At 63.0% G+C, this 83,104-nt stretch carries 62 protein-coding genes and 2 tRNA genes (1 of these 64 running past the window's edge); 44 read left to right on the top strand and 20 right to left on the bottom strand.

Annotated elements, in window-relative coordinates:
• Positions 1-191: 191 nt before the first annotated feature.
• The 7 genes from CXQ89_RS12310 (at position 192) to thiL (ending at position 5,444) form a co-directional block, all read left to right on the top strand.
• Positions 192-965 carry a fumarylacetoacetate hydrolase family protein gene (locus CXQ89_RS12310; protein ID WP_104053788.1) on the top strand — a complete coding sequence of 258 codons (774 nt, stop codon included), beginning with the start codon at positions 192-194 and terminating at the stop codon, positions 963-965.
• Between the two features lie 2 nt (positions 966-967).
• Positions 968-1,582, top strand: coding sequence for a hypothetical protein (locus CXQ89_RS12305; protein ID WP_104161388.1), 615 nt, complete (start codon positions 968-970; stop codon positions 1,580-1,582).
• Between the two features lie 41 nt (positions 1,583-1,623).
• Positions 1,624-3,138, top strand: a complete 1,515-nt coding sequence (gltX, locus tag CXQ89_RS12300) for a glutamate--tRNA ligase (protein ID WP_104161387.1) — start codon at positions 1,624-1,626, stop codon at positions 3,136-3,138.
• Positions 3,139-3,142: 4 nt separating this feature from the next.
• Positions 3,143-3,883, top strand: a complete 741-nt coding sequence (locus CXQ89_RS12295; protein WP_104161386.1) for an HAD family hydrolase — start codon at positions 3,143-3,145, stop codon at positions 3,881-3,883.
• Positions 3,884-4,003: 120 nt separating this feature from the next.
• Positions 4,004-4,075 (top strand) — tRNA-Gln (locus tag CXQ89_RS12290).
• A gap of 126 nt (positions 4,076-4,201) precedes the next feature.
• Positions 4,202-4,277: transfer RNA gene (locus CXQ89_RS12285), tRNA-Glu, on the top strand.
• 156 nt (positions 4,278-4,433) lie between these two features.
• On the top strand, positions 4,434-5,444 hold the full coding sequence (gene thiL, locus CXQ89_RS12280) for a thiamine-phosphate kinase (protein WP_237688591.1): 1,011 nt from the start codon (positions 4,434-4,436) through the stop codon (positions 5,442-5,444).
• A 20-nt stretch (positions 5,445-5,464) separates the two neighbouring features.
• Here thiL and CXQ89_RS12275 read toward each other — a convergent pair whose 3' ends face one another.
• Together CXQ89_RS12275 and CXQ89_RS12270 are read right to left on the bottom strand one after the other, a co-directional pair.
• Positions 5,465-5,887, bottom strand: coding sequence for a potassium channel family protein (locus tag CXQ89_RS12275; RefSeq protein WP_104053793.1), 423 nt, complete (start codon positions 5,885-5,887; stop codon positions 5,465-5,467).
• A gap of 38 nt (positions 5,888-5,925) precedes the next feature.
• Positions 5,926-6,657 carry an IclR family transcriptional regulator gene (locus CXQ89_RS12270; protein ID WP_104053794.1) on the bottom strand — a complete coding sequence of 244 codons (732 nt, stop codon included), beginning with the start codon at positions 6,655-6,657 and terminating at the stop codon, positions 5,926-5,928.
• Between the two features lie 144 nt (positions 6,658-6,801).
• Here CXQ89_RS12270 and leuC point away from each other — a divergent pair, with 144 nt between their 5' ends.
• The 6 genes from leuC to CXQ89_RS12240 all read left to right on the top strand — a co-directional run bounded on the left by leuC (position 6,802) and on the right by CXQ89_RS12240 (position 13,489).
• Entirely contained in the window at positions 6,802-8,274 is a 1,473-nt protein-coding gene (leuC, locus tag CXQ89_RS12265) for a 3-isopropylmalate dehydratase large subunit (RefSeq protein ID WP_104161384.1), read from the top strand.
• A 9-nt stretch (positions 8,275-8,283) separates the two neighbouring features.
• A complete protein-coding gene (gene leuD, locus CXQ89_RS12260) occupies positions 8,284-8,883 on the top strand; it encodes a 3-isopropylmalate dehydratase small subunit (RefSeq protein ID WP_104053796.1) in 600 nt (199 codons plus the stop codon).
• 268 nt (positions 8,884-9,151) lie between these two features.
• Entirely contained in the window at positions 9,152-10,507 is a 1,356-nt protein-coding gene (murA, locus tag CXQ89_RS12255) for a UDP-N-acetylglucosamine 1-carboxyvinyltransferase (RefSeq protein WP_104161469.1), read from the top strand.
• Between the two features lie 8 nt (positions 10,508-10,515).
• Positions 10,516-11,292, top strand: a complete 777-nt coding sequence (locus CXQ89_RS12250) for a 1-acyl-sn-glycerol-3-phosphate acyltransferase (RefSeq protein ID WP_104161383.1) — start codon at positions 10,516-10,518, stop codon at positions 11,290-11,292.
• Positions 11,289-12,335: an NAD(P)H-dependent glycerol-3-phosphate dehydrogenase gene (locus CXQ89_RS12245; RefSeq protein WP_104053798.1), complete on the top strand. Its 1,047-nt coding sequence runs from the start codon at positions 11,289-11,291 to the stop codon at positions 12,333-12,335. Before CXQ89_RS12250 ends, CXQ89_RS12245 begins: the two co-directional genes overlap by 4 nt.
• Positions 12,336-12,346: 11 nt before the next feature.
• Positions 12,347-13,489, top strand: coding sequence for a D-alanine--D-alanine ligase family protein (locus CXQ89_RS12240; protein ID WP_258060085.1), 1,143 nt, complete (start codon positions 12,347-12,349; stop codon positions 13,487-13,489).
• A 39-nt stretch (positions 13,490-13,528) separates the two neighbouring features.
• Here CXQ89_RS12240 and CXQ89_RS12235 read toward each other — a convergent pair whose 3' ends face one another.
• On the bottom strand, positions 13,529-14,005 hold the full coding sequence (locus CXQ89_RS12235; RefSeq protein ID WP_104053799.1) for a DUF3515 domain-containing protein: 477 nt from the start codon (positions 14,003-14,005) through the stop codon (positions 13,529-13,531).
• Between the two features lie 95 nt (positions 14,006-14,100).
• Here CXQ89_RS12235 and CXQ89_RS12230 point away from each other — a divergent pair, with 95 nt between their 5' ends.
• The 16 genes from CXQ89_RS12230 to CXQ89_RS12155 all read left to right on the top strand — a co-directional run bounded on the left by CXQ89_RS12230 (position 14,101) and on the right by CXQ89_RS12155 (position 43,537).
• A complete protein-coding gene (locus CXQ89_RS12230; protein WP_104053800.1) occupies positions 14,101-15,102 on the top strand; it encodes an LCP family protein in 1,002 nt (333 codons plus the stop codon).
• A 4-nt stretch (positions 15,103-15,106) separates the two neighbouring features.
• Entirely contained in the window at positions 15,107-15,826 is a 720-nt protein-coding gene (locus CXQ89_RS18365) for a hypothetical protein (RefSeq protein ID WP_181032311.1), read from the top strand.
• A 71-nt stretch (positions 15,827-15,897) separates the two neighbouring features.
• Positions 15,898-17,103 (top strand): glycosyltransferase family 4 protein, encoded by a 1,206-nt coding sequence (locus CXQ89_RS12220; protein WP_104161380.1) that lies wholly within the window; start codon positions 15,898-15,900, stop codon positions 17,101-17,103.
• Positions 17,100-18,845: a glycosyltransferase gene (locus tag CXQ89_RS12215; protein WP_104161379.1), complete on the top strand. Its 1,746-nt coding sequence runs from the start codon at positions 17,100-17,102 to the stop codon at positions 18,843-18,845. The genes CXQ89_RS12220 and CXQ89_RS12215 overlap by 4 nt, the downstream gene beginning before the upstream one ends.
• Positions 18,845-19,756, top strand: a complete 912-nt coding sequence (locus tag CXQ89_RS12210) for an ABC transporter permease (protein WP_104161378.1) — start codon at positions 18,845-18,847, stop codon at positions 19,754-19,756. The genes CXQ89_RS12215 and CXQ89_RS12210 overlap by 1 nt, the downstream gene beginning before the upstream one ends.
• The gene (locus CXQ89_RS12205) at positions 19,743-20,642 is read left to right on the top strand and encodes an ABC transporter ATP-binding protein (protein ID WP_181032310.1); all 900 of its coding nucleotides are present in this window, start codon (positions 19,743-19,745) and stop codon (positions 20,640-20,642) included. Before CXQ89_RS12210 ends, CXQ89_RS12205 begins: the two co-directional genes overlap by 14 nt.
• On the top strand, positions 20,643-22,550 hold the full coding sequence (locus CXQ89_RS12200; RefSeq protein ID WP_104161377.1) for a glycosyltransferase: 1,908 nt from the start codon (positions 20,643-20,645) through the stop codon (positions 22,548-22,550).
• The gene (wecC, locus tag CXQ89_RS12195; protein ID WP_104161467.1) at positions 22,531-23,817 is read left to right on the top strand and encodes a UDP-N-acetyl-D-mannosamine dehydrogenase; all 1,287 of its coding nucleotides are present in this window, start codon (positions 22,531-22,533) and stop codon (positions 23,815-23,817) included. The genes CXQ89_RS12200 and wecC overlap by 20 nt, the downstream gene beginning before the upstream one ends.
• A 126-nt stretch (positions 23,818-23,943) precedes the next feature.
• Positions 23,944-25,203 carry a nucleotide sugar dehydrogenase gene (locus CXQ89_RS12190; protein ID WP_104161376.1) on the top strand — a complete coding sequence of 420 codons (1,260 nt, stop codon included), beginning with the start codon at positions 23,944-23,946 and terminating at the stop codon, positions 25,201-25,203.
• Entirely contained in the window at positions 25,200-28,082 is a 2,883-nt protein-coding gene (locus CXQ89_RS12185) for a glycosyltransferase family A protein (protein ID WP_104161375.1), read from the top strand. The genes CXQ89_RS12190 and CXQ89_RS12185 overlap by 4 nt, the downstream gene beginning before the upstream one ends.
• 255 nt (positions 28,083-28,337) lie before the next feature.
• On the top strand, positions 28,338-29,045 hold the full coding sequence (locus CXQ89_RS12180; RefSeq protein ID WP_181032309.1) for a hypothetical protein: 708 nt from the start codon (positions 28,338-28,340) through the stop codon (positions 29,043-29,045).
• Between the two features lie 705 nt (positions 29,046-29,750).
• Positions 29,751-32,903, top strand: coding sequence for a CDP-glycerol glycerophosphotransferase family protein (locus CXQ89_RS12175; RefSeq protein ID WP_181032308.1), 3,153 nt, complete (start codon positions 29,751-29,753; stop codon positions 32,901-32,903).
• Entirely contained in the window at positions 32,896-35,649 is a 2,754-nt protein-coding gene (locus CXQ89_RS12170) for a CDP-glycerol glycerophosphotransferase family protein (RefSeq protein ID WP_104161372.1), read from the top strand. The genes CXQ89_RS12175 and CXQ89_RS12170 overlap by 8 nt, the downstream gene beginning before the upstream one ends.
• Positions 35,646-38,669 carry a CDP-glycerol glycerophosphotransferase family protein gene (locus CXQ89_RS12165; protein ID WP_181032307.1) on the top strand — a complete coding sequence of 1,008 codons (3,024 nt, stop codon included), beginning with the start codon at positions 35,646-35,648 and terminating at the stop codon, positions 38,667-38,669. The genes CXQ89_RS12170 and CXQ89_RS12165 overlap by 4 nt, the downstream gene beginning before the upstream one ends.
• 245 nt (positions 38,670-38,914) lie before the next feature.
• Positions 38,915-39,631, top strand: coding sequence for an NTP transferase domain-containing protein (locus CXQ89_RS12160; protein ID WP_104161370.1), 717 nt, complete (start codon positions 38,915-38,917; stop codon positions 39,629-39,631).
• 63 nt (positions 39,632-39,694) lie between these two features.
• Positions 39,695-43,537: a CDP-glycerol glycerophosphotransferase family protein gene (locus CXQ89_RS12155; RefSeq protein ID WP_104161369.1), complete on the top strand. Its 3,843-nt coding sequence runs from the start codon at positions 39,695-39,697 to the stop codon at positions 43,535-43,537.
• A 356-nt stretch (positions 43,538-43,893) separates the two neighbouring features.
• On the opposite strand, the gene CXQ89_RS12150 is transcribed toward CXQ89_RS12155, so the two are convergent.
• A complete protein-coding gene (locus CXQ89_RS12150; protein WP_104161368.1) occupies positions 43,894-44,766 on the bottom strand; it encodes an acyltransferase in 873 nt (290 codons plus the stop codon).
• Between the two features lie 156 nt (positions 44,767-44,922).
• Here CXQ89_RS12150 and CXQ89_RS12145 point away from each other — a divergent pair, with 156 nt between their 5' ends.
• Positions 44,923-46,467, top strand: coding sequence for a glycosyltransferase (locus CXQ89_RS12145; RefSeq protein WP_104161367.1), 1,545 nt, complete (start codon positions 44,923-44,925; stop codon positions 46,465-46,467).
• A gap of 1 nt (position 46,468) precedes the next feature.
• Here the strand turns inward: CXQ89_RS12145 and wecB are convergent, their stop codons facing one another.
• Positions 46,469-47,584: a non-hydrolyzing UDP-N-acetylglucosamine 2-epimerase gene (gene wecB / locus CXQ89_RS12140; protein WP_104161366.1), complete on the bottom strand. Its 1,116-nt coding sequence runs from the start codon at positions 47,582-47,584 to the stop codon at positions 46,469-46,471.
• 123 nt (positions 47,585-47,707) lie between these two features.
• Positions 47,708-47,956 (bottom strand): hypothetical protein, encoded by a 249-nt coding sequence (locus CXQ89_RS12135; protein ID WP_104053812.1) that lies wholly within the window; start codon positions 47,954-47,956, stop codon positions 47,708-47,710.
• Between the two features lie 141 nt (positions 47,957-48,097).
• Between CXQ89_RS12135 and CXQ89_RS12130 the strand changes: the two genes are divergently transcribed.
• The 3 genes from CXQ89_RS12130 (at position 48,098) to rsmD (ending at position 52,014) form a co-directional block, all read left to right on the top strand.
• Positions 48,098-49,102, top strand: a complete 1,005-nt coding sequence (locus CXQ89_RS12130) for a DAK2 domain-containing protein (protein WP_258060068.1) — start codon at positions 48,098-48,100, stop codon at positions 49,100-49,102.
• The gene (gene recG, locus CXQ89_RS12125; protein ID WP_104161365.1) at positions 49,092-51,311 is read left to right on the top strand and encodes an ATP-dependent DNA helicase RecG; all 2,220 of its coding nucleotides are present in this window, start codon (positions 49,092-49,094) and stop codon (positions 51,309-51,311) included. Before CXQ89_RS12130 ends, recG begins: the two co-directional genes overlap by 11 nt.
• A 73-nt stretch (positions 51,312-51,384) precedes the next feature.
• Positions 51,385-52,014: a 16S rRNA (guanine(966)-N(2))-methyltransferase RsmD gene (gene rsmD / locus CXQ89_RS12120; protein WP_104161364.1), complete on the top strand. Its 630-nt coding sequence runs from the start codon at positions 51,385-51,387 to the stop codon at positions 52,012-52,014.
• On the opposite strand, the gene CXQ89_RS12115 is transcribed toward rsmD, so the two are convergent.
• Both CXQ89_RS12115 and CXQ89_RS12110 read right to left on the bottom strand, forming a co-directional pair.
• Entirely contained in the window at positions 52,011-52,814 is an 804-nt protein-coding gene (locus CXQ89_RS12115) for a spermidine synthase (RefSeq protein WP_104161363.1), read from the bottom strand. The genes rsmD and CXQ89_RS12115 overlap by 4 nt on opposite strands.
• Positions 52,814-54,058: an aminotransferase class I/II-fold pyridoxal phosphate-dependent enzyme gene (locus tag CXQ89_RS12110; protein ID WP_104161362.1), complete on the bottom strand. Its 1,245-nt coding sequence runs from the start codon at positions 54,056-54,058 to the stop codon at positions 52,814-52,816. The genes CXQ89_RS12115 and CXQ89_RS12110 overlap by 1 nt, the downstream gene beginning before the upstream one ends.
• 41 nt (positions 54,059-54,099) lie before the next feature.
• Between CXQ89_RS12110 and coaD the strand changes: the two genes are divergently transcribed.
• Both coaD and CXQ89_RS12100 read left to right on the top strand, forming a co-directional pair.
• Complete coding sequence (coaD, locus tag CXQ89_RS12105; protein WP_104053817.1) at positions 54,100-54,579, top strand: pantetheine-phosphate adenylyltransferase; 480 nt, start codon at positions 54,100-54,102, stop codon at positions 54,577-54,579.
• Positions 54,580-54,583: 4 nt separating this feature from the next.
• A complete protein-coding gene (locus CXQ89_RS12100) occupies positions 54,584-55,849 on the top strand; it encodes a polysaccharide pyruvyl transferase family protein (protein ID WP_104161361.1) in 1,266 nt (421 codons plus the stop codon).
• Here CXQ89_RS12100 and CXQ89_RS12095 read toward each other — a convergent pair.
• Positions 55,846-56,490 (bottom strand): YdcF family protein, encoded by a 645-nt coding sequence (locus CXQ89_RS12095; protein WP_104161360.1) that lies wholly within the window; start codon positions 56,488-56,490, stop codon positions 55,846-55,848. The two genes, CXQ89_RS12100 and CXQ89_RS12095, sit on opposite strands and share 4 nt — an antisense overlap.
• A 213-nt stretch (positions 56,491-56,703) precedes the next feature.
• Between CXQ89_RS12095 and CXQ89_RS12090 the strand changes: the two genes are divergently transcribed.
• The 4 genes from CXQ89_RS12090 (at position 56,704) to mutM (ending at position 59,241) form a co-directional block, all read left to right on the top strand.
• Positions 56,704-57,270: a DUF177 domain-containing protein gene (locus CXQ89_RS12090; protein WP_104053820.1), complete on the top strand. Its 567-nt coding sequence runs from the start codon at positions 56,704-56,706 to the stop codon at positions 57,268-57,270.
• A gap of 2 nt (positions 57,271-57,272) precedes the next feature.
• Positions 57,273-57,476 (top strand): 50S ribosomal protein L32, encoded by a 204-nt coding sequence (gene rpmF, locus CXQ89_RS12085; protein ID WP_055240805.1) that lies wholly within the window; start codon positions 57,273-57,275, stop codon positions 57,474-57,476.
• Between the two features lie 72 nt (positions 57,477-57,548).
• On the top strand, positions 57,549-58,250 hold the full coding sequence (gene rnc, locus CXQ89_RS12080; protein ID WP_104054769.1) for a ribonuclease III: 702 nt from the start codon (positions 57,549-57,551) through the stop codon (positions 58,248-58,250).
• 4 nt (positions 58,251-58,254) lie between these two features.
• The gene (mutM, locus tag CXQ89_RS12075; protein ID WP_104161359.1) at positions 58,255-59,241 is read left to right on the top strand and encodes a bifunctional DNA-formamidopyrimidine glycosylase/DNA-(apurinic or apyrimidinic site) lyase; all 987 of its coding nucleotides are present in this window, start codon (positions 58,255-58,257) and stop codon (positions 59,239-59,241) included.
• Positions 59,242-59,612: 371 nt separating this feature from the next.
• On the opposite strand, the gene CXQ89_RS12070 is transcribed toward mutM, so the two are convergent.
• Genes CXQ89_RS12070 through CXQ89_RS12055 form a run of 4 tightly spaced genes read right to left on the bottom strand, consistent with a single transcriptional unit; the run spans position 59,613 to position 65,195 of the window.
• Positions 59,613-60,431 carry a serine hydrolase gene (locus CXQ89_RS12070; RefSeq protein ID WP_104161358.1) on the bottom strand — a complete coding sequence of 273 codons (819 nt, stop codon included), beginning with the start codon at positions 60,429-60,431 and terminating at the stop codon, positions 59,613-59,615.
• 59 nt (positions 60,432-60,490) lie between these two features.
• The gene (locus CXQ89_RS12065; protein ID WP_104161357.1) at positions 60,491-61,519 is read right to left on the bottom strand and encodes an NAD(P)-dependent oxidoreductase; all 1,029 of its coding nucleotides are present in this window, start codon (positions 61,517-61,519) and stop codon (positions 60,491-60,493) included.
• The gene (locus tag CXQ89_RS12060) at positions 61,516-64,173 is read right to left on the bottom strand and encodes an alpha/beta fold hydrolase (protein WP_104161356.1); all 2,658 of its coding nucleotides are present in this window, start codon (positions 64,171-64,173) and stop codon (positions 61,516-61,518) included. The genes CXQ89_RS12065 and CXQ89_RS12060 overlap by 4 nt, the downstream gene beginning before the upstream one ends.
• A complete protein-coding gene (locus tag CXQ89_RS12055) occupies positions 64,167-65,195 on the bottom strand; it encodes a 3-oxoacyl-ACP synthase III (protein ID WP_104054770.1) in 1,029 nt (342 codons plus the stop codon). Before CXQ89_RS12055 ends, CXQ89_RS12060 begins: the two co-directional genes overlap by 7 nt.
• Positions 65,196-65,410: 215 nt before the next feature.
• On the opposite strand from CXQ89_RS12055, the gene smc reads away from it, so the two are divergent.
• Positions 65,411-69,043 (top strand): chromosome segregation protein SMC, encoded by a 3,633-nt coding sequence (gene smc / locus CXQ89_RS12050; RefSeq protein WP_181032306.1) that lies wholly within the window; start codon positions 65,411-65,413, stop codon positions 69,041-69,043.
• 31 nt (positions 69,044-69,074) lie between these two features.
• Here smc and CXQ89_RS12045 read toward each other — a convergent pair whose 3' ends face one another.
• Together CXQ89_RS12045 and CXQ89_RS12040 are read right to left on the bottom strand one after the other, a co-directional pair.
• Positions 69,075-69,806 carry a glutamine amidotransferase gene (locus CXQ89_RS12045; protein WP_104053825.1) on the bottom strand — a complete coding sequence of 244 codons (732 nt, stop codon included), beginning with the start codon at positions 69,804-69,806 and terminating at the stop codon, positions 69,075-69,077.
• Complete coding sequence (locus CXQ89_RS12040) at positions 69,803-71,071, bottom strand: MFS transporter (protein ID WP_104103976.1); 1,269 nt, start codon at positions 71,069-71,071, stop codon at positions 69,803-69,805. The genes CXQ89_RS12045 and CXQ89_RS12040 overlap by 4 nt, the downstream gene beginning before the upstream one ends.
• A 133-nt stretch (positions 71,072-71,204) precedes the next feature.
• On the opposite strand from CXQ89_RS12040, the gene ftsY reads away from it, so the two are divergent.
• A complete protein-coding gene (gene ftsY / locus CXQ89_RS12035) occupies positions 71,205-72,407 on the top strand; it encodes a signal recognition particle-docking protein FtsY (RefSeq protein WP_104161464.1) in 1,203 nt (400 codons plus the stop codon).
• 97 nt (positions 72,408-72,504) lie between these two features.
• Here ftsY and CXQ89_RS12030 read toward each other — a convergent pair whose 3' ends face one another.
• A complete protein-coding gene (locus tag CXQ89_RS12030; protein ID WP_146067242.1) occupies positions 72,505-74,202 on the bottom strand; it encodes a hypothetical protein in 1,698 nt (565 codons plus the stop codon).
• Positions 74,203-74,468: 266 nt separating this feature from the next.
• On the opposite strand from CXQ89_RS12030, the gene CXQ89_RS12025 reads away from it, so the two are divergent.
• On the top strand, positions 74,469-75,764 hold the full coding sequence (locus CXQ89_RS12025) for an ammonium transporter (RefSeq protein WP_104054774.1): 1,296 nt from the start codon (positions 74,469-74,471) through the stop codon (positions 75,762-75,764).
• Positions 75,761-76,099 carry a P-II family nitrogen regulator gene (locus tag CXQ89_RS12020; RefSeq protein ID WP_104053827.1) on the top strand — a complete coding sequence of 113 codons (339 nt, stop codon included), beginning with the start codon at positions 75,761-75,763 and terminating at the stop codon, positions 76,097-76,099. The genes CXQ89_RS12025 and CXQ89_RS12020 overlap by 4 nt, the downstream gene beginning before the upstream one ends.
• A 427-nt stretch (positions 76,100-76,526) precedes the next feature.
• On the opposite strand, the gene CXQ89_RS12015 is transcribed toward CXQ89_RS12020, so the two are convergent.
• The 4 genes from CXQ89_RS12015 to CXQ89_RS12000 all read right to left on the bottom strand — a co-directional run bounded on the left by CXQ89_RS12015 (position 76,527) and on the right by CXQ89_RS12000 (position 82,969).
• Entirely contained in the window at positions 76,527-77,330 is an 804-nt protein-coding gene (locus tag CXQ89_RS12015; protein WP_104161355.1) for a hypothetical protein, read from the bottom strand.
• Between the two features lie 481 nt (positions 77,331-77,811).
• A complete protein-coding gene (locus tag CXQ89_RS12010) occupies positions 77,812-78,267 on the bottom strand; it encodes an AAA family ATPase (RefSeq protein ID WP_104161354.1) in 456 nt (151 codons plus the stop codon).
• 91 nt (positions 78,268-78,358) lie between these two features.
• Positions 78,359-80,734 carry a hypothetical protein gene (locus CXQ89_RS12005; protein WP_258060065.1) on the bottom strand — a complete coding sequence of 792 codons (2,376 nt, stop codon included), beginning with the start codon at positions 80,732-80,734 and terminating at the stop codon, positions 78,359-78,361.
• Between the two features lie 825 nt (positions 80,735-81,559).
• Complete coding sequence (locus tag CXQ89_RS12000) at positions 81,560-82,969, bottom strand: glucose-6-phosphate dehydrogenase (RefSeq protein ID WP_104161352.1); 1,410 nt, start codon at positions 82,967-82,969, stop codon at positions 81,560-81,562.
• Positions 82,970-83,098: 129 nt separating this feature from the next.
• On the opposite strand from CXQ89_RS12000, the gene ffh reads away from it, so the two are divergent.
• Positions 83,099-83,104 carry the 5' portion of a signal recognition particle protein gene (gene ffh / locus CXQ89_RS11995; protein ID WP_104053837.1) on the top strand. 1,578 nt of this gene lie beyond the right edge of the window, so the window shows 6 of its 1,584 coding nt (coding positions 1-6); its start codon is at positions 83,099-83,101; its stop codon lies beyond the right edge, outside the window.

The following is an 83,104-nucleotide window of genomic DNA, read 5'->3' as shown; positions in this document are numbered from 1 at the left end:
GGAAGCTAAGACCCACTGCGCCGATGGTACTGCATCCGGGAGGGTGTGGGAGAGTAGGTCACCGCCGGACAATATTTCGGTTGAGAGGTTAAGGCCCCGCCATCGGCGGGGCCTTACTTGTTTAACAGGAGCTTGATTTTACCCTGCATCGCGGGAGCGTAACCGGGCAATCTTCTACTAGGCTTGAGAACATGCGTATTGCTCGATTTGTACAAGACAGTGACCCAGCGTTCGGCGTCGTGGACGGAGACGAGGGCCAGGAAGAAATTGCCGTCATCAAGGGCGATCCGTTTTTCTCCGGCGTTCAGCTGACGGGGGAGCGCCACAAGCTGGAAGATGTCCGGCTGCTGGCACCGATCATTCCCCGCAGCAAGGTGGTGGGGATCGGCAAAAACTACGCCGATCATGCAGCCGAAATGGGCGGTGAAGTTCCGCCTGCTCCGCTGATGTTCCTCAAGCCCAATACCTCGGTCATCGGCCCCAACGATCCCATTGTGTTGCCGGCCTTCTCGGATGAGATCTCCTACGAGGCCGAACTCGCCGTCGTCATCGGCCGGATCTGCAAGGACGTGCCGCTGGACCGCGTGGACGAGGTTGTCTTCGGGTACACGTGCGCCAATGACCTGACCGCACGCGATGCCCAGCGCACCGATGGCCAGTGGGCCCGTGCCAAGGGCTTTGACACCTCATGCCCCCTCGGCCCCTGGATTGAAACCGACCTGGACACTGACGATGTGGCCGTCCGCGGTTACCTCAACGGTGAGCTGGTGCAGGACGGGAACACGAGCCAGATGGTCTGGGGTGTGAAGGAACTTGTCTCCTACGTCTCCCAGGCCTTTACCCTGCTGCCCGGCGATGTCATCCTCACGGGCACGCCGGCAGGTGTAGGTCTCATCTCCGACGGGGAACGTTACGAGGTTTCCATCGAAGGCATCGGCCGCCTCTCGAACACCGCCCGCAGCTAAGAATGAGCAACCCCAGCGCCGGACCGGTGCGCAGCCTTGCCCTGGTCCGGCGCTTTTTGCCGCCCGGCGCCGTGTGGGCGGCTGCCCTGCTCGCTGCCCCTTTCCTGAATGACGACGGCGCTACCGCCTTGGTCTGGGGTGTTGGGTCAGCCGTGCTGATTGCCCTGTTTCCGTGGGCGCTGGTGACGGTTTTGGATAAGCGCGGAGACCTGCGGCGAGGCCTCAACCGGATGGGGGCCCCGCCCATAATCCTCGGGGCGTTCGGAGCTGCGTTCATGGTGCTTCGCGTTGTCCGCTGGACCGATGGGCCGCGGGCACTGGCCGCCGTCGTCTTCGGCATGATCGCGGCCTATGCCCTGACCGCGGCGGTCTCCAAGGCCGCCCGGCTGGAATGGGCGGATGTCACCTACGCCGCCGCCGCCGTCGTGCTTCCGGTCCTTCTCTTCCTGTTGTTTCCGGGCGCGGCTGGTGCGGTCCTGGCTGCCGCCGTTGCCTGCGTCTGCGTCGCCGCCGTGATCAGCGGCCGCGGACAGACCGCCAAAACCGGTGCCGCAGCAGCCGTTGGCGTGCTGGCCGGCGGCGGTGTCTTCCTCTGGCTGCTGACTTACAGCCTGTAATCGTCCGGGCGGACACGGCAAGAGACTAAACTGGAAGCATCATGACTAACCTGCCTTCACTTGCCGACCTGCCCACCGTCGATGACAACACGCCAGTGCGCGTGCGGTTCTGTCCCTCACCCACCGGAACCCCGCACGTGGGCCTCATCCGGACCGCCCTGTTCAACTGGGCCTATGCCAAGCACACCGGCGGAAAAATGGTGTTCCGCATCGAGGACACCGACACCGCCCGTGACAGCGAAGAGAGCTTCCTGCAGCTTCTGGACGCCCTGGACTGGCTGGGCATCACCTGGGATGAAGGCGTCAACGTGGGCGGCCCGCATGAGCCGTACCGCCAGTCCCAGCGCGGTGAGATCTACCAGGACGTCATCGCCAAGCTCAAGGACGCCGGCCATCTGTACGAGTCCTACTCCACGCCGGAGGAGATCGAGGCCCGCCACCGTGCGGCCGGCCGCGACATCAAGCTCGGCTATGACAACTTTGACCGTGACCTGACGCCTGAGCAGATTGAAGCTTTCAAGGCCGAGGGCCGGCAGCCGGTGCTGCGCGTGCGCATGCCCGATGAGGACATCACGTTCAACGACCTTGTGCGCGGCGAAATCACCTTCAAGGCCGGCACCGTTCCGGACTTTGTGGTGGTCCGCGCCAACGGCGCCCCGCTCTACACGCTCGTGAACCCGGTGGATGATGCGCTCATGGGCATCACCCACGTGCTTCGCGGCGAGGACCTGCTGTCCTCCACCCCGCGCCAGATTGCGCTTTACCGGGCCCTGATCGACGTCGGAGTCGCCCAGTACATGCCGCTCTTCGGCCACCTGCCCTACGTCATGGGCGGCGGCAACAAGAAGCTCTCCAAGCGCGACCCGGAGTCCAGCCTCTTCCTGCACCGCGAACGCGGCTTCATCCCCGAGGGCCTGCTCAATTACCTCTCCCTGCTGGGCTGGTCCCTGTCCGCGGACGAGGACATCTTTACCGTTGACCAGCTGGTGGAACACTTCGACATCCACGACGTCCTGGCCAACCCGGCCCGCTTTGACATCAAGAAGGCCGAAGCCATCAACGGCACCCACGTGCGCATGCTGGATCCCGAAGACTTCCGGAACCGGCTGGTGCCGTACCTGCAGCAGGCCGGGCTGGTGGGGGAGACCCTGACGGCCCGCGAAGAGGAAATCCTCACCGAGGCCGCCCCGCTGGTCCAGGAACGCATCACCCTGCTGGGCGAGGCGCCGGAGATGCTCGGTTTCCTGTTCAAGGCCGACGACGCCATTGACGTGGCCGACGACGCACGGAAGGGCCTGCCCGAGAACCTCACCGAGGTGCTGGACGCCGCCATCGCTGCGCTGGAACCGGTTACTGACTGGACGGCCGAGAACATCCAGGCAGCGCTGCGCACTGCCCTGGTGGAGGAGATGGACATCAAGCCGCGCAAGGCCTTTGGTCCGGTCCGCACCGCTGTGTCCGGCCGCCGCATCTCGCCGCCGCTGTTCGAATCCATGGTGATCCTGGGCAAGGACTCCTCGCTGGCGCGTATACGGGCCTTCCGGAACGCAGGCTAGTTCCATGCTCCACCGCCCGCAGGTCCGCGGGGCGCTCTTCGATATCGACGAGACCCTCGTGGACCTGCAGGCTGCCATGGGCACCACCCTCCAGGCCCTCGGTGAAAAGGACCTGGGGCATTTCACCCCGGCGGACTGGAACACCTACACGTCCCTTTTCGCCGCTGACCCGCAGGGGCACTACGACGCCTACCTTGCCGGACACCTGAGTTTTGCCGACCAGCGGGTGCTGCGGGTGCAGCATGCCCGGGAGCAGGCAGGCCTGGCGCCGCTGGACAGCGACGCTGCAAGAATGTGGAACGAAGCCTATGAGGAAATGCTGCCCCTGCACTTTCGGGCGTTCGATGACGTGGTTCCGCTCCTCGACGAGCTGGATATGCGCGGTATCCCCTACGGCGCGGTGAGCAACAACGTCCACGACTACCAGCGGTCAAAGCTCGACGCCGCCGGCCTGCAGCGGATCGAGGTCCTGGTGGGCATCGACTCCGTCGGGGCGGCCAAACCGGACCCGGCAATCTTCCTGGAAGGGGTCCGCCTGCTCGGCACCGAGCCCGGACAGACCCTCTATATAGGGGACAATCTGCGCGTTGACGCCGTGGGGGCCTGCGCCGCCGGTTTGCAGGGGATTTGGCTCGACCGGGCGGAGAACCCGTCACCGGTGCGCCAGGAAAGCGACGCACCCGCGGACGGTGATTTCCGCACCGTGCGGTCCCTCAGCGAGGTGGCGGCTCTGGTGGGGAACTGACGGCGGCCGGAAGGGCCAGGGACGCGTTTTGTGCTTCCCCCGGAACCCGTGTATAGTTATATCTCGTGCTGAGGGGTTGCAGCGGGGAAAAAGTTCTCCGAAGCGGCCGGAAAAGCGCAGTGGGATATGGTGTAATTGGCAACACATCGGTTTCTGGTACCGACATTCTAGGTTCGAGTCCTGGTATCCCAGCGGTTCTCAATTGATAAGCGATTATCAATTTGAAGATCAGCAGTAAGTATGAAAAACTTATTGAGTTCAATTTCCAGATTGAGCAAAAGGAAGCAAGACGCCTTTAGGGGCAGACTGCTTGTACATGGCCCCATCGTATAGCGGCCTAGTACGCTGCCCTCTCACGGCGGTAACGCGGGTTCGAATCCCGCTGGGGTCACCATTTAGCCAGCTTCGGAGTTTCTCCGGAGCTGGCTTTTTTGTTGTCCGGATATGGCACCATGGAAAACCTCCGGGAAAAACGGCCAAGCAGGACCGAGATAGCTTTCCAGCCTGGAACCCGATGCGTTCCGCGACGTTAATTCAAAAGGAATTCCCCGTGCCTCTGAATGCGCCCATAGTGGCGGACCTGGATGAAAAATCCCTCCTTGCCCTTATTTTTCCACGCCTGGGGGCGGATACGGCGCTGCTGGGACCCGGTGATGACGCCGCGGTTATTGCCGCACCTGATTCCCGTACCGTGATTTCCATTGACACCCTCGTACAGGATGCGGACTTCCGCCTGCTCTGGCCCTCCGGATACCGCACCACGGGGTTCGATGTTGGCTGGAAGTGCGTTGCACAGAACGTTTCCGACATCCGCGCCATGGGCGCGGTCCCCACGTCACTGGTTGTCAGCCTCACCCTGCCCGGCAGCACGGAAGTTAAATGGGTGGAGGACCTCGCCGACGGACTTGCCGCCGGCATCTCGGCCCTGGCTTCAGAACAATGCTCCGTAGTGGGCGGAGACCTGGGCCGCGGCAGCCAGATAGTCGTCACAGCCGCCGTCACGGGGGATCTGGAGGGCCGGGCACCTGTGCTGCGCTCCGGAGCCCGCCCGGGGAACGTTCTGGCCCACATCGGGGCCCTGGGGCTGGCTGCCGGCGGCCTCGCCGTGCTGGAAAGCAGCTTTGACATGTCGGATCCCGGGGGAGCCGGTGATCAGGAGCTTGCCGGTCTCGTGATGGCGCAGTGCCGGCCGCGGCTGCCGCGAACCGGTGCAGGGCCTGACGCGGCGGCCGCCGGCGCCACGGCCATGCTGGATGTCTCAGACGGATTGGTGCGCGACGCCGGCCGGATCGCCCGCGCCTCGGGAGTGGGCATCGACCTCGACGCCGGCTACCTCCGCACCAGAGCCGCGTCCCTGGCGCCGGCGGCGGTCCGGCTCGGTGCCGACCCGCTGTCATGGGTCCTGGGAGGGGGAGAGGACCACGGCCTCCTGGCAGCCTTCCCGCCGGACGCCGTTTTGCCCGAGGGTTTTGTCCGGATAGGCGCGGTGCACGACGGCGAAGGCGTCACCTTCGGCGGTCAGGCCCCGCCCGCGACAGGCTGGGACCACTTCGCCGGCTGAGCAACCGGCAGGGGGCGGCGCTACCGAAGGATGTGTCTTTTCCGGACCTTTTCCGCCAGTGCCAGGAGCTCTTCGCGGGACAGATCCGGCAGGTGCTCCAGCTCGGCCACGAACTCGTTCAGCGAGGTGTTGGCCCGCACCTTCAGCAATTCGTTGTAGAAACCCACGATGATGCCTGTTAGCAGGGCAACCACAAGGATCCCGTACAGGGACACGGCCACGGTGACCAGCCGTCCCGCCGTCGTTACGGCGGAGAAGTCGCCAAAACCGATGGTGGTAAAGGAGACAAAAAGGTACCAGAGGGCGTCACCAAACGTGGGGATGCCGGCTTCAACCCGCGGCAGCGCAAAAGCGGCCGCCGCCAGCACCGCCAGGAACCCGTAAAAGACGTAGTCGGCGCTGGTGACCCGGACAATGTTCCACAGCAGGCGCAGCCGTTTCATGGGAACTCCTCGGCGTCGGGAAGAGTCCCAGAATAGGGCTAGTCGGCGGTCTTCCGCAGCGCTTCGGTGAGCTGCGCGGCCGCCTTCGCCACCACTTCGGCGTGGATCCTGCCGGGCTGGCGGGTCAGGCGCTCGATGGGACCGGAGATGGATACTGCCGCAATGACCCGGCCGGACGGCCCGCGGACGGGGGCGGACACGGAGGCCACTCCGGGCTCGCGTTCCCCCAGGCTCTGCGCCCAGCCGCGGCGCCGCACCCCGGCCAGTACTGTGGGGGTAAACCGTGCGTTGTGCAGGCCTTCCAGCAGCCGGTCGTGATCCTCCCAGGCCAGCAGGCACTGGGCGGCGGAGCCGGCCTTCATGGACAGCTGCGTGCCCACGGGAATGGTGTCCCGCAGGCCGATCGGCCGTTCCGCGGACGCCACACAGACCCGCCATTCGCCCTGCCGGCGGAAAACCTGCGAGCTCTCGCCGGTGGCATCACGCAGGGCCAGCAGTACGGGACCGGCCGCAGCGATCAGGCGGTCCTCCCCGGCCGCGGAAGCGAGCTCCACGAGCCGTCCGCCCAGGACAAAGCGTCCCTGGATGTCCCGGCCCACGAGCCGGTGGTGGGCCAGCGCGACGGCGAGACGGTGCACCGTGGGACGCGCCAGTCCGGTGGCGGCCACCAGCTGGGCCAGGGTGGTGGGGCCGGCCTCCAGTGCATCCAGCACCATGGCCGCTTTATCAATAACGCCGACGCCGCTGGCCGCGCTTTCAGTTATGTCCATAAGTTGATACTGCCGTCTCAATATTTGAGATGCAAATTGAAAAACTGGCGCCCCGGCTGCAGCGGCTGGTTCTCTTAAACCATCGGCTTTGCGCGGCCGTATTTTTTACGGTCCGCGGAAGACACTTCACAAGGAGTATCTGGCATGGGTAAGCACGCAGCAGGCAGGACGCTGGCGGAAAAGGTGTGGGACGAGCACGTTGTCGTCAAAGGTGAAGACGGTGCGCCGGATCTTCTTTACATCGACCTTCACCTCATCCACGAGGTAACGTCCCCGCAGGCCTTCGAAGGGCTGCGCCTCGCGGGCCGGAAGCTGCGGCGCCCGGACCTCACCATTGCTACCGAGGACCACAACACCCCCACCCTGGACATCGACAAGCCCATTGCCGATCCCATCAGCCGCACCCAGATCGAAACACTGCGCGCCAACTGCGCGGAATTCGGCGTCCGGCTGCACCCGCTCGGCGACGCCGAGCAGGGCATCGTGCACGTGGTGGGTCCCCAGCTGGGCCTCACCCAGCCCGGACTGACCGTGGTCTGCGGCGACTCGCACACCTCCACCCACGGCGCGTTTGGTGCCCTGGCCATGGGTATCGGCACCTCCGAGGTGGAACACGTCATGGCCACCCAGACGCTGTCGCTGAAACCCTTCAAGACCATGGCCATCAACGTTGAGGGAACCCTGCGCCCCGGCGTCACGTCCAAGGACATCATCCTGGCCGTGATTGCCAAGATCGGTACCGGCGGCGGGCAGGGCTACGTGCTGGAGTACCGGGGATCCGCCATCCGGTCCCTGTCGATGGAAGCCCGCATGACCATCTGCAACATGTCCATCGAAGCAGGCGCCCGCGCCGGCATGGTGGCGCCGGACGAGACTACGTTCGCCTACTTGAAGGACAAGCCGCACGCACCGCAGGGCGCGGACTGGGATGCCGCCGTCGAGCACTGGAAGTCGCTGCAGACGGACGACGACGCCGTGTTCGACGCCGAAGTGTTCCTGGACGCGGACGCGCTGGAGCCCTTCGTCACCTGGGGCACCAACCCCGGCCAGGGCGTCTCGCTCTCGGAATCCGTTCCGTACCCCGCGGACTTTGCCGATGAGAACGCCCGGGCCGCGGCGGAACGTGCCCTGACGTACATGGACCTGGCTCCGGGGACGCCGCTGAAGGACATCCGGGTGGACACCGTGTTCCTGGGCTCCTGCACCAACAGCCGGATCGAGGACCTGCGGATTGCCGCGGACATCATCCGCGGACGGGAAAAGGACCCCAATATCCGGATGATGGTGGTTCCCGGCTCCGCCCGCGTGCGGCTGGAAGCGGAAGCCGAAGGTCTGGACCGGGTGTTCAAGGACTTCGGCGCCGAGTGGCGCTTCGCCGGCTGCTCCATGTGCCTGGGCATGAACCCGGACCAGCTGGCCCCGGGGGAGCGCTGCGCCTCCACCTCCAACCGCAACTTCGAAGGCCGGCAGGGCAAGGGCGGACGCACGCACCTGGTCTCCCCGGTGGTTGCCGCGGCGACCGCCGTCCGTGGAACCCTCAGTTCCCCTTCGGACCTTGAACCCGTCCCCGGCACTGCCGGCTTCGCCGCCGCCGCATCCGTCCAGTCAGCCCGCTAGGAGCCCGCCATGGAGAAGATCACCACCCACACCGGCATCGGCGTGCCGCTGCGCCAGAGCGACGTGGACACCGACCAGATCATTCCCGCCGTCTATCTCAAGCGGATCACCCGGACCGGATTCGAAGATGCGCTCTTTGCCGCCTGGCGCAAGGACGAGAACTTCATCCTGAACAAGGAGCCGTACAGTGCCGGATCCGTCCTGGTGGCCGGACCCGACTTCGGCACGGGTTCCTCCCGCGAGCACGCCGTCTGGGCCCTGAAGGACTACGGCTTCCGGGCGGTGCTGTCCTCCCGCTTCGCGGACATCTTCCGCGGCAATGCCGGCAAGCAGGGCCTGGTGGCTGCCCAGCTGGTGCAGGATGACATTGAACTCATTTGGAAGGTGCTTGAACACTCACCGGGAACGGAAGTGACGGTGGATCTCGAAGCCCGCACAGTGATCTGCGGATCGGTCACCGCACCTTTTTCCATTGATGAATACACCCGGTGGCGGCTGCTCGAGGGATTGGATGATATTTCCCTGACGCTGCGCACCGAGTCGGATATCACACATTTCGAGTCACTGCGCCCGGCATTCAAGCCGACAACGCTTCCGGCGCGCACCTAAACAGTCCCGCCGAGGATATTGCCCCGGCTCCGGTTTCGTGTCGCGGTTGGCCGCTCAGTATCATTGATAGGCCCCCCATCCGGGGGGCCTATCGCCTTTTCCATGCGGAGAACCGGTGCCTTATGCGTGGCCGGGACCACGTGCAGGGCTGCGGAAAAAAGCCCCTCCGGCGGGGCGGCGATATTTCAGTATGTGGACGCTTGCTCCTATGCTTGAGTGCAGTCTCTCTTTGCTGTTGGGGCAATCCAGATAAAGAAATTAGGTGTTCATGGGTAGCGTTCTAACCATCCGTGGTGGAGTTCCTCTCACAGGAAAAGTCCCCGTCCGCGGAGCGAAGAACCTCGTTCCCAAAGCCATGGTTGCGGCGCTGCTGGGCAACAGCCCTTCACTGCTGCGCAACGTTCCGGAAATCAAGGACGTTGAGGTAGTTACCTCGCTGCTGCAGCTGCACGGCGTTGAAGTGACCAAGGATCCCGTCACCGGGGACCTGACCATGGATCCACAGAACGCCAAAACGGCAGCGTCCAAGGACATTGACGCGCACGCCGGCGATTCCCGCATTCCGATCCTGCTCTGCGGGCCGCTGATGCACAGCCTCGGCGAGGCCTTCATTCCTGACCTTGGCGGCTGCAAAATCGGGGACCGCCCGATTGACTACCACCTGCAAATGCTGCGGAACTTCGGTGCGGTAGTGGAAAAGCGCCCCGGCGGCATCAGCATTTCCGCGCCCAAGGGACTCACCGGTGCCAAGCTGGAACTTCCCTATCCGAGCGTCGGCGCAACCGAGCAGGTGCTGCTGACCGCGGTGAAAGCCGCCGGCATCACCGAGCTGCGCGGTGCCGCCGTGGAACCGGAAATCCTGGATCTCATTGCCGTCCTGCAGAAAATGGGCGCGATCATTACTGTCCAGACCGACAGGGTGATCCGCATCGAGGGCGTTACCGAACTGACCGGTTACAACCACCGGGCCCTGCCGGACCGCAATGAAGCCGCTTCCTGGGCCTCCGCCGCCCTGGTCACCAAGGGCGACATCTACGTGGAAGGTGCCTCCCAGCAGGACCTTACGGCGTTCCTGAACACCTACCGCAAGATCGGCGGCGCCTTCGACGTCGACGACGGCGGCATCCGCTTCTACCACCCCGGCGGCGCACTGCACCCGCTGGTCCTGGAAACGGACGTCCATCCGGGCTTCATGACCGACTGGCAGCAGCCGCTGGTGGTTGCACTGACCCAGGCGCAGGGCGTGTCCATTGTTCACGAAACCGTGTACGAGAACCGGTTTGGCTTCACCGACGCGCTCATCCGCATGGGGGCGAACATCCAGGTTCACCGGGAATGCCTCGGCAGCGTACCCTGCCGGTTTGGACAGCGGAACTTCCTGCACTCGGCAGTCATCTCCGGTCCGGCAAAGCTCAAGGGCGCCGAGATTGACATTCCGGATCTTCGGGGCGGGTTCAGTCACCTGATCGCGGCCCTGGCTGCCGAGGGGACCTCCCGCGTCACCGGAATTGAACTCATCAACCGCGGCTACGAGCACTTCCTGGACAAGCTGGAAGGCCTCGGCGCCGACTTCGATGTGGCTGCTGCACCGGCCGGACCGGCTGCCGCAGCCGGCGCCGAGTAACCGGCGCCATGGCTGAGTCGATCAAGTCACGCGTTGCCTTCGCCCTGCTGGCGGGGAGCATGAGGCCGGTCATGAACCTCCTGATGCGCAAGCAGTGGGAAGGGCTGGAGAACCTTCCCCGGGACACCGGGTTCATTGCCTGCCCAAACCACGTGACGGAGATCGACCCGGTGGTGGTGGGGCATTTCTTCTACAACCAGAAGATCATGCCCCGCTACCTGGCGAAGGCTTCACTGTTCAAGGTGCCGGTGCTGGGGGCCGCCCTGCGCGCCACCAACCAGGTGCCCGTTGAACGCATCACCAGCGGCGCTTCGGCGTCCCTTAAGGCCGCCCGGACAGTCATCGATGCCGGCGGGGCGCTCATTGTCTACCCCGAAGGCACGCTGACCCGGGATCCGGACCTTTGGCCGATGCGCGGCCGCACGGGCGCAGCCCGGCTCGCCCTGCAGACCGGAGCCCCCGTTGTTCCGGTGGCGCACTGGGGAGCCGAAGCCGTTTTTCCGCGCTACAGCAAGCGCATCCATCCGTTCCCGCGCAAGACGGTACGGGTTCGGGTGGGCAAACCCGTGGACCTTTCAGATCTGCGGGGGCAGCCGATGACCAAGACCCTGCTGGATACTGCCACTGAGCGCATCATGGCCGCCGTGACCGCACAGGTGGCGGAACTGCGGGATGAAACCCCTCCTGCCACCCGCTGGGATCCGGCCGTCCATGGACAGGCAGTCATCGGCAGGAATTTTGAGCAGCACAAAGACTTTGAGCAGGACGGAACGGACAAGAAATGAGCTGGCGCAGCAACACACACCCGCAGGTGGTGGCGGTCCTCGGAGCCGGAAGCTGGGGAACCACCTTCGCGAAGATCGTGGCCGACGCCGGTGCCTCCCGGGCAACCGACGTCCGGGTCTGGGCCCGGCGTCCGGAAATTGCCGTTGACATCAATGACCGGCACCGCAACAGCCAATACCTAAAGGACACGGTCCTGCCGGCGAACCTGACCGCGTCCGCGGATCCGGCTGAAGTGCTGGCCGGCGCCGAGCTGGTGGTGCTGGCCGTTCCGGCCCAGACACTGCGCGCCCAGCTGCGCAGCATTCGGCACCTCATCCCGGCAGGCGCCGTCGTCGTCTCCCTGATGAAGGGACTGGAGGTGGGCACCGACTCCCGGATGAGCCAGGTGATCGAAGAGGAACTGCACTGGCCCGAGGAACGGGTTGCCGTGATTTCAGGGCCGAACCTGGCCATGGAAATCGCCGACCGGCAGCCCACCGCCTCGGTGGTCGCCTGCTCGGACCTGGAAACCGCCGCCTGGATAGCCAGGGCCTGCACCGCACCCTATTTCCGTCCGTACACCAACACCGACGTGGTGGGCGTGGAAATCGGCGGAATCGTCAAGAACGTTATTGCCCTCGCCGTGGGCATCTGCGAAGGCAAGGGCATGGGGGACAACACCAAGGCTTCCGTGATGACCCGCGGCCTGGCCGAGACCACCCGGCTGGCGCTGGCCCTGGGCGGAGACGCGGAAACCATGTCCGGCCTGGCCGGCATGGGTGACCTGATTGCCACCTGCTCCTCTCCGCTGTCCCGCAACCACACGGCGGGCCGCCTGCTGGCGCAGGGCCTGACCCTGGACGAGGTCAACGCGTCCATGAAGCAGACCGCCGAGGGCATCAAGTCCGCGCAGGCGGTCCTGGACCGCGCCACCCAGCTGGGCGTCTACATGCCCATTACCGAAAACGTTGTGGCCGTCCTGCAGGGCGCCATCTCCGTTGATGAACTGGGGCCGCGCCTGCTGTCCCGCGAGCTAAAATCCGAAAGTGTGCACGCGCAGTGAGCATAAATCCCCTGTTCTCCGAGACAACAGACGGCGAAACCGAAGGACGTCGCCCCCGGGTGGCCGTCCTCTTCGGCGGCCGCTCCAGCGAGCATGCGGTGAGCTGCGTGACCGCAGCCGGCGTCCTGGAAGCCATTGACCGGACCAAGTACGACGTCGTTCCGGTGGGCATTGCCCGCAACGGCCAGTGGTCGCTGGTGTCCGCTGATCCCGCAGCCTGGTCCCTGCGCTCGGAATCCCTCCCCGAAGTGGTTCCCGGCGAGCAGAGCGTTGTCCTGTCCGCGGACGGCACGGGCTCGGAACTGGTGGTCCACGCGGAGGATACGCTGCCGCGCAGCCTGGGCCGCGTCGACGTTGTCTTCCCGGTACTCCACGGCCCGTTCGGTGAAGACGGAACCCTGCAGGGCATGCTGGAAATGGCGGACATCCGCTACGTGGGGGCCGGTGTGCTGGCTTCGGCCGTTGGCATGGACAAGCACTACATGAAGGTGGTGTTTGAGGCAGCCGGTTTGAAGGTGGGGCCGTACGAGGTCATCACCGACCGGCAGTGGGAGAAGGACGCTCCGGCCTGCCTGGAGCGGGCCTCCAAGCTCGCGTTCCCGCTGTTCGTCAAACCGGCGCGCGGCGGTTCCTCCATGGGTATCACCCGCGTCACCAACCCGGCGGACCTGCGTGCCGCCATCGAGACGGCACGGGAACACGATCCCAAGGTAGTCGTGGAAGCCGGCATCGTCGGACGTGAAATTGAAGTGGCTGTGCTGCAGGGCCGCGGCACCGAGGATCCCCGGACCAGCTCGCCGGGTGAAGTTGCCGTGCAGCACGGTGAGCACGAGTGGTATGACTTCGAAGCCAAGTATGTGGATGGGGCCGCCGCCGAGCTGAGCTGTCCGGCGGACCTGCCGGAGGACATTTCGGCACGGGTCCGCGACCTGGCCGGCCTGGCCTTTGAAGCCGTTGGCGGCGAAGGGCTGTCCCGGGTGGACTTCTTCTACACGCCGGTCGGGGACCTGATCATCAACGAAATCAACACCATGCCCGGCTTCACGCCGATCAGCATGTATCCGCAGATGTGGGCAAAGTCAGGCCTGCCGTACACGGAACTGATTGATGAACTGATTTCGCTGGCACTGGAGCGTAAAACCGGCCTGCGCTGACGGTACGGCCTGCGCTGACGCGGCGCAGTAGGCAGATGCCTACTGTGCAGGCAGCTCGAGATCGTTGCTGCTGATGCACTCGCGGGTGGGCTCAATGCGCGTGATGGAGTTTTCCAGCTGCACCAGCAGGGTGGAGGAGGAAACCTCGTCGGGGTTGAAAAGGACCTCAACCGCCGGCTCGCGGCCGTACGTCGTTGCGGTCCAGGTGGACTCGTCTTCCCGCAGAATCCAGTCCACGCCGTTTACCGTGGCGCACTGATCAGTGGTGGGTCCCGGAACCGGCACCCCGCAGCGCAGAATGATCTTGGAAGGTTCCCCCCAGGCTGCAGTGGCCTGGCTGTCCGTCTCGCGCTGCTGCTGATCCGCCAGCTCGGCGGGAAGAGCCACCATAATGGTGGCGCAGTCCGGGTTGGCTGCATCCGGAGCCGGTTCCACGTCGGCAATGGGGGTGCAGGCGCTGAGACCGGCGGCAAGGGCAAGAACGGCCGCCGAAAAGGCAACGCGGGAGGAGAACATGCATACAAGGTTATCTGCCTGCGGCCGTCCGGACGGAATCGGCGAACCGGCCGCCGGGCGCTAAGCTCATTACTCGTTAACTTCAGGGAGTTTTTGTGACGCAGTTTCTTCAGGACTATGAGCAGCCCGCCGCACGCCGCCGGCATCCCGTCCGCACCACCGCCGTGGTGCTCCTGGTCCTGCTGCTCACCGTTGCCCTGGTGGCCGGCGGCTATCTCTGGAGCCTGGCGCGCAGCTTTGACAGCGGCACCACCACCATCGAAAACGCGCTTCCCGCCGACAGCCCGCTCAAGGATCCGAGAGCCGGCAAGTCACAGAACATCCTGCTGATCGGCACCGACGAGAGGGACCCCGGATCCGAGGCCTCCCGCTCCGACACCATGATGCTGGTGCACATACCGGGGGACCGAAGCACCGCCTACGTCATGTCCATCATGCGCGACACCTGGACGGACATCCCCGGCTACGGTGAGCAGAAAATCAACGCCGCCATGGCGCTGGGCGGGGTCCCGCTGGCGGTGGACGCAGTCCAGACCATGTTCGATGCACCCATTGACCATGTGGCCATCATTGATTTTGAGGGGTTCAAGGGATTGACCGACGCGCTGGGGGGAGTGGACGTGAATAACCCGGTGCCCTTCTCCTCCAGCATTGCCGATGACTATTTCCCGGCCGGTGTTGTTTCCCTGGACGGGGATTCGGCCTTGAATTACGTCCGGGAGCGTCACGCCTTTGCCGAGGGCGACTACCAGCGGGTGCGCAACCAGCAGACGTTTATCAGCGGACTCGTCTCCTCGGCACTGTCCAAGGAGACTCTGTTGAACCCGGTGAAGATCAGCCGCTCCGTTTCCGAAATCTCTCCCTATCTCAGCGTGGACGAGGGATTGAACGCCGCAGCCGCCGGACAGCTGGCCTTCTCCCTGCGCAACGTGCGCGGCGGAAATATCGAGATGTTCACGCTGCCGACCCTGGGGGCCGGAACCTCCAGCGACGGACAGTCTATTGTGGTCAAGGACGCAGCTGCGATCGCTGAGATAGCGGAAGCACTGGACACCGACGCCATGGGGGAATACCTGGCCGCAACCAATAGGGGATAACAACGTGGGTTTTGCAGCTGGGGCGCGTCGCGCAGGAATGGGCGCGGCAGCCGCCGTGCTCGTGTTGTCAGTGGTTGTTGCTCCCGCATCCGCGGTCCAGACCCCGCCGCCCGAAACCCCCGCGCCGGTAGCGCCAACAAACCCCGTCCAGCCGCCGCCTTCCGAAACGCCGGCCCCGGCACCGGCACCGGCACCGCCTGCACCCGCTCCCGAGCCGCCGGCTCCGGAACCCGAGCCTGCGCCGGCCCCTGCTGCACCGGCACCGGCCATTGATCCCGCCACCGGATACGTCATTGATCCCGGCACGGGTCTCCTGATTCACCCGGGCACCGGATGGCTGATTGAGGCAGGCACCGGCTACCTGATCGAAGCCGGGAGCATGCTGTACACGAATTTCCGCTGGGACCCTGCAACCGGCCTCGTGACCGAGATCGCCGATGACCAGGAGACGGCCAGCCCCACGCCGTCGCCTACGGAGTCGCCGTCGCCGTCGCCCACTGCCAGCGCAACCGCCAGCACGTCTCCCTCCCCGACAGCCACCCCAACGCCGTCGGCAACCGCCTCGCCCAGCATGCTGGCCGCGGCGCCCAGCAGCGACAGTGAGGGGCCGGACGGCAGCGGATGGCTGGTGCGCACCCTGGTGATTCTGGGACTTATCGGAGTGGGCGCGCTCTACTACATTAAGCTGCGCGGATCCTCGGCGAAGGCCGCTTTCACGAGATAACGGACAGTAGGGATAGACTGTCACGGTCTTATACAGTGGTCCAAGCCACAGCACAACTCTGGGGGTAGTTTTTGCGGGTACTCTTACTCACCCATTCCTACTCGCCTGAGCACAGCCCTCCGCAGCGGCGCTGGACCCAGATCATCCGTTCGTTCCGTCAGCGGGGCTGGGATGTCGACGTCGTAGCTCCCGTAGCGCACGCACCCCACGGCCGGCGCACACTGCCCAAGACAGAAGCGGGCCGCGCCTTCCGCCGTGATACCGGCGTTTACGGGGAACAGATTCGACGGGTCCCCTACCTCTGGCACCGCACCACCCGGCTGGGGCGCCTGGCGGACCACCTGTTCTCAGCAGCCTGCAGCGTTCCGGCTGCGCTTCTGGGCCCCAAACCGGACGCCGTGATTGTCACCGTCCCCAGCCTGCCGATCCTTGGTGCAGGCTATCTCGCTGCCCGGCTGCTGCGCACACCGCTGGTTGTGGACATGCGGGACGCCTGGCCGGACATTGCCCGCGACGCGCGGCTGGTTCCGGGCAGCGCAAAGGGGCTGGCCGAGCGCATCATCATGGGAATCCAGGACCGGGCCGCCCTTGTTGTCACTGTGACCTACGGATTCGCGCAGACGCTCAGGGACCGCGGGCTGGGCAACGTGGCTACAGTCAGCAACGGCGTTGACGTGTCAGTCCGCGAGCTGCTGATGCCGCCGCCGGAGCAGTCGGAATTCCTGAACGTGCTTTATCTCGGCAACCACGGCGAGAGCCAGCGCCTGGACATCGTGATCCGTGCGGCCGCCCTGGCCCGGGACTGCGTGCGGCTGAGCCTCGTGGGACACGGCGTCCAGCGCCGGGAACTGATAGCCCTCGCCAGGGAACTGGACGCCCCGGTGGTGTTCCACGATCCGGCAATGGGCAGCGCCGAAGTGATGGAACACTACCGGCACGCGGACACCTGCGTGGTGTCGCTGCGGGATGACTGGAAGTCCTTTGAAACCACCATTCCGTCCAAGACCTATGAAGTCCTCGCGGTCGGCCGGCATGTGACCGGGATAGTGCTGGGCGAGGCCCGCAAGATCATCGAAGAATCCGGAGCCGGTGACGTGGTGTCCGCCCACCCCGAAAAGGTTGCCGAGCTGTGGCGCGAACTCGCGGCTGACCGGTCCAGGCTGCTGACCGGAACGGCCGGCCGGGACTGGGTTCATGACAATGCCAATGTGGATGCCCTGGCTGACGCCTACGCCGAACTGCTGACCACCCTGGTGGACGGGGTTTCCACCCCGTGAACCGTCTCAGCACACTCGTGCGCAATCTGCGGCTGGCCGGCGGAACCGCCGTCGAACACCTGGGCGACGATCCGGTGGTCCTGGCGCTCCAAATCTCCCGCCGTCTTCCTCCCCGCGTACTGCGCCCGCTGCTGGACACGGCAGCCCGCGTCCCCGGCCGGGGCACCCTGGCCTCCCTGGACGCCCTGCTCCGCGGGGACAAGCAAAGGCTGGAAGCCAACCTCCGTGCCTGCGGGCAGAGCGGCGCCCGCGACGGCCAGCGCCTGCGGATGGCGGATTTGGCCACGGCTGCCGGACTGCCTGACCTTGCTGCCGAGCTCCTGAAAGACGTCCCGCCGGCTGCCGGAGGCCGCCGGGGAACCGCGGCCCGGCTGAACTGGTACAACGGCAACACCCGCGAAGCGGTCAGCGCCCTGGACGGGGGATCCCGCCGGGAACTCGCCCAGCAGCGCCGCCTCGCGGCCGAAGCACGGGTATTCGCCGGCTGGCAGCCAAAGCTTGCGCCGCTACCGGGGTATGAGCCGGAGCCCCGGACGGTGCTCCATGTCCTGACCAATTCGCTGCCGCACACCCAGAGCGGTTATGCGCAGCGGACGCACTCCATCCTCAAAGCCCAGCTGGAGCTGGGCTGGAACGTCCATGCCGTGACCCGGTTGGGCTATCCCGTGCAGGTGGGCAAGCTGGGCGCCGGGGATACGGACGTGATCGACGGCGTGGTGTACCACCGGCTGCTCCCGGCCCGGATGCCTTTCGGCATGGACCGCCGGCTGCAGCGCCAAGCCGAAGACATGCTTGCACTGGCCCGGGCACTCCGGCCCGCCGTGCTGCACACCACCACGCACTTCACCAACGGTCTGGTCACCGCCGCCGTGGCGGAAGCCCTCGGTATTCCATGGGTGTACGAGGTCCGCGGTCAGTTGGCTGACACCTGGGCATCCACCCGGTCCGAGGAGGCCCGGAGCAGCCAGCGGTACCTAGACTTCAAAGCCGCCGAGGCCCGGATCATGAACCGCGCTTCGCTGGTGCCCACTCTGGGCACGGTGATGGCCGAGGAGATTACCGCCGCCGGAGTGGACCCGGCCAAGATTGTGCTCCTGCCCAACGCGGTGGGGGAGTTTTACTTGAAAGCTCCGCTGGCGCCGCGTGAAGCGCGCGTAAAGCTCGGGCTGCCCGCGGACACCGAGATTATTGGAACCGTGAGCAGTCTGGTTGACTATGAAGGCCTGGACGACCTGCTGCGGGCGTTCGCCGTGCTTGCACCGAAGTATCCGCTTTTGACCTGCCTCATCGCCGGCGACGGCGTGGCGGCACCCGGATTGAAGGCGCTCGCCGCCGAGCTGGGGATAGACCGCAGGGTAGTTTTCCCGGGCCGTGTATCCCGTCAGGACGCACATTTGTATCATCAGGCACTCGACATATTTGTGGTGCCCCGGAAGGATCTGAACGTGACACGAGCGGTTACCCCGCTGAAACCCGTGGAAGCCATGGCCTGCTGCACCCCCGTGGTGGCCAGCAGCCTGCCGGCGCTCCGGGAATTGGTGAACGACGGCGGCAACGGCACCCTGGTGCCCGCAGGAGACCCCGCGGCCCTGGCAGCAGCGCTCGGCCATCTGCTGGCCGATGCCGATCTGCGCACCCGGATGGGTGTCAACGGGCGCCGGCACGTTCTGGCCACCCGGACCTGGCATGCCAACGCGGAGCTCTGCGTGGAGAAGTACGGCTCTCTGACGGTAGCGTCCTGATGGCCGGCATCAAGGCGGATCCCCAGTCCGGCTCGCAGGCGGATTCCCCGTCCGAAGTCCAGGTGAAACCGTTGTCCGTGGATGTCCGGGGACTGCAGCGCGTGGGCGCGCGCCCGGGTTTTGTGGACTACGTTGTCCAGGTTTGGAATTACCGCGAGTTTATTTTCTATGACGCCAAGTCACGGGTGCAGAGCGGAAACCGCCGGGACCGGCTGGGCAGCATCTGGCTGATCCTGAACCCGGTGCTGAACGGGCTGACCTACTTCCTGATTTTCGGGCTGCTGCTGGGCACCGGGGGAGGCATTGAGAACTTCATCGGTTACCTCGTGATCGGCATCTTCCTCTTCCAGTACAGCTCGCGCGCCATCACCAACGGCGGCCGGTCCATCCAGCAGAACCGGGCCGTCATCCAGGCCTTTTCCTTTCCCCGGGCCACCCTGCCCATTGCCGTAAACCTGCGCGAGCTGCTCGCCAACATTCCGGTGTTCATCGTGATGGTGCTCATTGTCCTGGTGATCCCGCCCACCGAGGAGATCTCCTGGCTGGGACTGCTGATCATTCCGGCCCTGCTGCTGCAGAGCATCTTCAACCTGGGGGTTGGGCTGATCCTGGCCCGGGTGATCTCCAAGGTGAATGACGTGGTGCACCTCCTGAGCTTCGCCCTGCGGGCCTGGATGTACGCTTCAGCAGTCTTTTACTCCTACGAACGGTTCATCGACCAGCCGGTCCTGCTCGAAATCATTCAACTGAACCCGCTGTTCAATGTCCTGGACATCGTCCGTGACGTGCTGCTTTACAACACAGTGCCGGACTGGCAGTCCTGGGCCGTCCTCAGCTGCTGGGCACTTGGCGCGCTTGCCATTGGTTCCGTCTACTTCTGGCGGGCGGAGGAAACCTATGGACGCGGTTAAGGACCTGGAATATCTCCGCGAGGACCCATGCATCGTCATCGATGAAGTGAGCATGCGCTACCGTGTGCCGTCCAGCGAAGCACCGGCCGCGGATGACACGTCCAGCGGCACCGCACGACTTCTGCGACGCGTGATGGCAAAACCCAACCTGGTCACCGTCAACGCGCTGAACCCCATGTCACTGGTGGCGGTCCGCGGCGAATCAATTGGCATTGTGGGCCGCAACGGGTCCGGCAAAAGCACCCTCATGAAACTCATCAGCGGGCAGGTCAAACCCACTAAAGGGGCCGTCTACGCCGTGAGCACCCCGGTCATGCTGGGCGTCAACGCTGCGCTGGTTCCCGAACTCCCCGGCGACCACAACGTGGTGCTGGGCTGCCTGGCCATGGGAATGTCCAAGTCGCAGATCGCGGAGAAGTTTGATGAAATTGTCGAACTCTCCGGACTGGAAAAGGCCATTCACCTGCCGATGCGCTCCTACTCTTCCGGGATGGCGTCCAGGCTCCGCTTTGCCATCGCCGCCAGCATCGATCCGGAAATCCTCCTGATCGACGAGGCACTCAACACCGGCGATGCCCAGTTCGCAGGCCGCAGCAAGAAGCGGATGGACGAATTGCGGAGAAATGCCGGCTGCGTCTTTCTGGTCAGCCACAGCCTGGATACCATCCTGGAAATGTGTACCCGCGTCGTCTGGATCGACAAAGGGGACCTGCTGATGGACGGCGAGCCCAAGGCAGTCGTCAATGCCTACAAAGACTTCACCCGGCACCTCTCCAAGGGCAACAACATCAGTGCCGCGAAAATCCGGACAGACGCCATGGAATCCCTGACGGTCACCCGCGTGATGGAGCGTTCCACCGGCCGCCGCAGCATGAGGACCCACTAGATGGGCCTGCTTGCCGATGTCCGCACCGGACTCTGGCACCTGCGCGCCGGCGGTCCCGCCCAGGTACAGGAATGGAAAATACGGAGCCGGGCAGAGCGTAGCTTCGCGGATCCAGCCAACACCCGAGGAGTGGAAGCCGGGTGGATAGGCCGCGGTTCAGCACGCCGGTTATCCATCCCCGCGGCCTCGCTGCCCACGCCGGAGCCGCGCAGGAGCGACCTTACAGTCGGTGTCATTTTGGACGAATTCTCCGCCATGGCTTTTGCCCATGAGTGGAACACCGTGGCTTTGGATCCGGCATCCTGGCAGCAGCAGATGACAGATACAGTGGTGGATCTGGTTTTCATCGAATCGGCCTGGGCCGGCAACAACCGGCTCTGGCGCGGGAAACTCGCCGGTCCGTCCGGTCCTGCTCCCGAACTCGTGGAACTGCTCCAGTGGAGCCGCCAAAACGGCATCCCCACGGTCTTTTGGAACAAGGAAGATCCGCCCCACTACGAGGATTTCCTGCCTGCAGCAGCACTTTTTGACCATGTCTTCACCTCCGACGTACGCCGGGTCCCCTTCTACCGGCAGGACCTCGGCCACGGGAACATTGGTGTGCTTGCTTTTGCCGCGCAGCCGGCCATCCACAACCCGGTGCGTCCCCGGCACGGCCGGCACTCCCGGGACATCGCCTTTGCCGGCATGTACTTTGCGCACAAGTATCCGGAGCGCCGGGACCAGATGGACCTGCTCCTGGGCGGGGCCATGGACGCGTCGGCAAAACTCGGCACGGGGTTGGAGATCTTTTCCCGCAAGCTCGGCGGGGACACCAATTATCAGTTCCCGGCACCTCTGGACACCCGGGTGGTGGGTTCCCTGAGTTACCCGCAGATGCTCTCCGCCTACAAGGCGTACAAAGTGTTCCTCAATGTGAACTCCGTGGTGGATTCACCCAGCATGTGTGCCCGGCGTATTTTCGAAATCAGTGCCGCCGGCACCCCCGTGATCAGTACGCCCAGCGCGGCCGTGGAGCAGTTCTTCGCTCCCACGGAGGTTCCGGTGGCATCCACCCGGGAGGAAGCTGCCGCACTCAGCCGTAGCCTGGCCTCCAACCCGGAGTACAACGACAGGACCGTGCACCTTGCCCAGCGCCGCATCTGGGAGCAGCACACCTATGCACACCGCGCTGAAGCGGTTCTGGCGGCCGCGCTGCCGGACCGTATCCGCCCCCTGAGCAGGCCCGGCGTCTCGGCGCTGGTGCCCACCATCCGCCCGCACCAACTGGACAGCCTGTTCGCCACCATCGCCCGTCAACGGAACGTCGACGTGGAACTGGTGCTCCTGACTCACGGGTTCGAGCTGGAACCGGGGCGGCTCGAAGAGCTGCAAACCGCACACGGGGTGGCCAAGGTGCAGCTGCTGACCGCCGGCCGCGACGTGTCACTGGGCGAATGCCTGAACAGATGCGCCGCTGCCGCCACCGGAGAGGTGGTGGCCAAAATGGACGACGACGACCACTACGGCCCCAACTATCTCAGCGACCAGCTGCACGCCCTGCACTATTCGGGTGCGGACATTGTGGGCAAACAGGCGCATTACATGCACCTGCGCACCTCCAACGCCACGGTGCTGCGGTTCGGACACCGTGAGCACCGGTACACGGACTTCGTCATGGGCCCCACCATCATGGCCCGCCGGAACCTGGTTCTGGAGCTGCCCTTCCCCGCGCTGGGGCTGGGCGAAGACACCGGCTTCCTGCGGCAGGCTGCAGCCGCGGGCAAACGCATTTACTCATCAGACCGTTTCAACTACTTTCAGGTCCGGGAAGCAACCGGACACACATGGCAGGTGGAGGACGCCGCACTGCTGGCGTCCGGAGACCTGAAATTTTATGGGGGACCACATGAACACACAGACATATAACGCCGGCGAGGCTGCGACGGAGATCTCTACCGTCGCCGTCGTCGGGCTGGGCTACATTGGGCTGCCCACCGCCGCCATCCTGGCTGGCAAGGGACTGCACGTGATCGGTGTGGACGTGAATCCCTACACTGTCGAGGCCGTCAATGAAGGCCGGGTGCCGTTCATCGAACCCGATCTGGGGGTCCATGTGGCCGGTGCGGTGAGCCAGGGGCATCTCACGGCGCAGGGGAGCGTGCCGGAAGCAGACGCCTACATCGTAGCCGTGCCCACGCCGTTCCAGGATGACAAGACTGCTGACCTGGTCTACGTGGAGCAGGCCGCCCGCAGTATTGCCGCCCGGATCCGTCCCGGCAACCTGGTCATCCTCGAGTCCACCTCGCCTCCCGGCACCACCCGCCGGATGGCGGACGTTATCCTGGCGCTGCGTCCTGACCTGTCCGCTGAGGCCAACGGCGGCAAGGACGCCGTGCTGTTTGCCCACTGCCCCGAACGTGTGCTGCCCGGAAAGATCATGATCGAGCTGGTCACCAATGACCGCATCATTGGCGGACTGACCCCGGAGGCTGCCACCGCCGCCGCCGGCCTGTACAGCACGTTCTGTCAGGGACGCATCCACCTCACCGACGCGGCCACCGCTGAAATGGCCAAACTGGTGGAGAACGCCTACCGGGACGTGAACATTGCATTCGCCAACGAGCTCTCCGTCATCAGCAGCAACCTCGGCATCGACGTGTGGAACCTGATTGAGCTGGCGAACCACCACCCGCGCGTGAACATCCTCCAGCCCGGCCCCGGCGTGGGCGGCCATTGCATTGCCGTGGATCCGTGGTTCATTGTTTCCGCGGATCCGGAGAATTCCCGCCTGATCCGCACCGCCCGCGAGGTGAACGATGCCAAGCCCGGACACGTCATTGCCGAGGTGCTGACAGCGGTGGAAGGGATCGAGACTCCCGTCATTGCAGCGCTGGGTCTGGCCTTCAAAGCGAACATTGATGACACCCGTGAATCACCCGCGGTGGAAATTGTCCGCCGGCTGGCACTGGAAAACCCCCAGGCACAGATTCTGGTGGGACGGTCCTTCCTCGGAGCCACCCTTCCCGATGAGCTGGCCCCGCTGCCGAACGTCGTGTCGACGGTGACCGATGAAGCGATTGCTGCCGCTGACGCCGTTGTCCTTTTGGTGGACCATGACACGTTTCGGGAGATCCGCCCCGAGCAGCTGGCCGGGAAGGCTGTCATTGACACAAGGGGATTCTGGCGCTCGTAGGGCGCTTTGCCTCGAATAATGTCAGGCGAAAGATTTCCCCGGTAATTTTTGACCACGGGCGCAGTGAAATACCGTTGGTAATAGCGAGACAAATCAAATATTTGTGAGATTTCAAGGAGCAATAGGTTGGACAATAAAGTAGTAGTAATCGGCCAAGGCTATGTTGGGCTACCCCTTGCCTTAGAGGCTACTCTTGCAGGCCTAACGGTTACGGGCTTGGATTTGAACCGGGGCACAGTTGACGGCTTGAACAGCGGAAAATCGCACGTTGACGACGTGAGCGACGGCGATATCGAGCGAATGCTTGAAGCTGGTTATAAAGCTGCTACTGATCCGTCAGTGATCTCAGGCGCCGACACGGTGGTCATTTGCGTCCCCACCCCGCTGGGGGAAGCTTCAAAGCCGGACTTAAGCGCTGTCATCGGAGCAACGAAATCCATTGCAAGATATATGATGCCTGGAACCTTAGTAGTTCTTGAGTCGACCACCTATCCGGGGACTACGGATGACCTTATTCGCCCGCTCCTTGAAACAGACGGACTGCTTGTGGACAGAGACTTCCATCTCGCTTTCTCGCCCGAGCGCATTGACCCGGGGAACCCCACTTATGGTCTAAAGAACACGCCTAAGGTAGTGGGCGGAGTGACGCCCGCTTCCACCGCTCGCGCCTTGGAATTCTACCAATCGGTAGTTGACGTAGTGGTTCCTGTCCGAGGCGCCAGAGAAGCAGAGACTGCCAAACTCCTGGAGAATACGTACAGGCACATCAACATAGCGCTTGTAAACGAGATGAGCCGCTTTTGTCATGAACTAGGGATCGATTTGTGGGACGTTATCGACGCTGCGTCGACCAAGCCTTTTGGGTTCCAAGCATTCTATCCCGGCCCGGGAGTGGGCGGTCATTGCATCCCCATCGATCCGAATTACCTCAGCTACGAGGTGAAAAGGAAGCTTGGAGTTCCGTTCCGGTTTGTTGAACTCGCTGAAGAGGTCAACGGAGCAATGCCAAAATATGTTGTCGAACGACTCCAGGACGCCCTCAACGACCAGTCGAAGGCAATGAAGGGCGCGACGGTACTTCTGTTGGGCGTCACCTATAAGAAGAATATTGCCGATCAGCGCGAGTCGCCTGCCATTCCTGTTGGCGAGCTGCTGAAGGCAAAGGGCGCAACGATTTCTTTTCATGACCCCAAGATTCAGACATGGAAGCTCGGGAATGCCGAGTATGAGCGGGAATCCGAGCTGGAACAGGCTGTTATGGACGCCGACGCCGTAATACTCCTGCAGAATCATGAGAGCTACGACGTAGATGCACTTGCTTCGAAGGCGTCCCTTTTCTTCGACACCAGGGGAGCCACCAAGAGTGAAAAGGCGATTCGTCTGTGAGACTGGAGACTAATAAACTGTCGGTCGCCAAGTCATTCGGCATAAGCCCTAAGCAGCTGTTCATCCTCGGTGGAGGTACTGTATTCGGAATTGCTGCCTTGATATCCTCCGCGCTTGGCTGGTCGTTCGGTCGCGACGCTGCCATCGTGGGGATGCTCTTGGCCGTCCTGTGCGCCCTAATCCTGGTGCTCCGTGCAATCACCCTCAAGACAACATCAATCCGCCGAGATATTTTGCGTCTCAGCCAGCGCCAAGCTGCAGCTTCGAAACGCATCGAGGCAAGCACCGGTCTTTCGGCCAGCGTCGGATCAGTAGCGCCAGTCAGTTCCGTAGATCCGACCGTGGGAAATTCACTTGGCCATGGCGGCAGATATTTCGGCATTGGACCTGAGTACGAATATGCCTGGCGCGCGGCCCAAGGACTTGCGTCCTTTGAGACCTTCGCACTGCGAACGAGGAGCCTCGCGATGCGCGACGTCTTCGCGCGGTCTGCGACAGGACTGCAGTACAACTACAAGGATCTGCTGCAAATAGCCCGGAGCAGCAGGGCCGTACGAGTGGACAACTTGGGGAAAGTGGTCGCTCGTTGGCGGCCCAAGGATCTGCTGGCCCTGGCCCGCGTCGTGGCAAATCAACGTATTCTGTCCAATGACGCCGCGACCTCCATTCTGCTGTTCGAGCTAGCCATTAAAGTCTTCGGCGCCGCTGCGCTCGGGAAAACCGACCGACGCCTGTATGTAGAGGCGCTTGTCGACGAGGGGCGTGCAAAGGATGCGGGCAAGCGGATTAAAGAGTTCCATTTAGCAGGCAAAGACGCTGTACAAACCGCGCTGCTGACCGCAAACTTAATCCGGCCATCCGGCAGTTACACCACCGAAGACTGGTCTCCGTGGTTGGACAAAATCAACAGGGTCCTTGCTTTCGACGCTGCATCTCCTGTTTCGTTATCCCCGGGGTCGGGGGCGCCGCTGGACCGGTTGACCACGCCTGAAACAAACGCCGCGGAAAAGAGATCCAAAAACCGTCAGCCTCTTGTTTCGGTGATTATGCCGACACATAACGGGTCTGCGTTGATCGAGACCGCGTTGCGGTCGCTGCAGGCGCAGACATGGAAAAACATTGAAATCATTGTTGTCGATGACTGTTCATCTGAGCTTCATGTTCAAAAGCTGAGGACAATCTGCGCCAAATTTGACAATGTTATTTTGCTGGAACAGGCCGTCAATGCTGGGGCATACGTGGCTAGGAACGCCGCACTTCTGCACGTTCGGGGCGAGCTAATCACGGTTCACGATGACGACGATTGGTCACATCCGGAAAAGATAGAAAGACAAGCTGCCCCTCTTATCAGCAACACGGACAACTTTGCCAACATGAGTCTGCATACTCGGGTCACGGAGGATTTGTCATTCCTCCGGATCAATAACAACACCAGTTTCACCCAGCCCAACTATTCATCGATCATGTTCCGCCGGTCTTCTCTTGACCTGATTGGTGAATGGGACTCTGTGAACAGGGGTGCGGATGCCGAATTTCGGGATCGCATTAAAAACGTCACGGGAAAGCAGGTCGATGTTATCGGCACAGTGCCGATGTCATTCACCCGGACGCGCGTCGGTTCCCTGACTCACGGTGAACTTGACCGGGGTTATATCGAACCCGCACGTCTCATCTACTTGGAGTCATACACCCAGGCTCACAAGCAGGGGATCACGGGCGGCCGATCTATGGATCGAAACTTCGCCGCGCCTCTGGACATGCTGCCCGAATGGCGGGGGAAGCACAAAGGCCGGTTTGATGTGGTCTTTGCTACCGATTTCCGGTTTCCCGGCGGCACCACATCCCTCACCGTCAACGAAATTCAAGCGGCGGCTGACGCGGGTCTCAGGGTCGGCGTGCTTCAGCTCGATTCCCCACTGAATAAGCCGGGTACCGCCTTTTCGCCTGCATTGCTCGACATCTTATTGGAACAACGGGTTTCATTGTTGCGCCTTCGGGATAAGTACAGTGCAGCGCTTTTGATCGTGCGCCATCCATCCGTAGCGCAGTTCTTGGATAATTTGTATTCTGATGCAGATATTGCATCGTGTATTTTGGTGGCCAATACGGCTCCCGTCTTGGCTGGGGGATCGGGCAGCGTCTACGATCTGGAGCAGTGTGTCGATAACACTGTCTCGTGCTTCCGGGCAGAAACATTGGTGGTTCCGGAATCCGGAGTGACACGGAAGCTGGTCCAGGAAGTGGCAGGCAACGTCAAGGTGGCCGCTTATGACTGGCCCGGGTTCATTGATGTCAAGCCCGAGACTCGCCGGTTCGTGGCCTCCCGCCTACCCCGCGTGGGCCGCCACTCAAGAGACAACCGATTGAAGTGGCCGGATACCCTGCAGGATTTCTTGGGTGCTTACTGCCAGCCTGATGTGTTTGAGACTCATATTCTGGGCGGTATCGATTCTATTGCAGAGTCGATACCGGAGCCCGCACTCGGGGCCCTGACAGTCACACCATTTGGGGGCGCAGACGTCCGAGATTATCTTGTGGGCTTGGACTTCTGGGTTTACTACCACAGCTCCCGGACCATTGAGTCCTTTGGAATGGCTGCGGCTGAAGCTATGGAGGCCGGCTTGGTGGTTATTCTCCCGCCATATATGGCTGCGACTTTCGGTGACGGAGCCGTCTATGCAGAACCTGCCGAAGTCGCTTCTGTTGTGACGCGGTTTTGGAAGGACCCGAACCTCTACAGCGATCAGTCCCGTCGTGCTCGTGCGTACGTCCAAGACCACTACTCCGCTGCAGTTTATACAGACCGGCTGAGAGGTCTGATCGCAGAGAGCCAGCTTGATGGTTCTCAGGAATCTGCGGAGAGTGTTGCGCTGCTTTAGTCCTCACAAGTCACTGTAAATTACAAGGGCCGTAAAAATGTATGTTGATTAACATCGGATGAAATAGTGCGGGGCGATATGACGTTCTCGATCAATGAGAAAACGGGTTTGAAAGAGGGGCACCACGAATTTTTCGGAGTTCCCCAGGTGTGGCAGAGGGGCATAAACACTATACGTGTGGACGGGCAAGTTCGCGCGGTGCACACAGTCCCGCTCCGAAATGGCCTCACTCTAGATTTCTTCGTGCAAGCTTCCATGAGCGAAGAACTGTTTATCGCCCTGCACGGCGCTAATCGTAGGGAGAAAAACGTCTATCCACGTTTCGAGAGGGTGGCCTCACTCCGGAAAACTGCTCCGGCCTTAATAGCCTTTGCAGATCCAAGCCTGCTCCTTGATGAGGAGAGGAAGATGCTGCTGTCTTGGTACTTGGGTGGACCGGGCTGGGACCCTCTTCACGACATGATGAAAGTCATTAATAAGGTGATGGGTAAGTCGGGAGCCAAGCGCGTCATCTTCGTTGGTGGCTCAGGGGGCGGCTTTGCGGCGCTGCGAGCATCTGCAATGATTCCAAATTCCATGGCTTTTGTTCAAGCGCCCCAAACGATCCTTGCACGATATATTCCGCACGTCGTGGAGCAGTATTTCGAGACTGCCTGGAAGGGGTGGGATATGCCCCAACTCCTGCAGGCATTTCCTGAGCGCTTTGATATGGTGCGTCACTACCAGCAAAGGCTGCCGAACAACTTCGTGTACTACATGGTCAGCAGCAGCGATCCTTCTCACGTAACGGAGCATTACGACCCCTTTAAGGCAATTTATGGTGTTAGCGAAGCATCGGGGTATGACCGGTCGGGGCGCAAACGTTTTGTCCAGTACGAAGGGAAAGTCCCAGGCCATGGAGCGGTGACAAATGCGGAGTTCGAATATCACCTTCATGAGGCGCTGACTCTGTTCAGGTCCTAGCAATGCGATAGGGAGTGCCCCAACCTAGAGCGCGCGCGGCCATTGCGGGCGTCGCGTCTTAACCTGGCAGGGTGTTCCGAGCCTCCTAGGGGGCGGAACACTATCAAATGTGTCCGGGATCCTGCTCAGAAGAGTGGTGTGCTCAGTAACCGTATGACGGCGAGATCACCGGCCGTCATACGTGCGCTTACCGTTCCCTCATCCAGACAGGTCGGCTCGGCTGTGGTGGCTTGCGGTAGGCTTCCTACTGTCCAAACCGACCGGGGGGAATCGGGGAATTGATTCTGTCAGGGGCGGAACCTCAGGGCCAGCACGGAAACGGTATCACTTTGGAGACGGAAACCATCGCGAAGGTACGGGCGCAGAAAAAGGTGCCTAACCGATGGCTGCCCAAAGAGGACGTTCCTGTGGGCCACCACGAGGAGACATCAGCAATCCGACAAAATGTCGGAATTGACACCGGGAATTGGATTTGTGTGACCGTTTGCCGCCCGCCCCTTCACCGTGGCCACGGCCTTGGAAGCAATGGCCCTTGTACTGCTCGTAGCTCGGGTATAAAAACGTCAATCGAGCCGGCCGTCAATACAATCAAAACCCGTGAATCTCCTGTGGTGCCGACATGCCGCAGCTCGCGGTCATCCTGGCAAAGTCGGTCCATCCTGTGAAGGTGAATACTGACGCCAAGCGATGTTTGCGAGCTGCGGCATGAACAGATTTGCCAGAGGGCTCTCGAAGGCTGGATCGGAAGTTCATCCGGCGCTGAAAGCCCGATTCCGCCGCACGCTGGGCCGCGCCCGCAAGCCCGCCTTTGGAGTGCTGAGCGTGGTTCTGCCCATGTATAACGTGGCGCCTTATCTCGAGCGCTGCCTGAACAGCCTGGTGAACCAGAGCTATGCAAATCTGGAAATCCTGATCGTGGATGACGGCTCCACAGATGAATCCGTGGCCCTGGCCGCTGGATATGCGCGGTACGACCGGCGGATCCGCATTATAGAGCTGCCGCACGGCGGCAACGGGCGGGCGCGGAACGCCGCGATTGCTGCCGCCAGCGGCGACTTCCTCACCTTTGCCGACGCCGACGACGTCGTCCCCCCAGACGCCTATGCGCGGATGATGGCAACACTTGCCCGGACGGGATCCGATTTCTGCGTGGGCTCGTACAGCAGGATCCGTGGAAGCAAAAGAACTCCGGTCCGCCTGGCCGAGGGCATCCATGCCCGGGAACGGCTGCGGATCAGCGTGGCGGACCACCCGGCTGTTGTTGACGACGTGTTCCTCTGGAACAAGGTCTTCCGCCGGGACTTCTGGGACCGGCAGGTGGGTGATATTCCAGAGAACATCCGGTATGAGGACCAGGAAACCACTGCGCGCGCGTATCTGCGGGCTGCCTCTTTCGACGTCCTGTCCGAAGTTGTCTACTGGTGGCGGATCAGGGAGGACGGCTCCTCGATCACCCAGGCCAAATACCTACTCGAGGATCTCCGGGACCGACTGTCCGTGGCCCGCGATGTTACGGCGCTCTTCGAGGCGGAAGCGCCGCAGGCTGTCGTATCCCGCTGGTACCGGCGGCTGCTGGGAAGTGATCTGATCCCGTACATCGAACAGGTGCCTGATGTTTCCGAGGACTTCTGGCACCTGCTGAGGGAAGGCATCAGCTGCATTTACGCCGCAGGAGAGCAGCATCTTCCGGACATTGATCCGCAGGCGCGTGTGTTGCTGCAGTTGACCGCGGACGGCCGGCGGGAGGACATCCGGCGTGCCGTGGTGGACCGGATCAACAATGGCACAGAGAGTCCTCTCCTCTTCGACAACGGCCGCATCTTCGCTGAACCGCCTCTGTTACAGGTGCTAGCCGCCCCCGTAGAGCGCGGGCTCCTGGAAGTCCGTCCCGACCGTCTTGAACTGGTAACCGGGCTGGAACCGCCGGTGACAGGGGACGACGGCGCTGCCACCGTCAGCGGCTACGCCTACCTGCGCAACGTCGACCTGCGCCGCACAGCCGTGCAACTTTCTGCTGGTGTCCGCGGCGTGCAGGGCTTCGAGACGATTCAGCTGCAGCGTGTCACGAACCCCGAGCTTGATGTGTTCTCCGGGGACCGCAACTGCAGCTACGCGGATGCCGCCTTTAATCTTCGACTGGAAAAGCCGCTGCACGCTGAGATAACTCTTCGCGCAGAGGTGGACGGGCATCTCGTTGAGCGGACTGTCGCGGTACCCGCGCCTTTGCCAGCGCAGGCCGAAGCGCACCTGGCCCGGCCCCGTGGTCCGTACGCCACCTCTTTTACCGCTGTTCCTGGTAGCGCTGACTCTGACGTCAACCACCCCGACGCCAACATCCTGGAACTGGTGCTGGCCGGCGCCCCGGCCGGGGCAGCCTATGCGCTGGTGACTTCCCGCTTCAGGATTCCCGCCAGCCACGTTCTTTCACTGCCCGACGGGGGGCTGAGGCTACGGTTCCCGCTGGCCGTCACACGCTGGGGGACGAACCTTCCGGCACCGCCCTCGGGGTCCTATACCCTGCGCTGGAACGTCGGAGGGGAAGCGGCCGGGCCGCAGGATCCGGCGGTACAGGTTTCTGCAGAAGCTGTCCGGACCTTCCCATCCGCGCTGCTGCCGGCGGCTCGGGTGCGCGGGCTGCGGACAGCCGCCGGTGCCATGGCTGTCAGCATTTCTGCTCCGCTGGCCGGGAACGAGACCGGCACCTTCCACCAGTATCGGCTGCGCCGCGGAGTCTTCGGTGCCTCCGCGGCTCCGGAGTTGACGCCCGGAATCTTCTTTGAGAGTTTCGGCGGGAAAAGCTGCACTGACAGTCCGCGGGCCATTTCGGATTACCTTGCCGACGCCGGGTTTGATGAACCCCTCTACTGGTCTGTTGCGGACCGTTCCGTTTCCGTGCCGGAGTATGCGGTGCCGCTGCTGCAGGGGTCGGAACAGTGGTATCGAAAGCTCGCATCTACCCGGCGGCTGGTGAACAACAACAACTTCCCCTGGTACTTCCGCAAATCGCGGGGCCAGTTCTATCTGCAGACCTGGCACGGAACTCCGCTGAAGAAAATTGGACTGGATGTGCCGCAGCGGGCGCTCTCCCTTTCCTACCGGGATTTGATGGCCCGGGAAACACAGTGGTGGGACCTGCTCCTGGCACAGAATGACTTCGCTGCAACCAAGTTGCCGGCTGCTCTGGGCTACACCGGGGAAGTGCTCACCGCAGGGCATCCCCACAACGATGCCCTGCGGCTTCCGGGCACCCGGGAACGGGTCCGCAGTCTGCTCGGTATTCCGGCGCACCAGAAAGTAGTGTTGTATGCGCCCACTTGGCGCGACGGTGTCCGTGACGGGGACGGCCGCTCGGACTGGGTCGGTTTCCTAGATGTGGCCGAAGCTCACCGGCAGCTGGGTCCGGGGTGGACGTTCCTGATCCGCGGCCACCACAATGTTGCCGCCCAGCGGTGGATCGAAGACCATCCAGCCGCTATAGACGTAACGGATTACCCGGAAGTAAGCGATCTGTATCTTGCCTCCGATGCGTTGGTTACGGATTACTCCTCGGCCATGTTCGACTTCGCCGTCCTGAAGCGGCCGCTGTTCTTCCTGGTTCCGGACCTAGAGGAGTATGAACGGTCCCGCGGGCTATATGCGGAGCCTGCAGAATTCCTGCGCCGTGCACCCGCAGTCGCGAGCACTGTGGAGCTTGGCCGCGCTTTGGCGCGCGGGCTCAAGGCTCCGGACTCCGGTGCCGCTGCCATTGCCGGTCGGTTTGCTTCTGCGGATCGCGGCACGTCAGCAGCGGCCGCGGCCGCTGCTTTGCTGGCTGTTCCTGCCCATTTTGAGAACGTGACTGGAGACCAATGTGGCTAAGGGCCAATTTTCACTCGTAGTAGCGCTGTACAACGTGGCGGAGTACGTTCCGGTGTTTCTCAAGTCCCTGGAGGTCCAGACCTACCCGGTGGATGACTTGGACATCGTTGTGATTAACGACGGTTCCACGGATGAGTCGGCCGCCCTGGTATCAAGGTGGGCAGAGGGGCGGGCCAACGTTCGACTGGTCGATAAGACCAACGGCGGCCCCGGTTCCGCACGAAACGCCGGGCTGGACTTAGTCCGCAATACATGGGTTACGTTCTGCGATCCCGATGACGCATTCCATCCGCAGTATTTCCAGCGACTCTCGGAATTCATCTCCCGGGACACCCAGCAGTCGGCGCAGATGCTCACCGGACGGCTTGTCCAATTCAATGACGCATCATTGAAGACGTCACAGGGCCATCTGCTGAACCGGAAGTTCCGTCTGGGGGATCAGTTGGTGGACTTGAACCTGAACCCTGAGTACATCCATATGCACGGGCCAACCACCTTCCTGCGCAGGGAGGTTCTGGAAGCGTATAGCCTGCGCTTTGATGAGCGGATCCGGCCGAAGTTTGAGGATGCGAACCTCATCGGCCGCTATCTGGCAGTTGTGGACCGTCCTGTCGTCGGGCTCGTGGCATCTGCCAGCTACTACTATCGCCGCCAGCGCAGCAGCGGTGCCTCACTGGTTCAGGGAACATGGGGCGATCCCCGTGCCTACCGCGAACTCCCTGAACACGGCTGGCTGGGGATGCTAGAGGCTGTGTGCCAAAGCGCCGGGCATGTTCCGCGCTGGGCGCAGTACATGGTGCTTTACGATCTGGTGTGGTTCTACATTGACGACAAGCGCATGCACAGCGACACCGGGTCGGCTACGCCTCAGCAGCAGGCCACCATGCACCGCCTGCTCGAACGAATTGTGGCGCTGATCGATCTGGAGGCCATTAGCTCCTTCAGTGTGGTTAGCCAGGGCTGGCTCTTCCATAACATTCTCCGCACCTACTACAAGGGCATCCGTGACAGTGATCCTCTCGTGGTGGAGGGGGCAACCGATCCAGAGCAGCAGGTCACAACCTATAACTACCTCTACCAGGGGACCCTGCCGCAGGAAGAATACGTAGTGGACGGCGTTTCCCGGCTTCCGGTGGCCGCCAAGGTGTTGGAGCACCGGGTGCTGGGCAAGGTCCTGATCCGTGAGCGGATCCTTGTTTTGCCGGCGGGGGAGAGCACCGAGATCGTGCTTGATGGCGTTAAGGCGGTTCCCACTACGGACCGCAGAGTGCCGCTGCAACCCGGGCGCAAGCCGGAGCCGGCGCCCTACCTTCAACTGGCTGCTGGGCGTGAGGAAAGTCGTCTAGCCAAGACCGTAGGCGGAGGCCGCGTGTCCCGGCGTGTCGCGCGTGCCCGTGCCGGACTCACTGTCCGGCAGGTACTGTCCGGACAGTCCCGTTCCCGGACGGCCGCGTTAGCAATAAACCGGGTGCTCCGCCGGCAACTCAAATCTGTCGCCGCCAAAAAGCGTGCTGCGGCAGACCATGCGTTGATCCGCAGGGCATCCACGGAACCGGTGCGCTCGCGGTACCAGGATGCCTGGCTGCTGATGGACCGGATTGACCGGGCCGATGACAATGCCGAGCACCTGTACCGGTACCTCATGAAGCACCGCCCTGAGATCAATGCCTTCTTCGTGATTGAACAGGACTGTGCGGACTGGCACCGTTTACAGGGTGAAGGATTCAAACTGGTTCCCTACGGCTCGGACGAATCCGTGCTGCTGGTGTTGAACGCCTCCTACAAACTTTCCTCACACGCCAACTGGAACGTGGAATATCCGGTGAGTCGCAAGCGTTTCGGCAGCGGCAACGCCAAATTTGTCTACCTCCAGCACGGTGTCATCAAGGATGACATGTCCCGGTGGATCAACGGCAAGAATATTGCCGCGATGGTCACAACAACCCGCGGAGAGCATACATCCATCGCCGGCGACAACAGCGTGTACCGGCTGTCCAATCATCAGGCCAAACTTGTTGGGCTGCCCCGGTACGATGCGCTGCGCAAGGCAGCTCTAGCCTCACCGGTGGAGGAACGCCGCCAGGTCCTGATTGCACCCACTTGGCGGCAGTACGTCAAAAAGGTCATTGAAGTCTGCGCTACCCCGGAAGAGGCCGCCCGGGCCTTTGAAGCGACCGACTTCGGGGGCACCTGGATGGCCCTGCTGCGCTCAGCAGAGCTGAAGGAACTGAGCGCGAACGAGGATATGGACGTGGTCTTCATGCCCCACCCGGAGTTCGAATTCGTGGTGCCCTACCTGGACCTTCCCGAGTTTGTGCGCCCCGCGCGTTACCGGGACGTGAGCGTCCAAGCCGAACTCACCAAGTCCCACACCATGATTACTGACCATTCCTCCATTGCCTTTGATGCCGCCTATGCGGGGAGCAACCTCATTTACCTGCAGTTTGACGGCGATGAGATTTTCCGTGGGAAGCATGTGTACCGCAAGGGGTACTTTGATTACTCCCTGCACGGTTTTGGCCCGGTGACAGACAACGTGGACAGCACGATCCAGGAACTGGAGCGCATTGTTCGTGGGGGACCGGTCCGTGAAGAAAAGTATGAGAAGCGGGTTCAGGAGACGTTCCCCTTCTGGGATTCGCGCTCCCGCGAGCGGATTACCGTGGCGGTGGAGAACCTGGCACGTCCGTGGGATCAGCAGCTGCCCCTTGACGCGCCTGCCAGCCTGTCGGGTGCCGCGGAGTGAAAGCCGCGGGGTGGCTGAAGCGGGGCGTAAAGCAGCTGCAGCGAAGGACCGTCCAGGCTGCGGGCGACACACAGCCGTTGGACGCGGACGGCTGGCATGCGCCGGAGCTGCCAGCGGCACCAGAACCGGAAGCCGGTGTCACAGATCTGCGCGGGTGGTTGGAGCAGGTGTCCGCTGCCGCCGTCGTCGTCGGCAGTGAAGCTCCGGAAGCGGATGCATGTAACTGGTACGTACAGCGGCTGGCGGAGCTGAAGAACCACCTGAACCATGTGCAGCACAGTGGACCGGACCAGTTCGATGTCCTGCAGGAATTTGTGGCCGGCGCGATGCAGACTCCCGCCGGGCTGCAGGCCGTGCATGCGTTGCCGGGCGTCCATCAGCGGGTGCTTCTGTGGCTGACGGCGCACGGACGCCGCAGCGACGTCCTACTGGTGCTTGCGGATCTGCAGGACAACGGCCGCGGCTACCCGCTTTCCCCGGGATCCAGGCAGACGGGCGGCCTCACGGCTGAGCCGTCCTATCTGGCGCAGCTCAGCAATCCTGTTGCCCCCGAGCTGCTCCGCCTGACCGAGGCGGACCTGCCGCTGGCGGCTCGGTTGACGCGCTTCTCCTGGAACGACGACGGATTACTTGAGCTCAGCGGCTGGGCCTACCTTCCCGGAATCGACCCGGCTGAGTGCACCTTGGAGATAGGGCTGCGGCCTGCCGGTTCCGCGACGGCGGAGACGCTTGTTGTCAGCCGAGGGCATGATTCCCGGGTTGACGCTGTGGCGGGGGACCGTTGGATGTCCTATGCCGGTTCCGCTTTCACGGCAACGGTGGATCCGCGGGTGCTGCCGGGTCTGGACCAGCAGTCCGGCGGAGCAGCGGAGTGGTCGCTGGAAGTGACTGTGGGCTTTGGCGGGGTCTCCGTGTCCGGCCTGTTCCTGAGCAGGGACGCAGACACTGTGCCGCGCCGCCTTCCGGTGGGGCCGCTTGTGGATGAACGCACACGCATTATCGGTTTGATGGACGGTACCGGCGGCCTGAGGCTCAAACGCCTGCGGTATTCCTGCGGCGCCGTCTCGCTCGCGGTGGACGGGAGCATAGTCACTGTCAGTTTCGATCCCCAACGCGGTGTCATACCGTCCGCGGTGCATCTTGAAAGGCCCGAAGAGCCGCCGTTGGAATTCCGGACAACGGACTCGTCCCGCACGTCATTCGCGGTTGACCTGAGTGCCTCCGGCGCCACAGCCGGCGGAAAGGACAAACGCTGGACGGTACAGGCAGTCCTTCCCAACGGCCGGAGCGAACCCGTGGGCTGGGCCGGCTCCGGCCGCGAGCTGGCCTCCGTCTCGGATCCCTCGGCTTCCCTGCGGGCCGAGTGCACCGGGTACGGGTACCTGCAGATCGCCCTCCGGCCGGTGCGTGTGACCCTGAACAGTGCCGAGATTAGCCCGGACGGTACCACACTGACACTGGAAGGACGGGTGGGGCAGCAGTCGGGCTGTCCGGAACCGTCGCTCCCGGAGATGCTGCTGCTGACAGCGCGGAATGAAGTCCGTCCGCTGTCCACCACCTGGCTGGATAACACTCATCGTTTCCGTACGGAATTACCGCTCCAGCAGAACAAATGGGGACACGGTGACTATGCGCTGGAAGCCGGGCATTACCGGGTGCTGCACGCTGTGACCGATGACGCCGGACGCGTCCGCAACGTCAGGGTTCCTGCACTGGGACACCTGTTCCGGCAACTGCCTCTTCGCGCTGAGCGGACATTGGCGGCCATGGAGCTGGCGGGGGAGGGCAACGAGCAGGATCTCGTGCTGCGGGTCTCCGCTCCGCGCCCTCCGGCTGACCGCACCGCCCTGGGCCGTGGCCGGCTGATCGCGAATTATCGCCGGTCGACGGAGGCAGTGGATCCTGGCACGGTGCTTTTTGAAACTTTTGACGGCAAGTCCTGCTCGGACAGTGGCCGTGCCATCAGCGATGTCCTGGGCACCCGGCGGCCTGACCTGCGCAGGTACTGGACCGTGGCAGACTTCTCGGTGCCGGCTCCGCCGAACTGCACACCGGTGCTGCGCGAGAGTCCGGAGTGGTTCCGTTTACTGGCGACGGCCGGCTACCTGGTCAACAACAACAACTTCCCGCACTATTTCCGCAAGCGACCGAACCAGTTCTATCTGCAGACCTGGCACGGAACACCGCTCAAACGCATCGGTATGGACACGCCAGTGGCCGGTAGCACCGCCTCCTACCGCGAGCTGATGCAACGCGAGGCGGCAGCCTGGGACATGCTCCTCGCACAGAATGACTTCGCTGCCGAGACACTGATGGCTGCCTTCGGATACCGGGGACGGACAGCCGTTCTCGGGTACCCGCGCAATGCTGCGCTGGCAGATGAATCAGCGCCCCGGCGCCGGGAAGACGCTCGGGACCGCCTGGGAATCGCCGCGGGCCAGAAGGTGCTCCTCTATATGCCCACCTGGCGGGACCGCGCATCCGCCGCAAATCCGTACCTGGATTTTGAACTTGCGGCAAAACGGCTGGGCCTGGGCTTTGTGCTGCTCTACCGGGGGCATCACAAGATTGCTGGCCGGCGGAAGACCACCTCGCAGAGCCTTTACACTGACGTCACTACATATCCAGACGTAAACGATCTTTATCTGGCGGCGGATCTGCTGGTCACCGACTACTCCTCGGCCATGTTCGATTTCTGCGTGACCTGCAAACCGATGTACTTTCTGACGCCGGACCTAGCCCACTACCGCGATTCGGAGCGCGGCTTCTATTTTGATTTTGAAGCACAGGCGCCCGGACCGTTGGTGGACAGCACTGAGGAGCTGGCGGGAACTATTCTTTCAGACGAGGCGAACGAGGAACCATATGCAAGTCTCTACAGGGAATTCATGCACAGGTACGCCCATTTCGACGACGCCGCTGCCGCACTCCGTGTGGTGGAAGCCGTCTGGGAGGAGCAGGAGAACCGAGTGGCGTCCAGTTGTTCCACGAGTAAAAAAAGCTCCAGGAGTACGTGGTGACGCCCTGCGGCCCGTTTTCGGTACTGGGAATCATCCTGCGTATCCCGAAACTCGAGGGCACATGAAGCGAGTAATTCCTAGATGTACATAGAAATTCCTCTATGATGCTCATGGTTGATACGTTGGATTAGGGGTAAGCATGGTATATCGATGCTGATGATTTTTGCTTTGGCGCACCCAGACAGCATCGGATGCCCATCGTCAGGCTTGTTCCCGCTCCTTACTACTTGGACGACAGGAACGAAATGACTTTACAAACCGTGATTCTCGCAGCGGGCATGGGCACTCGGCTCGCGCGCCCACATCCAAAGCCGCTCACCCCTTTGGACGATGGACGAACCATCATGACCCAGCAGGTGGAAAATCTTGAGGCCACATTCGGGGAAAAGCTACGGTTGACAATCGTGGTTGGCTATAAACTTGAACAAATTATGGAACATGTCCCGGATGCGTCATTCGTTTACAATGAAGTTTTCGATCAGACAAACACATCCAAGAGTCTACTCAAAGCGCTGAAGAACTCTCACGAAGGTGGAGTGCTGTGGATGAACGGTGATGTGGTCTTTGATCCCGAGATGCTGGAACACCTCCGCGGCTGGATCGAAGCCGATAAATCGTTTATCGCGGTGGACACTTCTTCAGTTTCAGACGAAGAAGTCAAATACACCGTTGGCAATGATGGATTCATCAACAATCTGTCGAAGAGCACCCAGAATGCCTTGGGCGAAGCGATCGGGATTAATTACGTGTCGTCGGCTGACAAAGACGTTCTCATTGCACGTCTAACTGAGGTTGACGACCAAGAGTACTTCGAGGGCGGCATAGAGGCAACCATCTCTCTTGACGGGTCCCGTTATATACCCGTGGATATCAGCGATTATTACGCTGTCGAAGTAGATTTCGCGGAAGATTTGGTGCGTGCCAACGAAAAAATGCTGATCGCTGAGCCTTCTTCAAAGTAATTCTTTAGGGCATAGCGGCGTTATGTCATAACCAAAACGGTTCGCAACATTGATAGGGGAAACATGCTGGGATGGCAGGCGGCTTACGCGCATGCTCGGAAGCTCGAAAGCAAAGATGAATGGGCCGCAGCAACAGCTGCGTACGAGCGTCTTATGCGTAGGGGTGAAGAGTCCAACGCCAAAGTAGTCTTTCGACTTGGACATGCATATTTTCGCCTAAATCGTTTAGATGATGCACTGCCGCTTCTGAGGCGGGCGGTGGATCTACAACCGGAAAACGCTGCCTGGAATTACCGTCTAGGCTTCGTGCTGGAGCGCCAAAAGTCGTTCGATGAAGCCTTGCACTTTTACCGAAGAGCACTTGACCTCGATCCGGAGCAAACAGCATGGGTTCGACGGGTGGACACATGTGAAGCAGCCATTGCTCAGTCACGCAAGGGCGTGAAGGTTGCCCCTGTTCAGTCACGGAAGGGCGTGAAGGTTGCCGCTGTTCAACCACGTCATGAAGCAGAAGCTGCCATCGCTAAGTCACGTCTCGAAGAAGCGGTTAAGAACAAAGCTGCAATTTGGCAGCAGATGAGCACTCTGGAAGATGGGCTAGCTACTCACTCCGAAGATTTTCACTGGTTGGAACGGTTGGCTGACTCGTACTTCAAGATGGGGAAATATGAGCCGGCGGCCGCCACCTACGCCAAAGCGTCTGCCCTCAATCCGAAGAGTGGGGCTCTGGCATTCAAGACGGGTTGGTCGTGGCATCTGGCGGGAGATCTCGACCAGGCTGAAACAGCGTATGTGCTCGCGGTAGCTAATGACACGCAGTTGGAAGCTGCAACTGTCGGCGTCGGTGCATATTTCCAGGCCCGTGGTCAGTGGAAGCTTGCAGCAGACAGCTACGCGAAGGCCTTGATCTCGAACCCGGATTCAATGGAGATACGCTATCGCCTCGGCTTGGCCTTGCAGAAATCATATGCATGGGAGGCGGCGGCACGGGTATTCCTGGAAGGACTCGAACTTGATCCTTTCGAAGAACGCATGTCTTGGCGGCTGGGGCTGTCCTACGAGCGTCTCGGAGATCTCGAGAACGCGGTCTTGGCCTACTCTCGCATTCTGGAGAGCTCCAGCAGTGCCAGCCTTTACTGGAAATATCGCCTTGGATACGTCTTGCAGCTGTTAGGGCGGTATAAAGAGGCCTGCCTCGCCTTTTATCTCTCACGAGAAGATGCAGTTTCGCCGACGCTGTCCGCCAGCGGGAACCCCTACCTAGGGCAGGTTATGGAAGCGGATTTGCAGGCGGGGCTCCGTTCCCAGTCGGCTGACCTTTGTTACAAGCTGGGGGTGCGTTCCGAAGAGTTTGGCTATTTTGCCCTCGCGGCGGCTGCATACGCCGAAGCAGTCAAACGCACAGTTGGGTATGACCCTGAGCGGTACTTCAGACTGGGCCGTTCCCTGATGCTTGACGGGAGACATCGCGAGGCCGTGGCCGCCTTCATGGAGATCAGACAGTTCAAGCGAGCTCATGCTGTTGATACGACTCAGTACATGAAAAAACAGAACATAAAGCAGGTGATGGTCTATACGGAGTACATGGAAACTCTGAGCGTACAGTCCTCCACAATCTTATATGAAAGCGGACACGGATCTGCAGTATCCGGTAGTCCCTTGCAGCTATGTAAAACGATCATAACCGACCATCGATTTGCCGGGTTCACCCATGTCTGGGTAGTTAATGACACTAAGAATGTCCCCGCGGAATTCCGACGCCGTCAGGACTTCGTCTTTGTGCCGAGGGATAGTGATCTTTATCTTAGATATCTCGCAACGGCAAAATACTTAGTTAATGACAACACCTTTCCGCCCTATTTCATCCGCCGAGACGAGCAGGAATACCTCAATACCTGGCACGGCACTCCTTTGAAAACGCTCGGCCGTGATATCAAAGGCGGCGTTATGGAGCATAAAAACGCTGCCCGAAACTTCCTCCACGCGACGCACTTGATTGCCCCTAACCTGTTTACCGCTGAATGTCTAATTGAAAAATACGATGTCGCAGGGATTTTCAGTGGAAAACTCGCTATCACTGGTTATCCGAGGATGGACGCTACGCTAACCGCTTCCGATGATCAGAAGACTGCGTTGCGAGAAAAGCTTGGAGTACCCGCAGGAAAAAAGATCGTCCTGTATGCTCCTACTTGGCGCGGAACATTGGGAAATAAAAGCCTTGATAATGAGAGGTTGATTGCCGATGTAGAAGCAATGGGTAAATCCTCCGAATGGCATTTCCTCTACCGGGGTCACGCAATGACCAGTTCCCAGGCAAAGGGAAAGCTGTTGGAAACACATGCCGTTCCTGCCTCAATTGATACGAACGATCTCCTCGCTGTAGTTGATGTGCTCATTACCGACTACTCCAGCATCTTTTTCGATTTCATCCCCACGGGTCGGCCCATCATCTACTACGCCTATGATCTGGATCAATACAAGGAGGAGCGGGGACTCTACTTCGACTTGGGATCGATGCCAGGCGACGTGTGCCATGACGTAGAGACCGTTGTTGAGAAACTCAACCGTCTGGTTCCTTCAGGTACCCCCGCGCGGCAGATGCAGGACTACGCAGCGGCACAAAGAGAGTTCTGCCCGCGCGACGACGGACGCGCAGCAGCTCGCGTCGTGGATTTCTTCTTTTTCGGTGAAAGTTCTTTCGAAATCCCCAACGGATGGGATGAGAAGCGGAACATTTTGCTGTTCCAGGGCTCCTTCTTGCCAAATGGTATTACCACGTCCTACCTCAACCTTGTGTCACATATTGATAGCAAGGAGAACAATGTCTACGTGGTAGTGGATCCCGAAGCGCTCGCTTCTGAACCCGCCAGGATGGAGAAGTTTGACCAAAACCCCGAGCATGTTCGGGTCATAGCGCGTGTCGGAAACCATGTTCTGACCCCAGAAGAACGTTGGGTGATCGACAAGTTCAACAGCCAGCACTCTGTTGATGCGGAAGAAATGTGGGACGTAATCGACCGCGCATTTGCACGCGAATTCCGCCGCGTGTTTGGAACAGCTGTATTTGATTCCCTGATCTGTTTTGAAGGATATGCTCGATTTTGGGTGTCCCTGTTAGGTAATGCACCTCTTGAAGGAAAAAAATCAGTTTATCTACATAATGATATGTATAAAGAGTGGAAGAATCGTTTCCCGTACTTGGAAGCGAACTTCCGGATGTACAACCGGTTTGATTCGCTAATATCTGTGACGAAAAGTGTAGCCGAGGAGAATGTCAATCAACTGGCGAAGCGGTTTGACTTGAACCCGGAATCATTTACTTTCTGTAATAACCTTGTAAATCCACGGGAAACACTTCTTCTTGCTGAGGAGCCTCTGGATTCAGGTATTGCGGATTGGCTGAATGAGGGTGACACCTTATTTGTCACTCTCGGGCGCCTTTCCCCCGAGAAAGGGCATGCGAAGCTCATTACAGCTTTCTCATCCCTGGTCACTGAGCAGCCAAGCGCAAAGTTGGTTATCTTGGGCGATGGTCCGCTGCTTGGACAACTTCAAGAACAGATTACAAAAATGGGACTGGATGGGCACGTCCTGCTTGCGGGGCGACGTCTTAATCCCTTCGCGATCCTGAAGAGCGCCGATTGCTTTGTGTTCTCATCCGATTATGAAGGCCAAGGCCTTGTAGTCCTAGAGGCGCTAATTCTGGACCGTCCAGTCATCTCCACAGATGTGGTTGGTCCCCGAAGCGTACTGGAAGATGGATATGGCCTCCTCGTGGACAACAGTGTGGTCGGTCTTATAGATGGATTCCGGAAGTTCTTCACCGGCCAGATTCCCCACCGCAAGCTGGACTACGAGTTGTACCAAAAGGAGGCATTGGACAAGTTCGCAGCGGTTGCGCTCTAAAGATGGCCAGCAGGGATTCGTGCGTTCTGTACTCCGCGATGAGTCCGGGAATTGCGTGAATCAATGGACAGGACCGGGAGGTTCGTAGCTTTTCCGGCCCTGTCCAGCAGGGTCATACTGGCCTTCTTGCGGACCTAGCGGCGATGGACCTGTCGTCCGGGTTCTCCCTGGGCGGTGATGATGGTTTTACCGAAGACAGCCGTCACAAGGAGGCATCGGAATACTGCGACGCCAAAACTTCGCGAAATCACCTCTGTACGCCCAGCGCCCTGCCGTTGGGAGACGATCGTTTCTAATAGGGTAGAAGTCGGTGCAATCGCGGGAGTCCTCACCCTAAGAGCAGATAATTGCCAATGTCAATTCGCGCTGAGCTGACTGATTAGCTTTTCGGCCGCATCAGCGTGGAGCACTTCGGTAATTCGTGCTTTTCCGTTGCAATGATCTTCGGACCAGAGCTTAGCTTGAGCCTCTGATGCAAAGGTGACTGCAATTATTTGGTCTTCGAAATCATAAACAGCTACAAACTTCGGGTCATTGATCATTGAGTCCTCAGTCTTATTCCAGAATGAGGACTTTTTGACGGTTCCCGCGTGGGGTTTGTAAAAAGGTTTGGCGCGCGACAGGTGGGGGCGTTCCCAGGCGATGTTCTGCCTGATCACCTTCGCCGGGACACCCGCTGCCACACAGTTGTTAGGCACTGTGCCGGTAACAATTGATCCGAATCCGACAACGCTGCCGTCCCCAATGCTGGCTCCACCCAGGAGTACAGCGCGTTTGGCTACCCACACGTGGTCACCTATTGTAATGTTTTTGGACCAGTTAACCCTGGTTTCGGACTCAACATCGAATATGGCATGACCATCATCCGCCCTTATTTCATTCTCGCTTGCGAGCATGACGTCATTTCCGATAATGACGGATGTCCCCTCGACGGCAGAGATTACACAAGCGTTGGTAGCGGTTACATCGTGTCCCAGACTAACCGTAGAATCTTGACCAACACGGATGAACCCGGAAAATGCCCCAAATTTGTTGCCGGCCATCCGAAATGTGCCATTATCGCAGTCAAAGACTACGTTGAGTTTGGCTAGGCGCACGTCCGACAGGACTTCCATGGTGTTATTTGATCCGGAAAACTCGACTCGCACTCCAGGGATTTCACGGCCTTCATACAGGATCTTGTTGCCATTCGCATCGCTATATGGAGCAAGTGTGTTCAAGGTAACCATTGCAGGATCATAGTATGGTTATATGGGATACACAATGTTGTGACACCTCATGCTCGTATATCCTGCTTCGATCGCAGCCTTCCAATAAAACAACCCAGCAGTGCGAGTGAGCCAGGGCTTTTCTGTTCGGGCGAGGTCACCTAATCCCCAGGAGTCATGTTGGCAGTAGACCACGTATACGTAGCGATGTTTGGGGGGCTGCCAGGGAAACCAACCGGCCTTGCAATGTCAGTATTGCGGCGGGCGGAGGCATTCAGCGAAGCCGGCATCACCACTGAAATGCTAGTCGACCACTTCTACCCGGACTTTGATTTACAGATGCAGGAGCTGAAGGACCGGGGCAGGATTGGGGAAGCTATATCCGTCCGCTATCTCTATCATGATCTTGCGGGCGAGAGCGTCTATGGTGAGGATGTAGGCTATGCCAGCCCGTTGGGAACAAGCGGTTGGGAATACAAGCCAATCCAAGGAAACCCTGATGTGTTGATGGGTAAACTTGACGGGGAATACAGGCAGCGAGTGCTTCTGCGTGGAGAACGTGTACTCTTTATTGATCATTTAGATAACGGCCAGTGGGTATCTCGAGCCTGGCATGACGTAGCTGGGGCCGTTTGTAAAGTCGAACAAATGGGTTCAACAGGACGAGCGCGGACAATTGAATTCATTGATCGAGCTGGAAATTGTTACCTCGAACAATTGCTGGAAGAGGAAAGCCAGCGTGTTATAGGGTGTGAACTTTTCCCGCGCTCTCCGCGCAGTCGCGCCTGCCGAAATATGGTTGAGGTTTTTCAATTTTGGTTGCAGAGTATGGTCTTGGTCGGTGATCCTGCACCAATTATTATATCCGAATACGGTGTGCGACGAGTGGCACTGGAAGCGCTCGAGCAAGAAAACAACGCCTGCGTGATTTATACGATACACAACAGCCATTTGCGGCCACCGTATCATTACGGCAGCGACGTACGGCCGGAGATGGCTGATTTGCTTGGCCACCTTGACCGGTACCATGGCGCAGTGGTTCTTACGGAGGAACAGCGTCAGGACATCTTTAAGCAATATGGTTGGCTAGATTCTGTGCATGTGATTCCGCATTTTGTGCCGTCGACGTCGCAAGGCTCAGAACGGGACGCCATGAAAGTAGTAATGGTAGGCCGTTTTGATCGAATAAAGGGGCAAACCTCAGCTATCCGCGCTTTTAGCCGGGTTGTCCAAATGGTCCCTGCCGCCAAGCTGGTATTCTATGGACGAGGCTCTGAAGAAGAAGCCATGCGGCAGCAGATTCTTGACCTTGGATTGGAGGATTCGGTTTCTATCGCCGGATTCACCGCAAACGCTACTGGGGTATTCCAAGGTGCCAGCATGTCGATAGTTGCTTCTGATTATGAAGGCTTTTGTCTGTCCTTGGCAGAGAGCATGGCTGCGGGATGTATTCCGGTTTCTTATGACATTAAATACGGTCCTCGAGAAATGGTTCAAAACGGCATAAACGGATTCTTGGTTCAACCGGGAAACGTCAAAGAAATGGCGGACGCAATAATTCTGGGGCTTTCCAATCCTGCAAGAGCAGGAATTATGTCTAAGAAAGCAATGAAAATTCAAGATACTCTGTCCAAGCAGAGATTTATGGAGGAGTGGAAAACGGTTTTGAGCCTATCAGTTGCTGCGCGAGATTCTCGAAGCAACATGGCTCAACCACGGTAGGTTACACGCGCAGGAGGTTCTTGATAGACGCCACGCTTCGCGCCGCAGCAGACCCGTCCCCGTAAGGATTCATGGCCTCAGCCATCGAGTTGAAATGGTCAGGGTCGTGCAGCAACCGGTGCACTTCGTGAACGATCCGGTCCTCGTTGGTGCCGATGAGTTTCACGACGCCGGCGTCCACAGCCTCCGGCCGCTCCGTGTTTTCGCGCATCACCAGCACGGGAACACCCAGACTGGGTGCCTCTTCCTGGACCCCGCCGGAATCGGTCAGGATGATGTGTGCCAGTGAGAGCAGCCGGGTGAACTCGCCGTATTCCAGCGGCTCGGTGACTAGAACGTTGGGCAGACCGTCCAACTGGGGGAGCACTGCCTCGCGGACCAATGGATTGGCATGGATCGGCAGGACAATGGTCAGGTCGGGCTCGGCGGCAGCAATGCGGGCCAGAGCACGGCCAATGCCCTGCATGCCTTCGCCCTGATTTTCCCTGCGGTGCGTGGTGACCAGCAAAACCCTGCGGCCGGACTCTGCCAGTTCTTCCAGCTCCGGGTCCTTGAAGGGAACATTCTTTTCCACCGTGGCCAGCAGCGCATCTATGACGGTGTTTCCGGTAACCACGATGTCCGCCGGGTTAATGTTCTCCGCCAGCAGGTTCTGCCGGCTTACCTCCGTGGGCGCCAGATGCAGTGACGCAATCTGCGACGTGATTTTCCGGTTACCTTCCTCAGGGAAGGGAGAAAAGGGATTCCCGCTGCGCAGTCCGGCCTCCACATGGACCACCGGAATGCCGTGGTAGAACGCTGCCATGGCTGCGGCGGTGGAGGTGGTCGTGTCACCCTGGACAATGACGGCGTCCGGTCGGTTTACATTGAAGAGCTTCTCCAGCCCGTCAATGGTTCGGGCAAGGATGCCGTTGAGGGTCTGGCCGGGCTCAAAGATGTTCAGATCATAGTCGGGTTCAATGCCAAACAGGTTGTTGACCTGATCCAGCATTGAGCGGTGCTGGCCGGTCACGGTGACAAAGCAGTCCAGCACGTCAGACTTCTTCAGCGCGGCCACAATCGGCGCCATCTTGATGGCTTCCGGCCTAGTGCCATAAATTGGCATGACAACTGGCATAAATTCCCCGCTTAGCTTGACAACAGCCCGATAACTCGGCTCAGTCTAACCGAAACGCGGTTTAAGAAAACAAGAAGTCGGATCCGGGGCAAATGGAGTACTTTGCGCCTCAGCTCCCCGCGATTACCCGAAAAGGACCAGCAGGGTTATCAGCGTGGGAACGGAAAGGCACACCAGGGTGGTCAGCACCAGGGCAACCAGACGCTTCTTCCGGTACGCCCGGTCCTTCTCGGATTGGGGGGCGCGGCTGCCCGCAGCCGGGCGGGGCAGAGGATCGGTGCGCTTGCCCCGCTCTGTATCTGTCTGCGGTCCAAGGGGGGCGTCCCTCATATGTCTTGCCGCGGCAACGTCCGCGTACCGCTTGTTGGCCATCCCTCAACTTTCCCACATTTATGCAAATCGTTATCGGCGGCGCCAAGGCGGCTGCGGTAGAGTTCCTACTGACCAAACCGGCACGCGGGCAATGACGCCTGGGGTCCGGATCAGCGGCGCCAGCACGGAAACGGAATCACTTTGCAGACCAAAATCACCGCGAACGCACAAGCGCTGAAGCGATGGTTGAGCAACGCCGAAGTGTCTCTGGGCAACCACAGTGACCGGCTGAACGCGATCAACATCTTCCCGGTGGCCGACGGCGACACAGGCACCAACCTGTATCTCACGCTTCGCTCCGCCTCCCGCGCCATCGCCGACATCGACACCGCGGACATCGGTGAACTGCTGGCCATCGCCGGACGCGCGGCCATGGAGGACGCCAAGGGCAACTCGGGCACCCTGCTCTCTGTGTTCCTGACCGCCATGGCTGAACCGCTGCAGGGCAGCACCCGGCTTTCGGCGCCGCTGCTGGCCACGGCTCTTCACCGGGCGCAGCTGCGCTCCTGGTCGGTCCTGAGTGATCCGGTTCCCGGCACCATGCTCTCGGTCCTGGAAGAAGCGGCCCGCGCCGCCATGGATGCGGAAGCCGCACAATCCGGCGATGACAGCAACGTGGGACTGGCCGCCACCCTGCGCGCCGTCATGAATGCCGCCCTCGCCGCCGTCGTCAACACCGAACTCCAGCTGGACGCCCTGACCCAGGCCCGTGTGGTGGATGCCGGGGGAGTCGGGTTCCTGCTGGTGCTGGACGCCCTGCGGGCGTCAGCTCTCGGCGAGGAGCTGCAGGAAGAGCTCCTGGACGGCCTGCACGGCTACGACGTGCAGGCCCCGCACATCCATAGCACCATGCCCCGGATGGAGGGGGTGGAAGTCATGTGCACCATCACGCTGAGCCCGCTGGACGCCGCGACGCTCCGCCTGCAGTTGGATGAGGTGGGAGATTCAGTAATCATGAGTGCCGTAAACGCGGTGGGGGAAGGGTACCGCTGGCGGGTGCACGTCCACACGCCCGACGCAGGCACCGCCATTGACCTGCTGCGCACCGTGGGTGAGCCCATGAACCTGACCGTCACGGAGTTGTCCGCCGACGGACACGAAACCAAGGAAATCATCAGCGAAATCCACGAGGCCCATGAAGTCTAACGTTCCCCCGGAACTGGACTTCCCGCTCGAACGGCGCATAGGCAAGCCCTCCGCCACCAAGCTAGACAAACACCTGGGCCTGAAAACCGTCGGAGATCTGCTGCACCACTTTCCGCGGCGCTACCTGGAACGCGGAGAGCTGACGCCCATCGCGGAAATCCCCTTCGATGAGGACGTCACCCTTATTGCCAGGGTGCAGAGCGCCAACGCCCGGCGCATGCAGACCCGCAAGGGAACCCTCCTTGAAGTGGTGGTCACCGATGACGCCTCCGGAGCCCTGGGCCAGCTGCACCTGACCTTCTTCAACGGCTGGAACGCGCAGAAGGAACTCACCGTGGGTACCCGCGCCATGTTCTCCGGCAAGGTGGGCGTCTACAAGCAGCAGCTCACACTGACCAACCCCAACTACGTGGTGCTTGATGACGAGGCCGACGACGAGGAAATGGCCAAGCGCCCCATCCCCGTCTATCCCGCCACCGCCAAGCTCAACAGCTGGGACATCAAAAAGGCGGTGGACCTGCTGCTGGACACCATGCAGGCCGAACAGCTGCAGGATCCCATTCCCGAGCCCATCCGGAAGACGGAGCATCTGCTGGGTCTGGCCGAGGCCTACGAGAAGATCCACCGGCCCGCGGAAATCGGCGAGGCGTACAAAGCCCGCCACCGGTTCCGCTACCAGGAGGCCCTGGTGCTCCAGACGGCACTGGCCCGCCGCCGCAGCTTCGCAGCCCAGGAAGATGCCACCGCGCGTCCGCCAAAGCCCGGCCGGCTCCTGGACAAGTTCGACGCAGCCCTGCCGTTCACACTCACCGACGGCCAGTTCGCCGTCGGCCGTGAACTCGCCGAGGACCTGGCCCGCCCGCATCCGATGAACCGGCTGCTGCAGGGCGAGGTGGGTTCCGGCAAAACCCTGGTGGCCCTGCGTGCCATGCTTCAGGTGATCGACGCCGGGGGCCAAGCCGCTCTGCTGGCCCCCACCGAGGTGCTCGCGGCGCAGCACTATGAATCCATCACCAAGACTCTGGGCCCGTTGGGGCAGGGCGGACGGCTGGGAAGCGACGACGACGCCACCCGGGTCACGCTGCTGACCGGATCCATGGACACCGGCGGGCGCCGGGCCGCCCTGCTGGACGCCGCGAGCGGCGCCGCCGGCATTGTGATCGGCACCCATGCCCTGCTCTCCGAACACGTGCAGTTCGCGGACCTGGGATTCGTCGTCGTGGACGAACAGCACCGGTTCGGCGTCGAACAGCGGGACGTGCTGCGTACCAAGGGCCGCAGCACTCCGCACCTGCTGGTCATGACCGCCACCCCCATTCCGCGGACCGTGGCCATGACCGTGTTCGGGGACCTGGAAGTCTCCACCCTGACCGAGCTGCCGGCCGGCCGCGCGCCTATCTCCACCTTCATGGCGCCGCTGGCGGAAAAACCGGCCTGGGGCCGGCGCATCTGGGAGCGCGCCCGCGAGGAGATCGACGCCGGGCGGCAGGTGTACGTGGTGTGTCCCAAGATCGGGGACAAGGAAGAAGAACCGGGAACCGACCTGACCCTGCTGGACTACGGCCCGCCCCCGGCAGGAAAAGCGAACAAACCGGATCTGGCTTCCGTCGCCGAGATGTATCAGCAGCTCTCGGAGGCGCCGGCGCTCGCAGGAGTGCGGATCGGAGTGCTGCACGGCCGGTTGGATCCCGTGGACAAGACCGAGACCATGGCGGCGTTCACCCGCGGCGACATCGACCTGCTGATCTCCACCACGGTCATCGAAGTGGGCGTGGACGTACACAACGCCTCCCTCATGGTGATCATGGACGCCGACCGTTTCGGTATTTCCCAGCTTCACCAGCTGCGCGGCCGGGTGGGCCGCGGCGGCCTGCCCGGCACCTGCCTGCTGGTCACGAGGCTGGAACCCGGGCATCCCAGCCGGGAACGGCTGGAGGCAGTGGCATCCACCACCGACGGGTTTGAGCTCTCCCGGCGGGACCTGGAGCTGCGCCGTGAGGGGGACATCCTGGGCGCCTCGCAGTCCGGGGGGCGTTCCACGCTGAAGCTGCTGCGCGCCATTCAGGATGAACCGCTGATCGAAAAGGCCCGAGCCTCCGCCACGGCCCTGGTGGCGGAGGATCCGGACCTGACGGAGCACCCGGCGCTGAACGAGGCTATTGAGGACTATCTGAACCCGGAGAAGGAAGCCTTCCTGGACCGCGGCTAAGCCGTCCGTTACCCCCCCCGCAGGGCAACTGCCAGTGTCCCGGTTCCGAGTCAAAGCCCGATAAAGTGAACCCATGAGCCGCATCATTGCCGGAACCGCCGGCGGAACCTCCCTGACCAGCGTTCCCGGAACAGGAACCCGCCCCACCACGGACCGGGTGAAGGAAGCCCTGTTCTCCCGGCTGGAGTCCTATGACGTCCTCTCCGGCGCTCGCGTGCTGGACCTCTTTGCCGGATCGGGAGCCCTGGGCGTGGAGAGCGCCAGCCGAGGCGCCGTCTCCGTGGACCTGGTGGAGCTCGCGGACAAGGCCGCCGGCACCTGCAAGCAGAACGCCAAACTCATCAACGACGCCGCCGGCCGGTCCGTCGTCAACGTGCACCGAGCCAAGGCCGACACCTACCTGCTGCGCGTTCCGGCGGACGTCACCTGGGACGTAGTGTTCCTGGATCCGCCCTATGACCTGGACGAAGAGGACCTGAACTCCGTGCTGCGGGCCCTGCCCCGGCACCTGGCCGAGGGCGCCGTCGTCGTCCTGGAACGCTCCACGCGCTCACCGGAGCCGGCGTGGCCCGCCGGAATGGAGCGCTTCAGCGAACGCAAGTACGGGGAGACCACGCTGTGGTTCGCGGAGCCGGCGCAGGCAGATGGTGCGCAGGCCGACGACGACGATGCCGGGGATGCACAGGCTGAGGGCGCTTCCTAGGAACCCGACGCGAAGACGTCCAGCCGTTCACCGGTGAGGACGTCGGCCGGATGCGGTCCCGCGGCGAGCAGCTGCGCGGTCCAGTCCTCGGGCCAGGGGAAGGCCGTGGCGGCCAGGACGATGTTGCCCGGATAACGCCCGCTGAACATGGACTTCTCTGCCAGCGCAGCGAGTCCCGCGCCGGGAATTTCGGACATCCCCTCCTGCAGGGCGCGGACCTGGCGGCGGCAAAAAGCCAGCCCGGGATCGTCGCCCACATTCACCAGCAGCACCCCCGCGGGGGAGAGCAGGGCTGCGGCTTCGGCGTAAAACTCGGGCGTGGTCAGGTGCTCCGGTGCGTCCGCCCCGGCAAAGACGTCCAGCACGATGGCGTCAAAGGACCCCGGCTCCCAGCGGGACAGGGCGTCCCGGGCATCTCCAATGACCGTCTCCAGCACGGTCCCCTCCGGCAGCGGCAGATGCGCCAGCACAAAGTCCAGCAGTTCCCGCTCCAGCTCCACGGCCACCTGCCCGGAGCCGGGACGCGTGGCCTGGAGGTAGCGGGTGAGGGTCAGTGCGCCGGCACCCAAGTGCAGGGTCCGCAGCGGTTGCCCGGCGGGGGCGGCCAGGTCCAGCACGTTCCCGATCCGGCGCAGGTACTCGTAGAAGATCTCCTCGGGATGGGCGAGGTTCACGTGCGACTGCTCGGCGCCGCCGATGCTCAGCACCCAGGCGCCGGGGGTGAAGCCGTCCTCAGTAATGGTGGCGTGGGCGCCGATGCCGCGCAGCAGCCGGGACGGGGTCTTGTCCGAAGCAGCCATCAGAGCACCTGCCCCAGCTTCGAAATGCGCTCGGCCGCTTCCTGCAGCACCTCGGTTTTCTTGCAGAACGCGAACCGCAGCAGCGAGCTGGTCCGGCGGGCGCCGTCGTCGTGGCAGAACACTGCCACCGGAATGGCGCCTACCCCCACCAGTTCCGGGAGCCGGCGGGCCAGGGCGGTGGCGTCGGTGATGCCCAGGGGCGCGACGTCGGCATTGACGAAGTAGGTGCCCTGCGGTTCAAAGACGGTCAGACCGGCGGCCCGCAGGCCCTCGCTGAGGACGTCGCGTTTGTTCTGCAGGGTCTTGGCGATGCCGGTGAAGAACTCGTCCTCCATCCCCAGGCCGAGGGCGATGGCGCTCTGGAACGGAGTGCCGGAGCTGTAGCTGAGGAAGGACTTCACCGCGCGGACGGCGGCGACCAGGTCCGCGGGTCCGGACAGCCAGCCGATCTTCCAGCCGGTGAAGGAGAAGGTCTTGCCTGCCGAGGAAATCGTCAGGGTGCGCTCCGCCGCCCCGGGAAGGGTCGCCACCGGAACATGCCGGGGACCGAAGGTCAGGTGCTCGTACACCTCGTCGGTGACGATCACGGTGTTGTACTTGGCGGCAAGCTCCACGATCCGCTGCAGGGTTTCGGCGGGAAACACGGCGCCGGTGGGGTTGTGCGGATTGTTCACCAGCACCACGCGGGTGCGCTCGGTAAAGGAATCCTCCAGGGTTGCCAGGTCCGGCTGGAAATCCGGAGCTCTCAGCGGTGCGGTGGTGTGGGTGGCGCCGCTGAGTCCGATCACCGCCCCGTAGGAGTCGTAGAACGGCTCGAAGGTCAGGACCTCGTCGCCCGGACCGGTGAGCGCGAGCAGGGCGGCGGCAATGGCTTCCGTGGCGCCGGTGCTGACAATGATCTGGGTGTCCGGATCCAGGGTCAGGCCGTAGAAACGTTCCTGATGGGCGGCGACGGCGTTGCGCAGCACCGGAAGGCCCTGGCCCGGAGCGTACTGGTTGGCACCGGCGCTGATCGCCTCGCGGGCTGCTTCGCTGATGACCGAAGGTCCGTCCTCATCCGGGAAGCCCTGGCCCAGGTTGATGGCGTTGTGCTTGCCGGACAGGACCGTGATCTCCTCGAAGATGGTCACCCCCAGGGCCCCGTCCGGACCGAGCAGATTGGCGCCGGCGGCGGTGCGCTGCCAGGGCGGGGTGCCGGAAGCCGAAGCGGAGCGGAGAAGACTGGTGCGGTCGAGAGAGCTCATGCCTACCAGTATTACCTGCTTACACCGGGTAGATTCGACCTATGCGACGCGCTGTATGCCCCGGATCATATGACCCCATCCACAACGGACACGTGGAGGTGATCGCTCGGGCCGCCAGCCTGTTCGATGAAGTCCTCGTAGCGGTGTCCACGAATTACGCCAAGAAATACCGGTTTTCCGGGCCGGAACGGCTGGCTATGGCCCGTGAAACCCTCGGCGGGCTGCGCGGCGTGTCGGTGGTGCCGATGGGGGAGGGCCTGCTGGCGGACTTCTGCCGTGAACACGGCGTGAACGCCATTGTGAAGGGCCTGCGGTCGGTGCAGGACTATCAGTACGAGCTGCCGATGGCTGTCATGAACCGACACCTAACCGGCATCGAGACCGTGTTCCTGCCGGCCGAAAGCCGCTACACGCATCTCTCATCGACCCTGATCAAGGAAGTTTCCTCCCTGGGCGGTGACGTTTCGGAACTGGTGCCCCGCGCCGCGTATCGCCGGCTGTACCAGGAACAGGGCGCTTAGCGGCATGCCGCCGAGGGTCCGCCCGCTGCCCCCGCCCGGGCAGACACCGGAACCCGTGGTCTTCGAGCTGGAATTCCCGGAACTGGCTGGTTCCGGGACGGCGGGCGTCCGGCTTGCGCTGGAGCTCATTGAACTGAACGACGGCGCCGCCGGTCCGCGCACAGCCGTTTCCGTCCGTGCCGTTTCGGTCCGTGCCGTTTCCAAGACCGGCGGGGGAACGGAAAGCCTGTCACCGGATGCCGTCCCCGGCGCGGCGCTGCTCCGTAATGCCCTGCTGGGTGAAGCCGACCTCATCCGTGAAGAGGAGCCCCCGGCGGGACCCGGCACCGAGCGCCACCTGATGGCCTACCTGCCGCCGGATGCCACACCCGAACAGCAATGGGCGGCACTGGAAGATGCCCGGCGGCGGCTCCCGGCCATGCTGGCACCGTCCGCCGCTGTGGCTTCCGGGGTCCGGCAGGTCCCGGAAGGCTGCGTCAATCTGTTGTGGTGGGATGAGCGCCCGAACTTTGGTGACGCCGTCGGGCCCTGGCTGGTCCGGCGGATCAGCGGGCTGAAACCGGTCAACGGATGGCGGCGGCAGCTGGACGTTCCGCCGCTGCTCACCGTGGGCTCCACGGCGGGCTGGCTGGAACAGGACGGCACCCGGGTGTGGGGCACGGGCCTGATGCGGACGCCGGAGCCCGCGGTAATTGAACGCCTGGCCGGACTGCACGGAGTTCGGGTCCATGCCGTTCGCGGCGCACTCACTGCTGCCGAGCTGCGTTCGCAGCTGGGCTGGACTGTCCCTGAGGTTTACGGCGATCCTGCGCTGCTGCTGCCACGCTTCCTACCGGTGCCGGACGGGCAGCCGTCCCAGGGCAAGGTGGCGCTGGTGCCGCATCTGGACCACCGCGGACTGCTTCCGGATTCCGGGGACGCAGGCGTGCATGTTGTGGATGCCCGGCAGGGGATGGAACAGGTGGTTCGGGAGATCGCCGGATCCCGGGCCTGCATCTCCAGCTCGCTGCACGGGATCATTGTGGCGCAGGCCTACGGGGTGCCGTGGGTCTGGGTGCGAATCAGCGACGCCGTGATTGCGGGGGACACCTTCAAATTCCGGGACTTCTTCACCACCCTGGAGGAATCCGCCGTCACCCGCGTGGACGTTACCGCCGCCCAGGCCCGCGCGCTGGATCCGGTGCGTCTCGCCCGCCGCGCGTCTCTGCCGCGGCTGCGTATTTCGCTGGACGCACTGCAGGACGCTTTTCCGTTGCCGCGGCAGGCTTAGATCGCGCTGGCGCAGGCCGGCCGCAGCAGCGCGGCCGCCAGCCCGCCGGTTTCCTCCACAAACCTGTCCAGCCACTGCCTGGCCGACAGATCCGGTTCCGACGCCACCATGGTGACCTTCGCCGTCGTGCATTGGCTGATGTTGGTTTCCGCCCGCAGCAGGTGATAGCGCGAGGTGACCACAATGAGCTCATCCCAGCCGTTGTCCGCGGCCAGGCGGGCGACGGCGCGGGCCTCGCCGCGCGTGGTCATGGGCTCGGGGAAGAAACAGGTCACGGCGGCGCTGGCGGGGTCCTCGGTGACCGTGTCGCCCGCCATGTAGTCGCAGTACTGATCCGTCATCACGTTCCCCGGGGTCTCCGTGCTGGAAAGGATCAGTTCCGGAGCTGCGTCCTCGCGGATCAGCTCCCGCCCCACCGGAAAGCGCTCGGAGGCTGCGCCGGCAAGGACCACAACGGCGTCGGCCTTTACCGGACCGTCTGCGGAAGCGGCCTGCGGATAGAAGAAGAGGTTGGCGGCGGCGAAAAGCCAGATCAGCAGGACCGAAACCACGCCGGCCACCGCCGCATCCACGCTCCGGGGAACTCCGCGCTGCAGCCGGAGCACCAGGCGGTGCGGCAGGGCGCGGAGGGAGGACGGCATTCCGTCAGCCTATGCGAGCAGGACGCCTCCCGGTAAACCGACTGCCGCTTGGCCTGTAAACTGGAATGAGCAGCCCGTGCCCGGCCCGATTTGGTGCTTGGTGCGGCGCAGTTTGAGAGAATCGGCCGTATCAGGCTAAGATGATATGTCGGTCTATGTTCTACAGGAGTTCTCATTAGCGTTCAGTCGCGGATTAATCCGGGTTCGTCGCCCTTGACCATTAGTGTCAAGGATCTCGGGCGCAGCCCGGGAGTCATGCGGACTATGCATGAACATGTTCCGGCACCGAAGGACTTCGGTGTTGCGCTTATCGGCGTGCCGGAAGGAGCAGATCTCGATCTGGACCTGAGGTTCGAAGCCGTGCACGAGGGGATTTTAGTATCCGGAACCGTCATCGCTCCCGTTCAGGGAGAATGCGGACGGTGCCTGAAGCCCATCGCGTACGACGAAGAAGTCGATGTGCAGGAACTCTTCTACTACGAGGACGCTGAGTCTTTCGGAACAGAAGAGGAAGAAGAGCAACACCGGATCGAGCGAGATGTCATCGATCTTGAGCCGGTTTTGCGGGACGCAGTGGTCACCACCCTGCCGTTCCAGCCGGTGTGCCGGGAGGACTGCGAAGGCCTTTGCTCCGAATGCGGAGCGCGCCTTGAGGAGGATCCGGGTCACCACCACCAAACAGTGGATCCTCGCTGGGCAGCCCTCTCCGGGCTGGCTGGCAGCGCCGCAGACAATTCTGCGGCAACAAGTACAGAGTCAGACGAGAGAGAAGAGAGTTAGTCGTGGCTGTTCCCAAGCGGAAAATGTCCCGCTCGAATACGCGTGCACGCCGGTCCCAGTGGAAGGCAACTGCCCCCAACCTGGTGAAGACCGTTGAGAACGGCCGCGTTACCTACAGCCTGCCTCACCAGGCCAAGGTCGTGACCGACTCAGCTGGTACCGCGCTGTTCCTTGAATACAAGGGCCGCAAGGTAGCGGACGTCTAAAACAGTGTTCCTTTCCCGGTGCGGCCAGCCGGACCGGGACTTGAATACTGCTTTTCGGGTCAGAACCAAAAAGTGAAGAATACTGAAGAGCTTCTGAAGCGTCTCGGTGTCGATATCGACGCCGGGACGCTTCGTCTTGCCCTCACGCACCGCTCCTACGCTTACGAGCAGGGCGGCATCCCCACGAACGAACGCCTCGAGTTCCTGGGTGACTCCATCCTGGGCTTCTCCGTCACCGACGCGCTGTACCGGGACAACCCGGAGCTGTCCGAGGGCGATCTGGCCAAGCGCCGCGCCGCCGTCGTCAGCACCCGTGCTTTGGCCGGTGTTGCCCGCGACCTTGAACTGGGACAGTACATTCTGCTGGGCCAGGGCGAGAAGCTGACCAACGGCCGGGACAAGTCCTCCATTCTGGCGGACACCACCGAGGCCCTGATCGGCGCCGTCTACCTCTGCCACGGGATGGAAACCGCCCGGGCCATGGTGATGCGCCTGATCGGTCCGCTGCTGCGCAACGCCGAGGCCCTGGGCGCCGGCACCGACTGGAAGACCAGCATCCAGGAGATCGCCGCCAGCCGGAAACTCGGCGACATCCACTACGAGGTCACCGGCTCCGGCCCCGACCATTCCCGCAGCTTCGTTGCCGTGCTCAACATCGGCGACAAGGCCTACGGTTCCGGTGTGGGGCACTCCAAGAAGGAAGCGGAGCAGGAAGCCGCCGCCGCCACCTGGAAGATCATCTGCCCCTCAGGCAGCACGGCCGCCGGAGCCTAGCTCCGTGCCCGAACTGCCCGAAGTGGAAGTGGTCCGCCGCGGACTGGCCTCATGGGTCCGCGGCCGGACCATCACCGGCGTCGACATCCTCGATCCCCGCTCCGTGCGGCGCCACCCCGCCGGTCCCGAGGACCTTGTCGGCAACCTTGAGGGTGCGGTGGTCACCGACGTCGTGCGCCGCGGCAAATTCCTGTGGATGCCGCTGGTGGAAGCTTCCGTTGTCGACGCTGTTCAGGACGCGCACGACGACGGCGTTCCCCGCCTGGCGCTGATGGCGCACCTGGGCATGAGCGGACAGTTGCTGATGGAAGATCCGCACCTGCCCGACGAGAAACACCTCAAAGTCCGGTTTACGCTCAGCCCCGCAGTGACTGCCGACGGGACCCCCATGCCTTCCGAGCTGCGCTTTGTGGACCAGCGGATTTTCGGGGGAGTCTTCCTCACCGACCTGCTGCCGACTCCCGACGGAGCTCCCGGCGGTTTGTCCGAGACTGAGCTGCCGCTGATTCCGGAGGAAGCTGCCCATATTGCCCGCGATCCGCTGGACCCGGCGTTCTCCTTCGACGAGTTCTACGCCCGGCTGCGCAGGCGGCGGACCGGCATCAAGCGTGCCTTACTGGACCAGGGCCTGATCTCCGGCGTCGGCAACATCTACGCGGACGAGGCCCTCTGGGCTGCGAAGCTGCACTTTGCCCGGCCGACCGACACCATGCGGCGTGCCGACGCGCTGCGCCTGGTCGAGTCCGCCCGCGATGTCATGACCCGGGCGCTGGCCGCCGGCGGAACCAGCTTCGACTCCCTGTACGTCAACGTCAACGGGGCATCCGGTTACTTCTCCCGGTCCTTGAACGCCTACGGCCGGGAGGGCGAACCGTGTCCCCGGTGTGCCGCCGTCGGGCTCTCCACGCTGATCCGGCGCGATTCGTTCATGAACCGTTCCTCGTACAGCTGTCCGGTTTGCCAGCCGAGGCCCCGCAACGGCCGCTGGTAGGAGCTTTTAGCGGCTGGGCGGCTTCCCGCTGTCTCTTGCTCTGCTGTGGTCCGCCCGCTACTCAGAATCCGTCGAACAGATAACGGGCTTATCCGACGGACTTAGGCCCGTTATCTGTACAACGGACGCCACCTGCAGGCGGTTTCGATCCTTCGTGCAGATCACGGGACTTTGAAAAGTGCAGATTCTGGGATCAAACGGGCGAAAATGGCCTGAATGAGCCCGTTAGCTGCACGAAGGATTTCGGGACACCGGGAATGAGCCCGTTAGCTGCACGATGAATTCCCGAGAAGCCGCAATAAGCCCGCTATGTGCACGAAGGATTCCCCGCCGAGTGCAAGCCACCACTCACCGGCCCGGATCAACCGCAGTCAGGCCCCGCGCAGCTCCGCCAGGACGCCGTCGGTGAACGGCGGCCATACCTCTGCCGCCCAGGGACCGAAGTCCCGGTCCGTGAGGGCGACGGCGGCAGCACCGGCGTCGGGGTCCACCCACAGGAACGTGCCGGCCTGGCCGAAGTGCCCGAACGTCCGGGGAGAGCTGTTCGCGCCGGTCCAGTGCGGAGACTTGGAATCGCGGATCTCGAAGCCCAGCCCCCAGTCGTTCTCCTTCTGCCGGCCGAAACCGGGAAGGACACCGGCCAGGCCGGGGAACACCACGGTGGTTGCCTCGGCCAGACGGCCGGGAGCCGTGAGCACCGGGTTCTGCAGTTCGGCGGCGAAACGGGACAGGTCCGCCACGGTGGAGACCGCGCCGGCAGCAGGGGAACCCTCCAATGCAGTGGACGTCATGCCCAGGGGAGCCAGCACGCCCTCGCGCAGGTACTCCGCCATGGAAATGCCCGTGGCTTCCTCCAGGGTTTCGCCCAGCACCTCGAAGCCAGCGTTCGAATACAGGCGCCGGGTGCCCGGTGCGTAGCGGACGGTGCGGTCGGCGAAGTCATACCCGGCCGAATGCGCCAGCAGATGCCGCACGGTGGAGCTCTCCGGCCCGGCGGGCTGGTCCAGTTCCAGCGCCCCTTCGTCCAGGGCCACCAGCATGCTGTACGCCGTCAGGAGCTTGGTGACCGAGGCCAGCGGAAAGCGCCGCTCGACGTCGCCATGCGTGCCGGCCACGCTGCCGTCGGCCAGAATGACGGCAGCGGCGGCATGCTCGACCGGCCAGTTCTCAATAACCTTGACGCTGTCCATGGGGTTCCTCTGCAGTGAAGCGGTCGTGACGTAACGGTTGGCTGACGCAGCCGGCGCAGTTAGGCCGAGGCGCCGCCGTAGTGGGCAGCGAGCCGGCGCATGCCGTCCTCCACCGTAACCTCCGGCGTCCAGTCCAGCACTTCGCGGGTGCGGCGCTGGTCAAACCAGTGCGACGTGGAGAGCTGCTCGGCGAGGAAACGCGTCATGGGCGGCTCGTCGTGCACCAGTCCGCGGGTTCCGGCGGCCAGCCAGGCACGTTCAATGACGGATCCGGCACCGCGGGCCAGCCAGCCGGGAACACTCCACGCCGGCGGGGTGACGCCGGCGGTGGTGCAGATGCCCGCCAGCAGTTCCCCCACCGGGCGGGGCTGGCCGTTGGTCACCACCAGCGCCTGCCCGTGTGCGTGGTCCATGCGTTCGAGTCCGCGGACAATGGCGGCCGCGGCGTTGGCAATGTACGTGGTGTCGATCAGCGCGGTGCCGCCGTTGAGCAGCGGCAGCCGGCCGGACCGCGCGCGGTCGATGACCCGCTCCACCAGCTGCGTATCGCCCGGCCCCCACACAATATGCGGGCGGATAGCTCCCACGCGGAACGACGGCGAATCCTCCGCCAGCGCCAGCAGCTCGGCCGCGGCCTTGGACCGGGCATAGAAGCCGCGTGCCCGCTCGGGGTCGGCCGTACCTGCACCGGCGCCGGCAATGGGCTCACCGAAATGTGCCACGGACGGAGAGGAGACAAACACGAAATCCCGGACCCCGGCACCCTTCGCCGCATCGATCAGCGTGCGCGTTCCGGTGATGTTGGTGTCCACGAAGTCCTGCCACTCGCCGGTGAAGGAAACCTTCGCGGCCAGATGCACGACGGCGTCCATCCCCGCCACGGCGCGCGCTGCGGCCGCCGGGTCGGAGACGGAACCGGCGACGGACTCCATACCAACAGTCCCGCTTCCGGACATCGGTGTGCGCTGCAGGGTCCGGACCGTATGGCCCTTCTCCGCCAGCAGCCGGGCCACGGCGCCGCCGAGCAGGCCACTGGCACCGGTCACCAGGACCCGCCGCGGTGCAGCAGAGTTGGGAACAGAGCTCATTTGCGTCCGCCCGTGCCCGGCACCTTGGCGCTTCCGCCGGCCAGGATCGTCTCCGCCCAGCCCGCCAGGGCCGTGCGGTCAATCTTGGAATTATGCCGGATATCGGTGGGCATGGCCGGCAGCACCAGGACCGCCGCCAGCTCCAGCCCGGCGCCGGCGGCAACAGCGGTCCGCACAGCGGCGGCAAGATCCTGCGGGGCAGTACCGGGACGGCGGACGGGGTCGGTCAGTTCCAGCACGGCCACCGGTACCTGTGCTCCGGCCGGTCCCACGCCGACGACGGCGGCACGGCCCACAGCAGCCACGGACTCCGCGGCCTGTTCGGCGGCGACAGGGGTGACCACGCCGCCGGGCGTGGTCAGGATGTGGCCGAGGCGGCCTTCCACCCAGAGCCGGCCCTGCTCGTCCAGATGCCCGACGTCGCCGGTGCGGTGCCAGCCCGGCAGCGACGAACTCTTGGACTCAGTGATCCAGAGGCGGTCGTAACGGTCCTTGACGTGCGGGGCGGAGACCAGGATTTCGCCGGTGAGGTTCGGTTCCACCAGCGGTGTGTCGCCAACGGTTCCGTCGGGTGACAGGGCGGCGATGGCCACCTGCGCTTCGGATACCGGGGTGCCCACGCAGACACCGTTGCCGGCACCGGCGGCCCGGATGCCGTCCAAGCTGATGTCGGTCACCGGCAGCGCTTCGGTCATTCCGTACGGGGTGTGCAGCTCGGCGTTGGGCGTCAGGGCGGAGACCCGTGCCAGCAGCGGTTCGGGAATGGGCGCTCCGGCGGAGAGCAGAAGTTCCACCTGCTGCAGTGCCTTGCGCTGGTCCTCGGTCAGGTCCCCGGAGGTGGCCAGCACATTTCCCAGAGCCGCGGGAGACGCGAACACTGTGGTCGCGTTGACGGCGGCAGCGGCGTCGGCCAATGCAGCAGCGGTGAGGGTGCGGGGCGAGGTGACGTCCATGTCCGGGGTGACGGACGTGGCGCCCAGCGCCGGTCCCAGCAGGGCAAACGGCGCAAACCCGGCCACCAGCGAGGTGCCGGCCTGCAGGTTATAGGTGTTCTTGAGGGCATCGCGCATGGCGGTGAGCTGGCGGTGCGTGTACACCACGCCCTTGGCCGGGCCCGTGGAGCCGGAGGTGAAGAGCACGGCGGCGTCGGCGTCGGGATCGGTGCGCAGCCACGGCTCGTCGGGGTCCTTGCCGGCAGTGGCGTCCTTGCCGGCGGCGATCAGTTCGGGCACGGAGTGCTTGACGCCCAGCAGACGGGCCTTGGCGGGGGACAGCGTTTCGGCGCTGATCCGGATGCCCGGCCAGCCGAAAAGACGCGCACCGGTCAGGGCGCGTTCGATGCCGACGATGTATGCCGGTCCGGCGCCCTTGATGGCGCGGCCCATGCCCTTGGTGCCCAGTCCGGCGTCGGCGACGACGATGACGGCGCCCAGCCGCAGGCAGGCATAAATCAGCGAGGTCAGTTCAATGCCCGGCGGCACGAGCAGGTTGACGCGGTCCCCGGCACGGACGCCGGCGGCGGACAGGCCGGCGGCCAGCTGGTTGACCCTGGCCGCGAGCTCCGCCCAGGACAGGGTGGCCGGCGGAGTGCCGGCCGGTGCGCCCAGCGGGGCCATGTCGACGACGGCGGGGGAGGAGTCGCCGTCGCGTTCGTCCAATTCGGCCAGCATGGGCCGGAAGACGGACAGGCCGGCAACATTGCGGTCGCGGATTTCCCGGTTTTCGGTGCCCGGGCCCTTCTCCAGCCAGCTGAAGACAGGCGCGGTGATGTCCACGTCTTCGGGCAGCAGGTGGCTGGCTCCTTCGAAGCGGTGCACGTCGGCCTGGGGCAGGCGGTCCATCAGGTCCCGAAGGTAGCGGTCCGAGAACACCGGGTCCTTGGGTCCCCACAGCAGCAGCGCGGGCACGTCCAGGCGCTTGATGCCGTCGGCCACCCGGTTCAGGGTGCGCCAGCTCGGATGCGTGGAGTCGGCCGGGATGTCGGCGACAAAGTTGGCGACACCCTTCCGCCGGGCGGAGCCGCGGTACGGTGCGGCGAAGGCGGCCCGTACGTCCGGAGCCAGCGCCGGCTGGGCCAGGGAGTGCGTGACCCGGATGAACGCGTCAGTGGTTTGGGTGCCCCAGCCGTGGACGGCCGGATGCAGGGCAAGGCGCAGTGGGGGCGGCACATCGAAGCCGGCCGGATGCACCGCGGTGTTGGTCAGGATGATCCCGGCGAGCTGGCTGCGGTGCTTCAGCGCCCAGCCCAGGGAGATGACACCGCCCCAGTCATGGCCCACGGTGATGACTTTGCCGGTCAGGCCCATCGCGTCCGTGAGGTCCCCGAGGTCCGTGATGCGGTCCTCGAGCCGGCGGAAGGCGCCGGTCCGGGCGGAGAAGCCCATGTCCAGCTGGTCGACGGCGATGACCCGCCACGGCTGCTCAGCTTCCGAGCCGGCAGCGAGCAGGCTGCGCCAGAGGTAGGACCAGGTGGGGTTTCCGTGGACGCACAGCAGGGTGCCGGCGGGTTCGACGCCGCGGGCGGCCAGCTCCGGGCCGTTGTCCAGCACGTGCCACTTGTGAACGGTTTCGGGACGGTCAACGGCCGCCGTCGAGGGCACCTGGACGAAGGAAGACCAGGATTCCGGGACACCGGGCCAGAGCTGCGCTACCACGCAATCTCCATCATGGTGGTGTTCAGGCCCGAGCCCACGCCCATGCACAGCACCCGGTCGCCCGGGTTCAGCGTCCGGGCTTCCTGGGCCAGGGTCATCGGCAGTGATGCCGGTCCCACGTTGCCCCAGCGCGGGAACGTAATGGGAACCCGTTCCCGGACCAGGTCCACGGCCTTGATGATGGCGTTGGTGTACGAGTTGGAGACCTGGTGGGTGACATAGCGGTCCATGGAACGCCAGTCCCAGCCCTTGTCATCATGGGCCTCGTTCCAGGCGTCCACCACCAGTTCCAGGCCGCCGTCCAGCAGGCCCTTGGTGTCCGTATACATGCCGTCAACACCGCCTACGCACAGTTCATGGTGCTGGGTGCCGGCCCGGGAAACTCCGCCCACAATGCGGTGCGAGCCCGGATGATCGTCGGCGCGTCCAATCACAGCGGCAGCGGCGCCGGAGCCCAGGGTGAGCGTGGCGAACTCGCGCAGGTAGTCCTGGCGGGTGGAATCGGGGCTGTTCAGCCGCTTGAAGGTGGCTTCCTGGGTGCCCTGCGCGTCCTCGCCGGCAACAATCAGGGCGTACTTGATCTGGCCGGATTCGATCATGTTCGCGGCCATGGTGATGCCGTTGACGAAGCCCAGGCACGCGTTGGCCAGGTCAAAGTTCAGGGCGGAGGACGGCAGCCCGAGCTGGTGGTGGATTTTCACGGCCACGGAGGGCTCAAGGTTCCGCCGCGTGACCGAGGTGTTAATGAGCAGCCCGATTTCAGACGGTTCGACGCCGGCCTCGGCAATCGCCTTGGCGCCCGCTTCGATGGCGGCGTCGTCAAAATTGGTCCCGGGGGACCACCAGCGCCGTTCACTGACACCGGCCACCCGCTCCAGCAGCCGTTTGGAGAGCCTTAGCCGTTTCAGCGACGGCGCCAGCCGTTCATCGAATTCGGCTGAGGTCATAACTACCGGTGCTTCAACGCTTGTGACGCTGAGAAGAGCCGTGTTGTTGTGCTGGAAGTTGAAGTTCCCGGTCAAAATGCCTGCCTTGTCTCCTGCTGAAGTGATCGCGCTGGCGGGCTGGAGGCAGCCTGCATCCACGGTTTGATTCACTTATTCCTTAGAGAATCCTACGTTCCCCCTGAGGCCAAAGGGACGTGCAGGCCGTGATTACGCTCTGCGAGTACTGCAGTTAAGTCTCAGGCACCAAGTAGATTTAAGGAATCACCCCTCAGTAGGAAAGATTGGCCCCCGTGCATTTGAAGACGCTGACCATGCGTGGATTTAAGTCCTTCGCATCAGCCACCACCTTCGAGTTTGAACCCGGAGTGACTGCCGTGGTGGGGCCCAACGGCTCCGGAAAATCCAACGTGGTGGACGCGCTGGCGTGGGTTATGGGGGAGCAGGGAGCCAAAACCCTGCGCGGCGGGAAGATGGAAGACGTCATCTTTGCCGGCACCAGCGGCCGTCCGGCACTGGGGCGGGCGCAGGTGTCCCTGACCATCGACAACGCCGACGGCGCCCTGCCGATCGAATACTCGGAAGTCACCATTTCCCGGACCCTTTTCCGCTCCGGCGGCTCCGAATACGCCATCAACGGTGCACCGGCCAGGCTGCTGGACATCCAGGAACTGCTCTCCGATTCCGGCCTGGGACGTGAGATGCATGTCATAGTGGGCCAGGGCCAGCTGGACCGGATCCTGCACGCCGGGGCCGATGAACGCCGCGGGTTCATTGAGGAGGCCGCCGGCATCCTCAAGCACCGCCGCCGGCGGGAAAAAACCGTGCGCAAACTGGACGCCATGCAGGCCAACCTTGCCCGCCTGACTGACCTCACCTCGGAGCTGCGCCGCCAGCTGGGGCCGCTGGGCAAGCAGGCCGCCGTCGCCCGCCGTGCCCGCACCGTGCAGCAGGACGTCCGCGACGCCCGGGCCCGGCTGCTGGCCGATGACCTGGTGACACTGAATAACGCCATGGCCCGCGACGCGGCAGAGGAGGCCGAGCTCCTGGCCCGCCGGGATAAGGCCGCCGCCGCACTGGCTGCCGCCCGGGCCCGCCAAGCAGAGTTGGAGACCCTCGCCGCGCAGGCCACCCCGCAGGTCAATGCCGCCCGGGACACCTGGTATGCGCTGTCTGCCCAGCGGGAACGGTACCTGTCCCTGATCGCTTTGGCACAGGAACGGCGCCGGCTGCTGGGATCCTCGGACCACCGGGAAGACTCCGGACAGGACCCGGAACGGCTGCAGACGCAGGCCGAGCGGGTCCGCGCCGAGGCCGCCGCACTGAAGCAGGCAATCGAGGAACGCCGCAGCGCCCTGGCGGAGGCCGAACAAGTTCGTGCTGCAGCGGAGCAGGATGCCGCCGCCGAAGAACAGCGCCTGGCTGCCGTGCTCCGGGCAGCAGCGGACCGGCGCGAAGGCCTGGCCCGGATCGCCGGAGCCGTGGGCTCGGCCCGCTCCCGGGTGGATGCCGCCGAAGCGGAGCTGGGCCGGCTGCGTGCTTCTATCAGCGCCGGAGAGGAGCGCCGCCGGCAGGCACAGCAGGAATTCACCGCGCTGGAGAACTCCGCAGCGGGAGCTGAGGAGAGCGAAGAGAGCCTGGACGCCGAGTACGAAGAAGCGCAGGCCGAGCTGGACCAGGCCAACGCCGCACTGGAGGAGCTGCGCCGCACCAAGCAGGAGGCCGACCGGGAACGGGAAACCCTGACCGCCCGCCGCGACGCCCTGCGGGTGGGCCTGGACCGCCGGGACGGTTCCGCCATGCTGCTGGAGGCCGGCGTGGAGGGCGTGCTGGCCCCGCTCGCCGCGCAGCTCACCGTCCGGCCCGGATATGAACGCGCCGTTACGGCGGCCCTGGGTTCCGCGGCGTCGGCGGTTGCGGTGGCCGATACTGCCGCTGCGGTCCGCGCCCTGGCCCACTTGAAGGAGGCCGACGGCGGGCAGGTGGATGTGGTGCTGGCGTCCGTGCCGGCGGGGGAGACAGGTGCCGCTTCCGGGCGGCCCGCACCGGTTGAGGGAGCGGTCTGGGCCCTGGACGCCGTTGACGCGCCCGAGGAGCTGCGTCCGGCACTCGGGCGGCTGCTGAAGGACACACTGGTTGTGGCGTCCCTGGCCGATGCGGCCGAGCTGCTGGTGGAACATCCCGAACTCACCGCCGTGACGTCCGGCGGGGACGTTCTGTCGGTGTTTTCCGGCCGGGGCGGGTCCGCCTCAGCCCCGGGGCTGCTTGAACTGCAGGCCGCAGTGGAGGAAACCGAGGCGCGGATCCGGGCTGCCGCGGCCCGGTCCGAACAGGCCGGGTTTGCCCTGGCCGGAGCTGTGGCCCGTCGGAACGCCGCCCAGCAGCGCACCGATGAGGCCCTGGCCGGGCTGCATGATTCCGATGCCCGGCTCGCCGCCGTCGCGGAGCGGCTGGGAACGCTGGGTTCGGCGCTGCGCTCCGCCGTGGGTGAATCCGAACGGTTGAAGCAGCTCGTCGCCGCGGCCGAGGCCAATCTTGCGGCGGAACAGGAAGCCCTGGCAGCTGCAGCGGCACGCCTGACTGCAGCAAGGGAGGCACCGGCTGAGGCGGAACCGTCCACGGAACAGCGCGAGGCCCTGGCGCTCGCCGCAGCGGCTGCCCGGCGGGCGGAAACCGAGGCACGCCTGGCCCTGCGCTCAGCTGAAGAGCAGTACAAAGCCGTGGCCGGCAGGGCAGCAGGCTTGGAACGCGCGGCGGACAGCGAACGCCGTGCCCGCGCCGCCGCAGAGGTGCGCGCCCGCCGTCGTGCCCTGCAGGCCGCGAAGGCCACCGCGGTGGCGGAAGCCGCGCAGGCCGTGCTGGCCTACCTCAACGTGTCGCTGGAAACGGCAGCAGCTGAGCGGGACTCCGCCGAGGCGGTACGCACCGCCTGGGACGCGGAACTGGCGCAGGTCCGGACGGCAGCAGCCAGCGCCGCCGCTGAGGTAGCCCGGCTGACCGACTCGGTGCACCGCGATGAACTGGCCCGCGCCCAGCAGCAGCTGCGCGTGGAGGCCGTGGAGACCCGTGCCATCGAAGAGCTGGGGATGACACCGGAACATCTCGTGGCGGAGTTCGGGCCGGACCAGCCGGTTCCGGTGCCGGTCGGCCCGGACCCCGGTGCGGCGGAAGCGTCCGGCGACAAATGGGCTGCCCTGCACGCACCGGTGGACGAGGACGGAAATCCGCTCACCACCGGTGTCCCTTACAACCGGGCGGCACAGGAAAAACGGCTCAAGCAGGCTGAACGCGACCTGGCCGCCCTGGGCCGGGTCAATCCGCTGGCCCTGGAGGAGTTTGCAGCACTCGAGGAGCGGCACACGTTCCTCAGCACCCAGTTGGAGGACCTGAAGGCCACCCGCCGGGATCTGCTGGACATCATCAAGGATGTGGACCGGAAGGTGGAGGAAGTCTTCACCGCGGCCTACCGGGACACGGCCGAACAGTTTGAGCGCGTGTTCGCCACCCTGTTTCCGGGCGGTGAGGGCCGGCTGGTCCTGACGGATCCGAGTGACATGCTGACCACCGGCATCGAGATCCAGGCCCGGCCCGCCGGCAAGAAGATCAAGCGCCTGTCGCTGCTCTCCGGCGGGGAGCGGTCCCTGACCGCGGTGGCCCTGCTCGTGGCGATCTTCAAGGCGCGGCCCTCACCGTTCTACGTCATGGACGAAGTGGAGGCGGCGCTGGATGACACCAATCTGGGCCGGCTCATCACCATCTTTGAGGAGCTGAAGGAATCCAGCCAGCTGATCGTGATCACGCATCAGAAGCGGACGATGGAAGTCGCTGATGCACTCTACGGGGTGACAATGCAGGGCGACGGCGTCTCCACCGTGATCAGTCAGCGGCTGGACAAGGACAAGGACAAGGACAAGGCCGCCGGCTGACGCTGTCTCTGCCGTCACTCGGCCCGGCAGCCTACCGGGCGTAGCGCCGTACGAAGTTGCGCAGGATCAGCGGCGGCACTCCCACATCGGCGTGGCGCACGGAGGCCCGGACGGCGTCGGCTTCCTCCGGCGGGAAGTAGCCGGCATGCCGGTACACGGTGATGCGGGTCAGCAGGCCCGGAACATCCAGCTCGGGATGGAACTGGGTGGCGTAGAGGTTCTCCTTGATCCGGAACATCTGCACCGGGCAGGAGGAGGAACCGGCCAGGTTCACCGCGTTCGGCGGCAGCACGGAGATGGCCTCGCGGTGCCCCACAAAGGCGCTGAAGGAATCCGGAACACCGTCGAGCAGCGGATCCTGCCGGCCGTCGGCCGTGAGCTTGATGTCCACGGCGCCGATCGCCTCGCCGTACTGCCGGTCAACAACGCCGCCCTGATGCCGACCCAGCGTCCCCACGCCGTAGCAGGCGCCCAGGAAGGGGAAATCGCGCTCGACGACGTCGTCGAGCAGCGCGCCCAGCTCGCTTTCGACCCGCAGCTGCAGCTCGGATTTGGCGCTGTCCGGATCGCTGGCATTGAACGGACTGCCGCTGACAATGATTCCGCTGTAGTCGTCCAGATCGAGGCGCGGCAGGGGACCGGCCTCGAGCCGGATCCGCTGCAGCTGGTCAGGTTCCAGGTTTCCGAAACGGAGGAACGCCTCATATTCTTCGGCAGCGGCGTCGTCTTCGGCCCGGGAGGCCAGCAGGAGGAAAGGCTTCATTCCTTGATCGTAGTGCCGCCGGGCCCTGCCGAGGTGTCCGGCGTCGTACCCTGTGCCGGCGGAACCGGGGCCGACGTTTCAGGTTCCAGGGTCTCGCGGGCGCCAATCCAGGCGAAACATGCCATGACCACGATGGCTCCGGTCACGCCGAACGCCCAGTTGAAACCCAGCGAGTCGGCGAGCAGCCCGGCCAGGATGGGGCCCACAATGGCGCCGCTGTCGCTGGCCATCTGGAATGTGGCCAGCACTTTCCCGCCGCTGCGGTCATTGCCCACCACGTCGCCGACGGCGGCCTGCTGCGCCGGGTTCAGCAGCCCGGTGCCCATCCCGGCAATGGCGGAAACCACCAGGAACATGGGGACGTTGGTGCTGAAACCGATGGCGGCGGTGGCCAGGGCGTTCACGGCCAGCCCGGTCAGCACCAGCGGCCGGCGGCCCCAGCTGTCGGCGAGCCGGCCGGAGAAAGTCAGGACGACGGCGGTTCCGGCGGCGAACGCGGTCAGCGAGATGCCGGCAATCTCCGGACCGGCGGACAGGGCAGCGGCGGCGAACAGCGGCAGCAGCGAGTTGCGGACGCCGAATGAAGACCACCCGTTGGCGAAGCTGGAAGCCAGCGCGGCCCGGTAGGCGGAATCACCCAGCGCCTCGCGGACGGTCAGCACCGGACGCGCCGCGGGCTTGGGTTCGCCGTCGGCCAGCCGGGCATCCTTGAGCTGGAGGGCCACGACGGCGGCCGCCACCACCAGGGCACCTGCATAGACGAGGAACGGAACGCGCAGTCCGAAACCGGCCATCAGCCCGCCTGCGAGCGGACCGGCGATATTGCCCAGCAGGAACGAGGAGGCATACGCGCTGGAGACCCGGCCGCGCACCGAAGGTTTGGCCAGCCGGATGATCAGCGCCATGGCCGAGATGGTGAACATGGTGGAGCCGATGCCGCCCAGCCCGCGGAAGACCAGCAGCTGCCAGTAACTTTCAGCGAAGGCACACGCCCCGGTGGAGGCGGCCACAATGAGCAGTCCCGCAATGTAGACCGGCCGCTCGCCAAACTTCTCCAGCAGCGCTCCGCCGGCCGGCGCGAAAACCAGCCGGGTGAAGGCAAACGCGCTGACAATGACGGAGGATGCGGCAACGCCCACGTTGAAGCTCTGCGCAAACTGCGGGAGCACCGGTGCCACCAGACCGAAACCCAGGGCGATGACAAAGGCGGCGGCAATAAGGACTTTGATTTCCCGCGGAATCGCGAGACGGGGAGGTCGGACCATGATGCTCTGATTCTCTCAGACAGTTCCCGCTCCCGGATGCGTATCCGGGAGGTCGACGGCGGGATCCTGCGTGCGCTCGCACACACGCGCAAACGGGTGCCCGGGAACACACCGGTATGACATGCTAAAGAGCGTGAATGAGACTCTTGCGATTGTGATCTATGTGGTCATCGCTCTTGCGGTCGTCGGCTCTGTGGCAGCTCTGCTGGTCCGGACCCGACGCACCCCCAAGGGCATGTACCCCACCACCCGTGACGCCAATGATCCGGTGACCGGAGCAGGCGCGCATGCCGCCGGCACGGACGTCCTGGACGCGCCCCCGGCGGAGACCGACGTCGTCGTGCCCGATGACCTGCGCGACCTGGAGGCGGCGCCCGCGCCCGCCCCCGAAGCTCCGGCGCTGGAAACCCCCGACCCCGTGCAGGGCCGCCTGGCCCGGCTGCGTGCCCGCCTGTCCAAGTCCAACAATGCCCTGGGCAAGGCGCTGCTGGCGCTGCTGTCCAGCGACAAGATTGACGAGGATGTCTGGGACGAGATCGAGGAGACGCTCCTTCTGGCGGACCTCGGCACCGAACCGACCATGGAACTGGTGGACGCCCTGCGCGAGCGGGTGAAGATTTCCGGCAGCCGCGACCCGCAGGAAGTGCACCAGATGCTCCGCGAGGAGCTCATCAAGGTTGTTGACCCGACCATGGACCGCTCCCTGGCCGTCACCCGGCACGCGGACAAGCCTGCCGTTGTCATGGTGGTGGGCGTGAACGGCGTCGGCAAGACCACCACGGTGGGCAAGCTGGCCCGCGTGCTGGTGGCCGAGGACAAGGACGTGCTGCTGGGTGCTGCGGATACCTTCCGTGCCGCCGCTGCCGAGCAGCTGGCCACCTGGGGACAGCGCGTGGGCGTGCCCACAGTGAAGTCCGACGTCGACGGCGCGGACCCCGCGTCCGTTGCCTTCGAGGCCGTGAAGGCCGGCATCGACGGTGAAGTGGACGTGGTCCTGATCGATACCGCCGGGCGCCTGCAGAACAAGGTTGGCCTGATGGACGAGCTCGGCAAGGTCAAGCGCGTCATTGAAAAGCAGGCTGAGGTGGACGAGGTCCTGCTGGTCCTGGACGCCACCACTGGCCAGAACGGCCTGATGCAGGCCAAGGTGTTCTCCGAGGTCGTCAACATCACCGGCATTGTCCTGACCAAGCTGGACGGCACCGCCAAGGGCGGCATCGTCGTCGCCATCCAGCGCACGCTGGGTGTGCCCGTGAAGCTGATCGGCCTGGGCGAGGGCGCCGATGACCTGGCACCGTTCGAAGCCGAGGGCTTTGTGGATGCTCTGCTGAGCTAAGCGACCGCACTACGCAAAAAGGGGCTCCGCACTTCCGAAAGGAAATGCGGAGCCCCTTTTTATGTGGGACGACCCCTTGAACGGGGACGCCTCCGGGCTAGAACGTGAAGTTCAGGACCGTAACCGTGCCCGCGGTGAGAGGGAACGTCTGGGTGCTGGAACCGTATTCGAAGCCCGGCACGGTCAGCCGTTCGGCGGCCGGCGTGCCTTCGGCGGCAGCGCCGTCGATCAGGGTGCCGTCCTGGGTGTCGTAGGAGGTGCCCGTCATCTGGGACATGGTTCCGGTCAGCGCCTTCCCCGGGAGTTCCAGGGTGACGTCAACGGGGGCATCGGTCTCCGGATTGTTGTTGTTGACCACTGCCACGCTGACGCTGCCGTCCGCGTGGCGCACCGCGTAGGGGTAGGCCAGTCCGCCGCCGGCGGTATCCAGTTTCAGGAACTCACCGGCCGGCATTTCAGCCACCATGGACATGCCGTAGTAGTTGGCCCGTTCATCCACTGCCCCGTTAGGCTGCAGGTAATCGCCGCCGGTGCAGATGGCGGACATGGGCGGGCCGCCCTGGCAGGTGATCAGTGAGCTGTGGAAGGAGACCCGGGAGATGCCCATCTGCGCGGCGCTCAGGGCGTAGTCGGCGCTCCAAAGCGCCGAGGCGTGGGTTTTGGTGGTCTCGTTGGAACCGGGGCAGGCGGAGACACCGGTTTCGGGGATCCAGGTCTCCAGTCCCGCTGTCAGGGCCGGCTCCATGGCTTTGCCGCGGAAGTTGTTGGCGTGGTCGTGCAGATGCCGCGTGGTCAGGTTTGCCATGATCGGCTCGCCCAGGGGATCGGCGCCTTCACAGGAGGACAGCGGATAGTGGTGGAAGGAGAGGATCTTCTTCTGCGGCAGCTCCACCTCGGCGAACGGACCCCACCAGGTCTGCTCATAGGTGCCCGGGCCAACAATGGGAACTTCCGGGGCAACGGCGTGCATCGCCGCAGCGTAAGCCTTCAGCTCGGTCAGGTAATCCTCAATGCCGTAACCGGAGTCCCGCAGTCCGGTCTTGGCGAAGCCGTTGGGTTCGTTGCCCACCGTGATGCCCACCAGGCGCTCGCCGAACGCGGCGGCGGCGTACTTGGTCATGTCCGCTGCGCGGGCCGGGTCATAGTTGCCCAGGTCCACGGTCAGGGCGATCTGCCCGTCTACGGCTTCCAGCAGGGTGTTGACCCGCTCCAGATCCGCGGGGGTGACGGCGCGGACGGGATGGGCTTTGTCCCCGGACAGGTTTCCGGGAATGGCCTCATCGGCCGAGGTCCAGAAGAAACGCCGGTCCACGGCGTTCCCGCCGAAGCGCAGCAGCGGACGGCCGAGTCCGGAAATGGACTCGACCATTTCCGGGTTGTCGCCGGAAAGTGAGGGGTCAGCCAGGTCCGTGGCCTCCAAAGACAGCCCGATCAGACCGTCGGGCAGGGCGGTGCCGGTGGTTGCCGCCGCCACGTTGATGCTCAGCGGCTCCACGGGATTCAGCGGCGAACCGGCGGGCGGGCCAACCTGGTCGTAGTACGTGACTTCCGGAGCAGGTGGCAGTGTCGGCGCCGCCGAAACGGTGAACGGGGTTCCGGTGGGTGTGGGGGCCGCGGCCGGGGCGGCGTCGTCGTTCATCACCATCGGTGCAACAACGGCACCGGCGGCCAGAACGGCTACCAGGGCGGTCCCGGAGATGATCCATGTTTTCTTCTTGTTCTTGCCTGGGTTTTTGTTCTTGCCGTCGTTGGCCGCGGAATCGGGGCCCTCGGACGGCGGAAACTGCTCGGGCATAAAGGATGTACCTCCGGGTAGTGAGACTTAGGGTCCATCCTAGCGGCGGGGTCGGGGTGCAGAGTCCGTCCGGACTGCCCGCGAAATTCCGCGTTCTTGAGCGCCGGACAAGCCGCGAAACGCTGTGGAAACTTTTCCGTCACCGATTGTTTACACCGAACCGCGGTTTGTAATGTTCCGGCAACGTCCCCGGGCCATTGCCGAAATCTTGCCCCGGCAGAGTTCATGGTGCGGGAAGGGCCCGCGGTAGGTGAAGGGACGTGAAGATGGATCTGTCAGCAGGTCACGTCTGGGTGATGATTTCAGCGGCACTGGTGCTGCTCATGACGCCCGGAGTGGCATTCTTTTACGGCGGCATGACCCGCGCCAAGGCAGCACTGAACATGATGATGATGAGCTTTGTCTCCATCGGACTGGTGGGGGTTGTCTGGGTTCTCTGGGGTTTCTCCATGACCGGGGGCGACGGCGTGGGCGGGCTGTTCGGCAACCCCTTCACTTCCTTCGGACTTGAGTCCCTGATCGGCACTGAAGACCTCATCAGCGCCGGCTTCGGCGCCACCTTCGCCATCATCACGGTGGCCCTGATCAGCGGAGCCATCGCGGACCGCGCCAAGTTCAGCGCCTGGGCGGTCTTTGTGCCGGTCTGGGTGACCCTGGTCTACTGCCCGCTGGCCTTCATGGTCTGGGGTGGCGGACTGCTTGGCGAAGAGGGCGCCATCGGCTCAGTGGTTGGAGAAGCCATCGACTTTGCCGGCGGCACCGTGGTCCACATCAACGCCGGTGTGGCGGCCCTGGTGCTGGCCCTGATCATCGGCAAGCGCAAAGGATTCGGCAAGGACCCGAGCCAGCGGCCCCACAACATTCCGTTTGTCATGCTGGGCGCCACCCTGCTCTGGTTCGGCTGGTTCGGTTTCAACGGGGGAGCCGCCGGCACCGCCGAGGAAGCCGGCCTCATCTGGGTCAACACCATGGCGGCTCCGGCCGCAGCGATGGTCGGCTGGCTGCTGACCGAACGCATCCGTGACGGACGCCCGACGTCGCTCGGCGCCGCCTCCGGCATTGTTGCCGGACTTGTGGCCATCACCCCGGCCTGTGCGAACGTGAGCCCGCTGGGCGCCGTCGGGCTGGGCCTGCTGGCCGGAGTCCTCTCCGCGCTCGCCGTCGGCCTGAAGTACAAGCTGGGCTACGACGATTCACTGGACGTGGTGGGCGTGCACCTGGTGGCCGGCATTGTGGGCACCCTGGCGCTGGGCTTCATCGCCCTGCCGGTTGAGGGAGAAGGCGGCGGCCTCTTCTACGGCGGCGGCTTCGCGCAGCTCGGAGCACAGCTGGTTGCCATGGTTGTGGCGATCCTCTTCTCCGCCGTCCTGACCCTGGTGATCGGCCTGGCCATCCACAAGGCGATCGGCTTCCGGGTCTCCGAGGAACAGGAAATCAACGGCGTGGACCTGAGCGAACACGCAGAAACCGCTTATGAATTTGGCGGCCTGGGTGTGGGCGGTTCCTTCCGTCCCACTCACGAAGCCGTCCGCACCGCCACGAAGGAGAGCGTCAACTCATGAAACTCGTAACGGCCATTGTCCGGCCCGAAAAACTCGATGCCGTCCGCGGTTCCCTGGAAAGCTACGGCGTGCAGGGGCTGACCGTCAGCCAGGCCAACGGCTACGGACGCCAGCGCGGCCACACCGAGGTTTACCGCGGCGCCGAATACACCGTGGACCTGCTGCCGAAGATCCGCATCGAGGTCCTGGTGGCCAACGAATGGCTCAACGACATTGTGGATGTGCTGGTCTCCACCGCCAACACCGGCCGCGCCGGCGACGGCAAGGTGTGGGTGGTCAACGTGGAGGAAGCCCTTCGGGTCCGCACCGGGGAACGCGGGGATTCCGCCCTGTAGGTACTGGTTTCAGCCTTGAGGGCTGATGATGGGGCCGAAAGACCTCTTGGATTGGCTGTGTGGTTTGCAGCCAATCCGAGGGGTCTTCTTGGATTAACGATGCATGAGCGTTACATGTTCTCAGCCAAGTCCACTACCCAGCGGTCTGAGACGTAAGTTGCCCTCATGATTTGCGCCGTCGCGCGTTCACTTCCAGCACCTTCGCCGGAGATCACTCCGTTTGGGCCGCGATTCGTCGCTGCTTCCTGCTGGACGCCAGCAACAACTGATAAGAGCCCTCAGCGGTCGCGGGCTTGTAAACGGCAGCGGTAGGGGTTGGTGTCGCAGAGCTCCGGACCCCCCGGCCCAGATGTGTCTACGACGATGCTCTTATAGGGGGGGGCAAATTGGACTTGGTGGCCCTGCGCTCCTGCGTCTAATGGTTACGTCAGCAACTAGGTCCCGTCCCCCGCTCGTTTTGAACGTCGGTATAATTCTTGCAGACGTTACCTCCGTAATATACGTACTGGAATTTCTCATTTTCTGGAAATGGTGCCCGGACAAATGGTTGGTCACCGTTCTTGATCCGCTGGATCTGCGTCTTCTCGCCCTCCGTAACCGTCATGTCCAGCTCGAAGTTGCAAGTGGCTTTTTCCGTTACCGCATGGATAACGATGACAACTTGTTCGTCTTGCATGAGAGAGATCGTCTTGGCAGGGAAGAAAGGCAGCCTTTCCCCGTTCTCGCCCAAGAAATAAGGTGCGGGAAGATTCTCGTCGAGGGTTATGTGCATCTGAGTTGAGTCTTGGGCTGCCCCGAAGCCAATGTCAGTCCAAACCAACGTTCCCGCATCTCGGACTGAACATTCGACGACGGGCGTGATGTCCGTGATCCGCACTTCATCGGCGCGATTTCCAGTGACTGTGACAGTGAATGTACTGGAACCCTGCACAACTCCGCCGAGACTTTCAAGCCGACCGCGCTGGTCTTCGACGGACAACTGGCTGAGTTCCGCAAGAATGCTGTCAGACAGTTGAACACTCGGCGGCAACGCGATGGGATAGGGAACCTTGGGTTCGTTGACCTGAACAGAGACAGGATCTCCCGTCTCCGAGAAACCGTTGATCACGTCCGTTAACCGCGGCACGAACCAATTTGTTAGCGCGATACCGAGAGCCGCCACCATGATCGCGACGAGCCAATTAATAGGTTTAGCCCAAAGTGGACTCTTTTTGGATGTGGGCTTCTTCAAGGAGGTTTTCGTAGGAGTTTTGTTACTGGAACGCTTTGCCTTGTTCGCCATCGCCCCACCCGCCGCACACACGAGAACGCTCTATGCAGAGAACCAAAAGCGCACTAGTCCTCTTCTGAGGCCAGGCCCGGCTCAAAGCTGTACTACGGAAGACTGCTACTAGTATCGGCATTAGTCAAGGTGCTCTGTAAAAGGGTGCTCTATAAATCAGCTACCAAGGCTCTAAACCACGCAACCTGTGCTCAGCGTGGAGCACGAACAGCCTCGTCCCGGGCCAATGTGGGGGTAGAAGATTTAAAGAGGCGGCTCGATGTGAACCACCATCCAGGCGCTGCAGCTGAGTAACAGCCGTGGCGCTGACGGCCGTGAGATTGAGCTGGCCGACGAAGAAAACACTGATTTCCGCTGGCGCTCCAACCAGGGAATCGGGCGTCCGCTGCGCGGCCGGCTCTTTGGCCCGCTAGCGGATCCTCCAGCGGGCTCAGGTCTGATCGGACGCCACGATTAGGCGTTCCACTTCATCGGCTAGCTCTGGGACCGGTCGACGGCCATCGAGTTCGAGGGTCGCCCCGTTTCGAAGCAGCGGTTCCACGTCGAGAACGTGCTGGCGGATCTCGGATTGGTCAGCCCCGGAGCTACCGTATGAATTGTTCGTACGAACCGAGACTCGCTCGATGAGAACTTCTACCGGCGCACTCAAGAGAACAACAACGGAGAAGCGATCATAGAAATGTCCCTGATTCTCGATGGTTCCCGAGACAACCAGCGACGCTTCAGACCCGAGAAGGGCCGTCATGCGTGGTTCATCCCAGGTTCCGTTGGGAAGCACCCACGCGTCGTAATCGGTGTCGATCGTTCGGTGTCCCCGCCTGGACAGCTCATTCAGCAAGGTCGTTTTTCCCGCCCCTGACATGCCGGTGATCAGGATTCGAGACATGAGAGCCAGCGTAATCGATGCGCCAGAGTATCCGCAGGCCGATCCATAACAGCTTGGAGCACCGTGCGGCGGAAACGCTGATTTCGCACGTCTACCGGCGCTTGCGCTTTTTCTTGCTGGCGTTCAGTCGTTTCGTTGCTCTTCGAGCAGAAGGCGGTATCGGTTTGGCCATGAACTCCGGCGGTAACAGTCCCATTGCATCGCTAAGCTTGTCTAAATCCTCGCTCTTCCCAAGTGGACTGTTGTCATAACGCACGGATCGGATGTTTCCTCGTTGGTCAAACAAGACCATAAGAGCCCGATCGGACTTCATTTGGTGCTTCTTGGTCTTCCCATAAGTAGCCAGCCGCTGGCTAGCCTCCGGTTGAGCCATTTTGTTTGGTTGAGTCCCGATGAAAAGCGAGGGATGCCCCCAGGCGCCTGCGAAGGCGACGAAAAGGCTGTGTGGCTTGCCGTCTCTCTTCGTCGTGGTGATCAGGTTCTCGATTTTACGGGCGAGGTCTTCTTGAGAATCCCCGGCGAGATTCAGAAGATCTGCCGAAAAGCGGAACCACCCTGGCTTCTTCCCCTCCTGCAGGAAGTCTACGAGGTTAAGCACGGCCGGATGGGATTCGAATGTGGGCTTGGTCGCCGGCTCCTGCACCGACCCCTCTCCGTAGTAGACCCAAGCATCGAGCGGATCGGTATGCGTCATAACTCGCGTCGGGACAGCCCTGCTGCGGTAGCGCCGCCTATCTCCGCCGGACGGAGGGCGGACTCCGAGAAACTCTTCGCTGACGCGGTCTGGGTCAGGCTCCACATAAAGCTGCCCAGACAAGAACAACATGAATAGATCGAGTTCATCGATGGCCCAGAAATTGAGTGACACCTCAGATTCGGTGCGGCGGCGAAGGTAAAGGAGGAACTCCGATGGCCTGTCGAGTACTTCCGAAATGATCGCGAGATCATGCAGCGAAACGATCCACGGGAACCGGTCACTCTCGATAACGTTGCCGCGCACTAATTCGTCAAGCGCCGTTCCGAGGGGGCCCATGTCGTCGAGACAGATTGCAATAGATCGCACCTCGCGGATTCCAGACAAATCGAACCAGGTCTGGCCCTCGAGCCAGAGTCCACCATTAGCGCGAATCAACCCCTCCAACCGGAGCGCCTGATCTGTAGCCTCACCCACGGTGGACCGAAGATCACCAGTCAGGCGCTGGACGTGGCCACCTCTCGCCTGACGAGAGACGCTTCGCCCTTTCACCTCGACACAGATCGCCACGTCCTCAATGAGGAACAACGCGTCCGCCTCAGTTTGCTCGGCTATGGAAGTAATTCTGCCTGCCGTCGAGGCTAACTGTGCTGGGTCCACGCCAGGATTCGGCCTGAAATACTTGAGGTTTCTATGGGTGGCGTCTGCTCCAAGCAGCTTTGTCAGATACTCGACGGAATCCTGCTCGCTAACGGTCATACGACGCTTCTCGTACCGCCGCCACCGCGCGGGATGATCCTTGAGCTCCGCCTCAACAACCTGCCGGAAACAATCCGTCCCGATGGGAACGTTGATGGTCACATAATTGCCGGCGCTGTCGGCAATAAGGGACGCATTCCGGAACGGATTATCGCCTCGAAGGTAGGACTCGACCAAGGCAACGGGATCACCCTCTGCTCCCCACGAGACGCTGAACCGCTCCAGCACCCGCTCTACGCGATCCTTAGGCACCGATGATTCGTCGGCGATTTCTGTTGCGGTGAAGCTTGCGCGTTTTCCTGGTAAGAACATGAGATCGTGAACAGCAGCTCTACCTTCCTCGACGCGTTCAGGAGACTGGTCGTTTTGACCATTACTCTCCCACTCTTGCGCAACTTCACCGAGTATGTCTCTCGCCGCAAAGAAGCGGTTTAAATAGACAGATCTAATAGCTTCGCGAACATCCAAAAAATCCTCGTACGTAAAGCCGAGGGCTTCGAGCAGAAGAGTGCCGAGGTGTTTACTGCTGAACAGTGCTTCGTTTAACCCATCATGAATATGGGCATATTGCTTGAACTTCACGTTGAGTTCATGCCCTACGTAAGTAGCCGCCAGACTCGTCAGCGGCCCGAATTTCGCTGTTTGGCCTTCCGACAAGAGCATGAATTGCCCCAGGCTAAGCAGCACTCCCGTTCGTTCGTGGATCTCGGGGACTGCTTGTGAGGGGTGCGCTGCCTTCGGGTCTGCGTCCGGCATAACGCGTGCCCCACGCGCGAGCAGGATCAATGCGACCAACTCAACCGCCGCTGGCCGCTGATCGGATAGGCTTTCTCGGTAGCTCTCGAGCACCATCGGAGTCTCGCGAAGCCGCATCAGCTCGATGACATCAAATGCGTCAGCTCTCCGAAGCGCTTTAGCAATCGCTAGGACATGCTCGCGAATTACTCCAGGTCCGCGAGCGACAAAATCGGGAAGCGTTTCCCCGGGTTTGAGGCTGGCGAGGGCCGCAGCCATGCTCTGAAAAGCAGCCTCTCCACTGTCATCGTCGGCAACGATAATCCGCCTGTCAGGATGACTCTTAGCGTTCCTTGGCAAGTGAGCTCTCTTTCACTCGATTGACACGACACCTAGCAATGGCCTGTTTCTCTGAAAGGCCTCGGAACCATGTCGCTTGGATGGCGGCTACTGGCAGATAAACCCCAACAATCGAGGAATACACCTACACCACCCCCAGCAGAGGGCACCCCGTTGTCGCCACCTCAGCAGTCAACGGTCTCCCTTGAGAATAACAACGCTCCCCAACACAGCCGGCACTCATTTTGAAGCAGGAGGGGGCCGAAAAACATAACTAGCTCTTCGAGGTTAAGGCAGTGTCTCCCGCGATGACGTGCGCGTGGCCGCCGGCCAGCTGCTGGACTACCGGCGCCACGTCACCCCCGCCCCGCTGTCACTGTGCACCCGTTTTGCTGCCGTACGCCGTCCTTCCGCTGTCTGAAAAACCGCTCGGACTGTAAGAATTGAATGCCCGGAAGCCGGTCCCTCACCGTGCACTCACGCACTCCGGCAAACCTTCATATATCCACTGACATCTTTGATGTACGTATGACCCGCACGGTGAAATGCACGGTGAGGGTAGCGCGAATGCGTACGCGGAAGCGAGGGAAGCCTTGCGGGGCCTCTTGCCGGAAGGAACGCAGTTGCTCGCAATCCGCGCGGACCGGTTGGAAGGCTTGAACCCTTGGCATCACAAGGAAAGTGACGGCACTCGACGAGTCCGGAGACATCCGTCAGCGTCCAAAGCTGAATGAAACCCGCCGGGGGCGGGACGTGCCCAGCCGGTCACAGATCCGAACGGCTGGATTCCCACTCCGGAGGGCCGATGGTTCCGGCAGGGTATGTCTCGAGCGGAACCTCGCCGGCCGCCCATGCCTTAAGTACCGGATCCACAATCCGCCAGCATTCCTCGGCGATGTCCGCGCGCACCGAGACCAGCGGATCGCCTGAAAGGATGCCGTCCAGCACTTCGCCGTACGGGGTCATGGCTGATTTGTGCATCGGGGCGCTGAGCCCGGTCCGCTCCAGCGTGAAGACATTGTCCGGACCGTTGACGTTCAACTCCAGTTCCAGCCGGGCCGGGGCGAAGGAGATCCGCAGCCGGGAGGCTTCACCCGCCGAACCGGTGAATCCGTCGGGAAGGTGGCTCACCGGCTTGAAGGTGATGACGGCCTCCTGCCGCGTTTTGCCCAGCGCTTTGCCCGAGCGCAGGATGAACGGAACACCGGCCCAGCGGTCGTTCTCGACCTGGATCTCCACTTCCGCGAGCGTCTCCGTCTCCCGGTCCGGATCAACCCCGGGGGATTCGGCGTATGCCTCAACTTCTTCGCCGTCGATCTCCCCGGCAGACCACCGGGCCCGGCGCGTACTGCGCTTATAGTCCTGCGGCACGCTGGATGCCCGAAGCGTGGCGGCGATCAGGTCCCGCACATCCCGCTGGCCGAGGGTTGCCGGAGAGCCCATAGCGATGACGGCCATGGTGTGCAGCAGGTGGCTCTGGATCATGTCGCGCAGGGCGCCGGCGCCGTCGTAGTACTTCGCGCGTCCCTCGAGCCCCAGTTTCTCGTCGAAGACAATCTCCACGCGGTCAATGTGAAGGTTGTTCCACACCGGCTCCAGGATGCGGTTGGTGAACCGCAGCCCGAGGACGTTCATCACGGTGGCCATGCCCAGGAAGTGGTCCACCCGGTACACGTCGCTTTCGGGCAACAGGTCCGCGAGCATCCGGTTCAACTCACGGGCCGAGGCTTCGTCGCTGGCAAACGGCTTCTCAAGCACCATCCGCGTGTTCTCCGGCAGGTCCCCGGGCTTCAGTGCCGCCACAGTGGACTGCGTAACTTCCGGAGGCAGAGCGAAATAGACGGCCAGGGGTGTGTCCAGGCTGCGGATGTCGTTTACCAGCCGCTGGGGATCCTTCAGGTCAACCTGCTGATAGCTGCCGTTCCGGACCGCGGCGTCGAGCGCTTCCTTCCCGTCGTCGTCGGCCTCGGTGCGGGCAGCGGCGAAGGACTCTTTCAGCAGGTCCTGCCAGGTGTCGTCGTCCCAGTCCCGTGAACCTGAACCGATGACGCGGAGGTCGGCGGGGGCGCGGCCGCTGCCGATCAGCTGGCCCAGCCCCGGCAGCAGCAGCCGCTTGGAGAGGTCGCCGGTGCCGCCGAGGATTAGAAGGGTGCGCAGGGGAGAAGTTTCACTCATGGCTCCACCCTGCCATCCGGGCTGCACAACCGGTTAGGGTTTTGCGGAAGTTTTCCAACCCGCCTTGGTACCCTTAACAGCTGGGCCTGCCAAACATGGCGAAGATCTGACGAAAGAAGTGCGCGGCACGTGTTC

It is taken from the genome of Arthrobacter sp. ZGTC212 (assembly GCF_002929255.1).
In the GTDB taxonomy this organism is placed as follows: domain Bacteria; phylum Actinomycetota; class Actinomycetes; order Actinomycetales; family Micrococcaceae; genus Arthrobacter_B; species Arthrobacter_B sunyaminii.
The sequence above is the reverse complement of the archived record's forward strand: the minus strand, read 5'-3'. Positions and strand labels throughout refer to the sequence as shown.

Excerpts from the sequence above, each read along its gene's own strand:
- CXQ89_RS12310 (WP_104053788.1), top strand. The coding sequence starts at position 192 with ATGCGTATTGCTCGATTTGTACAAGACAGTGACCCAGCGTTCGGCGTC.
- CXQ89_RS12305 (WP_104161388.1), top strand. The coding sequence starts at position 968 with ATGAGCAACCCCAGCGCCGGACCGGTGCGCAGCCTTGCCCTGGTCCGG.
- gltX (WP_104161387.1), top strand. The coding sequence starts at position 1,624 with ATGACTAACCTGCCTTCACTTGCCGACCTGCCCACCGTCGATGACAAC.
- CXQ89_RS12295 (WP_104161386.1), top strand. The coding sequence starts at position 3,143 with ATGCTCCACCGCCCGCAGGTCCGCGGGGCGCTCTTCGATATCGACGAG.
- CXQ89_RS12275 (WP_104053793.1), bottom strand. The coding sequence starts at position 5,887 with ATGAAACGGCTGCGCCTGCTGTGGAACATTGTCCGGGTCACCAGCGCC.
- CXQ89_RS12270 (WP_104053794.1), bottom strand. The coding sequence starts at position 6,657 with ATGGACATAACTGAAAGCGCGGCCAGCGGCGTCGGCGTTATTGATAAA.
- leuC (WP_104161384.1), top strand. The coding sequence starts at position 6,802 with ATGGGTAAGCACGCAGCAGGCAGGACGCTGGCGGAAAAGGTGTGGGAC.
- leuD (WP_104053796.1), top strand. The coding sequence starts at position 8,284 with ATGGAGAAGATCACCACCCACACCGGCATCGGCGTGCCGCTGCGCCAG.
- murA (WP_104161469.1), top strand. The coding sequence starts at position 9,152 with ATGGGTAGCGTTCTAACCATCCGTGGTGGAGTTCCTCTCACAGGAAAA.
- CXQ89_RS12250 (WP_104161383.1), top strand. The coding sequence starts at position 10,516 with ATGGCTGAGTCGATCAAGTCACGCGTTGCCTTCGCCCTGCTGGCGGGG.
- CXQ89_RS12245 (WP_104053798.1), top strand. The coding sequence starts at position 11,289 with ATGAGCTGGCGCAGCAACACACACCCGCAGGTGGTGGCGGTCCTCGGA.
- CXQ89_RS12235 (WP_104053799.1), bottom strand. The coding sequence starts at position 14,005 with ATGTTCTCCTCCCGCGTTGCCTTTTCGGCGGCCGTTCTTGCCCTTGCC.
- CXQ89_RS12210 (WP_104161378.1), top strand. The coding sequence starts at position 18,845 with ATGGCCGGCATCAAGGCGGATCCCCAGTCCGGCTCGCAGGCGGATTCC.
- CXQ89_RS12205 (WP_181032310.1), top strand. The coding sequence starts at position 19,743 with ATGGACGCGGTTAAGGACCTGGAATATCTCCGCGAGGACCCATGCATC.
- CXQ89_RS12200 (WP_104161377.1), top strand. The coding sequence starts at position 20,643 with ATGGGCCTGCTTGCCGATGTCCGCACCGGACTCTGGCACCTGCGCGCC.
- wecC (WP_104161467.1), top strand. The coding sequence starts at position 22,531 with ATGAACACACAGACATATAACGCCGGCGAGGCTGCGACGGAGATCTCT.
- CXQ89_RS12180 (WP_181032309.1), top strand. The coding sequence starts at position 28,338 with ATGAGCGAAGAACTGTTTATCGCCCTGCACGGCGCTAATCGTAGGGAG.
- CXQ89_RS12175 (WP_181032308.1), top strand. The coding sequence starts at position 29,751 with ATGAACAGATTTGCCAGAGGGCTCTCGAAGGCTGGATCGGAAGTTCAT.
- CXQ89_RS12160 (WP_104161370.1), top strand. The coding sequence starts at position 38,915 with ATGACTTTACAAACCGTGATTCTCGCAGCGGGCATGGGCACTCGGCTC.
- CXQ89_RS12155 (WP_104161369.1), top strand. The coding sequence starts at position 39,695 with ATGCTGGGATGGCAGGCGGCTTACGCGCATGCTCGGAAGCTCGAAAGC.
- CXQ89_RS12150 (WP_104161368.1), bottom strand. The coding sequence starts at position 44,766 with ATGGTTACCTTGAACACACTTGCTCCATATAGCGATGCGAATGGCAAC.
- CXQ89_RS12145 (WP_104161367.1), top strand. The coding sequence starts at position 44,923 with ATGTTGGCAGTAGACCACGTATACGTAGCGATGTTTGGGGGGCTGCCA.
- wecB (WP_104161366.1), bottom strand. The coding sequence starts at position 47,584 with ATGCCAGTTGTCATGCCAATTTATGGCACTAGGCCGGAAGCCATCAAG.
- CXQ89_RS12135 (WP_104053812.1), bottom strand. The coding sequence starts at position 47,956 with ATGGCCAACAAGCGGTACGCGGACGTTGCCGCGGCAAGACATATGAGG.
- recG (WP_104161365.1), top strand. The coding sequence starts at position 49,092 with ATGAAGTCTAACGTTCCCCCGGAACTGGACTTCCCGCTCGAACGGCGC.
- rsmD (WP_104161364.1), top strand. The coding sequence starts at position 51,385 with ATGAGCCGCATCATTGCCGGAACCGCCGGCGGAACCTCCCTGACCAGC.
- CXQ89_RS12115 (WP_104161363.1), bottom strand. The coding sequence starts at position 52,814 with ATGGCTGCTTCGGACAAGACCCCGTCCCGGCTGCTGCGCGGCATCGGC.
- CXQ89_RS12110 (WP_104161362.1), bottom strand. The coding sequence starts at position 54,058 with ATGAGCTCTCTCGACCGCACCAGTCTTCTCCGCTCCGCTTCGGCTTCC.
- coaD (WP_104053817.1), top strand. The coding sequence starts at position 54,100 with ATGCGACGCGCTGTATGCCCCGGATCATATGACCCCATCCACAACGGA.
- CXQ89_RS12100 (WP_104161361.1), top strand. The coding sequence starts at position 54,584 with ATGCCGCCGAGGGTCCGCCCGCTGCCCCCGCCCGGGCAGACACCGGAA.
- CXQ89_RS12095 (WP_104161360.1), bottom strand. The coding sequence starts at position 56,490 with ATGCCGTCCTCCCTCCGCGCCCTGCCGCACCGCCTGGTGCTCCGGCTG.
- CXQ89_RS12070 (WP_104161358.1), bottom strand. The coding sequence starts at position 60,431 with ATGGACAGCGTCAAGGTTATTGAGAACTGGCCGGTCGAGCATGCCGCC.
- CXQ89_RS12065 (WP_104161357.1), bottom strand. The coding sequence starts at position 61,519 with ATGAGCTCTGTTCCCAACTCTGCTGCACCGCGGCGGGTCCTGGTGACC.
- CXQ89_RS12045 (WP_104053825.1), bottom strand. The coding sequence starts at position 69,806 with ATGAAGCCTTTCCTCCTGCTGGCCTCCCGGGCCGAAGACGACGCCGCT.
- CXQ89_RS12040 (WP_104103976.1), bottom strand. The coding sequence starts at position 71,071 with ATGGTCCGACCTCCCCGTCTCGCGATTCCGCGGGAAATCAAAGTCCTT.
- CXQ89_RS12030 (WP_146067242.1), bottom strand. The coding sequence starts at position 74,202 with ATGCCCGAGCAGTTTCCGCCGTCCGAGGGCCCCGATTCCGCGGCCAAC.
- CXQ89_RS12025 (WP_104054774.1), top strand. The coding sequence starts at position 74,469 with ATGGATCTGTCAGCAGGTCACGTCTGGGTGATGATTTCAGCGGCACTG.
- CXQ89_RS12020 (WP_104053827.1), top strand. The coding sequence starts at position 75,761 with ATGAAACTCGTAACGGCCATTGTCCGGCCCGAAAAACTCGATGCCGTC.
- CXQ89_RS12010 (WP_104161354.1), bottom strand. The coding sequence starts at position 78,267 with ATGTCTCGAATCCTGATCACCGGCATGTCAGGGGCGGGAAAAACGACC.
- CXQ89_RS12005 (WP_258060065.1), bottom strand. The coding sequence starts at position 80,734 with ATGGCTGCGGCCCTCGCCAGCCTCAAACCCGGGGAAACGCTTCCCGAT.
- CXQ89_RS12000 (WP_104161352.1), bottom strand. The coding sequence starts at position 82,969 with ATGAGTGAAACTTCTCCCCTGCGCACCCTTCTAATCCTCGGCGGCACC.